Raw genomic sequence first — 115,343 nt, forward strand, 5'->3', positions numbered from 1 at the left:
TTCGGGCAATGGATCTTGAGCCTTGGTGTTGAGATAACTTGGCTAAAGACAGTTTAAATGCTCTGTGATATTTGGACATAAAAAGACCCCCAGTAATTGGAATGTCCAACTATTGGGGGTCAGTTCAGTTTGAGCCCTTTTTTGTTTTGACTTGATCGCGTCAACCGCTTTGTTAAAGAAGAGCGAAAACAGACACCATTGAGCGTTAGGTTTGAGGTAGCGAATCCGTACCGTATTTGTCTAGCTTGTTGTAGAGGGTTTTGACACTGATGCCAAGTTGCTGCGCCGTGTCGTTACGGTTGCCCTGATTTTCAGCCAGGGTGTTTAAAATGGCCATTTTCTCAATGTCTTCTAGCGGCATACCCGCAGGAATCTGTTGTTGAGCGTCGTTAGTGTCAGTCAAACCATCGGTCACTATGTGCTCGGCTAATATGGTTTGCTCCGCCAAGATGAAGGCACGTTCAATGGTGTGTTTTAACTCACGTACGTTACCGGGCCAGTTGTATTCAGCGATTTTATTGATCGCTTGATCAGACAAGGTTTTATTGGTTTGGTCCTGAGTATTGCGATAGGCCAAAAAGTGCTGGGCAAGACCAACGGCATCGCCTTGACGATTGCGTAGAGGAGGCACCTGAATGGGAAAGTGGGCGAGACGGAAGTATAAATCTTCGCGAAACTTCTCTTCCTCAATGGCGTCTTTGGGTGTTCGGTTTGTTGCGGCGACCACGCGAACATTGGCTTGTTTAAAGCTTTGCGAACCAACAGGACGATATTCGCCAGATTCCAATACTCGTAATAGTTTGGCTTGATGCTCATAGGGCATTTCGGTGACTTCGTCGAGAAAGAGCGTACCGCCCTCGGCTTGTTCAAATACACCGATATGGTCTTTGTGGGCACCAGTAAAAGCGCCTTTGACATGACCAAAGAGTTCACTGTCGATCAATTCAGGGCTTAAGGCGGCGCAGTTCACCGCGATAAAAGGTGCGTCTGATCGTTGGCTAAATAAATGCAAGGTGTTGGCCACCAGTTCTTTGCCCGTGCCGCTCTCACCAATCAAAAAGGTATTGGCGTCACTGGCAGCGACTTTACGTAAAGTGCGATACAGCTGATGCATACAGGGTGATGAGCCAACCAGCAAACCGAATTGATCAAGATAGCTGCTCTGTGGCGACGGTGTTGGTGGCGCTGGATCTAATGACCAAAACAACTCGTTCAGATTGGCCTCGAGTTGCGTGACGTTAAAGGGCGCTCGGTAGTGAACGCCAGCGCCTTGTCGCATTAACTGATCCATGATCCACGACGGCTCTCCTTGGCTAAGGAAAATACATTGCACCTTATCCAAGACAGGGTGTTGGCTTAATGCTTCAAGTTGCTCTTGCTGATCCGCATTGGCTTCAATGATCGCGAGATCACATTGGCTGTCGATCAGTTGGGCTAACCAGCTGTGTCCTTGTTGACTGATATTCAGTTCAAATTGCTGCAGGCTTGGCAAAGCGAGTAACTCACTGGCCAGCTCTGGTTGTTGAATTTGTAAGAATAACTTCGGCGCTGTTTTCATGATTTCCTTTCGTGAGTTTTATGAACTTAGCCAAATGAGATCACAAGGCAAGGGTCTAAGCCTAGATCATAGGCTGTGACTTTGCGCTAACTCTCAGTTTATTCAAACTTGTTTGCACAAAGTTCACCTTTTATTGAAAACGATGTAACCAGAAAGTCAAAATTCTTGCCTCAAAGAGTAAGGCCAACAAAGTAAGACAGATTAATGTTATTGAAACAACATGGGAGGAAAACATGTTGAGATTTTACCGACGTGGCAAACTCGCCATAGACGTTCGTATTCTACAGGATATGGTGTCCATCTGTTATGACGGCATGATGGCCAATTTTGACTTTTGTCGTAAAGCAACAAACACCTTAGATAAACAAGTTTTTCGTCGTTTAGGTGATGTTTTTCAGCTGTATTGCGAAACCATTTGGGACATGATTGAAAAGCATAAATCGCCCAATACAACACATCATCAAGCCGCCAGTGCGTTAAGCGGCTCTGTCGGTGACGCCTATTGGCAAAGCCAGCAAATGCCCCTTGCACAACAACCGCAAAGGTTAATACAAGTGAACCAATATGTGGCTCGTCAATTGGAAAAATTGCTCCAACAAGTCAATACAAAGTCACTGATGAAAGCGCTCACTAAACCACTCTCACAATTAAAAGTGCAGCTGGACAATGCGCAGCGACAGCGCCTGGCTGCGCAGCGAGAAAATCTTACAACAGTGGTGTCGTGACCTAATTGATCATGACTTTATGGTTGATCACACGAAATCGCTTAGTTATTGACTAAGCGATAATCCAATTTACCAATCAATGAGCCGCTTTGATCTTGAGTAGGGACTTGGAATTTGGCGCTGTTCTTAGCCCTTTGCGGTGACACTGTCATTACCACTTGGCCGTTGATCAAAATTTGATATCGCTCAGAAAAGGTAATGGTTACGTCTTCAGAATTCGGACTCTCAAACAAAAAATTGTCTTTTAAACGAATCACTCGGGATTCGCCGCGGACCCATTGACCAATGAGGGGCTGTGCTTTAAAACTGCCTACCGCTTCACTGACCGTGGTTTCAGACAAGAATATACGTACTAGATCACCACTGATCGGCATTTGTTGACGCTCACTTACGCGGGCATTCAGTGCAGCTAATTCCGTATTGGTTTGACTAATGTATGTGCGCAATTGTTGAATGCTGGCTTGCAAAGCTTCACGAGATAATAGATCGGCCTCAATGATTCTTGGTGGCTTATTGGCACTGCCAAGGCGATCATTTAAGGCTTGATAATGCTTTTCGGCACTTTGCTGATATTTGTTTAAATCGGCCAAGTCTTCCGCATAGCCAGTGGCTTTTGCTGGCTCTTTGATATCCACTTGCTGATTGGGTGTCATCAAATCCGTTGCGGTGTCTTGAACTTGGTCAGTGGAGTCTGATTGAGGAGAAAAAATGGGCATCGAGCAAGCGCTCAAAAAGAGCGTTACAAGTAACAGGCCACTACGAAATATTGACATCTAACCGTCCTGACAATTAGGAAAAAATACAGACACCAAGTATGCGGTATGGCGCACTTGATGTCGAGATAAGCCAAGTCGACATCCCAGTCGAATTTGACTAAATAAAGTGTAAAGCTTGTCTGTGATAGGGCTTGAGCCAGTTATTATGCTTGGGATTGATTCCACAGAATGCATTCATCCAAGGTTACCCCTTTGCCACCAAAAATATCCAATGCGCTGCCAATGGTTAAGTCCACTTGACCTGCTGACAATTCATCAACACGCTTTAAATCCTGCAAGGCGCGCGCGCCACCAGCATAAGTGACGGCGACTGGGCAGGCTTTGCCTAGCAGGCTGACTAAATCTTCATCAATGCCCGCTTGCAAACCTTCTACATCGGCCGCGTGAATCAAAAACTCGTCACAATGATTGGCTAATTCCACCAAGTTATCGTGATTGACTTGCGTCGAGGTAATGGTTTGCCAACGATCTGTGGCAATGAACCAGCCGTTTGCAGTGCGTCGGCAGCTTAAATCCAAGACCAAACGGTCTATTCCCGTTTCCCGTTTGATGTTATCAAGACGATCCCAAGAGAATTCGCCATTTTCAAACAAGTAAGACGTCACAATAACGTGAGAAGCGCCAGCGTTTAGATAACTGGCGGCATTGGTATCTTTTACGCCACCGCCATATTGCAAGCCGTTAGGGTAGGCGCGTAAGGCACTCATGACCTCATCTTTATTGCCTTTGCCTAACGCAATCACATGACCCCCCGTTAAACCATGTTCACGGTACAAGCGAGCATAATGCTCCGCATTGTACTCACTGATGAAGTTCTCTGTTGCGCCTTCATCATTGAGGCTGCCGCCAACGATTTGTTTAACCTTACCTTGATGCAAGTCGATACAAGGGCGGAATTGAGTCACATGACACTCCTAAATTTAGCCAAAATAAAACACCCAGTATAGCGGATAAAAACGCACGAAACGATGCCGTAAAGTCACAAATTACAAATCCTGATATACTCTTTGCTATCAATCAAATAGACCAAGAATGAACCGACTATGTTGCAAATATCCCTCGCGGTTGCCATACCCGATGACGAAATCGAATTAACCGCCATTCGTGCACAAGGCGCTGGCGGACAAAACGTCAACAAGGTCTCTTCCGCCATTCATCTGCGTTTCAATGTCGCCAGCTCCTCTTTGCCGGCATTTCATAAAGAGCGCTTACTCGCATTGAAAGACTCTCGTCTTACGAAAGACGGCGATATTGTGATCAAAGCTCAGCAGCATCGTACCCAAGAGCTGAATCGAGAAGACGCTTTAGCACGTCTCAAAGAACTCATCCTAGATGCCATCAAGGTGCAAAAAGCCCGTCGTCCAACCAAACCGACTCGTTCTTCACAGAAGAAGCGTGTTGATAGCAAGAAGAAGAAAGGGCAGATCAAGAGTTTGCGGAAAAGTAATTGGGATTAGATTTTTTCTCTGCCCGCGAGCGTTTTGATGTCTTCTGGTAGGCTTGTTGGGCGGCATTTCCTGCTATTTACTTCTGTATAAAGCTGAGCGGGTTACGTCTTCTTTTTAAACAAGGCGTAGCGCCACAAAGTTTTTTCATTTCAAGTAATGTCAGCAAGGGGCTTATTTCCTTTCGTGCAATCTGGATCGCATCGAGGATTTTCAGCAGAAACTGATGACCTCTGTTTACGTTGATAACGTGTTCTCAAATAACCTTGATACCGTTAAGGCCAGTCTGAAAAATTGTATTCATAATTGGACCCCTTTAAAGAGCCTGTCGCTGCGTTGTTTTTACGAAATTGATTCGGGGATAGCCCCGTTTCTTTTTTAAAGAAATGGCTAAATTGGCTGGCATCGTTATAGCCTAATTGATTGGCTATCGTTTGTATGGAATCAGACGGTTTTTTTAAACGGGTCGTGGCGTCTATCAGCACACGATTATTGATCAGCTGCAATGGCGGTTTTTGTAAGTTGCGTTGGCAAATGGCGTGCAGTCGATCATAGGTGACATTAAGCTCCTGACAATAATAACGGACGGGCTTACGGTTTTTAAATTCGATTTCAACAAGCTGTCTAAAGCGCTGTAGCACCAGTTCATCTGGTGAGTCGTTTAACTTGATGGATTGAATATTCGTCAGCCGGTAAGTATTGATGAGTAAAATGCGAATAATGGCACAAATGATGGTTTGAGAGCGGTTCTTGGTGAAGCTTATTTCTAAATTAAGCAGTTTTAATAGAGGTAAGAAAACGTCATTAACATCGTTTTTTTGACATTGGGTAAGAGTAAGTTGTTGCATTAATATTTCTAGTTTGGTGCTGTCTAATTCTGTTCCCATGACCAAGTTTGTCAATTCATTACTGTAGCCAATGAGCCAAATTTGACTGCCAGCGGGCACTAAGATCTTCGCGCTGGCTTTGTGTGGGAGGCAAAAAATAGAGGGGCCCAAGACATTGTGTTGTTCGTCTTCATAGACGATAGAAATGTCGCCTCGCTGTACCACACCAATCAAATTAAAGTCGGTAAAATTTCCGCTGCCAGCACTAAAAGTACGAGCTTGCAGTCCCGGTTGGATCTCTTCGAAGCGCACCATAGAGCCAATTATGTTCGTCAGCATTTTCTAACCTTTTATGAAAAACACCCATTAACAAACCATTATTTAACAATAATAACCCATAAATTGACATTTTTATCGGAAGGATAGCTGTTAATCTTTTGTTACTAGCTCATCTACCTACAAAAAAATCTAATAACAGGGAGCATGACATTTTGAATATTGCCAGTGACAGTTTGGGAACTCGCCCTGTTCCTGAAGTGAATTTGTTTGTCGATGGTCAACACCAGCCAGCGATGAATGGAGGCTACTTTGATCGTCTAGATCCGAGCAATGATCTAGTGGCTTCTCACGTGGCTTGTGGTCGACGTGAAGACGCGGAGCATATGGTCGCGGTGGCGACGGCGAGTTTTCCTGCTTGGTCTGCTACTCAGGTTGAGGAGCGAGCCGCCATTTTACAACGTGCTAAATCTCTGATGCCGAAATATCGTGATCGTTTTGCTGACTGTATGTTGAGAGAGATTGGCGCGACACAGGAATGGGTCGATTTTAATATTAAAGTGGCGATAGAGGCCATTGATGCTGCGGTGGATCTCGCGGTTTTTCATCAAGCCAAAAAATGCTCAGCAGAAACCGCTTCAGTACCCTCACAACAAAGTGCATTTCATCAAACTAAAGACTCTTACATTGTTCGCAAACCTGCTGGTGTTTGTCTTGCTATTGCGCCATGGAATGCACCAATTGTATTGGGCATGAGGGCCGTTGTCTTTCCACTTGCCTTTGGTAATACCGTGATCTTGAAGGCCTCTGAGCTGTCTCCCGGCACCCATGTGTTATTAGCTGAGTTGCTTCATGAAGCCGGTATTCCTGAAGGGGTGATCGGGGCGATGACGAATGCCTCAGAACATTCTGAAGAAGTGATTACCAGTTTGATTTCAAACCCATCGGTACGTCGAGTGAATTTTACCGGTTCAACGCGAGTAGGAAGAATTATCGCGGGTATTGCTGCCAAACACCTCAAGCGTTGTCTCTTAGAACTCGGTGGTAAGTCACCATTAATTGTACTGAAGGACGCCAATTTAGCACTGGCTGCCAAAGAAGCTGCTTACGGTGCGTTTTTGAATCAAGGCCAAATTTGTATGGCAACGGACAGGATCATCGTTGAGCAAAGCATTGCCGATGAATTCATTGCTCTAGTGACGGATATCGCCGCTCAATTGGTGGCGGGAGACCCACGCCGTAAAGGTGTAAAACTGGGGCCTGTTGCCAGCCCTTCGGTTGCCTCGCGGTTGTCTGCTCTGATTGATGATGCCGTAGATAAAGGCGCCACGCTACTAACAGGAGCGTCCCGACGTGGTCAATTTATAGACGCAACGCTGCTTGATCATATCACCCCCATGATGCGCATTTATTCAGAAGAATGCTTTGGTCCTATTGCGGGTATCTATCGCGTTGACTCCCCAGAAGAAGCCATTACGGTAGCGAATAATTGTGAGTATGGCTTAGCGGCGGCACTTTTCACGAAGGATTTGCCGTTCGCAGAAACCTTAGCAAACCAGCTTGAATCTGGCATCTGTCACATTAATGGTGCCACGGTAAAAGATGATCCTTACATGCCTTTTGGTGGGCTGAAGTCAAGCGGCTATGGTCGTTTTGGCAGTGACGCCTGCGTCGATGAGTTTACCGAGGTGCGCTGGATTACAGTAAACCGACAGACTTAAGTGCCGTGTTTTCAGGAACATGACATTAAGTGAATAACAATACCTTAACCAAAAAAATAACAAGAGGTTTTCATGAAAAGTAATAAACGAAATCGCCTTAATATTGGATTAACCAAGTTACTGGCTCCTGCATTAGTGGCGACTGGCTTGATCGTATCTGGCCATGTCGTCGCAGCAGACGAGGATACCATTAATATTGGCTTCATTAGTCCAAGGACCGGACCACTTGCTAGCTTTGGTAAAACCGATGGCTTTGTTTTAGAGCAAGCGCGCAAAGCCTTAGCGGATGGTATGACCATTCAGGGAAAGCATTATAAGGTCAACATTCTTGATCGTGATAGCCAATCTGACCCTGCTCGAGCGGGACAACTCGCGAAAGAGCTAATCAACCAAGGGGTGGATTTAATGCTGGCGGTTTCAACCCCAGAAGTCATTAATCCAGTTGCCGATGCCGGCGAAGCCGCAGGCGTTCCTACCTTATCGACTGTGATGCCGTGGGAAGCTTGGTATTACGGTCGTGGTGCCAAACCGGGTCAGCCAAGTCCGTTCAAGTGGACTTATCATTTTGGTTTTGGGACAGGAGAGTTTTACCAAACCTACATGTCTCAATGGGCATTACTCGATACCAATAAAAAAGTGGGTGTGATGTACCCAAATGATGCGGATGGCAGTGCCATTCGTGGGGCGTTAGTGCCACGCTTTAAGGAAGCTGGTTATACCGTAATAGACCCTGGTGCATACGAAACGGGGACAACGGACTTTTCCAGTCAGATTGCAAAGTTCAAAGCTGAAAACGTTGAAATTATTAATACCTTCCCAATTCCACCTGATTTTGCCGCTTTCTGGCGTCAAGCAGCACAACAGGGGCTGAATCGTCAGGTAAAAATCATCCAAGTGGCTAAGACGGGATTGTTTCCTGCTGACATTGAAGTGCTAGGGTCATTGGGGCCAAAAATTGCTTCGGCCGCCTATTGGCATAAAAGCTTTCCATATACCTCTACCTTAACAGGACAAAATGGTACGCAGCTGGCGAATTTATGGGAAAAGGAAACGGGTGAGCAATGGACTCAGCAGTTAGGAGCGACTTTATCTCTGTTGGATGCTGCCACGGAGTCCTTAAAGCAAGCTAAAAATCCAAAGTCACACGCGGATGTTCGTGATGCGATTGCTTCATTGAACGTGACGACTATCGGCGGAAAAGTCGACTTTACCTCTGGTCCCGTTCCGAATGTCTCACCTGGTCCGATTATTGGCGCTCAGTGGGTGAAGGGCACAGGAAAACACAAATTGGATTATGTGATTACGGAAAATGTAACAGATACAAATGTCCCTGTAAGTCACAAGCTTCTTCCGTACAACCGCTAGGAGCGATTCCGTGGAAAATATCACTTATTCACAATTACAGGCGACAGGAATTCATAAGTCTTTCGGTCGAGTGCAAGTGTTGAATGGAATTGATTTCGCCATGGACACCAACGATGCCATTGGCATCGTTGGACCCAATGGGGCAGGAAAGTCTACCTTATTGAGTGTTTTGTCGGGAGCTCAGGCTCCAACCAAAGGCGAGATTATTCTAAATAATCAAACGATTACTCATTCTCCGGCGCGGCAACGTGCCAAGCAGGGGTTAGTGAGAACCCATCAAATCCCCAAACCCTTTTCAGGCATTACTGTGTTTGAAAATGTTTTTGTCGCTGCGATTCATGCGGCAACCAATAATCGTGAAGAGGCTTACGACATCGCGTTAGAGTCCATTAAGTTATGCGGTATGCTACCGCTTGCTAATCGAGATGCAGACAGCATCGGTCTGTTAGACCGTAAGCGTTTGGAGTTAGCTCGTGCCTTGGCGACGCAACCTAAGCTTTTGTTTCTGGATGAAATCGGTGGCGGCCTTACAGAGGCGGAAGCCCTAGCGTTAGTGGATACCATTTTGACCTTAAAAGAGCGTGGTATTGGCATCGTTTGGATCGAACATATTGTCCATATTTTGCTGCGTGTCGTAAAACGTCTCATCTGTATGGACAGCGGCCAGATCATTGCTCAGGGTGACCCACAAGCTGTGATGTCTGATCAAGCCGTAATACGAGCTTACATGGGGGGAAGCATTGATGTTGTCGGTTAAAGATTTAGATGTACGTTACGGGCAATTTAGAGCAGTACGCGACGTCTCCTTAGAAGTACAGCAAGGCGAAACGATCGCGTTAATCGGTGCCAATGGTGCTGGCAAATCCACTATGTTAAGAGCCATTGCAGGCGCATTACCAATTCATTCTGGCACCTTGTCTTTTAAACATCGCACCATGACGCACTTGCCTTCTTGTGATCGAGTCAAACACGGTTTGTCATTGGTGCCCGAAGGCCGTCGTTTGTTCGCAGAGATGACCATCGAAGAGAATTTATTATTAGGAAAGTCCGTTAATAGGTCGGGAGACTGGGATCTTGATCGGGTATTTGAAACCTTCCCTAATTTGGTCAAACGCCGTCATGCCAAAGCGGGCAGTTTATCGGGTGGCGAGCAACAAGCAACCGCCATTGGACGCTCCTTGATGTCCAATCCCGAGCTGCTTATTTTGGATGAGGTGAGTTTAGGCTTATCTCCTCTCGTTGTGGACCAAGTGTATGCCTCCATAGAAACACTGCGTGAGACGGGTACCACCATTATCTTAGTGGAGCAGGCATTAGATAGGGCAATCACCTTTGCTAAACGAGCGATTTGTATGCTGGAAGGTCGAATCGTGTTGGATAAGCCCACAGAAAATACCAACCGTGATGAAATTACTCAGGCCTATTTTGGTTTGCAAGAAAATGCACCGCAGGAGGTCTCATGATCAATAGTCTCGTACAAGCAATTTTGTTGGGTGGCTATTATGCGCTTATTGCCTGTGGCCTTGCCTTCATGTTTCAAGTCATGCGCATCATCAATTTAGCTCACGGCTCACTGGCCATTTTAAGTGCTTATATGGTGTGGATGATGACCGAGGCTTTAGCCTTATCCCCTTTTACGTCTTTGTTAATGGTATTGCCCATCATGGCGATGATTGGTTGGCTGCTGCAACGCGCTATTTTAGAACGTGCAACTAAGGGGGGAGAGTTATTGCCCGTGTTGAGTACCTTTGGTCTCTCGATTGTGATTGATAACCTATTGTTCCAACACTTTGGTGCGAACACTCGTACCCTAGCGTCCTATGTTGGCGATTTAAGTTGGGAGTCCTATCAATTGTTTGATCTGTGGATTGGTAAGTTACCCATCCTTATTTTTGCTACCGCGATCATCGTCATTGGTGGACTGGATTTGGTATTACGCTTTACCTCTCTTGGGCGACAAATTCGAGCGACGGCTTTTGATCCAGACACCGCGGGACTGGTCGGCATTGATGCGCGAAAAACGGCGGCGATTGCCGCAGCGATTGCCATGATGACGGTGGCCATTTCGGGCAGTGCATTAGGGTTACGAGGTACTTTCGATGCCTATGCCGGCGCACCACAACTCTTGTTTGCGTTTGAAGCAACCATTATTGGCGGTGTGGGGTCTTTATGGGGGGTATTGCTTGGCGGCATTATATTGGCGATAGCACAAAGTGTTGGTGCTTTGATTCACCCACAGGGTTTTCTGTTAGGCGGTCACTTCGTTTTCTTATTGTTTTTATTCGCCAGAATTTACCTCAATCGTGACTTTTTAACCTTAAGACATTGGCTCGGAAACAAGAGTAAAGGTGAATCGCTATGAGTATTAAACGGTCAAATGCCTATTCCAAGGTGACCATTATGGCAGTCATGCTGTTATTGATGGTGCTAGTGATTACACCATTTACCGCATCAGACAATGTGTTAGAACGGCTCACGGTACTGTTTATTTACATCATCATGGCTGCCATGTGGAATACCTTAGCGGGGTTTGGTGGCTTGGTGTCCATTGGCCAGCAGTTGTTTTTTGGCTTGGGAGCCTATGCCACTATCCGTTTGGCCCATCTAGGTATGCCTCCTTTTGTCGCTGTATTCATCGCAGCCGTTCTGGTCGGCTTGCTTAGTTGGCCGATTTCTAAGTTCATGTTGCGCTTAAAAGCGGCTGAATTTGGTATTGGCATGTGGGTACTCGCTTCGGTTGGGCATTTATTGGTGAACCTTGATCCCTTAATACAAGGGGAAACAGGGACCTCATTGATTTCACTTAATGCTTATCAAATAGAAACACGTCGCGTGTTGATTTACCTTGCTGCGTTAATTTGCATGTCAGGGTTGTTGATCGGGCTTTTTTACCTGTTGCGTTCAAAAGCTGGCATTGCCATGCAAGCCATTCGTGACAACGAAGAAGCGGCAGACTCGATCGGTGTCGATGCTCAAACCGTGAAAAAGTGGTTCTTTATTTTTGCCGCTTTTGGCACCGCAGTGGCTGGCGCCTTGTGGTTAGCGCAGGCGTCATCTTTCCAACCTAAAACGTATTTTTCCGTGCAATGGACCGCTTACATGATTTTCATGGTGCTGGTCGGTGGAATCGGACGTTTTGAAGGTGCGATTCTCGGAGCCTTACTGTTTTTTGCTGTAGAAACATGGTTTGCCGATACGGGTGTTTGGTATCTGGTGGGCTTGGGGGCCGTTGCTGTGTTGTGTTCTTTATTTTTACCTAAGGGGCTATGGGGCGCGATTGAGTCGCGTTTGGGGCTGCGTCTGATTCCAGTGGGGTATCAAGTAACAGAAGAAACGTTAAAACCAATTAAGTCCTAATGATTAAAATAAAAAGTAGGAGTTAGCGATGATGTTATTCGGAAAAACGATCGTAGTGACTGGCGTGGCCAGTGGTATTGGACGGCGTACTGCAGAGCTTGCCGCGCAAATGGGTGCCGAAGTGATTGGCATTGACCTGGTGAAACCCGAACAAGTGATTGGGCGTTTTATCGAAGCCGATATTTCCTCACAAGCGGGTGTGAAGCAACTCATTATTCAGCTGCCAGATGATATTGATGCACTGTGCAATGTGGCTGGAGTATCAGGTCAATCTGGTGCTGCGACGACACTGGCGATTAATTTCTTTGGTCTGAGAGCGTTGACGGAAGGTCTGATTTCGAAGCTTCGTACCGGTGGTAGCGTCGTCAATGTCGCGTCTATTGCGGGCTTTGGCTGGAGAGAAAACAGTCAGCGCGCCACGGCTATTGCTAAGTTAGCGGGGTTTCCTGATGCCCATCAGGTGGTAAAGGATTTTGATATCCCAAATGACGCGGGTTACCCGATTTCAAAGGAAATCCTTTTGGTATGGACCATGCTGGCTAGCCATCAAGAATCGTTTAGATCGCGCCACATTCGTGTCAACGCGGTCTCTCCAGGCCCTGTAGAAACACCTATCTTGACTCAATTTCGGCAAGTGCTAGGTGACGAGCGAGTGAATTCCGATGTCGAACGTGTAGGGCGTGCTGGTCATGCTGGGGACATCGCTCCGGCCATTCTCTTTTTGTGTTCTGACGCGGCGCGCTGGGTTAATGGCAATAATCTTGCCACTGACGGCGGTCTAGAAGCCTCGTTAACCATTGAACAATTCAACTTATAACCTTTAATTCCTAGAAAGGAGTCGTGTGATGACAACCGTTTTATTCAGCATTGGTGGTAAAGACCGTGCGGCAAGTAATGCAAAAATCTATTCCCGTTTAGATCCAGTGACCAGAGAGGTGGCTTCTGTCTGCGCCGCGGCTTCGGTGGACGATGTGACAAGCGTGACCAAAGCAGCCGATGATGCGTTTGCGAACTGGTCGACAGTGGGGCCCTCTGAGCGTCGAGCTCTGTTAAATAAAGCCGCTGATATTATGGAATCAAAAGCGGATGATTTTATTGGTGCCATGATCACGGAAACCGGAGCAACCGGTCCTTGGGCTGGCTTTAATGTCATGTTAGCGGCTGGCCATATTCGCGAAGCGGCGGCCTTAACCACACAAGTGGGTGGGGAAGTGATTCCAGCGAATAAACCGGGCACCTTGGCGATGGCTGTCAATAAACCAAAAGGCGTTTGCTTGGCGATAGCACCTTGGAATGCTCCGGTTATTCTTGGTGCACGTGCGATTGCTACGCCACTGGCCTGTGGTAATACCGTCATTCTTAAAAGCTCAGAGTTTTGCCCACAGACTCATCGATTAATCATTGATTGCTTTCTTGAAGCCGGTTTCCCTGCTGGGGTGGTTAATTTGTTATCAAATGACCCAAGTGATGCGGCAGAGATAGTGAAGGCCTTGATTGAAGCGCCAGAAGTTCGCCATGTGAACTTTACAGGGTCCAGCCCAGTAGGGCGCATAATTGGTCGCTTAGCGGGTGAAAACTTAAAGCCAGCTTTGCTTGAATTGGGTGGCAAAGCGCCATTGGTCGTGCTTTCCGATGCTGACATTGAGGGCGCGGTGAACGCGGCTATCTTTGGTGCTTTTATGAACCAAGGACAAATCTGCATGTCGACAGAACGCTTGATTGTGGATGACAGTATTGCCGACGAGTTTGTTGCTCAACTTGCTCAAAAAGCATCGAAATTACCTTGGGGGAACCCTCGTGATCAGGTCGTTCTTGGCTCTTTGGTAAACCCTGAGTCGGCGGATAAAATGCACCAATTAATTGACGATGCGGTATCAAAAGGGGCTAAGTTAGTGTGTGGTGGTGAAAGCGACGGTGCGATTTTCTCCGCGACTTTATTGGATGGTGTCAATGATAAAATGCGCATTTACAGTGAAGAAAGTTTTGGCCCAGTTAAGTCGATCATACGAGTCAATGGCGATGCCGAAGCCATCAAGGTAGCGAATGATAGTGAGTATGGCTTATCGGCGGCTTTGTTCTCGCAAAACATGAATCGAGCGCTCGCTTGTGCGAATGCGATTAAAAGCGGTATTTGTCATATCAATGGGCCAACTCTGGCGGACGAACCACAAATGCCGTTTGGCGGCGTAGCAGATTCCGGCTATGGTCGGTTTGGTGGTAAAGCAGGGATTGCTGAGTTTACCGATCTTCGTTGGATTACCATTGAAGACCCAAAACAGCATTACCCTTTTTAATCAGTCGCGACTAACCTTGATATAGGTTGCTACTTTAAGTCATGATCAAAACGCCCGATGTGCTTCGTCGGGCGTTTTGTCTTTTATGAGGGAATGGAATGAGTGAAAAAGTCAAACAGGCCTTGTGTTGGTTGAAAAACCTACTTGAGAATGAGCAAGTGACGTATCAAATGGTGGGTGGCTTAGCGGCAAGGCTCCACGGTGGTCAGCGTGAAATCGCCGACATCGATCTTTATATCCACAATCACGACGCCAATAAAATATTACCTCATGTGAAACCCTTTATATCCAAGCCTTTAGCTCATCATATGGAATATGGCTGGGATCTCGAGTATTTTCAGTTGATATACCATGGTCAAAAAATTGAAATTGGCCTCTCTCAAAATACTAAAATACAGTCCCATAAAGATGGCTCGTGGCATCCGCTTGAGATCCATTTTTCAGAATCAATCTATAAAACGTATCAAGGTATTGAACTGCCTGTTATGCCAGTTCAACAGTTAATCGAATACAAGGGAATATTAGCTAGGGAAGTGGATCAAATTGACATAAAAGAGTTGATTTTGATTACATCTGGTGACCATTTACACGATTAAAGCCTTCATAATCATACCGATTAAAAGGGTGAGTCTTATCATTAATCTTTAAGCGTCATGTTATTTCAATGAACAAAACGACGATGAGGTGAATAGAATGCAAACTGAAAAGTACGATCAAGCTCAAATTCAAGCGCTTCTGGTTGAGCTCAATCAAGCGCATTCGGGTTGGCATTTAGAAGAAGGTAAAATCACCAAGCAGTTTGTGTTTGCGGATTTTGTCACCGCTTTTGGTTTTATGTCTATGGTGGCCCTATACGCGGAGAAAATGGATCATCACCCAGAATGGTTTAATGTTTACAGTAAGGTGAAAGTCCAACTGACCACGCACGATGTGTCTGGTATCTCTGAGAAAGACGTTCGGTTGGCAAAGCACATGGATGCTTGTGCCGCTTCTCTAACAGAGGCTTGATTGATTTAACCGAAGAGTAAACCTCTGAGCATTAATTTTCTTTCGGGTCGGGCCTGCTTGCACTCTGGTTAAGGCAGGACTAAATTATTACGGTAAAAATCATCAACGTGAATGACTTGATATAGCTTAAGGGTGATTATGAGTCTAGTTTGTTTGCTTTACGCAAGTACCATTAGTGAGAATTTTTCCCCTGAGGACATAAAGCAGATTCTGTCCTCTGCTGAGCGAAATAATGCTAAGCAGCATGTCACTGGCATGTTATCTTTTAATCGTCAGTATTTTTTACAGTGCCTCGAAGGTTCCCGTGAGCAGGTTAACGAAATATACCACCGTATTGCTCGTGATCCGCGACATCAGAGGCTTGAAATTCTTGATTATCAAGCCATTCCTAAGCGATCGTTTTCGGAATGGCACATGGGCTATTTGCAAGACACCCAGACCTTGTCCGAACTGTTTTATCAGTACAGTTCAAATGATCAATTCGACCCCTACACTATGTCGCCAGAAGGAGCCTTCTTATTATTGTTAGATATTAAGGCGGAAATACAGAAAGCTCTGCAAGCGTCATAATTCATTAGGTAAAACATAAGACGGTTAGGGGATGAGTTCAGGGCAAGGCGTGACCGCTTTAAGCAAATTCGTTGTCTTGAACGACCAATATAAAAGGAAGCATTGAGGTCGATATTATGAAGATAACGGAAAGAACAGACGAAGACATTTTTAGCATTGCCAAGCCAATGATTGATGACGTGATCAAGGGATCAAATGCCAAGGATTGGACGCTCTTCTCTAAATACCAAACGGACGAAGAATTATACGATCCAGATAACAGAAAGAATGTTGAGGCTCACTGGCAGAAGAGTGAGTTTCTGACCAGTTTGGATTTAGAATGGCAGCCACTTACGATTTTACGACGTGGCGACATTGCTACTTTGGTTTGGAAGCAAACCAGCACCAAGGTTGAAGGCGAAGTATTGGCTTGCTATTCGATCCAGCAAATCGGTCAAGACGTGAAAGAGGTCGGCTTTCGCATTCTTTAGAACAGAGGCATTGAATTAGGGAACCTAACGCTTTTCTGTTTGTCCTTTATAAGAAGATATTATCATTCATTTTAACGGGGGACATGTATGGATTTCTTTTCACGTCGCCGCTTTTTAAGGCGCGGCTTAATCATTACCGGCCTTGCTGCATTAGCACGCAATGGGGTAGCCGCCGTCGTGACTCCGAGGGCCACTGAAGGGCCATTCTACCCAACGCCAGTCATGAGGTTTAATGATACAGATAATGATCTGGTGAAAGTGCGCGGTAAGGTGGAGGAAGCGGGTGGAGAAGTGATTCATTTGCATGGAAACATTCGTTCTAAATCGGGCCAACCTTTGGTGGGCTATCGCATTGAAATCTGGCAATGTGATGTGAATGGTAAATACTTGCACTCTGGAGATGACAATAACATAGAGTACGATACAGGTTTTCAGGGCTTTGGTTATGACATCACGGATGCCGATGGTGCGTATCGTTTTAAGACCATAAAACCGACACCTTACCCAGGTAGAACGCCTCATATCCATGTCAAGGTATTGGATGGACGCCGAGAGAAATTGACGACACAATTTTACATTGCCGACGAACCCAGCAATCGATCCGATGGTGTTTTTCGCCGTATGTCCGTTACCGAAGCTGACAGTGTTTCTATGGTGTTTGTTATGAATGAAGGCCTTCTGACCACCAATATTGATCTGATTGTTTAACCTGAGTCTGCTCGAATTATTTAATAACCTTCTTCCTGAGCGACGAGTGCTTTTTGGGTGGGATTAATGCCTTTAAAGCCCTGCCAATATGACGGCTTTAAAGCGGCACAAATTTACTGTGCCACGACAGTCCCATCCAATTTATTTTAAAGTCGTTATGAAAATACAACCGTTAACTCAATTCATCGGAGCCATGGTTGAAGGTATAGCGTAAAGAGATTTGTCTGATACACAATTTGCGTTTTGTATCAGACATTCTGGCCACACAAGGCGCTTGTTTGTTCTACAAGCGGCTATGAATGTTGATGGCTTGTACCGATCTCATGACTTGCTCTGGATATTGTTGTTGGCCTTTATTGTCGGCTTTTTCGATTAGGGTGAGATGGATATCAGCCTGCTGAAATAAGTCTTTGGCCAAGCGCATATAGGCGCCCGGATGAGCCGATTCCGCCTCAACCGTCTGCAACCAACCGATAGGTTGGGTTAACTCCGCAAATTGCGCTTTTGCTTGGTGTAAACTCGATGCCAAATCGACCTGCTCCAATTGAGCATGCTGCCAAGATTGAGAAAAGAAAAAATTCGGCAGCCACTTTAAGGCGGAAGCGTACCATGCGGCTTGAGTTTGTTGCTTGGTGAGAGTGGCATTGATCAAGACAACCCCACGCACAAAATTCGGGTGCTCGGCGGCCAGTAGGGAAGCCAACGCGCCACCATAACCCTGTCCGGCTAACAAAATTTTCTGTTTGCCATTACGTTCCCAAATATTCTGGATGACAGGTGCTAGCATGTCAGATTGCATTTCTAAGCGACTTGGAAAATCACCGGCGTACGTGGACTTGCCCCAACCAGGACGATCCAAAGCAATTAAACGGTATTTTTGTTTGACGTTGTCCGCTTGGAAGTAGCGTCGAAAGCTGGATGAGTCCTCCCCTGTGTCGTGAATAAAGACTAGAGTGTCTCTTGGGGTTAGCGTGCGGTCACTGCTGGCATAGTGGAGTTTAAAGTCGCCACTTGGGCCTTCCATATAAAGTAGGTGATTTTGGACACCTTCTGGATTGTTGGTGACCTGTTGCGTCAGGTTGGCATTTTTTTCGACATCCGTACTCTGTTCACAAGCCAGCAATAAGCCAGCCAATGACACGAATGTCATCAGACGTAAAAAAGCAAACATGTTAAAAACGGCCTTCATGAATCGATTTCCATATAGCAATAATAAGGGTCATCCGCGACCACTTGTTCGACAAAGCTAAAGATTGTACATCATCGTTAGCAATAATCATTGCTCTTTACTTTCAAAGCAAAGTTTTTTCCTGCTTATTTCTTTCAATCTCTTTATATTGATCTAACGCAATGTTTCGAAATTAAACAGCACTCATAATCCATTCTTATAGTAAGCCCTGATCTTAGGTTTGGGGCTTCGGTGGGCGTTAGATAAAAAGAACACTGTGCCAGAATGTGTCGACAAGCGCCTTTTTCTCAATCGAATGAATGGGTTGAAGTCATATGATTAACGAAGCTGTAGTGGAATTATCGCGGTTCCAGTTTGCGTTCACTGCTCTGTATCACTATTTGTTTGTTCCGTTAACACTCGGGATGTCCTTTATGCTTGCCATTATGGAATCCGTTTATGTGATTACAGGCAAACAAGTGTACAAAGACATGGTGAAATTCTGGGGCAAGTTATTTGGGATTAACTTTGCGCTAGGGGTAACCACGGGTTTGACCATGGAGTTCCAGTTCGGAACAAACTGGTCTTACTATTCTCATTATGTTGGTGACATCTTTGGTGCACCACTGGCAATCGAAGGTTTGATGGCCTTCTTCTTAGAATCAACCTTAGTCGGGTTGTTCTTCTTCGGTTGGGAGCGTCTAAGTAAGGTTAAGCACTTAATGGTGACTTGGCTGGTGGCACTAGGCTCAAACTTGTCGGCTTTGTGGATCTTGATTGCCAACGGCTGGATGCAAAACCCAGTGGGCTCTGAATTCAACTACGAAACCATGCGAATGGAGTTAGTGGACTTTGGTGCATTGCTCTTGAACCCTGTGGCACAGGTGAAATTTGTACATACGGTTTCAGCGGGTTACACAACAGGTGCGATGTTCGTACTGGTGATCTCTAGTTACTACTTATTGAAAGGTCGTGATCTGGCTTTTGCTCGTCGTTCTTTTGCCATTGCTTCTGCGTTTGGCTTAGCGTCAGTATTGAGTGTAATCATCCTTGGTGATGAGTCTGGTTACGAGCTAGGTGAAGTACAAAAAGTGAAATTGGCGGCAGTTGAAGCTGAATGGGAAACCCATGAAGCGCCAGCGCCTTTCACTGTGATTGGCTTCCCCAATCAAGAGCTTGAAGAAACTGAATACGCTTTGCGCATACCAGGTTTGATGGGCTTGATTGCCACACGTTCTTTAGACGAAGAAGTGATGGGCATTAAAGACCTGAAAGAGCACAATCGTCAGCGTATTATTAATGGTATCTATGCCAATCAATTGCTAGAAGAATTGCGTACTGGTAATGAGGATCCATTGGTACTCGAAAACTTTGATAAAGTGAAAGACGACCTAGGTTATGGTCTCCTTGTGACCGCGTTTAATGAAGACATTAACCGTGTGACACCAGAAGACATTGACATGGCGGTTGACTACTCTATCCCTCAAGTGGCGCCATTGTTCTTTGCTTTCCGCATCATGGTGGCTTGTGGCTTCCTTATGCTGTTCATTTTTGCCGTGGCTTTTTATCAGAATGCACGTCGTCGTATTGGCAACAATCCTCTGTTTCTTAAATTCATTGTGGTTTGCTTACCGCTACCATGGATTGCGAATGAAGCGGGCTGGTTCGTGGCAGAATACGGTCGTCAACCATGGGCCATTGGTGAAGTATTGCCAGTACATGTGGCGGTTTCCAGTCTAACAGCAGGCGAAATCTGGTTGACCTTGATTGGTTTCACCGTTCTCTACACGACCTTCTTGATCGCCGAAATGTACTTGATGATTCGTTTTGCGAAGCAGGGGCCTTCCAGCTTACACACTGGACGTTACGCTCTTGAACAAGAAGCCGATCAGTTAAAGCAAGGGGTATAAGATGGATTACGAATTATTAAAAATCATTTGGTGGGTGTTGGTCGGTGTCTTGCTGATTGGTTTCTCCGTAACCGACGGCTTTGATATGGGCGTAGGTAGCTTGTTGAAAGTGATCGGCGGAAACGATGCTGAGCGTCGTATCATGATCAACTCCATTGCACCGCATTGGGACGGCAACCAAGTTTGGTTCATTACGGCTGGTGGTGCTTTGTTTGCGGCTTGGCCTGTGGTCTACGCGACGTCGTTCTCTGGCTTCTACTTTGCCATGATGTTGGTGCTCGCGGCTTTGTTCTTCCGTCCAATTGGCTTTGACTACCGTTCAAAATTAGAGAGCTCTAAATGGCGTAATAGTTGGGACTGGGGCATTGTATTTGGTTCCGCTGTGCCTCCCATCATTTTCGGTGTGGCGTTCGGTAACTTATTTCAAGGGGTACCATTCCAGTTTGATGAATACCTACGTGTGACCTATACCGGCTCTTTCTTTGGCTTATTGAACCCCTTTGCGATTCTATGTGGTTTGGTCAGTTTGATGATGTTGATGACACAAGGTGGCGCGTGGTTGCTAATGAAGACCGAAGGTGACTTGCTGCGTAAAGCCGGTATGGCGACGTCCATTACTGGTTTCTTAGCGGCTGTCTTCTTCATTCTTGCGGGTGTGTGGTTGGCATTTGGCATCGATGGTTATGTCATCACCAGTGTGGTGAATGGTAATGAAGCCATGACACCGCTAATGAAAACAGCGGAAACTCAGCCAGGTGCTTGGTTAGCGAACTATGAAAAAGTACCGGCTCTGATGTTGGCTCCGGCGATTGGTATTTTGGGCATGTTGATGGCCGCGATTGCTGGCGTGAAGCGTAAAGGTGGCATGGCCTTCTTGAGTTCCTCACTGGGTATTGCTGGCATCATCGTGACTGCTGGTGGTTCTATGTTCCCATTCTTGATGCCTTCATCAAGTTTCCCAAGCATGAGCTTGACTATGTGGGACGCAACTTCCAGCGAAAACACCATGATGATCATGTTTGTGGTGGCTTGCATCTTTGTACCAATCGTATTGGGCTACACTCTGTGGAGCTACATCGTCATGTACGGTCGCTTGAGCAAAGAACACATTGAAGCCAACAAACACTCTTTGTACTGAGTCTAACGACGAACAGACTCAGACATTAACAATATTGAATCAGGATCGGGTGAAGTCAGACGCTTCAGCCGATCCACAAACAGGAGAATGAATCATGTGGTATTTTGCTTGGATTCTAGGGGTTTTATTAGCTTGCTCTTTCGGCATCATCAATGCGGTATGGTTAGAGTTTAGTGGTTACGAAGGTGAAGAGGAGCAACACTAAGCATTATGGCGGGAAGTAAAGCTGTCTCCAACGCGTCAAAAAGTAAACGCATTAAAACCCCTGAAGCCGGCTTTCTAGCAGAACTGGCGCTGCAACAGTCGACTCAATACCGATTAGCGCAGGGCTTTGGCGTGTTATTCGCGATCGCCTTGGTGTTGCAAGCGTGGGCGTTTGCCAACGTATTTTCAGACATGGTATTGCAACAGGCGTTTTCGCTTTCCTTCCTGTTTCTGGCTTTATTTGCTTTGTTACTGCGCGCCCTCGCCAACTTTGGTCGAGAGCGCGTTTGTGCCTCTGCTAGCCGACACATTCGTTATGGCTTGCGGCACAAATTGATCAAGCATCTTACTCAATTAGGTCCAGCGCGTTTGCGTATTGAAGAAGACGCGGCCTTATCAACACGAGTGTATGAACAAGTGGATGCACTGGATGATTATTTCAGTCGCTACAAACCTCAGGTATTTATGGTGACGCTGATTCCCAGCGTGATCTTGTTAGCGGTGGTCCCTGTGTCTTGGATCGCTTTTTTAATTTTCATGCTCACCGCGCCCTTGGTGATCGTCTTTATGATTTTTGTGGGCCACAAAGCAGCACAGGCGAATCGTCGTCAATTCAATGTGTTGGCCATGTTGTCCAACCAGTTTATGGATCTCAGCCAAGGTTTGGCGGAACTGAAACGCCTCGGCCGTACGCAAGCCGCACGCGATCGTTTATCTCACAGTGCCAAGGCGTATCAAAAAACCACCATGAGCGTGCTGTTATTAGCGTTTTTATCCACCGCCACCTTAGAACTCTTTGCCTCCCTTTCCATTGCCATGATCGCCTTGTATTTGGGCTTGGGCTTATTGGAAATCCTACCTTGGCAGGTAGGCAGCGCCCCCGTGACACTGACTCAAGCCATGTTTTTATTGTTACTGGCCCCCGAGTTTTACTTACCACTGCGTCAGCTCGGCAACGATTATCACGCTAAGCAAAAAGCCGAAGCGGCAGCCACCGATCTTATGAGTATTTTAGACACGCCTTTGTCGGCGCAGAAAGCGTTGGCGACAACAGAAAGCCACATGCCAAGTTCCGTGCAATTGGCGTATTTATCGTTTTATGAACTCGCTTGGCAAGACACAGGACGACAACGTCTGGCACCAATTACGGGCAATATTCTCCAAGGAGAGCGAGTCTGGCTAAGCGGTGAATCTGGTGTTGGTAAATCCAGCTTATTGCACTTATTACTGGGCTTTGAAGAAAACTACCAGGGGCAGCTTTATATTAAGGGCAAAGCCTTTTCGACACTGAACTTGCGAGACTGGCGCAATAAATTGGCTTGGTTGCCGCAAACCCCAGAATGGGTAAACGGCAGCATTCGGCGCAATCTCTTATTAGGCATTACTGAGCCGAGCGAAAGCAACATACAAAAAGCCCTGCAAGACAGCCAATGTGCCGACTTTATTGCCGCGCTGCCGAATGGTTTAGACACCGCCTTAACCGAGTTGGGCAGTGGTTTGTCTGGTGGCCAAATGCAGCGTTTATCCATTGCCAGAGCCTTATTATCGAAAGCCGATGTCTGGTTGCTGGACGAGCCTTGCTCAGGCTTAGACACTGACACCGCCAACGCGGTATTAAACACCTTAGAAACCGTGTCCCGAGGTAAAACCTTACTCATTGTCAGCCACGATACGCACCCGATTCACTGGGCAGACAAGCACTGGAGCCTAAACAAAGAAGGGCTGGATGAGAACAAAGGAGGATTGGATGAAAAAGCCAACTACGCTATCCCTCGCTAAATTATTATTAGCCAATCCTTGGGGTTTTATTGTGCCAGTAATGACTGGGGTGGTATCCAGCGTGGCGGGTGTGGCCTTATTGGGGGTCTCCGGTTGGTTCATTTCGGCGGCTGGATTGGCGACCGCTTTGGGCACGGCGTTAGCCTTTAATTACCTCACGCCGGGTGCCATAGTGCGTGGCTTAGCCATTCTTAGAACGGCAGGGCGCTACGGTGAACAAGTGACCGCACACAACCATTTATTAGGTTTACTGCGCACCTTGCGTCTTTGGGTGTGGGATCAGCGTGTCGCCAAACCGATTGCCGATTTGCACCAACAAAGCCGTGGCGATTTGTTGCAACGCTTGGTGAGCGATCTGGACCAAATCATTCGTTGGCCGCTGGTGGTGTTTTTGCCTTGGCTCTATGCCTTGCTTGGTTATATTGGCGTGAGCATTTTTGCCTATTTTATCGACCCTGTTTTACTCTGGCCGCTAACGATCGCGGCGCTGTGTCACTTGGTTATCTTGCCTTATGTGTGTGGCCGTTTTGCCTCTCATGCAGTGCACGTTGGACAGATTCTTGGCGTGCACCGACGCAGCCGTTTTGTCAGTTTGTTTTCCGCTTTGATTACCCTCACCATACGTGGCCACTGGCAAGATTACGCAGCTCGTTTAGAGCAATTGGATTGCCGACAAAAACGCATGGAATGGCAGATTCAACAAGCCATCAGTCTTGGGCGATTACTCGGTTATCTAGTCACCATCGGCTTGTTCGCTAGCTTATTTTTCCTATTGGGCGATCTCCAAGCAGACACGTTTCAAACAAGTGCTTTCCAAAATGACAGTATGAACTGGCAACTCAAAGAGCATGTGTCTGGGACTTGGCTGGTGGGATTAGTATTGGCCTTGTTAGCTGTGAATGAACTGGTGTTACCTTTGGTGCAATCCTTTGTCGCACAAGGTCAGTCGCAAGTGGGCTTACGTCGTTTAAATCAAATCCAACAAGACGCGCCATCCGTCTCCGCACCGGCTTTGGGGAAACTCAACCGTCTATCGTTGCAAGATTGGCGTGGTTACCACCTAGAAAGCGGTTTGGGAAATCAGCCGATTCATCTGGAGCTCAGCGCAGGAGACACTTTATGGCTTCGCGGTGCCAGCGGTACAGGCAAATCCACCTTGTTGGCTTCCATCGCTGGGGATTGCTTAGCCACAGGCAAGGCGTATGTGAACCAAGAAGAATGCAAGATTTACGACAACCCGAACTTCCAAGCGCAACTCAGCTACTTGCCGCAGTCGCCTTATGTGTTCCAACAAAGCATTGCTGCCAACCTAATGCTGGGCAAAGCCGATGCCAGCGATACGGAAATGTGGGCCGTACTGGAAGCCGTGGCACTGGCGGATTGGGCCAAAGGGCTAGAAAACGGACTCAGCACCTTATTAAGCTCACAAGGCCGCGATTTGTCTGGCGGACAGCGCAAACGCTTGGCGTTAGCGAGGCTGTTATTGCGTCGCGCACCTCTACTTCTTCTAGATGAACCCTTTGATGGCCTAGACAAAGCCACCATAGAGCGGATTTGTCAGGCTTTGGAACATGACTATCAACCCGATATGTTGATACTGGTGAGTCATATTGATAGCCCATTGTCGGGGAAAGCCAAGGTGATCGAACTACCGAATTAATGCCTTTGATCGTCTTCGCTATAAAATATTGAGGGGGAAGTGATCGCTTCATTCTCTGTATAGGAATTGGCATTCTATCGTGTACGGATTTCTGTATAATTCCCCCCAAATTTAATTAGAAGTGGTAATTTTCACTATGAATACACATCAAGAAACCCCAACTAAGCCATTAAATGAAGAAGCAAGCAGCTGCTGCAGTAGTTCCAGCTGTTGTGAGCCGAAAGCGCCTGTAACTAGAACGGCCCCTAAAGTTGGACGTAACGATCCTTGCTCTTGCGGCAGTGGTGTTAAGCATAAGAAATGCTGCGGTAAAAACTAGTCACGTCATAGTCACAACTGGTTTTGATAAGGGCCGCGCTACTAGATAGGCTCGAATTGAGCAAAACCAGTTTCTTACTTCTTCTCTTCCCGAGAGTGGTCTCTTGGCTTCTGATTGACTTTGGTTGGGGAGATTTTTTCCGCTTTTTAATTCAGGGAAAAGCTGAGCGGGTTACTTTTGCCAAACGATGCAAAACCCTTTATTTAAAGGAACGCAAAAAATCTTTATCAGAATCATAAGGGCTCTTTTCTTTTTGACACTTCCGATATCTATATAGCGTTCTGTACCGTAAGGTGTTGAATGGCACTTATGGCTGGAGGTTGACTGTCGGTTACTGACTTGAGAAGACCATAAGGTCGCGCAATCAGGATCGCGTCGAACTGACAAGGGTTGAGTGGCTCATTATTTCTTTTTACGTTTAAAAGCGTTCCAGCCAAACCAAATCTCATGTTCCCTCCCATTATCTTCGAAAGGAAAGTCAAGGGGAGGGCTAGGGTGGGGTTAGTCCAGCAACCTCAAATGAACTCATTACCATCTACAACCGATCCAAATCTCTTGTTCCTTCCCCTTATGTCTTTAAGGGGAAGGCTAGGATGGGGTTAGTCCAGCAGCCTCAAATTCACTGTTCCTTAAGCTATTCTGGATTCCTCTTATTAGCTTTGATTGGGGAGCATTTTTCCGCTCTGCTGAGCGGGTAACTTTTGCCAAACGATGCAAAACTCTTTATTTAAAGGAACGCAAAAAATCTTTATCAGAATCATAAGGGCTCTTTTCTTTTTGACACTTCCGATATCTATATAGCGTTCTGTACCGTAAGGTATTGAATGGCACTTATGGCTGGAAGTTGATTGTCGGTTACTGACTTAGGAAGACCATAAGGTCGCGCAATCAGGATCGCGTCGAACTGACAGGGGTTGAGTGGCTCATTATTTCTTTTTACGTTTAAAAGCGTTCCAGTCAAACCAAACCTCATGTTCCCTCCCATTATCTTCGAAAGGAAAGTCAAGGGGAGGGCTAGGGTGGGGTTAGTCCAGCAACCTCTAATTAGCTGATCGTGAACAACAGCTTGTAGGTCTTATAAGCGAAGTGCAATCTGACAAAGCTATTTCCAGCCAAACCAAACTTCATGTTCCCTCCCATTATCTTCGAAAGGAAAGTCAAGGGGAGGGCTAGGGTGGGGTTAGTCTAGCAACCTCAAATGAACTTAGTGTTTACTATGAAATGTATGTAGTGATCTGACCAACACAGGGATATCAGGTAAGTCTTTTGAATAGCCATCAAAAACTGCATATCTATACAGTTTATTTTTCATCTCGCCAAGATATTGCTTATTTTGTAATGCCCAATATCGAAAAAGTGCGTGGTTTGTACTGGCAAGAAATGAAGAAGCGTTTTAGTATCAATGGATAAGAATATCCGCAGCAAAAATAACGCGCTGTGGATAAATGAAATAACGCGCATGCTCGTTTTTCCAGTTTTGGATTTTGTTGATATCTTGATAAAAACTTTTTTTATCAGTTATTTATAAAGGTATTGGTAAAGTCTTTGAGTTGTCTAAACGCTCATTCGCATTAATAAAATGTTAGCTGCCTCAAAGGCAATGGAGTAATATGTATATCCCAAGCAACATCAGAACAGATGATATATCTATAGCCCATGACTTTATAAATGAGTTCGGATTTGGAGTTATTGTTTCAAGTTCTCTCACAGGAACTCACATTCCATTCGTATTACACAATGAGGAAGGTGAGAAAGGAGCCCTTTATAGTCATTGTGCTAGAGCCAATAAACATTGGAAAGAGCTTGAAGGTAGTGATGTATTAATAATATTTATGGGGCCACATAGTTATATATCACCTAGTTGGTACGCCCAATCACCCGGTGTTCCTACATGGAATTATTCTGCTGTGCATGCGTATGGAAAAGTTTCTCTTTTAAATAACACCCAAACCCTCGAAGCTGTTGAAGAGCTTGTTAATAAATACGAGCCGGATTTACTGGTAAAAAGAGACATCATTACTGATGAATTTAGAGATAAATTATTATCTGGTATAGTTGGCTTTAAGATAGAGATATCAAATATTGAATGTAAATTAAAACTTGGGCAACAAAGAAAATCGGAAGATCAATCAGGTGTTTATAATGCACTTTTACATTCCTCAGACTTCGATGCACAAAGCTTAGCTCAACATATGAAGAAACTGTCTGTCGGTACAGGCAGCTAACAAGTTGCTTAAACGGACACAAAACAGTTGGCTGTGCTCGTTCCTCGCAAATTTTAGCCAACGTTTTTTAGCCGCTTAGCAAAGCGTTATGTGTGAGCAGAAGTAAGATGGAATTTGATTACGCAGAAATATTAGAGTTTGACGATCAGTTTCATGAGAAGTTCGGTGAACTTGGGGATAAGTTCATACCTATTCTTGGTGCTTCGAAGTACTCAGTCACCGGAAAGACGCTAATCGGCCTCATGGCAAGTGCAAATTCTGTAAAGCTTGGTATCTATGATCTGGCAGAAGCGTGCGATACGCATCTTTATGTGCTTAAAGTACTTCATAGAACTCTTATTGAGCATTACCTTAAGTTTCATTACATACTATTGCGGGCACTTAAAGAGCAATCTGATGATGTTGGCCTTGAGTACAGAAAGTATTCCACAATAAGTGAAACGCTTGCATTCATTAACGCATCTGAGGCATCCATGAAAATTGCCGGAAAGCCCATTGATGCACAAGTACTTAAGAAACTCAGAAAAGATCATCCAGATCTAAATATATCGAAAAGAGATCTTAATGAAATAACATATAAATGGAAGCACCGAAGCATCATTAAATATATTAAGGCCAATAGCAGCTTTATTAAAAATGAGAGTGCTTACCTTTTGAAGTTAATACCTGAATATGCAGAACTATCTAGCTTCATTCATGGTGGCACCTTTGCCGAGGAGTACTATCACGAAGTATTCTCAGAAGGTAAGTTACGAGAACAAATGTATTATGAGGTTTCAGAGGCAGCCATGATGGCTGCAACTATGAAAGTTCATCTCATGATATTGGTCGTAACAATTGATGATACTTTTCAACAGGGCTTGGAGGATCTCATGTCAATAATCATGAGTAGTGCCAGCGAAACACATAACAAAAAAAGGCAAGACGACGCATAAATGCGCGCTTGCTTTAAGCGTTAGGTGTATCAATTTTACGTTTATATAAGGTGTTCAAAGTGTCGTTCGAGATGAAAAAAATATTTTGGCCATGGATCTTACTAATTATTATAGTGATTATTATGGTTAGCTTGTATGTTAGTCAATTTTACCATTATGAATGGTCAGAAAAACCTGGCGACTGGGGGGCTATAGGTGATTATGTAGGTGGTATATTAAACCCATTCGTCTCTTCTCTTGCTTTATTTTTCCTAATTAAGGCATACACAACACAAAAAGAAGAGTTAAAAGAAACTCGCCTAGTTTTGGAGAAAACTGAGACAAATAGTAAAGAGTTGGCTGACTCTCAAAAAGCATTATTAGAAATGCAAATCCAGCAAAGTAAAACATCACGAGATTTAATGAGAACACAGCATGTAACAAGTAAGCTTAATTCTCAATACAAAAGAGTTGAATTTTTACAAGGTGAAGTCCTACGATGTACTGAGGCGATTGTTAATAACCGAAATTCTATAGATGCTGAAGGTAATAGCTTAGTAACTCAGAAAGCATCAATGACATATAGAAAAAAATTGATTTACGAAATAAAAGAAATTAATGAGTCAATTCGAAAACTAAATACTGAACTCGAAGCTATAAATACCTAACAAGAGCTTTAAGTGGAACAAAAACAGTTTGTTAGGTTTCGCTTAGCTCCACATTATAACCAATTATTTTTGTCCGCTTAATCGGGCATTAGCTGTATTTCAAGGAGTGATAATATTAACAAGGATCGAGTTAAACGGTTATTTATAGGGTTTCTTTTACCACCCATTCTTGGCTCATTATGTATTAGCATGATTTTTTTATTGCTAGGCAAAGTGAGTATAGCTTTTAGTGGGTTAATTCTATATATCCCGTTTGCATTTATACTCACAGGTTTTCAATCAATTATATTTAGCTTTGTGATGGAGTTTTTTGTATTACCTAAAATTTCATATAAATATTATGTGATTTTAATCGGCCTTACTTTAGGCATATTGAGCTCATTCTTTATGGGGACAGTGTTTTGTGTGGTTGGGGCGTTAGTTGGTGCTATGACCAGCAATTTTTTATTTGGGCGGTATAATACCGCTAACAAGCCAATAAGAGGCTGATAATAGTTTGCTCTATTCTGTTTCGCTTCACATTTTTAAACTAAAGTGCTCTGACCCGTTTTTTACAAGCAGCCACAGTTTAAGTCGTTTCTGTCGTTATCACTGGAAGCGACTTTCTAGCGCTGAGCCATACGCTTAACATGGCGGCAAGGATAAAAGGGATCATTAATAAGTTGAGTATTTCCCAGCCGAAAAGATTTTGCCAGTAGCCGGCTAATACACTGCCGATAGTTGCTCCCGTGAAGACTAAAAAGTCGTTTAATCCTTGCACTTTTGCTTTGTCTGCTGGTTGGTACGTTTTGGTTAACAGGGCTGTTGCGCCAATGAAGGTAAAGTTCCAGCCAATACCAAGAAAGATCAAGGCGGTCCAAAAGTACCAATAGCCTGAACCAAATTGATTTAAGACAACACAAATCAGTAAGAGCAAACAGCCAGCTTGTATCACCTTCGTCGTACCATACTTTTGAATGAATTTACCGGTGAAAAAGGAAGGGGCAAACATCCCTAATACATGCCATTGAATTACAGTGGCAGTATGCCCAAAGTGAAAACCATGTCCATGCATTGCCAGTGGTGTTGCGGTCATGACCAGAGTCATAACGGTATAGCCAATCACACCAGACGTAATGGCGGCGAGTAAATTGGGTTGTTTTAGTAGGGTTTTATAAGATCTTGGTGTGCCCGTTTGCTCTTCTTGTGTTGGTTGCCTAAGAGGTAACATAAGAATCAGAATGGTGGTAGCAATATACAAAACCAATAAAGCGGCGAATGCGCCAAGATATTGAGTATCCGGTACTATAAATTCAGCCCAAATAGCCATATTAGGTCCTAATATGGCGGCGATCACTCCCGCTCCCATAATTAAGCTAATGGCTTGTGGGGTTTTGTCATTAGGGGCATTTTCAATGGCGGCGAATCGATACTGTTGGCCAACACCAATGGCCATGCCTAACAGTAAGGTTGCACAGCAGAAAAGAACGAAATTAGTCTGTTGTAAGGCATAAAAGGCGGTAAATGCTCCGATTATGCCGATAAGGTTGCCAATGAAAAAGCCCTTTTTTCGGCCCACCGTTCGCATTAATAGTGCGGCTGGTAAAATGACGCCCATTAAACCTAGAAATTGCGTAGCGACAGGCAATGTTGCCAGAGATAAATTAGGAGCGAGTTGTTGTCCTATTAAAGCAGTAACAGAGACAAGTAAAATGTTGCCTGTTATTAGCAGCGCTTGTCCTAAAGCCAAACCCCAAACACTTACTCCTAACATACTCATTCCTTGTGGCTGATTTATCGTTTTATTTGATCTTACCATCAAAATAAAAGAGGCAAATCAGTATAGTGTTTATCCTAGGGAAGGTGCAAATAAGTCGTCTGCACATCACTCTTCAGAGATCGTTTCTTAATTTGGATCAAAGAGTTAATTTGGGGCAGAGTGAAATTTAATACAACTTTAGCTTACGAATCTTCGTCCATTCGTTGTACGTCAATTCTCAGTAGTTTACATAACCGAAAAGGAGTCGTTAGGTCGTTGCGATTGTTGAGAGATACTGTTCAACATAGTTACAGATTTTCCAGTCCTAACTACCTTTGATGGTTCCATTTTTATCGAAAGAATGCTCTAAAGCTCTGTATGCTGCTTGTTGGAGTAAGCGGATTGCTCATGAAAAAAGACATTTTTGAATCAAGCGTAAATTGCCTCTATTACCATTTCATTTTTAAGAAATGACATTGCTGTCCGGTTTTATTAGACCACTATATTGATCAGCGCCGCGTCATCAGACAGGTTCAATTAAACAAGATTACTTGAATTCAAGAGTAGCACCACATAAGCCATCAAAAAGGCTTTAAGACCTTAATGGCTCAAGTTGTGCATAGTCATATTGTGCGGTATTATCTGAGGTCGATGCACAAGGAGGTTGTGCGAATTATGTCGTTAGAATTTAGGGATAAATGGTTAGAAAGTTTTTATGAAGAAGATAAGCCGCATCGCTGTATTTCAACCAACATAGCTAAGGCGCTTTATCGAAAGTTAGAAATTTTGGACGCTGCTAAAGCTGAGGCTGATTTAAGAGTGCCTCCCGGAAATCGCTTTGAGCATTTAGAAGGGAGTTTGAAAGGCTGGTGCTCTATCCGAGTAAATAAACAATATCGTTTGATTTTTAGATGGAAAGATGGGGTTGCATTAAACACTTATCTTGACCCTCACAAGTATTGAGGTAAACAAATGCGTAAAACAAAACGTCGCCCAATCGGTGTGGGTGAGATGCTTAAAGTGGAATTTTTAGAGCCAATGTCTATTACATCTAAAGCATTAGCCGATGCGATGGGCGTGCACCGCAATACTGTCAGTAATCTAATAAATGGTGGAGTATTGACCGCGCCAATTGCTATAAAACTGGGCGCAGCATTAGGAAACACACCAGAGTTTTGGCTAAATATTCAGCATGCGGTAGACCTTTGGGATACTCGAAACCGCTATCAAGAAGAAGCCAAGTCGGTGAAACCGTTACTTCCAAAGGTTAGCGACCCAGAGCATGTTTGAGTGGTTGCCTCTAACAGACTTTCTCTTTTTACTTAAATTAAAGACATAAGGGGAAGACTTGTTCCTTCCCATTATCTTCGAAAGGAAAGTCAAAGGGGGGTAGGGTGGGGGTAGTCCAGCAACCTCACAGCAGCTCAGAGTAAACCACCAAACCAAATCTCTTATTCCCTCCCATTATCTTCGAAAGGAAAGTCAAGGGGAGGGCTAGGGTGGGGTTTTACTGTGTTCGATAGTTTGTTTGTTTCTCCTGATTGGCTTTGGTTGGGGAGCATTTTTCCGCTTTTTAATTCAGGGAAAAGCTAGGCGGGTTACTTTTGCCAAACGATGCAAAACTCTTTATTTAAAGGAACGCAAAAAATCTTTATCAGAATCATAAGGGCTCTTTTCTTTTTGACACTTCTGATATCTATATAGCGTTCTGTACCGTAAGGTGTTGAATGGCACTTATGGCTGGAGGTTGACTGTCGGTTACTGACTTGAGAAGACCATAAGGTCGCGCAATCAGGATCGCGTCGAACTGACAAGGGTTGAGTGACTCATTATCTCTTATTCCCTCCCCTTATGTCTTTCAAGGGGAGGGCTAGGGTGGGGTTAGACCAGCAATCTCAAATTAGCTCATCATGAACAACAGCTTGTGGCTCTGATCAACCAAGCAAAATCAGACACTAGCGAACGTCTAACTACCCAATTCTTACTCGTCAAAAACTCAATTTCATATTGGAAAAACTCAAAACGCTGTTCTATGATGAAGCTCAAGTAAGGGATGTACGAATGAATTGATAAGGGTTTTTCCTGTCTGATTTGATCTCACATCCTATTTTTATAAAACGAGTTTTGATTCTTGCTGTTTCATAGAGTGATGGCAAGATAGATAAATCGTGCCTTGGAAATTCTGGAACTAACATTTTTTCGTAGAAAGCGCCAAATGATTAGAACCAAGTCAGCGCCATTTTAGTGAGTAAAGCATTAGGGATAAAAGCTATTAATGCCTCACAAAAAAATCCGAATAGATGGCTGCAAAACTGTTTTTGTTAGATCTTGATTTTGCTCGCAAAAATCGGGGGGGACATAGATGTTATGCACTAATGCTGAATCACGAGAACACTGGAGAGAAAGATGGATTTTGATAAGTTGGCTTACCCTGAAAAATTTACTATCTCAGGCGTTGAATATAAAGGACAACGAAATTTGTCCCAAGGTAAAGCTCTGGTGCCGTACACAGATGAGCCAGATGTGGGGATTGGCGATGTTATTACCCAAAAGTCAGGTAAGCGTGAAATACACCTTAAAGTTGTAGATGTATCATTTTTAGAGGATGGTACTTTAGGTGTAGGCACTACGCACCCTCACATGTTGACTATGAAAGTTGAGAATATAACTGCGCAGCCTCATGTTACTAAACACGGCGATTCTACTTTCAATATTGGTTCCATTAGTGGTGAAAATGTTCAGGTAGGCAACAGTAATACATTAACGACTAATGTGACTATTCAGGAGTTGGCGGAAAAGATCGCTAAAAGCGATGACTCTGAAGCCAAATCAAAACTGAAAGCACTCTTACAAAACAGCACTGTAGGTAGTCTTATTGGCGCGGGTGCTTCAGCTTTGATAGGCATGCTGTAAGTGCATAACAAAGCCATTAAATTCGCTCCCTTCGGTCGCCCGACTCTCGCGAGTTCGCGAGGTTTAGAAATAATTGGGGGCAGAGGAAAGTTAAATATAATTTAACTCTGCCCCTATAAGACCCACAAGCTCGCTGGACAGCCTTAGTCAAACAAGGAAGGGCACGTTGAACCGTCGATATTTGCTTCTCGCTTTACCTGTATTTAGCTTTCTTTGGTTTGCCTGCACTATTTTCATAGCGGGTCACTTTTACCCAGACTACAGTCATGTTGCTCAATTTATTAGTGAATTGGGGGCAACTGGGTCGCCTTATGGGAATTATGTAAATTATTTAGGCTTTATCCCCACTGAGTTGTTCCTGCTTGGTTTTGTCTTTGTTAGTGATTCCGTATTACCTCGTACAAAATGGAATACCACTGGGCTTATTTTGATTGCTGTCTATGGGGTTAGTCTTGGTGTCGCGGCTTTTTTTCCATGTGACTTTGAGTGTGAGCCCGATGTACCAACACTGTCCCATCTTATTCATATGGCGTCGGCTTTTCCGGGCTACCTATGCGGGGTTCTCGCAATATTCTGTATATCTTCAGCTTCTCTGTCATGGTCAAAATCAAAGACATTTAAATACATTGGTTATGTGGCAGGGATATTCGCTTTGTTCGCATTGATGAATTTAGACCCGAGCTCAAACACAGTAGGGTTAAATCAACGTGTTTTGGAATTGACACTGTATTCATGGTTTATTTATCTTGGCTACAGTTTGAGAAAGAATTTGCCTAACAAAGCTTTAAAACGGGATAAATAACAGCTGTTTTTTTGTACTTGAGGCAAAGGCGTATTGATCCGCTTCGTAACCCCCTTTAATCCATCTTGGTAAGGGGATTAAAGGGGTTGCTCAAATTCTCTTTATGCTGCTTACAGGTTAACGCCATCCAATCATTACCACCAGTCGATGGGGCTGTCACTTTTCAAAGGGATTAGATTATGAATATCAAACACTTATATGTATTGCTCTGTGTTGTTGGGACGCTGGTGCCTTTAAGCCAATTTGTTCCTTGGGCGTTGGAGCATGGGTTGAATATACCGTTATTTTTCGATGAGCTTTTTCAAACTAGAATTGGTGCTTTCTTCGGCCTAGATGTGGTTATTTCTGCATTGGCGTTGTTTGCTTTCATCTTTTTTGAGACAAAGAAACGGAAGATAGCCTATGCTTGGACGGCGGTGTTAGGCACGCTTTGTATCGGCGTTTCTCTTGGTCTGCCTCTGTTTTTGTATTTAAGACAACGGAGTGTTGAGCAAAGCCATTTAGAGTAAAGGCGTTAAGCCACTCGTCAACTTACCGCAGCCGTCATATTGAGTCTGTTCGTGTTTTCATAAGGATAGACATAGACTGCGCACTATTCCCCTTGCTTGGGATGTCATTTATTTTTCAGTATCTGGTTACCAGGTTTTGGGCTAGAGGTAGAACACGCGCTAACGATTTTACATTTGGAGGTAGATTATCGTGAACAGTACATCACATAAGGTTAAGGGACATTGTCGTTGCGGTCAGGTCACATTTGAAATGGATGCTAAGCTAATGATTACTATGGCTTGTCATCTAAGCTAAAAGACAGGTGAAAGACATTGCTGGCAATGGAGCGTATTTTGTTATGTACAACATACTGTACATGAAACTATTTCCAAGCTAAACTTGTCCCATATAATGTACAAGTGAGGTGCAAAATGCGAATTGTCTCTTTTACCGAAGCTCGCAATAGTCTAAAAGCCGTTTTGGATAATGTCGTCAATGATGCGGATACTACGGTCATTACTCGTCGTGATTCTGAAGATGCTGTTGTCATGTCATTGGATTACTATAACAGTCTCATGGAAACCGTCCATTTACTTCGTTCGCCTGCTAATGCAGAGCATTTAAACCGTTCTATTGAACAGTTTAAAGCCAGTAAAACAACTCAGCGAGAACTGATTGATGAGTAACAGGTTGTTATCATGGACTGATGAAGCCTGGAAAAGTTATGTTTATTGGCAGACTCAAGATAAGAAAACCTTGAGGCGTATCAATAAGTTAATAACCGATGTTCAGCGTTCCCCGTTTGATGGAATGGGAAAGCCGGAACCCCTCAAAGAAAACCTTTCAGGCTTCTGGTCGCGCAGAATAGATGATGTCAACCGTTTGGTATACGCTGTGGATGATACTGCAATTACGGTTATTTCGTGTCGTTATCATTATTAGTAGCGGTAAGCTTTGTCTTGTATTGATCCGCTTCGCAACCCCCTTTAATCCCCCTTGGTAAGGGGGATTAAAGGGGGTTGCTCAAGTATATTTCATTGTGCTGACCTGATTGGTCAGATTAACGAGTATTTCTCAAGCCTTTTGTAGGAGTCTGTTCGTTTGATTTCACAATTACCGAGATGGGTAGAGGTCGGTGCGTTTTTTCTGGCCTTGGTGGCAGGTTGTGTGAATGCCATTGGTTTGCTGAGTTTTGATCATCAGTCTGTGTCGCACTTGTCGGGCACGGCAACCTTGCTTGGTACGGGCTTTTTAAATTCTTCCTTTCAAACCAGTTTGCATTTAATGGGCGTTTTACTGTCCTTTTTGCTGGGTTCCGTTTTATCCGGTGTGTTATTGCATGGGTCGAGTCTCAAGCTGGGAAGGCATTACGATACGGCCTTGTTTTTAGAAGCTGTCTTGTTATTAGTCTCGTTGTTCCTGTTATCGAACGGTTCTTTTTATGGGCACTTTTTTGCGTCGGCGGCGTGTGGTTTGCAAAATGCCTTGGCCACGACTTACAGCGGAGCCATTATCAGAACCACTCATGTCACGGGGATTTTTACCGACTTGGGCATTATGCTGGGGAAGTGCATCAGGGGCGAAGCGCTTGATAAACGTAAGGCTCAGCTGTTTCTGTACATCATCATTGGCTTTGTTTCTGGCGGTTCCATTGGGGCCTTATTGTATGAGTCGTATCAGTTTATGGCGCTTTTGTTTCCGGCGGCAAGCTGTTTCATCATGGCGGTTGTTTATCGTGTTTACATGACGGGACAGCCGCAGTAGAGCCGCGATGGCGAGACATTAAACCGTAGAGATTTTCACCAGAGTGGCCTTGAGTAGACTATGATTGGTGTTATGTTGCTTTTATCGTCCATCAAGTGTGCCGAGGGATAAGTTATGGAAGCTGTCGCTAAATGGTTGTGGAATGTGTTGGTGGCCATTGATCAACTTGGCAATGCCATTGCTGGAGGGGATCCTGATATTACCATCTCTGCGAGGGTCGGTTACTTTGCCAATAGAAGTCCCAATAAGCGGTTCCATTATTACTGGAAATTTTTAGAGCGTGTCATCGATTTCACCTTTTATCCGCTGGATGGCCCAAAGCATTGTTTGAGTTCGTTAGCAAAAGATAATGAGCAAGGTCATGTGCACGGTAGCGATTTTGTACGGGCGATACTGGCGTTAATTGCCATAACCGCGTGTGTCTTTATTAGTCTTTTAACTTGGACGGCGTATTTGCTGGGGCAGCGACCAAAGTAAATCAAACAGATTATTTGGCGTGACACCAATAGAAGCATTTAACCGATTTAGACTCAATTTATTGGAGCTTAACATGTCAAAACTTGAGTTGCGTATTCCGCCTGTTTTATTGATGTTTATTTGTCTGATTGGTATGTGGGCAACGGCGCTGCTTATGCCTGTGGCCTCTCTGTCTTTTCCTTGGGCTAAGCTTGTTGCTGGTGTCTTTTTTCTACTTGGTGGGGTATTGCCCATTCTGTCGGTGGTCGAGTTTCGCAGAGCGAAAACGACGCTGGACCCACGTTTTCCAGAACACTCTTCTCACTTGGTCAGCCGTGGTGTGTTTGGGTTAAGTCGCAACCCCATTTATCTTGGTTTTGTGTTGTTGTTGATTGGGGTGGCTTGGTACTTAATGAATCTGTTGGCGGTGGTTTGGGTTCTCGCTTTTGTGTTGTATATGACTCGCTTTCAGATTGTGCCGGAAGAGCGGCATATGAAAGAAAAGTTCGCAGAGGAATTTGATTCCTACTCGGCAAGCGTTAGACGCTGGTTATAGTGCCCTCATTCTTTAGGTAAAAAAATAGGCGCCCATGGCGCCTATTTTTTTACCTAAAGATGGCTTGCTTTAAGCTTGTTTTTTGCTCCATGCAAAAGGCTTAAACATGTCATCAACGGGGGTTTTTGCGACATGATTCACGTAGTTGCTAATCACTTTCTGTGACAATCCTAAGATGATTTCCAACACTTGCTTAGGCTCGTAACCAGCGGCATAAAAAGCGGCTAATTCTTCATCAGAAGCAAAACCACGCTGACGAACGAGTGTTAAGGTCAAATCTTGCAAGGCTTGTAATTTTTCCGTGGGCATTGGTTCGCTGTTGCGTAAGGCTTCGATTAACGCTTTGTCCACGCCCATAGAATGAGCAATGGCCGTGTGTGCTGGAACACAGAAGTGACACTCGTGTTCAACGTTAATGGTTTGCCAAACAACGGTCAGTTCTTCGGCATCAAAAGAGGTGTTTGTGAAAGCTTGATGCAGTTGCGTATAAGCCTGAAGAATTTCTGGCGACTCTGCCATCACAGCATACAGACTAGGTATCGTCCCCATTTGTTTTACAGCGTTTTCTAAAATGGCTTTGCTGCCTTCAGGTGTGGTGTCCAAGTTATGTAAGGTAAATTCGGTCATGTTTGCGGCCTTAGGTTGGTTAATTAAAAGCTTGGTTTGCTTAAGTAATGAGCAATTTAACTTTAATTGAACGATCGTTCAATATATATTTGAACATTCGCTCAATTATATTTTTTTATAAGGTTATGCTGTGAGTAAAAAGCCAAGGTTTGATCGCCAGCAAGTCATTGAAAAAGCGACAAATTTGTATTGGGGAAAAGGCTATCACGCGACGTCGATGCGCCATCTTCAAGACGCGATTGATATGCGCCCCGGAAGTATTTATGCTGAATTCGGTAGTAAAGATGGGGTGTTTAAGGCGGCGATTGAATACTACGTACAAGTCAGCCTAGATCAGCTTGAACAATTGCGAGCACAATCGGACTCACCGCTTAATACCTTGCAGCGCTTTGTGAGACTGGTGGTGATTGAATCACGTCAAAATGCACCGAGCAGTATGTGTTTGTTGGCAAAAACTGTGGCTGAGCTAACGGAAGAGCAGGGTGAATTGTTTGAACAAGCCAAGGCCGCTTTAAAAAGAGTGGAAGATGCGTTTGCTAAGCTCATGACCGAAGCTCAACAGCATAATGAAATCTCCAAGCAAAAAGACCCACAACAACTGGCGAGATTGCTACAAATTCAAATAACGGGCTTGCGTGTCTACGCTAAAACCTGTGATGATATCGAGATTTTAGAGGCGATGATCGAGGATGTGTTCGCGCATTCCCAGAGCGGATTAAATGGAGTTCAATGATGAAGTTTTTGGTGTTTCTTGGCAGTGTTCGTAACAGTACGCCACCTAAACCGGCCCGCTTGGGTGAACGTGTTGCTAAAGCTTGTTTAGACTGCTTTGCTGAGCGTTTTGCCGACCATGAGATAGAACTCATCGATGCATTGGATTACCCAATGGAGCCTGTCTTCAAGCCACATTTCGCTTATGTGAAAGGTAAAGCCCCAACGGCATTAGACGACTTGGCGGATAAGATTGCGGCTGCCGATGGCTACGTCATGGTGAGCCCAGAATACAACCATTCTATGAGCCCTGCGTTAGCAAACTTGTTGAATCATTTTGGCAGTTCCATTTTTTCTTATAAGCCCAGTGCCATTGTGACCTATTCGGCTGGTCAGTGGGGTGGCATGCGAGCGGCGTTAGGCATGAGAAATTTTTTAGCGGAATTGGGCTGTTTGTCGGTCTCAGCAATGATCCATATTCCTAAGGCGCAAGAAGTATTTCAGGAAGATGGTGCATTGCAAGTAGGGGAAGACCAGAGCGTTTGGTTTGATTATTTTGGGCGCAGTTTTTATCAACTGGTTTGGTGGGCGGAAGCGACTCACCAGCAAAGACAAATAGAAGACCCTTTCACCCATGCGAAGGCGTTTAAACGTCAGCCTTCACAACGAAACGCGCCTTAATGCTCTCGCCGGCATCCAGTGCTTGGCTTGACATAAATAGCTTGCGGTAAATCGCTTGAAGTAAAGACCGCGCTATACATCAAAATGCAGCTCGACAAACTTTTCGTAGAGCTGCGCCTCGCTTTCTTGTCTCGCCGGATCCGGTTTCACGCAATCAATTGGACACACTGCGACACAAGTCGGTTGGTCGTAGTGTCCCACGCATTCAGTGCATTTCTCAGGGGCGATTTGGTAGATTTTGGGCCCCATGCTAATGGCGTCATTGGGGCATTCCGGTTCACACATGTCGCAGTTAATACAGCGCTCATTGATCAACAGAGCCATCTCGTCACCTTTATACTGTGGCTTGTTTGTGTGGCTGTCGGGTAGTTTGGCCCTCTGGCAAGTTGCGCAACAGTATGCCCATAGAAACGTCCATACCTTGAGGGCAAGGGAGGCTGACAATGTGGCCGCTGCCTTTGGCGACGTGAATGTCTTGGTCTTTTTTATCCCACAGCTGAGTAAGTATGAAGGTTAGGTTGCCCTGCGGTGTCATTAATTCCAGTGAATCGCCCACACAGAAGCGGTTTTTGACGGCCAGTGTCAGTTTGTTGTTCTGGCAGGATAAGACTTCGCCAACGAACTGTTGTTGATGGCTGACGGAATTGCCCGTTTCGTAGTTCTGCAAATCCACATGGCGATGACGCTGTAAGAAGCCGTCGGTATAGCCACGATTGGCGAGATTTTCTAAGTTATCCATTAATTGTGGATTAAAGCTTTTACCAGCCACAGCATCGTCGATCGCTTGACGGTAGATTTGTGCGGTTCTGGCACAGTAATAGAAAGACTTGGTTCGGCCTTCGATTTTTAGTGAGTGGATGCCCATTTTTACTAGACGTTCCACATGTTGAATGGCCCGTAAATCTTTTGAGTTCATGATGTAGGTGCCGTGCTCGTCTTCAAAGGCTGGCATGTATTCGTCTGGACGACCTTGTTCTTGTAATAAAAACAGTTGATCGGTTGGCTCTTGAATTTGCACCGCTGAGTTGGCCGTGGCGATGATGTGGCCGTTGCTGTCTTCGGTGGCAGAGTGAGCATTGTATTGCCAGCGGCAGGCGTTGGTGCAAGCCCCTTGGTTTGGATCGCGTTTGTTCATGTAGCCAGACAGCAAACAACGGCCAGAGTACGCCATGCATAACGCCCCGTGAACGAAGACTTCGAGCTCCATTTCAGGCACCTTCATGCGGATTTCTTCGATTTCGTCTAAGGACAATTCTCGGGACAAAATAACGCGGGAAATGCCTTGTTGCTGCCAGAATTTCACCGTGGCCCAGTTTACCGCATTGGCTTGAACAGACAGATGGATTGCTTGATCTGGAAACGCTTCACGAACCATCATGATCAGGCCTGGATCTGACATAATCAGTGCGTCAGGTTGCATTTTCACCACGGGAGCTAAGTCTTGTATGTAGGTTTTTAGCTTGGCATTGTGGGGGGCGATGTTGCTCACCACATAAAGCTTTTTACCCAGCTCATGAGCTTCATTGATGCCGATTTCAAGTTTTTCTAGATCAAATTCATTGTTACGAACACGTAATGAGTAGCGCGGTTGGCCTGCGTAGACCGCATCGGCGCCATAGGCGAAAGCGTAACGCATGTTTTTTAACGAACCGGCTGGCGACAATAATTCTGGTGTAAACATGACTTGGCCCTAAAATGAAAAACGCGCGGAGTGTAACCTCTTGAAGAACGAACTCAAGAGATTGGCACGGCTTTGCCAAGCTAATTGTCAGCCCTTTGATTTAAGTCAAATCTTGCTTGTGAATTGGGAGAGCTATTGTGTGCTGACTGGGTCGACAGACATAAAAAAAGCGAGCACGTTAGGCTCGCTTTTAGGAAAACTAGAACAAATTCACACTAAAACTGGTAAGCCGCGCTCACGTATACACGACGACGTTCACCCACGAAGGAGCCAATTTTATCGGTAAAGCCGCTGACCGCGTATTCTTTATCAAACAGGTTTTTGACGTTGACTTGGAATTTCCAATCTTGCCAGTGGGTTTGCCATGATAAATCGTAAACGCTATAAGGCTTCACTTTTTGCCCTTGGCGATTGATCTGACCACTCACGTAATCCGAACCCAAAGCAATGGACGATGCTAGGCTTGGGAAGTCGTAGCGAGTCCAGGCACCAAGTTGATGATAAGGTGTGTTCGCAAAGCGGTCACCATCGGCGTATTGAATGCCATCGTTGGCTTCTTTCACCACAGTGTCATTGTACGCATAGCTAACATTCGCCACCCAACGAGGCGTAATATCTGCCATAACATCCAATTCAATCCCTTTGCTGCGGACTTTGCCAATGGCAACCAGCATGTCGCTGTCGTTAGGGTCTTCTTGCAAAATATTCTCGCGAATAATTCGATACGCAGCCAGATTGACGTTCAGCTTGTTGTTTAACCAATAGCTGCGCACACCGACTTCCACTTGGTGGCTTGCTTCTGGGTCAAATGGGCCACCGACACTGCTTTGTTGGTCTGCGGCGTCTTGTGGTACAAAGCCTGTAGAGACAGAAGCATAGGGTTTCCAAGTGTCATTTAGTTGATAGCTACCGCCAAAGCGTGCTGTGTAGCCTGTGTCGTTATATTGCTTTTCACCCTCACTGGACATGTGGTCTTGGTAGCTTTCTTCATAACGATCAATGCGGATACCACTGAGTAAATTCAGTTTGTCGGTAATCTGCCACTGGTCTTGGGCGTATACACCAAGACGATCTGACGTGGTGGTTTCGTCTGTTTTAAGGTGCATGGTGTAATCGCTGACATTGTCTTGACCATAGACAGGATCAGTCAGACTCAGATTGGACACACCATCCGCTGTTTTGCTGGCACGGTAGTATAAAAAGCTGTTTTTTTCATGGAAGTAATCACTGCCAAGCAGCACAGTGTGATCGCCCAGTTCGGCAATCAGATTGCCTGCTAAGGTGATGCCTTTTCTTGAGCGAACTTGATCACGATACTGTCGCTGCGTGGTGTCTATAACACCGTCACTGTCGCTGTCTAATAAGCCAACGACTTCGTGGTATTTTTGGTTTTCGGTATTCTCAAAGTAGCGAAGGGCGACGTTGCTTTCGAGCCAGTCATTGATGCTGTGATCAAGGCGCATTTGGAAAACTTGTGCATCCAGTTCTTGGTAGTCGGATTTCTCATTGTTGTTCCATGAGGTATCGGCTAAGAAATTACCATCGTCATCGGTTGGAATACCGCGTAAACGAGCACCGGAAAGGTATTGGTGAATGTCTGTGTATTGCACCGTTAAGGTGTTGTCTTGATCAATGTCCCAAGCGTAGCCAAGATCAATGATTTGGTTTTCTTCTTCCACATTGTTGCGGTAAGAGTCTTGCCCATCAGAATAAATGCCCACGCGGTAACGTTGTGAGGCCTCTTCGTTAGCGGGCCCAGATGACTCAATACTGCCACTTAAGAAGTCTTTGTTGCCCGCGGTGACTTGTAGGGTATTTTGCTGTTCATAAGTTGGCTTTTTCGTCACATAGTTGATCACACCACCCGGTTCACCAGCGCCATAGACTGCACCGGAAGGGCCTTTTAGTACTTGGACTTGCTCGATGGTGAAAAGCTGCGGAATGGAAAAATCGCCAAACGGATCGCCTTTTAAGCCATCATAGAGAATCTCGTCTTGCATAAAGCCACGTAATGTCACAGTTGCGGGTTGATATTGTGACAGACCTGAAATGGAGCGATAGAGGTCAGTAATCTGACGAGCCGCTTGGTCTTCAATCAGGGTTTTGGTAACCACTTGAACGGATTGAGGTGTGTTGTCGATACTGGTATTTGTCTTGGTAACCAGATTGGTTTCATCTTCTTTGTAGTAGGATAGAGCGCGACCTTGCACTTCTAATGCCTGTAATTCAATGGTGTTATCATCCGCTGAAGCTTCTGCAAAGGCGATACATGAGAACGTCAGAGCGCCGCATGCCTGCATCATCAAAAAGGTTTTCTTAAACATGGAGAGTGTCTCTAGGTCGGGGTTTTGAAGTTCGGCATGATAATGATTATGAGAATGGTTTACAATTGTTTTTTGTAGGATAATTCTTACAAAAGGGTGGCGACGCTTATTGGGCTTTTGGGATAGCTTGTTACCTTGGTCAGTGACAGTCTAAATTTGGTATGGATTGCCGGAGTAACGCGCTTTAGCGTGAGAAGCTCGTTAGTGAAAGCGGGTTGGCTTAGCGAGAGGAGGAACAAAAAGCGAGCCTGAAAGGCCCGCTTTTTAACGTCTTTGATAGGTTATGCTTGGGCTTTTTCGGCGGCGGCTTTGCTCGCCCTGATGTAACCTTGCAGTGTGTCTTTTAATTGTAAGCGTTGTTTTTTCAGACTTTCTTCTTCTTGAGTGGTAGACGGAATCAATTCTTGTTCCATTTTCTCAATCTCATGAGTCAGGTGGTTGTATTCATCAAATAATTTTTTGAAATGGGCGTCTTCCATTTTTAAGTGATGAATGTCGTCTTTGTACTCAGGGAATTCATTGACTAAGTTGTGATCTGAAATTGGCATCGTGTCCTCCGATCTGCATTAATTTAATCATTAAGCTTATTTATAGATTAGCTTAGGCAAGGGGAAACATTCTTGACCCTTGTCAGCTTTTCTAACCTTAATCTTCTTATCTTAAGTAATAGGTCATAAGCCTGTATTTTCAATGCTGTCTTCAGTGACTGCGCATTTATTGGACATTTGTGGGGAGACTTGAAAGCTTGCTGACAGAGCATTTGTCCGTTGCGTGACAACGGACAAATAGAAGCGGATGGAAAAAACGAGAAAGGAAAAGCGTCTCAATTAAAAGTTGAGTTCCACTCTTGGTTGGCTGTCTTTGGACAAGTCAATTTCAGGTGAGCAGAGCAAAATACGTGACGAGCGAATACCTGAAGACACAAGGTAATCTTTCAAACGATCTGCTCTTGCTTGTGCCAACTCCCTTGCTTGTGCTTTTTGGTTTTCATCCAATGTCGCAGGTGGTGTGTCAAAGCCCAGATCCACATAACTGGTGACACCACAAGCTTTAAGTTGGCTGTCTTCTTTGTCTTTCATCAGTTGACTCAGTTGCACTAAAAAGTCATTTTGATTCTCACTGAGTTGGGTTTCTGTCGGCGCAAAGGTAAGGGGAGCGACGCGGATTTTTAGCAGCTGGTCACCTGCCAATTGAGCAATGCTGATGACATTGGCATAAGGGATGAAGGTTTGCATCAAGTAGTTACTGGAGGCGGAGTATAAGGCTTTGCGAACCGGTAAGAATAAGAAATTACGCCAGCCGAATTCAGGGTTGTCGATGTCCCCTGAGAGCGGAATGTCGAGATCAATGTTGTTGTCACTGTCTTTTAAAATCCCCACAGCAATATTGAGCGGAATCACCCCCGCCTGCATGACTGAGCCGCTTTCTTGCTGGCCGCCCAAGTCAAATTCCCTGAGTAAAACATGTGCATTGCCATCCAATAAGCCCTGTTGCGCATGCAATTTGAGGTCAAGGTCTAATTGTCCTGAGTCAATTTGATACCCTAAAACGGAGGCGAGATAAGCGGAATAAGGCGGTAATTCGGCTTCTTTAATGGTTAATTCACTTTGCATAGTGAGTCTGTCGGCCAACGGCCAAAGGGTCACATCGGATTGGATTTTTGTGTACTTACCATTGTGGGCTTTTAGGGTGACATCCATTGCTTGTTTTTCGTCTTGGGTATTCAGGTTAGCCAGGGTAAGGGTGTCGATGTCTAAGGTGCGTTCTAATGCTGGTGAAATACTGTCGTCTTTAACATAAACATGAGAGCTGCCGGTCATGGCATATTGGTTTAACACTAATTGATAAGGGGCTTTAAAACCTGACTCTGTCGTTTTAGTTTGCGTTGGTTCTGTGCTTGAGGATTTGCTGTCTTGACGGAGGTCAGACACTCTCGGGCTAGTGTTGGGCTGTAGTTTTGGTTCTGGCAAGGTCGCTGGTGTGTTGTTGATGGAGACCAGATTGGTGAGATTTTTTTCGGCGTCTAACAGCAAGCTAATCACCACATCTTGGGTGTGGATGCTGTCTATCTTTGCTGTGTCTTGATCGGCTTCCAGTTGGCTGATGCTAACTTGTCCTAATGTCGCAAGCGCTGGCCTGTCTGGGGCGCTAAGGTCGTCTGACAAGGTGATTTGATTGATGTCTAAACGCTCAGCTTGAACGGAAAAGACGTCCCCTTGCTGTTCAAAATTGACCCCAGAGAGTTGGCTGCTTTGCCATGCGGCAAGTCGCTTGTCGTTGCTGGCGTAGCTGTCTAAGCCTTTGGTATTGAGTGAAATCTGTTGGCCTGAAAGGCTTGTTTCTATTGGCTCCGGATCTGTTTGTTGTGCTTTTGTTTGATTCAAAGTCAGCTGATCTGCCATCAGCTGAGTCGTTTGCAAGGCAATGCTTTGACCGTTAATAAGGTCGCCATTGAATTCATCCAGTTGAAGGCTGAATGCTTTACTTTGTGCCTGAGTGTGTTGAGCATCTTGTGAAAAAGCTAACTGGCTGTCTAGTGTCAGTGATTGATATGACAAGCGGTTGCCTGCTTGTTTAACCGCCATCTGCTGGCTGTTAAATTGACTGTCGACGGCCACTTTAATTTGCTTATCGGTGGCCAGAGTAAGGTCAAGGTTTGCCAATTCGAGTGCAAGGGTTTGACCACTTAGAATGAGACTGTCAGAGGAGAGTTTCAGTTCCGCTAGGGCGAGTGTCGATGAGTCAGACGTTAATTGATAACCGGATTCGTCGCCAATGACCTTGATTGGGCTTGCTATGTCCAAGGTTTGCCAAGCCAGACTTTGTTCACCCTGTTGGATAGCCACATCTGAAGCCTTTATGGTTAGCTTAGTAGCGGCCGTTAGATTGATGGTGTCATGGTCTGCATTGGTCGCTTTGGGAGTAGGTGCATAGTCCAATTGGGTGTCTTTTAGGTCTAGGTTGGCTGCGTGCAGGCGAATGCTTTGTTCTTGGTTAACTGGTACGAAGGCATTTTGAAGATCCAGATTAAAGGACGTCACATTGAGTTTAAATTGTCCGCTGTTGGCATTGTGTTCCAATAACAAAGCGGCATTTAAGGTTAGGTCGCCTTCTGTTGCCTGATAGTCGACGGGTAAAAAGTGTCGAATGCTGTCAACCGAAAGGTCTGTGGTCAATGTGTTGATGACGAAGTTGGTCTGTTTTTTCTGGTAGTTTAGCTGGCTATCAAGGCGCAACGTCGCATCGTTTACTTGTGCTGATAGGGCGATGTCAGCTTGCCAATCTAAACCTTGTCCGATGAGGTTTTGAACTTCTAAGGAGGTTAAGCCTAGCCGATCTGTCTGCGCGTCTTCGTTCTGCTTGGTGTTACGGGTGAGATCCACAAAGGCGTTTTTAACCTGGATTTGAGGCACAGAAATGCCCCAAGAGGATGTGCTTGCGTTGGGATCAGTGTCTGCTTTTGATTGGTTAGATTCTGCAGCATCACTTTTTTCTGTGCTGTCTGACGTCAGTTTTGCCAGATCGAGTCCAGCGATGATCCAATTGTTCGCTTGTTGTTCTACGTTAAGGTTTAAGCCTGCTATGTCGGCAATGGACACCGCTAACGTTTGGTTGAACAAGGGCCAAAACTCAATGGCGAACTCGGCATGTTCCAGTGTCAGTGTTGGGACATTCTGCTGTTGGACGATGAGGTTATTGACCTCAAGTCGAGGTGGAAAGAAATCAATGTTAGGGGCATCCAGAGTCGCGCTCTGACCATGTTGTTGGAAAAAATCCTGTAGGTAGTGTTTGGCCACAAACGGCGCGGCTCCCCATAAGCACATCATCACTAAGCTGATAACGAGAACAGGGTAAAAGACGAATAGACGAAACTGGCGACGGGTTATCATGGATGACCTTATGATGTCTTGGAATTTAAATGTCTGTCAATCTGCAAACAACGCAGGGTGTTAGTCTTGCTGATCTTCGCGGAGCGGTAATCTGAGTAAATAAATGCTGACGCAAACGCCGATGCTTATCAAGCCCACTGTTGCCCAGAAACGGTAAACAATCAGCATGGAAATGCTCATTCCGAGCCACATGAAGATAATGGCTCGGTTGCGAGAGCGTTTTGGAATGCCATCTTCCGATTGCCAATCGCGGACAATGGGGCCGAAGAATTTGTGGTTCAACAGCCAAGAATGGAAGCGCTTCGATGACTTGGAGAAGCACCAAGCCGCGAGCAGCACCAAAGGGGTGGTCGGAAGCAAGGGGAGATAGATGCCAATAATACCTGTTATTAACGATAACCAGCCAAGTAGCAGGTAAAGGTATTTTTTTGCTGGCATCATAGCAACCACCTTATGGACGAAGCGAAGACAGTAAAAATTTGCGATAGGGTTTCATTATGGTGCTTATTGACCAGAATTGAAAATCGCAGACATGTCATCTTCGGTTTCGTTCGCAATTAACGGCCAGCCACCAAGGCGTTTCCAACGGTTCACCATTTCACAAAATAATTCGGCGGTTTTTTCCGTATCGTATTTGGCAGAGTGTGCTTCTGAATTACTGAAAGGAATGGAGGCGACTTCACAGGCTTTTGCCAACACCGTTTGTCCGAACACCAAACCGGCTAAGCTGGCGGTGTCGAAACTGGAGAAAGGGTGAAATGGGTTGCGCTTGATGTCGGCTCGTTCGATTGCGGCATTTAAAAAACCATGATCGAATGCGGCATTGTGGCCCACTAGAATCGCTCGTTTACAACCTACGGATTTCAGCTCTTTGCGAACTTTAGCGAACATTTGAGTGATGGCTTCGTTCTCGGTTATGTCTTCTCGACCAGGCTCAAAAGGATCAATGCCAGTAAAATCCAAAGCGGCTTTTTCAAGGTTGGCACCTTCAAAAGGTTTGATTAAAAAGCCAACAGTTTCATGTATATAAAGGTCACCATTGTCATCCATTCTTAGGATGCTGGCAGCCATTTCTAACAATGCATCGGTTTTTTGATTAAAGCCTGCGGTTTCGACGTCGATAACAACGGGTAGGAAGCCGCGGAATCGATCTTTGATTTCATGGTTTGACAAAAGAAGGTCCTTAATTCTGCCGCTTGTATAAGATTAACGGTACAATAGGATTTGATGATAACACAACTGATTACGCTTGAACGAGATGTCTCAATGGGAATTGCCCAACAACTGCTAATTCGAACAACGTTTTTACTGACGGCTGGGTTAAGTTTTAACCAGGCCCATGCATTGACTCATTATCAGTCCGGAATTACCGATTCTGAATGGCTGCTATCAGGGGACATTTTCTCCTGTAGTTTGACGCACCCAGTACCGCATTATGGTGAAGGCCAGTTCATTAAAGAAGCCGGTGAGCCAATGAAGTTTGTGTTGCAGCCTAGAAATGAAAAGCTCGGACCGGGTCAGGTGTACATCATTTCTCAAGCGCCGGATTGGTCTCCGGGCAGTAAACCAGAAACCTTGGATATTTTACCTTACCCAGGATACGGTCTCACGGTGGAAGTGGGGGGAAAGGTGGCAGAACGCATGTTGACCAGTTTAGACCGCGGACGTCATCCTGTTGTCGCTGGCCGTGCTTGGGAAAACAGTAAAGAAACCGTTGAAGTCGGCTTGTCTAATATCAATTTCGCGCCCGCCTATAATGAATTTCGTCGTTGCTTAGCCACCTTGTTACCCGTTAATTATGATCAAATTGCACGAACGGCGGCTTTATTTCCTTTAAATGGCGTGGATTTAACAGAGCGAATCAAAGCTCGTTTGGATTTGGTGGCGCTGTATGTGTCGTCCGATCCAAGTGTTGAATACATTTACATTGATGGCCATACCGACAACATAGGTTCTCGTCGAGATAACCGTGAACTGTCGAAAATTCGAGCGGAAAAGGTGACGGCCTACTTATTAGAAAAAGGTGTCGCCGCGGGTAAAATTATTTCTCGTTATCACGGTGAGCGCTACCCATCGACCAGCAATAACAATTCGCAAGGTCGTGAGCGTAACCGACGGGTGACCATTCGGTTGGAAAAAAACGACATCAATTAGTCCACCGTTTAATAGTGTGAATTGATTTCTCTTCTAAAAGCCTTATTTTCTCGCGAAATAAGGCTTTTTACTTGCTAAGCCAGTAGCGAAAATTTAAACTTACAGCCCCTTTTTTAAATTATTTGCGCCGCCGTGTACTGGTTTGAAAGCATTGGCGTGGGAGCGCGAGCTCGTTGAGGAGAATAGAAATAATGTCTGACGTGAAGAAGGTAGTGCTTGCCTATTCAGGCGGCCTGGATACTTCCGTAATCGTGAAGTGGCTTCAAGAAGAGTATAACTGTGAAGTGGTGACCTTTACCGCTGACCTAGGACAGGGTGAAGAGGTTGAACCAGCTCGCGCGAAAGCTCAAGCGTTGGGTATTAAAGAAATCTACATCGAAGATTTGCGTGAAGAATTTGTCCGCGACTTCGTATTCCCTATGTTCCGAGCGAACACGATTTATGAAGGCGAATACCTACTAGGTACGTCAATTGCTCGTCCTTTGATTGCTAAGCGTCTGATCGAAATCGCCAATGAAACCGGTGCCGATGCAATTTCACACGGCGCGACGGGTAAAGGTAACGACCAAGTTCGTTTTGAATTAGGTGCTTACGCATTGAAGCCAGGCGTTAAAGTGATTGCACCTTGGCGTGAGTGGGACTTAACGTCTCGTGAAACGCTAATGGCGTACTGTGAAGAACATAAAATCCCAGTGGATTTCTCAACTAAGAAGAAAAAATCACCATACTCAATGGATGCGAACTTGCTTCACATCTCTTACGAAGGTGATCAGTTAGAAGATCCTTGGATGGAAGCTGAATCTGACATGTGGCGTTGGTCTGTTTCTCCTGAAGAAGCACCAAACGAAGCAACATACATTGAAATCGGTTACGAAAAAGGTGACCCAGTATCATTGAATGGTGAAGCGTTATCACCTGCAACCATGTTAGAAACATTGAACAAAATTGGTGGCGAAAACGGTATTGGTCGTGTCGATATCGTTGAAAACCGTTTTGTTGGTATGAAAGCTCGTGGCTGTTACGAAACACCTGGTGGCACCATCATGATGAAAGCTCACCGTGCGATTGAATCTATCACTTTGGATCGTGAAGCGATGCATTTGAAAGATGAAATGATGCCGCGTTACGCGAAAATCATCTACAACGGTTTCTGGTGGTCAGAAGAGCGTCGTATGATGCAAGCCTTGATCGATACGTCTCAAGAGCACGTAAGTGGTACGGTTCGTCTTAAATTGTACAAAGGCAACGTCGAAGTGGTTGGCCGTCAATCACCAAACAGTTTGTTCGATAGCTCTGTGGCGACATTCGAAGATGACGCTGGTGCTTATGATCAGAAAGATGCAGCAGGCTTCATTAAATTGAATGCGTTGCGCATGCGTATTGCGGCACAAAAAGGCCGTGGCTTTCTAGATAAAAAATAAAGACTAATATTGTTTTATTAGTGTTTCTAAGAAACGCTCCTTCCAAATTGGATTGAGCGTTTTTTTATGTTTTGTCCAATCGGTCAAAATTTGCTAATTTATCCATTGATAACGCCGACGAGTGACTTTTTTTATCGTACACTCTTGGCTACGAATAAAAATGAGCCAAGTGTTTGGCTTTGTGTCACCCAGAAGGATGGGCAATATGACAATTTATAATGTTGGTTCGATTAATCTCGACCACCTCTATCAGTTAGACCATTTCGTTCGACCTGGTGAAACGATGGCCTCAGACCATTACCAGTGTTTACTGGGAGGGAAGGGGGCGAATCAATCCGTTGCCTTAGCGAAAGCCGGTGCTGACGTGAAACACGTTGGCGCGATTCACCATAGCGATCAAAGTGTGGTGACACAGTTGCAGTCTTTGGGGGTCGACACCAGTTTGATCCGACAAATTGATGTGCCAACCGGGCACGCGATCATTCAGCTGACGAAAGAAGCGGAAAATTCGATTATTCTCTACCAAGGTGCGAACCATGCTTTAACGGAAGAGCAGGTGGATCAGGTATTGGAGAAGGCTCAACAGGGTGATTGGGTGTTACTGCAAAATGAGACCAATCTGATTGAATATGTGATGCAGAAAGCACAACAGCAAGGGGTAAAAGTGGCTTTTAACCCTGCGCCAATGGACGTTACTTTGAGCAAAAACGTACTGGGTTTGGTGGATTTATTGATTGTGAATGAAGTGGAGGCGATGGACTTAATCGGCACGCCTGACATTGATAGCACCATTGCCGCCTTTCCAGACGCTTACCCAGATTTAGCCGTGCTGATGACGTTAGGTAAAGCCGGTGTGTGTTATTTCAATGGTGAAGAACGTATTCAAGTTGAGGCTTTTTCCGTGCAGGCGGTTGATACGACGGCCGCCGGTGATACGTTTATTGGTTTTTGTCTGTCGGCCATGATGCAAGGCCAAGGCATGGCCGAATCCATCCGACGTGCTTGTGCCGCTTCGGCAATATGTGTCACCCGTTTAGGGGCGGCTTCATCTATACCCACGCAGCAAGAAGTGACTGAATTTCTTGCTCAGCATGACTAGTTTAAAAAGAGGAACAGGCGATATGGCTCGTAAAATTATTATTGATACGGATCCAGGCATTGATGATGCTATGGCGATTTTCTTTGCTTTCCAAGCGCCACAATTAGAGGTACTTGGTCTGACCACAACCTTTGGTAATGTGTCGGTGGATTTGGCGACTCAAAATGCCATCACCTTAACGGAAATCGCCAAGGTTGATGTGCCTGTTGCTAAAGGGGTTGCGGTACCGAGTGTCATCGCCCCACGACCACACCCAGATTTCGTTCATGGTTCAGATGGGTTTGGTAATATCGATTGGCCTGCGCCAAAAGGTCAGGCTGTTGAGCAAAGTGCCGCGCAGTTTATTGTTGATGCCGTTCGCGCTAATCCAGGTGAAGTCACTATTGTGGCGCTTGGCCCGTTAGGGAATCTAGCGAAAGCGTTAGAGCTAGATCCAGAGGTAGCCAACCTAGTAGATGAAGTAGTGTTGATGGGCGGTACTGCGATCGAATACGGTAACGTTTCTCCTGTTGCTGAGGCGAACATTATGAATGATCCACATGCGGCTGATAACGTCTTTACCGCGCCTTGGCAAGTGACCATGATAGGTTTGGATGTTACTCACCAAGTCTTGCTAGACAACGGTGTACTTGAGCGTATTCGTGAAGCTAACCCAACTGAAGGTGGTTTCTTGTTCGATTGTGCGCAGCATTACATCAATTTCTACAGCAGCCGATTTGATATGGATGGCTGTTACTTCCATGATGCGTCAACCATTGCTTATCTTATGGACCCAAGCATCTTTGGTGTAGAACTTGGTGCAGTGCGTGTTGCATGTGAAGGCATTGGTATTGGTCAAACTATCTTTGCGCCGGAAGGGATGACTTTCCCTGAGCCACATTGGACAGACGTGCCAATGACACAGGTGTGCATGGAAGTGGACAGTGACAAGCTGCTGAAACTCTTTGAAACGACATTATCTTAACGGAAACAATGGCGCTAATTAGCGTTCTGTTAAGACGTTGAACAAACCACAAAGGCGTTGGTCTTTGTGGTTTTTTTAATGGGTTTTCTATGAAGGAATAATAAGCGCTGTTTGGTGTGTTACTCGTGCGCTTCAACAAAGTCTTTAATAAAGGCCACATCTTTGTCTGAAATGGTGTGGTATTTGAGTTTAATGTAATGCTTGTTGTGCTCGTTGAAAATGTCGAGGTCTGGGTCACACAAAACCTTAATCAGTTTGCGCTCTCCTTCGTGCATGGCTTTCAGTTCCAACTTGACCATTTTGGAACCTTCTAGCCCAGTTGGTGCTTCCACTTCAATCATCTTGGTTGAGATGTGGGTGCAGTGAATTGGCATAACCTTGCCATTGGTAAGATACAAAGAGCCTGTCCAAAAGCAGCGGACATAAGGTGATTGGGTAATAGACATGGGTCAATCCTTTCCTATCTATGAGGTGTCGCCTGTGACGTTATTGGTAACAGTATAGTGCATGTTTTTTGGGGAAGGAAGGAAGGAAAATCAATAGATTGAAAGAAGGGGGCGAAATTCAATCTATTGATTTTTGGTGCTGATTTTAGCGTATTTAGCCGAATTTCTTGATACTTTCCCCTAGCGCGTCAATGAGGCTACTCATTTCAGATTCCTCCGTTGTGAACGGTGGCGCCAATTGAATGGTGTCACCGCCATAACGTACATAATAGCCTTTATCCCACATGGACATGGCAATTTGGAAAGGGCGTTTCGCAGGTTCTCCGTCAGCGGCGGCTAAGGTAATGCCAGCGGCAAAGCCATAGTTACGAATGTCCGTAATGGCATCACTTGCACCTTTTAAGGAATGAACGTGATTTTCCCATGTTGGACTCATTTGATGAACTCGCTCAATCAGTCCTTGAGAACGAATGGTTTCTAAAGACGCTAAACCTGCCGCACAAGCAATAGGGTGGGATGAATAAGTATAGCCATGAGGAATTTCCAGCATATACTCCGCGCCACCTGTGTCCATAAAGGTATCGTAAATTTCCTGTTTAAATACTGCCGCACCCATTGGAATAACACCGTTGGTTACTTGTTTTGCCATGGTTATGATGTCAGGCGTGACACCAAACGCTTCGGAGCCAGATTGCGCTCCCATACGGCCAAATGCGGTGATGACTTCATCAAAGATCAACAGGATGTTGTGCTGGTCGCAAATTTCCCGCAAGCGTTGTAAGTAGCCTTTTGGTGGTACGATCACGCCCGCTGAGCCCGACATAGGCTCAACAATGACGGCGGCGATGTTAGAGGCATCGTGCATGGCAATCATGTTTAGCAGCTCTTCTGCTCGTTCTTTGCCTGTGTCTGCCATGCCTTTGCTGAACTCAGTGCCTGGTACTTGAGTATGGGGTAAATGGTACGATTCTAAGCCTTGTCCGTATAAAATTCGGTTCGCTGGAATGCCACCGACGCTGAAACCAGAAATGCCCGCACCATGATAACCTTTAGCGCGACCAATGAACTTTGTCTTAGTGCCCATGCCTTTTTTGCGCCAATAGGCTCGCGCTACTTTGAGTGCTGTATCCACGGATTCAGAACCTGAGCCTGTAAAGAATACACGGTTTAAACCAGCTGGCATGAACTCAGTGATTTTCTCTGCCAGTTGGAAAGACTTTTCGTGACCAAATTGAAAGGCTGGGGAGTAATCGAGTGTTTTGACTTGCTTGGCTACGGCTTCATTGATGGCGGGGACGCTGTGTCCTAGACCGCAGGTCCAAAGCCCTGATAAGCCGTCAAAGATCTGGCGGCCATCCGCATCTGTGTAATAGTGGCCTGATGCCGCTGTGATAATACGAGGATCTTTCTTAAATTGACGGTTGCCTGTGTAGGCCATCCAATGGGCATCAAGTTGAGCTTGAGTTAGGTTGGTTTTAGCGATGTGGCTCATAGCATCCTCATTATCATGGGTAAAAACATAATAATGAGCATGCCTTGAAGGAAAGGTTAGATAAATCTCAGGTTAGTTAAATTTAGTTTAGCGTTTATTTAACTAAATGCTTTTAGTTAATTGAATGCAGGTGACAAGTAAAGGTGAGATTTAATCGGATGTTTTTTCTTTGAATTCACACAAATCTTCAATGATGCAAGCGCCACATTTTGGCTTGCGAGCGACGCAAATGTAGCGACCATGAAGAATCATCCAGTGGTGAGCATCCAATAGAAATTCTTTTGGTACGAATTTTAGGAGTTTCATTTCTACTTCTAAGACGTTTTTTCCAGGAGCCACTTTGGTGCGATTACTGAAACGGAAGATGTGGGTGTCCACGGCCATGGCAATCTGTCGAAAGGCGGTGTTCAACACTACATTTGCCGTTTTGCGTCCAACCCCTGGTAGTGCTTCAAGGGCTTCACGGGTTTCAGGCACTCGGCTATTGTGTTGTTCGACCAAAATTTTGCAGGTTTTAATGGCATTTTCGGCTTTGGCATTAAAAAGGCCAATGGTTTTTATGTACTCTTTTAATCCCTCCACACCTAAAGCCAGCATGCTTTCAGGTGTGTTGGCGACGGGAAAAAGTTTGCGCGTGGCTTTATTGACACTCACGTCTGTTGCTTGCGCTGAAAGCAAAACCGCAATCAATAACTCAAACGGTGAATGGTATTCCAGTTCGGTCACTGGATTAGGGTTTTCTGCTCGTAATCGAGAAAAGATCTCATGACGTTTGGCTTTATTCATTTGTGAGCAACCTTAACCTGTTTGCCCAGTCACACGCACACGTTTGGACTCTGCAGGACCGGCTTTGGCTTTCGCAGCAGCAATGCGCTCTTTCTCTTTTTCATCAAAGTAGTTCTTGCCTGCAATCAGTAAGCCTAATCCGATAAAAGCACCAGGTGGTAAAATGGCAAATAAGACATTCGGGTAATTTTGGAAAACGGTGAGTTTCCAGTGCAGCGCCATGTCACCAAATAACAAATGCATGTCAGAGAAAAGTGTGCCTTGACCAATCAATTCACGCATGGCACCCAAGGCCACCAGAATCACCATGAAGCCCAAGCCCATCATTAAGCCGTCAATAGCCGATGGCAAAATAGGGTTACGGCTGGCAAAGGCGTCAGCACGACCTAGAATGGCACAGTTGGTCACAATCAGGGGGATAAATATGCCGAGAATCTGGTACAGCTCATACGTATAAGCTTGCATGATGAGTTCGATGGAGGTGGTGAAAGACGCAATGATCATCACAAAAGCAGGCAAACGCACCGCTTCAGAAACATAGTTACGGATAATGGATACCGCGATGTTAGAACCGACCAATACGACCAGTGTGGCGAGGCCAAGTCCTAACGCATTAACAACGGTACTGGTCACCGCCAACATGGGACACAAGCCAAGCAATTGCACTAAGGCCGGGTTGTTCTTCCAAATGCCGTTGTAGATGATCTCAGCATAATTGGCTGAGGGTTTTGTCTCAGCTGAGTCTGTGCTTGTTAAATTAGGGTCTTGTACGTCGTCAGCGACGGCGGTTTCTGCGCTCATTTTCATCGTCATTCACTAACGCGCCAGCAGCGCGTCCTTGTTTTGATCAAAGTACAAAAGGGTGTTTTTGACAGCCCGAACCACGGCTCTCGGTGTAATGGTCGCGCCAGTAAACTGGTCAAAGTCACCACCGTCTTTCTTCACTGCCCAACCGGATAACTCTGGATTGTTTAACGACTTATTGGCAAAGCTAAGGATCCAATCGGATTTTTTCAAATCCACCTTATCGCCTAGGCCAGGTGTTTCTTTGTGACTGATGACACGGCTACCGGTGACGACGCCATCACGGTTAATCGCTACCAGCATATCCAAATTACCATTGTAACCACGAGTGGCGGTCGTTTCGAAGATGATGCCAGTGACCTCACCGTCTTTACGGGCAATATGAATCTTAGTGCCAGTTTCGCTGCCTAACAGAGGATCAACCGGCAAAGTGGCGGTGTCCTTGGTGAGATCGTTGTCATACAAATCAGCAGGTAAAATGTCATTAAAGGCAGAGATCTGCGCTTCAAGAATATTGTCCTTAATGGTGTGATCGGTCAGTTGATGGGTCACGGCGATCAAACCTGCGGTTAAGACAGCGTATATGCCTAAGCCAAGACTGTTGCGTCGAATCGAAGAGAGTATTTCCATTACTTGTCCTCCCCAACTTTTAGGCCTTTTTTGGCTTTGCTATGACCATAACTGCGTGGTTGTGTGTAGTAATCAATTAGCGGCGCAGCAAAGTTCATCAAGAGTACACCAAATGCCACACCATCAGGGTAACCACCCCAAGTACGAATAATGTAAATGAGAATGCCAATGCCCAAACCATAGATCAGCTTACCACGATTACTGGTACAAGAAGACACAGGGTCGGTGGCAATAAAGAAGGCACCAAACATGGCCGCCCCCGTTGCTAAATGAAACGCTGGGGAAGCAAAATGGCTTGGATCAATAACATAAAATACGCCAGACAGAGCCAACAAACCGGCTAAGAAAGCCACCGGTGTGTGCCAAGTAATGATGCGTAACCAAAGTAGCCCTAAACCCCCTGCGAGGTAAGCAAGGTTGATCCACAGCCAAGCATTGACACTGGCCGCTTGTAAGGCTGGAAGAGTATTAAACGCGGCTTCACTGTCGAGTAAATCTTTGTGCTTAAAACCGTCTAATGGTGTTGCCATGGTATAGCCATCAATGCTGGGCAAATGATGGAAAATGGCTTGCAGGCTCTGTAACAAAGACAGGGTTTCCCCTGAAGTCGTAAGGCTGGTGTGACCTAGCCATTGGCTCATGGGCACCGGAAAGGACACCAGTACAATAGCGTAACCCACCATGGCGGGATTGAATGGGTTGTTGCCCAAACCGCCGTACAATTGTTTGGCGAAAATAATAGCAAAACCAACCGCAGTAACCGTGACCCACCAAGGCACCACGGGGGGAAGGGCAATGCCCAGCAATACCGCCGTTAATAAGGCACTGTAGTCTTTTAGAAAGAAGGCTACTGAGCGTTTACGAATCAACAGAATGAGTGCTTCACTGGCAAGTGCTGTTAAACAAGCAATGATAATGTTGATCAGGGTGCCAAAACCGAACAACCAAGTCTGCACTAGGATGCCTGGCACGGTTGCCAAGATGACCATTTGCATCACCCAAGAAGTGCGATGGCCTGCACGTTGCGCATGGGGAGACGATATTCTCAATAATGCCATTTATTGACTCTCTTGCTGTTTCATCAGTTGCTCAAGCAAATGTTCCGCTTGCGCTTGCTTGTCTTTAAGTTGAGCGATTTCTATTTGAACTTGCTCCGCATTGTCCGGTTCCACGCCAAGCTTTTTCGCCAGTTTGTTGGCTTGTGCTTTGGCTAAAGCAACGGCTATTTTTTGTTGCTTAATTTGTTCTGCCAAACTGGCTTGAGGCGCGTCGTCATTTGCTGGTTCGCTTGTCGATGCTTCGATTGTCGATGGTTTGGCTTTGGCCGGATTCGACTGTGGCGCTTCGGTCGATTCTAATTGTGCCAGTTTCTGCTGAGCTTCAAGCAATTTTTGTGGCCACTCGGACGCTTGGATTGCTTCGTCGCTCTTACCTTGCTCTTTTAATAGAGCAAGGTTCTTTTCCGCTTTCTTGATACCGGCTTTGGCAATGGCGAGGTCAATCTTGCGCTTTTTGTCATCGTCTGCGTTCGTTGGAGCCGCTGGCTGTGCTTGAGCCGCCGTTGATGTTTTCTTAGCAGAGGCTGTTTCCGCTGCCGGTGTTGCGGTTTCTAATTGCGCCAGTTTTTGCTGAGCATCGAGCAATTTCTGTGGCCACTCAGAAGCTTGGATGTCGGCTTCGCTCTTACCTTGTTCTTTTAATAGGGCAAGGTTCTTTTCGGCTTTCTTGATACCGGCTTTGGCAATGGCAAGGTCCACTTTGCGCTTTTTATCTTCGTCTGCTGTGCCGACACTGTTTTGCGTAGGTTTTGAGGCCACGGTTGTTTTAGGCTGTGCATTCGGGTTGGCTAGGGCATGTTCCAATTCAGAGGCTCTTTGCTGAGCGTCTTTGAATTGCTGACGCAATGTGTCAAGCTCTGGTGCTTGTAGCTCTTCCGCTTTCTTCAGAGCTTTTTCCACTTTCTTCACGGCTGCTTTGGCAATGGCGGCGTCAATTTTGAGTTTTTTCAGCTCGTCGCCGTTCGCTGCAGCTTCACCACTGGCAGGTTTGGCGGTCACATTATCGCTGGCCTGTGCTTGATCCAATTTGGTCTGAGCTGCTTTTTGCAGTGCTTCTAAATCGGCCACCTTTTGCTTCAATTCAGCGTCTTCAGGCGCTTCAGCCAATTGCTTTTGGGCTTTTTTCAGTTTTACACCCGCCAGAGCCAGGTCCACTTTGGCCTTTTTGAGTTCATCATTGGCTGCAGGCTTTGGAGCCGACTTAGCGGCGACTTGTGTGGCTGCCCCCGCTTGATCCAATTTGGCTTGAGCGGCTTGTTGTTGCGCTTGTAAATCCGCGACTTTTTGTTTCAAGTCCGCATCGTCTGGTGTTTCGTCCAGTTGCTTTTGAGCTTTTTTCAGCTTCACGCCGACCAGAGCAAGATCCACTTTGGCTTTTTTCAATTCATCGCTGGCACTGTCTTGCGCTGCTGGTGTTGGTTTCGCCACCGGTGCAGCCGGTGCAACCTTGGCCATTTGTGCTTCCAAGTCTTTCACTTGGTTCGCTTGGTCTGTCACTTGCAGTTGTAAGTTGTTGATCTCTTCAACATGCTCGTTTTCTTGCGCGCTGAGTAATTGCTTTTCCAGCTTCTTCAATTTGGTTTTGGCAATGGCCAGATCCACTTTGAGCTTTTTGGCTTCGTCGTTTGTCGCAGGTGCCGCACTGGCAGCCGCTTTTGGTGCGACTTTGCTGGCGTCCTTAGTTGGTGCCGGTTTTTGACGTGCTAGACGTTTGGCTTCTTTCTCAGCCGCTTCTGCGTCTTGACGTGCTTTACGTGCTTCAAAGCGTTGCTTAGCAAGGTCGGCTTTTACGGCTGATTCACGAGCTTCACGAATGCTGCTCTTAGAATGACGATAATACTGTACTAAGGGGATGCTGCTTGGGCAGACATAAGAACAAGCACCACATTCGATGCAATCAAACAAATTGTGATGTTCGGCTTTTTCGTGTTCTTGGCTTTTGCTGAACCAAAGCAATTGCTGTGGTAACAAGCTGACAGGGCAGGCCTGTTCACACATGCCACAGCGGATGCAGGCTTGTTCTGGGGCTGGCGGCGGCAATTCTTCTTTGGTCGCGGCCAGAATACAGTTGCTGGTCTTCACCACAGGTACTTGAGGGGAATCTAGAGTAAAGCCCATCATAGGGCCGCCCATCACAAGGCGATGTAGTCTATTGTCTTGGGATTCTGCGTAGGCCAATAGGTGAGACACAGGTGTGCCCAATAACACTTCCACGTTTTGTGGTGCATTTAAGGCATCGCCCGTTAATGTGGTAAAACGAGAAATTAGGGGTTTGCCCAAATAAACCGCATCGTGAACGGCGACACAGGTGCCGACGTTTTGACACAAAATACCGATGTCCGCTGGGTGTTGGCCGCTGGGTACTTCTTTGCCGGTAAGCAGTTGAATCAGCTGTTTTTCACCGCCTGACGGGTACTTGGTTGGTACCACCGCCACTTTGATGGTGCTGTTACGCTCATCCAGTAAGTCGTTTAGTAACTTAATCGCGGTTGGTTTGTTGTCTTCAATGCCTATCACCACTTGGCTGGCGTTGACTAGGTGTTGTAATACTTCTATGCCAAGAATCAATTCCAGTGTTTTTTCACGGATCAGCATATCATCTGCCGTGATGTAAGGTTCACATTCTGCGGCATTGATGATGAAGTGAGTCAAAGGGGATTTGTTGGCACCTTGCAGTTTTACTTGCGTAGGAAAGCCTGCGCCGCCCATGCCGACAATGCCCATTTCTGATAAATATGCCAACACATCGGTGCGGTTTTTGGTTTGCCAATCGACCAAAGGTTCGAGGGCTTGCCATTCTTCCAAACCGTCTGGTTGCAGAATGACACACAGGTCGCTCAAACCAGACGGATGAGCGATCAAGCGTTCTTCAATTGCGGTAATGGTGCCAGAAGTCGGAGCGTGTAAAAAACTACTTAGAAAGCCATTGTTAATGGCCAGGGTTTGACCTTTTAACACCTTGTCACCGGCTTTTACCAGAGGTCGTGAACTCTGACCAATGTGTTGGCCCAGTGGCAAGATTAATTCGTTTGGCAGACCTGGACGACCTAAAGGCAGTTGCAGTGACTGTGCCTTATTTTCTGGTGGGTGAATGCCGCCATGAAAAGAGAAAATATCAAACGCCTGCATTAGTGTGCGGCCTCCGTCTGACGATCTGTCGCAATAATATTCAACGAGGTGCTGGTAACGCCTTGCGGTTTATCCCAAGACCAGGTTTTGGTGTTAACGCCCACTTCTACCATATCAATACAATCCACTGGGCAAGGCTCAACACATAGGTCGCAACCGGTACATTCATCAGAAATGACGGTGTGCATTTGTTTTGCGGCCCCTAGAATCGCATCTACAGGACAAGCTTGGATGCATTTGGTACAGCCAATGCATTCATCCTCACGGATCACTGCGACGCGTTTGGCACTTTCGGTACCGTGATCACCGTCTAACGGTATGGCTTCTACATCGAGTAAATCGGCTAGGGCTTGAATCGTTGCTTGACCGCCTGGTGGGCAGTGATTAATGGCTTCGCCGTTGGAGATGGCTTCGGCATAAGGTCGACAGCCTGGGTGACCACATTGGCCACACTGAGTTTGGGGAAGCAAAGCATCGATTTGATCAACGATCGGATCGCCTTCCACATGGAAGCGCACATTGGCATAACCTAAAATGCCGCCAAAGACTAAGGCTAATAACACTAGGATGCCGATGGCCAATAATACAGTTGTCATGGTTTGGCTCCTAAATCTGTACCAAGGCGGTGAAGCCCATGAAAGCCAAGGCCATTAAACCTGCCGTGATCATGCCGATTGCCGACCCTTTAAACACCACAGGTACGTCGGCCACATTGATGCGTTCGCGCATGGCGGCAAACAACACCAAGACAAATGAGAAGCCGACCGCGGCACCGAAGCCATATAAAATGGATTCAACAAAGTCGTTTTGTTTGCTGATGTTTTGCAGCGCCACACCCAGTACAGCACAGTTGGTTGTTATCAAGGGTAGGAAAATCCCCAGCACGCGGTACAACAAAGGACTGGTTTTATGTACCACCATTTCAGTAAATTGCACCACGACAGCAATCACTAATATGAAGGAAATAGTTTGCAGATATTCCAGACCAAATGGCTGCAATATGTAGGTAAAAGTGAGATAGCTGCACAGACTGGAAAGAGTCAGTACAAAGGTGGTGGCCATCGCCATACCAATAGATGTCTCTAATTTTCCAGACACACCCATGAAAGGGCAGAGTCCTAAAAACTGTACCAAGACAAAATTGTTCACCAAAATGGTGCTGACTAGTATCAACAGATATTCAGTCATCTCACGTCCAAAAAAAGGGTAAATTCATCGAAACTAATAGTGCTTGCCCGAGCACTTCCTGCGAGCGTAACTATACCAATCTGCTTATAACTAACAAAGCTAAAAATCCAGTATATATAGTCTGATTTAGTATATAGATAATAAGTTTCGATTATATAAGCTGGATTTATGTATCTATTACAATGCTATTGTTTAACCTATTAAGAATCTTTCTCATCTAGGTTAAACAATAGCAGATGGTGGCTACATGACGCGTTGACCAGGTTTGGCGCCAGCATGTGGTTCCAGTAGGTAAATTTCTTCACCACCAGGGCCTGCTGCTAATACCATGCCTTCTGATAAGCCAAACTTCATCTTGCGTGGTGCAAGGTTAGCAACCATGACCGTATATTTGCCTTCTAAATCTTCTGGCTTATAAGCTGACTTAATACCAGAGAAGACAGTGCGTGTTTCACCACCAATATCAAGGGTCAGTTTCAAAAGCTTGTTGGCTTTTTCTACATGCTCTGCTTTAGCAATTAATGCAATGCGCAAGTCCACTTTCGCGAAATCATCAAAATTGATTTCTGCTTCGAGAGGTTCTTTGCTCAATTCTGTTTCTTGTTGAACGTTTGTCACGGAAGGTGCTTTCGACGCAGCTTCGGCTGCGGCTTCCACCTTGCCTTCTTCAATCATGTCATCAATCTGTTTTTGCTCAATACGACCCATTAGAGGCTTGAATTTATTGATGGTATGGCCGAACAATAATTCTGAACGGTTGTCCCACGTTAGCGCTTTATTCAAGAAGGCTTCGGCATCGGCCACCATGTTTGGCATAACCGGTTTCAAGTAAGTTGCTAACACACTGAATAGATTCAAGGCGACAGTACAGACTTCTTGAACTTTAGGCAGTGTGGCTTCTTCTTTTGCCAAAACCCAAGGCGCTTGATCGGCAATGTAAGTATTCGCCACGTCAGCCAAACGCATGATTTCACGAACGGCTTTACCGTATTCACGGCTTTCAAAATGCTCGGCAATCACATCACCAGCATCAATGAAAGATTGAATCATGTCGTTTTCGCTGACCTCAGTAGCCAACTGACCATCAAACTTCTTAGTAATAAAGCTGGCGGTACGGCTGGCAATATTAACCACTTTACCTACTACGTCAGAATTCACTCGTTGGATGAAATCTTCTAGATTTAAATCAATGTCGTCGACGCTGGCGTTAAGCTTAGCGGCAAAGTAGTAGCGTAAGTATTGTGGGTCTAAATGGTTTAAGTAAGTACGCGCCTTAATAAAAGTGCCGCGTGACTTAGACATCTTGGTGCCGTTTACCGTGACATAGCCGTGGGCATTTACTTTCGTGGGGGTGCGGTAACCGGCGCAATCTAACATCGCAGGCCAGAACAAAGCATGGAAGTTGATGATGTCTTTACCGATGAAGTGGTAAAGCTCGGCGTCTGAGTCTTTTGCCCAGTAATCCTCGAAGTTTAGCCCTTCCGTGCGATCACACAGATTCTGAAAACTCGCCATGTAACCGATCGGAGCATCTAGCCATACGTAGAAATATTTGCCAGGAGCGTCTGGAATTTCAAAGCCAAAATAAGGTGCGTCACGGCTGATGTCCCATTCTTGTAAACCGGAATCCAACCACTCGGCCAGTTTGTTCGCCACTTGGTCTTGTAAGGTGCCACTGCGAGTCCATTTCGCTAAGAAGTCTTGGAAATCGGGTAATTTAAAGAAGTAATGCTCGGACTCTTTTTCAATGGGTGTCGCACCAGAATACACTGAGCGTGGGTTGATCATTTCCATTGGCGTGTAAGTGGCGGAACACACTTCACAGTTGTCGCCGTATTGGTCTTCCGCTTTACACTTAGGGCATGTGCCTTTGATAAAGCGATCTGCTAGGAACATTTCTTTTTCTGGATCGTAAGCTTGCACGATGGAACGTACTGAGATTTTGCCGTTATCACGCAGCGCTTTATAGATGCTGGTAGAAATGTCACGGTTTTCTTCTGAGTGAGTTGAGTGGTAGTTATCGTAACCAATCAAGAAATCATTGAAGTCTTTCATGTGCTCTTGGCGCACGCCTTCGATCAACTCTTCAGAGGTGATGCCATTTTGCTCCGCTTTAATCATAATGGCGGTGCCATGGGCGTCATCGGCACAAACCGCAGTACACACGTGCCCACGCATTTTCTGAAAACGCACCCAGATGTCTGTTTGGATGTGTTCCAGCATGTGTCCTAAATGGATAGATCCATTTGCATAAGGAAGGGCGCTGGTGACGAGTATTTTGCGTTGCGTTTGTGCCATTTTTGATAAGCCTACTGGATTAAAAAAGGTCGAATATTCTATCAGAATTTAGAGGTGGACGACGAAAAAGAGTCTCAGTCTAAATAAGGGATAGCATGTTGAAAGGCGACATTATAAGACGCCACTTATTCAGTGCAAGTCTAAGCCTTGCTTTTCCACGATTTGCCCCCACATTGGCATCATCATATCCATTTATTCGCGCCGCTTGTTAATTAGGAGCCTACATGCCCACCTTAGACGAACTGCATGCTCAACAGCAGACCATTTTGGCTGAACTGATCGATCCCAATACCCAACAAGCCTATGGTGATGTCTGGCAATTGACCGGTGATGACGCCCGTTTACATTTGCGTATTACTTTACCTTACCCAGCGCAGCAACAGCAGGCGCAACTAGAGCAAATTGTTCAAACAGCGCTAAACGATACTCGGGAACTGACGTTAGAGATTGAACACGAAATCAGCCAATACGCTACACAGGGGAATTTACCTGGCCTTAATGGGGTGAAAAATGTGATTGCCGTGGCGTCGGGTAAAGGTGGGGTTGGTAAATCGACCACTACGGTGAACTTGGCCTTGGCCATGGCACGTGAAGGCGCGCGCGTGGGGATTCTGGATGCGGATATTTACGGCCCAAGCCAAGGTATGATGCTGGGTTTTGCCGATGGTACTCGACCACAAGTGCGCGATGAAAAGTTCTTTATTCCGCCGAGCGCTCATGGTGTGCAAGTCATGTCGATGGCCTTTTTGATGACCAAAGATACGCCAGTAGCGTGGCGTGGTCCTATGGTTACTGGGGCTTTGATGCAAATTCTCACGCAAACCGATTGGGATGACTTGGATTATTTGTTTGTTGATATGCCACCAGGTACTGGCGACATTCAATTGACGTTATCGCAAAAAGTGCCGGTTGCTGGATCTGTGATCGTTACCACACCGCAAGACATTGCGCTGTTGGACGCTCGTCGTGGCATAGAGATGTTTAATAAAGTGAAGATTCCGGTATTGGGCGTGGTAGAAAACATGTCAACGCACATTTGTTCTAACTGTGGCCATCATGAAGCCATCTTTGGTGATGAGGGTGGTGCCAGCTTAGCAAAAGAATACGGCGTCAATGTCTTGGGTAAGTTGCCGTTGAGTTTGTCGATTCGTGAACAGAGTGATTTAGGGAGGCCGATTGTGGTAAATTCCCCCGATAGTGAGGTGACGGGCATTTATCAGTCGATTGCTCGTCAGTTGGGTGCTACTCTTGCCCGCCTACAAGAACAGCAATTTGTGATGCCAACCATTGGCATGAGCGACGATTGAGGAAGTAACATGCGTTTGTGTGACCGAGATATAATTAAAGCCCTAGACCAAGGCAACATCGTGATTGAGCCACGCCCAGACAACAGCGTGATCAGCGGTGTGTCGGTGGACTTACGTTTGGGCAACTCATTTCGAGTGTTTCAAGGTCACCCAGCGCCTTATCTTGACCTGAGCAGTTCCAAAGACGATCTGAGTAAAGTCATCGAATCTGTGATGAGTGATGAGATCCTAGTCGATGATGGCAAACCTTTCTTTATTCACCCTGGAGAACTGGTATTGGGTGTGACCAAAGAGTCGGTCACGATTCCTGACGACTTGGTCGGTTGGTTAGACGGCCGTTCTTCTCTGGCTCGTTTGGGGCTCATGGTGCACGTAACGGCTCACCGTATTGATCCCGGTTGGAGTGGTGGCATCGTTTTGGAATTCCTTAATGGGGGGAAATTACCCATTGCTCTAAGCCCAGGAATGACCATAGGGGCGATTAACTTTGAAACCTTGTCTGGTCCAGCAGAACGCCCTTATAACAAGCGCGATAACGCCAAATATAAGGATCAAAAATCCGCCGTCGGTAGTCGCATCAGTGGCGATAAATCTCAATAGAGACGAATTTTTTAGTAAACACCATGACGTATCATAATATTCCAGTGAACATCATTACCGGATTTTTAGGATCTGGTAAAACGACCCTCATTCGCCAGCTTCTCAGTAAGGTACCTGCGGGTGAACACTGGGCGGTATTGGTCAATGAGTTTGGTGAAGTGGGCATAGATGGTGCGTTACTGGCAGACAGTGGTGCTAGCATCAAAGAAGTACCAGGCGGTTGTTTATGTTGTGTGACCTCGGCGGCGTTCAGTACAGGCTTGAATGCACTGATCAAGCAGGTCAATCCAGACCGCATACTCATTGAGCCCACTGGCATTGGTCACCCCGCGCAAATCATGGCGCAATTGCAAGCCGAACACTACCATGATGTGCTGGATGTCAAAGCGTCTGTGTGCTTGCTGGACGTTCGTAATTTACAAGATCCAAGATACCTTGGTCATCCAGCGTTCTTTGACCAGATCGATCAAGCTGATGTGCTGATTGCGTCAAAGGCCGACCAATACTCGGAAGCCCAGCAAGATCAATTTCTAGCTTTTGTCGCACAACTCAAAGACCCGAAAAAATACGCTTTTTCTTATCATGGCGATATCGCTTTATCTTGGCTTGATTATTCGAAGAGAGAAGCGACGATTGTGTCACTCCATGACCATTCACACCATCATGATCATTCACACCATCATGACCATTCACATCACCATCACCATCACCATCATGATCAAGAGGCCATTCCGCGTCAGCATGACAAGATCACCGTCTTTGAAAAGCGCGATCAAACACTTTGTAGCATTGGTTGGGTGATTGCCGGAGACATTTTATTTCAACAATCTGCTTTAGAAGACCTCGTACAACAACTCAAACAGCACAAAGGTTTTTGGCGACTCAAAGGCCGACTCAACCTTAATACCGAGAGCGCCATTGAGTGCAACATCACCCAAACGGAGCTGGATTTCGCCACGCAAGACAGTGTTCTGCAATCCAAAATTGAGTGTCTTGTCGATGATGAACATCAGCTTGCTGAAGTAAAAGGTCTGATAGAAAAGGCGTTGTTTTAGTTTGTCATGCCCTAGGCTTTTTGCATTACGTCTGATTGTCTCTTTTTCACATTTTTAAGATGAACGGTTCTAACTTTTCCCTGTTTTATGGTTTATACAAGGAAAAAAGTTAAGAAAGATTAAACTAATCATCTTGTAACTGGGAAGATCTGATACAGCAATTTCGACCTTTTGCTTTGGCGTCATATAGAGCATGATCCGCTTGTTTAATAAAGTCATCTGGGTCTTCTTCTGTTGTGAACACTTCCGTTATACCTGCACTGATTGAAACCGAAATGGTTTTGTCATCGTAAACTATTTTAAGATTTTGGATGGCGGTACGGATTCGTTCAGCCACATCGAAGGCTTGCTTTTCATTTGCGTGCGGTAATATTACGATAAATTCTTCGCCACCATAGCGACCGACACAATCTCCTTGTCTAAGGCTTGCTCGAATGGCTTTTGCGGACTGTTTGAGTACTTCATCACCCGCGGGGTGACCATAGGTATCATTGATTAATTTAAACTTATCTAAGTCCATTAAAATAACGCTGAGCTTGCCACCAAACTGATTTAAACGGTCAATTTCTTTATCAAAAAAAGATAAGGTCTGAGTACGGTTATTTATCTGTGTTAAACCGTCTTTGGTTGCCATACTTTGTAATTTGTTATGGGCTATTTTCAAGGCAGACAGAGGCAGTTTCATTAAGCGGTAAGCAATGAAAAAAATGATCAATAGGTTGGCAAGGACAATGAGTGTGCCGGTGAGCATGGCGGTGTTCATATCATCGCGGAAGCGAGTGACATTTTGATAAATTTCAATGGCCCCAGCGATCTGCCCTGATTGATTGTAAATGGCTGTGTAAGTCGATACTACATCAATATTAAACTGTTTCTCAAAAGCTAAATCCATCTCACTGTCTTTGTAATACATTTTAGAAACAGGTACACCCGTTAGCGCTTTTTCAAGGGAATCATTGCCAATATTCAGAGTACCGATAAGCTTTTTATCTGTGCTGTAGGCAATGGTTTTCTCGGGAGTAAAGACCTTTACCTTAATCATATGGAATGGCTCTAACGTCTGGCGAAAGGCGATGTCTAATGAGTCTTCAGGAATGTTGCTGAGATCAATCATGGCATTTTCATTGGCTAATAATAATTCATGGTAGCTGTTGGTAAAGGATTGACTGATGCTGATGGCTTCGGCTTCAGCCCGATCAAGAATGTAGGCTTTTGACACCCAGTAAATGGTCAGAGTAGAAAAAATCAAAATGGCACTGGCCAAGAGAGATAGTAAGATAAACATGCTGCGAATGAGCTGAGTGGGAGTGTGAATGTCATCCCACTTTTGAGTCATTAAAGGGGGGAGATGAGATACCTTATAATCCGTCCAAAACATAAATCCTCCTCAGCTATATCCATGCTTTTATTATTTGGTAAAGGCTTTAAAAAAGTGTCCTGAACGGTGTAGTTTGTAGTTCTGATTGCCTTCCTGACCAATATTTGATTTAGAGAATGCCTTATATGTCCACTGATACTCTTCACGTTTTCATGAAGCCATTGTTACTGAGTGTAGTTGATAATTCTTATTTGGATAGGGACTAAGAGCATGTGAAGGCTATGTAGTCGTCTAATAACGTCTGGGAGGTCCAGTTTCCAGTCGACCAGATGATACGAGTAGGGAATCCGTTTAAACATTATAAAATAAGGTTCAATCATCTTGTTTAATGGTATAAAAGTGATGAAACAGCCGTATGGCTGCTTATATTGGGCTTTTGGGAAAGTTAAGGCGCCTTGCTCGGCTTGATCGTATGTTTCTAAGGTTTAGGAGTCGCTCAAGAATAGGCTGATGTTGTGAATAAACGTGCTCTATTCATGCAAAATCATAGTAATATTTATGGAGAAATCGCATAATCACACAGTATTACATTTTGTAATGCTGATAGCATCTTAAGCTGATGTTTTAGTAATAGTAAATACTTTTAATCGTTTAAACCAGAAAGGATGATCTATGTTACGGTCTTTAAAGTTTCAAATATACATGCTTACCTTATTGCCATTGCTTCTAGCGGGTGTGTTATCGGCTATCGAAATGCTAACTGCGATTCAAGTTGTTCAAGAAAAAACCACACAAACCATTTCTCATTCGGTTTTGGACGTGGAGAAGAAAGGCTTGATGGCTGTGATGGAGTCGGTGAGAACAATTGTCGAACCCTATGCAAAGAAGCCTAACAAAGAAGGTCTGCCTGAAGCGTTAGCGATTTTAAATTCGATAAAATTTAATGATGGTCAAGGCTATATATTTTCTTTTACCTCTGACGGCACCATGCTTCAACATGGCGTAAGTAAAAAAATAGTAGGATCCAATATTCTTGATCGCACCGATGCTAAAGGAACATTTTTTTTCAAAGAGCTGGTTAAAGCCGCAAAAAATGGTACGCATTTTGTCGAATATTTTCACCTCAAACCCGGTGCTGAAGAGCCGTCACTAAAATACGCTTATTCCTTATATATCCCTGAATGGGATTTAATGATTAATGCGGGTATTTATCTAGATGAGACACAAAAAATAGTTGATACGATAACAGCAGAGATTAATGGTTCTAAAAACTCGATACTGCTTCAAAATGCAGTGATCACTATTGTTGTTATGCTGCTTATTATTCTGTTGGTGTCTTTCGCTGTGTCAATACTATATCGGTCGCTTAATACGCTGCGTCTTTCTGTCGCCGACCTTGCGAATGGTAACGGCGATTTGACGGTAGCGCTACCTTATAGCTATATCGATTTAATTGATGAGATATCGAAAAACTTTAATCGCTTCCTTGCTTCTCTTAACTCTGATATCACACATTTAAAAGCGACAACTCAAGAGTTAAATCAGATTGCAAAAACGTCCTCAGAGCATCAGTTACTCTTGGTCGAGTCTGTTAATACTCAAAAAGATGGTGCTTTACAGGTTGCTGCCGCAATAGATGAAATGTCCTCTACTGCCAGTGATATCGCTAATAATGCGGAGGTTACTCGCTCATCTGCTGAGTCTGCTAATTCACAAACCAAAGATGTCCTTAATCAGGTGGAAACATCAAATGAGCAACTTGAGAACCTCAATATATTGATGACGGATGTTGAGAAGTCTATTAATGAATTAGGACAAAATGTAGAAGATATTAATTCTGCATTAAGCGTGATTCAAAGTATCTCTGAACAAACCAATCTACTGGCACTGAACGCCGCTATTGAAGCCGCACGAGCTGGGGAGCAAGGTCGAGGCTTTGCTGTTGTTGCCGATGAAGTGAGAACGCTTGCTCAGCGCAGCCAAGAGAGTACTGTTGAAATCAGTGGTATTTTGGAGAAGCTGCAAGCCAGCGCTGCGAACACGGTAAGCGACATGGAGCGTTCTGGCGTGCAACGCAACAAAGTGCTTGAGGCTATGTCAAATATTCGTGCACTCATCAGTAGTAGCACTGAATCCATTGAGGGGCTGACGCTGTTGAATATTCAGGTTGCGACCGCCGCAACAGAACAGTCAGCGGTGGCCGATGAGATTGCAGAGAACATCAATGGCATTGTGGTACAGGCTGATAACATCAGTTCTGGCGCAGAAAAAGCGTCTGAGCAAATGTCTGGTCTGGAGAAACAATCTCAGCTTATTGAAAATATAACGAGCAAATTTAAAGTCTAATAATTATTCCCCTCTGTAAGAGCGTCTTTGTACGGAGGGGATTCTGCTGTTCTGAGTCACAACGAACAGTTATTTATGAAAATAAATCACTGTTCTTAGGCTCACCCCTTATAAAACCCCAAGATACTTTCATGTCCGAGTGGCTTTATTTAATAGCGCTACGTAGGGATCTAGTAATAAAAAGGATGGAATACTATGTGTAAAACTAGGAAATGGTTATGTACCGCATTCGGGATTGCTTTAACAATGTCTCCTCTTGTGACGCAGGCAAAAGTCACGAATTTTACTGTTACCAACACCATTCGCCCTGTTTTTGAGGGCACTCGCTTTGGGGATGTCGGTGCCTATGAACGTATTGATGCGATCGCTGAGCTGGCGATTGACCCTAATTCCACACGGGGCAAAAAAATTGTTGATCTGGAGTATGCTCCGGTAGGCAAAGACGGACTCGTTCATTACTCAACTAAGGTGTCAATTCTACGTCCTATCGATGCGGAAAAAGCGAACGGTACTTTATTTTATGAAGTGTTAAACCGCGGAAGAAATTTATCGCTTGCTTTATTAAACAGGGCAAGCAGCCTTGGTATGCCTGAAACGGTGAAGGATGCGGGTGATGGTTTTTTGATGGACAACGGCTACACCCTTGTCTGGAGCGGTTGGCAAACCGATTTACCCGAGAATAAACTCAAGCTGAATGTCCCCGTGTTGCCTTCTGTTACTGGTCTTTCACGGGAAGAATTTATATTTGATAAAGCCGATCAGGTTATGACCGCCAACTTGACCTATCCGGCGATGGATATGGACAGCAAAAACGCGACACTGAGCGTGCGCCAAAACGCAGATGACCCGCGTTCCACTGTGTCCGGTTTATCTTTTAAATACCTGTCACCTACGCAAATCGAGATTACTCGTCCTAAGGGGTTTGATAACGGCGTCATTTATGAATTCATCTATAGGGCGAAAAACGCCGTACCTGCTGGACTGGCTTTTACCGCCACGGCGGATGTGGTGAGTTTCTTACGCGGTTCTAAGGGCCATGACGTGGCGTCGCCATTGAAAAAGATCGATAACAGCATTGGTCTTGGTCTTTCTCAATCGGGGCGTTTTTTGCGTGATTTCATCTACCAAGGCTTCAATGCCGATGAGTCCCTTACTAAGGTATTTGATGGGGTGATTACTCATATTGCAGGGTCCCGTAAGACTTATACGAACTATCGTTTTGCTAAAGTAGGTCGTTACTCTCGCCAACATGAAGACCATGATGTGCAAGGTGACCAATTTCCCTTTGGCTATGCCTTGTCAACCGATCCTTTGACGGGTCGTACTGATGGTATTTTACAAGCATGCCGTACCAGTAATACCTGCCCTAAAATCATGCAAACGGATACCTCGACAGAGTTTTGGCAAGCCAGGGCGGCCCTAATGTCTACTGCGCCAGACGGCACTGAGATTAAGGTTCCGGACGAGGTTCGTTGGTACTTCTTGGCTGGTGCTCCGCACTTTAATGTTTGGGGGGCGGTGAGTAAAAGTAAGGCGGTATGCCAGTACCCAACGAACCCTATCAGTGCCGCACCGGTAATGCGGGCGTTAACAAGCGCAATGCAAGGCTGGATCGCGGATGGTACTCAGCCTCCTGCTAGCCAGTATCCAAATACTCGCGATGGCAGCCTTGTTGCCTTGTCTGAACTGCATCTACCTGATGACAGCTACATGCCGGTTTATAATGTGCTTAAAGTAATGGATCACAGCGTTATCCCTCCTGTTGCCGGTAAAGCCTACCCTGTACTTGTGCCACAGCTTGATGCAGATGGTATTGCCATGGGAGGCGTAAAAGTGCCCCGTGTCGCTGCGCCCTTAGGGACTTATTGGGGGTGGAACTTGCGCAATGAAGGTTATGCCAAAGGTAATCTTTGTGGTTTGAATGGCTCTTTTATTGCCTTTGCAAAAGAAAAAGGTGCGATAGAGGCCGATACACGTCCCTCGATATCTGAACGCTATGGCGATGTGGAAGGCTATGTAAAAGTGGTGAAAGCGAAGGTGAAAAACCTAGTCGATCACGGTTTTATGTTGCCGGGTGATGTGGACTTTGTGGTTCAACAAGCGAAAAAAGACTTTGAAAACCTTTAAAGACGGTGCGAATAAGTCTACTAACCCTCTTCCTTAATAAGTCTATTAGGTGTCAGGTGAGTATAACGTCTGACACCACTGTTGCTTATTCATTAAGTATCCTTTTTTTCATTGGTATTTTTAAAAAATAATACGTTTTTGAGTGATGGCGTAGGGAGACTGTTTAATTCATATCAATTGGTAAAAATGGTTACGGGGCAGATCAGTAACGTTATTCTGCTGATGCTGCCCCGATTATTTCATGCTTTTAAAAAACCGCTAAAATGTGTTTTCAAACACCAGTTCATCCACAGGAAGTTGTCCGCCACGGGGTTGTGCGGGTTTGGTGCCTTTGCCGATGGCCAGCATCATGACGATGACATGGTCTTTTGGTAATTTGATGAGGTCAGCGACCTTGTCGAATTCGATGCCGATCATAGGGCTGGTGTTGTAGCCCATTTCTTCTGCGGCCAACATGAGATTTTGCCCAGCCATAGCGCCAGAGCGAATGGCTTCATCTCTTTGTAGCCATGTCTTGCCTTGGTAGAAGTTTTCCAGCATGGACACTAGCATGTCTTGCGCCTCATTCGGGGCATTCTTCCAGTATCTTCTCGGGTTGTCGGACCAAGCTTGGGTATTCGCGACTATGATGACGAGTTCCGACGCGGCGCTGATTTGTTCTTGGTTCCAGGCGGCATGTTGGATTTTTTGTCGCTGTTGTTCATCGACCACGCGCACAAAACGCCAATGTTGAATATTGAACGAGGTAGGGGCCAGTATCGCGGCATTGATGAGTTTATGAAACGCTTGGTCCGACATTTTATGGTCGGGATCAAACTGTTTAATTGAACGTCTTTTCTCGATTAGATTGAATACACTCATGATTTACTCCTATGTGTTTAAAGTGAATAGGGACATGGTGCGTTTTTTTTATCAATGCATAAACTGCCTAAGTCGGGTTTCTATTTTTGCGTTGTGCGCAATAATGAGGAATACTGTTTTCCATTAGTAAACAGAGGTTGGATATTGTGTTTGAAGCGATGGAGCAATTTGTGCGAGTGGTGGAATTAGGTTCCTTTAGCGCGGCGGCGGAGTCGTTAGGGAAAAAACCAAGCTCCATCACCAGAAAGGTCAATCAACTTGAACATGAAGTGAAAACCCAATTGCTGATTCGCTCGACTCGTCGACTTGATCTGACGCCAGATGGCGAACAGTTTTATAATCAATGCAAACAAATCTTGCAGTCCGTCCATGCTGCCAAGCACAGCTTTGTCAAAGATGATGCTAAAGTCGATGGCCGTTTGGGTATTGCCACTTTTGATAGCGTAGGGCGGGGCGTTCTTGTGCCGCTCATCGCTCAATTTCGACAGAAGCATCCAGACACTAAGATTGCGATCAGTCTCGATAATAATTTGTCTGATCTTCATAAAGGGCCATTTGATTTGGCCATTCGATACGGGCGTCCTGATGACTCAAGTTTACTTTTTCGGCCGTTAAGAAAGATGCCTAATGTGCTGGTTGCCTCTCCGTCTTATCTGCAACAGTCAGCTCCCATTGAATCGCCAGAGGATTTAAAATCTCACGCTTGTTTGGCCTTCTATCGATCTCGTCAGCATGCTTGGTGGCATTTTAAAAAGGGAACTGAGTACAGAAAAATCCGCATTGATCCAATGCTCTCGTCAGAAGGTGGAACGCCCTTGTTGATGTGGGCTAAAGCGCACCAAGGTATTACTTTGGTGAGTAAGCTTTTTATTGAAGAAGATCTAAGAGACGGTCGTTTAGTTGAGGTATTACCTCATTGGCAAGCCTCACTGACAGAGCAAGATAGCGCCATGTTGTATCTAGTATGGAAACCGTCATCGGGACAAAAGCCCATTGTCAGAGCCATGATCAACGACATTGTCGCAGCGCTAAGTGACAGACCGAAAGAGTTTGTGATTGCTTTACCTGAGAATATGTCCTCATTATGTCAATCCTACCTAGCAAGCTATCTAAAACGTTTACCCAAGGCGCAAGCTGAGCAGTACTCTTCATTTAGTGCGGATTACTTTTGTGCCGATGAGGTCAATGCCAATCTTTGCGCTGAACTGATTTTGCGCGGTGAAAAGCGGGCTTCGTGTAGTATGGCGCATTGGTATCATCACGACGAGGAAGCGTATCCCCAAGTTGGGCATTTGCAAGTGGTTACCAACTGGCAGGGGCAACCGGTTTGTATCATTGAGACAACCCAAGTTAGCGAATGCCGCTTTAATGAGGTGACGGCCGAGTTTGCTGTGGCCGAGGGTGAGGGAGATAAGTCACTGGGCTGGTGGCGTGAGGCACACTGGGATTTCTTTTCTAAAGAATGTGAAGAATTAGACATTTCTCCAGCGGAAGATATGATGCTGGTGTTGGAACACTTTAAACGCGTTTATCCGTTATGAGCTTTTTAGGCCGCAGAGGTGGCTCTCCAAATATACGCTTATAAGCTCTGGAGAACGCCGCTTCCGATTGATAGCCCAATTCTTCGGCCAGATCGGCCAAAGTCACTTGAGACTGATTGATTTTGTGTCTCGCCAAATTCATTCGCCATTCAGTAAGGTAATGTTTCACTGAGGTACCAATGACCTGGGTAAAATGTGCAGAAAACCCTGAGCGCGACATGCCTGCTAATGATGCCAGTTGATCAACCGTCCAAGCGTATTGTGGTTGAGTGTGAATGGCTGACAAGGCTTTAGCTAATTTCGGGTTTTGTAGGCCGCTAAGCCATCCATTTGAGGTGTGGTTACTTTGAGTGATCCAGTTGCGAATGGCTTGAATGACAATAATGTCAGCCAGATGTGTCATGATGGTTTCACCGCCAGGGGCAAGCGTCGAGGCTTCTTGTTCTAAGGTTTGCATCATACTTTGCAGAGACAGAGGTAGGTTGTCCTTTGCTTGGCTTAGGTGAATGACGTCAGGAAGCTGTGTAATCAGCTTTTGTCCTGCAATATGGTCAAAGCTTAGTACCCCGCAGATGAGCCGAGTTACCTGTGCTTCGCTTTGCCCTTCCACTTTTTCTCTTTCTTTTTCACGTCCTTTTCCGCCATAGCGAAGAAATTCATAACGTTCTGAGAGTTTGGTGACGGGAATGTCGAAGAAAGGTTCACATGTTTGTCCCTTTTCATGACTAATATTATGGCCCAGACCTTTGGCGACTAAGGCCAGTTCACCTGGCTGCAAATAGTGGCTTTGACCGTTTTCGAAGCTTAGCCAACTCCCTCCCTCCGTCACGATATGGAACATCATTTTGCCTGCTAAAGGGGGCATGGCAATGCCCCAAGGCTCAATCAGCTCTGAATTGGCGTAGATCAAACCGTTTAGTCTAAGAGAATAAAGGGTTTCGCCTAACGTATCGGAATGAGCAGGTATATCACGAGGTGGAAGCATGTTGGTGTCCATGACTTTATAATCTGTGTTTTTAGACGAACTGCAAAAAAGTATGGACATTAAGGCATTAAATATCAAGTTTTAGCCGATTAAACTGTCATTCAAGTTAGCAAGTACTGGCTGATGTTTAACATTGAATGAGAGGATTTGAGATGAAAGACAATAGAATGGCAATCATTGGTGCCCAGGGTAAAACCGGCGCAAGAGTTATGAATAAGTTGAACGCATTAGGTTTGAATCCCCGTGGCTTATCACGCCACAGTGAAGTGATGTTTGATTGGGCAAGGCGTGACACTTGGGTGCCCGCTTTGACAGGTGTGAAAGCCCTATATGTGACCTATTATCCTGATTTGGCAGTCCCGCAAGCGGAAGAGGATATGAGTGCTTTAGTCGCCGTGGCAAAACAAGTCGGAATCGATCATTTAGTGTTGTTATCTGGCCGAGGTGAAGAAGGGGCGCAGCGCGCTGAGCAGGTGGTCATACACAGTGGACTAAGGTGGAATGTGGTGCGGGCCAGTTGGTTCATGCAAAATTTTAGTGAGAGTTTTATGGCACAGGGCATTGCCGCTGGGAACTTAGTATTGCCTGAGCCTAACGCCACAGAACCTTTTATAGACGCAGAAGATATTGCCGATGTGGTGGTAGCGGCGTTCACGCAGCCGCATTTGACCGATCAATTATTGGAGGTGACAGGGCCTGAGTTACTGAGTTTTATGGATTGCGTCGAAAAAATCAGTTCAATGATTGGGCGAAAGGTGGAGTTCACCCCTGTACCAGTAGAGGCTTATTTAGCGGGTGCTAAGGCGCAAGGTTTGCCCGATGACATGGCCTGGTTGATCAACGAATTATTCGTCAATGTATTGGATGGGCGTAACGAATCGACCACGGATACAGTATGGCAAGTTTTAGGTCGACCAGCGCGTCGTTTTGATCAATATCTCGTGGATCAGGCCGAGGCGTCGATATGGTGTCAATCACAGGAGAATACAGATGGCTGAGTTACTGATTGTCTTATTGGGTATCATGGCTGGAACGTATTTTGCTTTTTCCGCTTTTGTGATGAAAGCATTAAATCGTCTTGCTGCCAACGAGGCAATTAACGTCATGAACAGCATAAATCGAGTGATTTTAAACAGCGTATTCATGCCTATTTTCTTTGTTTCAAATGCTTGCTTGTTGGGGGCTTTTATATGGCATGTGTTTCACTGGCAAGCGGGGTTGTCGGGGCTTTGGGTCGCGTCAGCCTTGATCTATCTGCTGGGTATGTTTGCGGTAACTTTATTTGGTAATGTGCCATTGAATGAGCGACTGAAACAGGGGGCGAAACATTCAGAATTAAGCCACATTCTTTGGCATGAATATGCTGTTAAGTGGACGCGATTGAATCACGTAAGGGCATTAAGTAGTGCTTTAGCCTGTTCTATTTTGACTTACGTATAATGGCTTTTTCAGAAGCGCGGCGGTTTCTGATGGATGGTACACTGTGGTATTGCATCGTTGGTGCAATGAAGCAATACCACCGTAATATTGATGGCTATTTGTAGTAGAGGAATGGATATGGCAAAACTGGGTATTAAAAACGGCCAACTGACGGCTTGTTCAAGCAAGCCAAATTGTGTCTGTAGTCAGGCGCAAGATAGAGAGCATTACATTGATCCATTGTTATTTCATGGCAATCTGGAGACGGCCCATCAGGCGCTGGTAACGATTTTACAGCAGACTAAACGTGTGAATATCGTTACCATCGAGACAAACTATCTGCATGCTGAATTTAAGATTGCACTGCTTCGTTTTGTGGATGACGTGGAGTTTTACTTTGTCGAAGAATCATCGAGTTTGACGACCATTCACATTCGCTCAGCTTCTCGAGTAGGGTATTCCGATTTGGGGGTAAATCGTAAGCGTATGGAGTCGCTTCGAGCCCAATTATGATGTTCAGCTTGATGTGCGCTTGGTATGCTTTTTTCAGTCTTTTGGCCATTCTGGCTTACGGTTTTGATAAATACGCGGCGATACGTGGCCAGTGGCGAGTTCGGGAATCTACCTTGCATTTATTGTCTTTGCTGGGCGGCTGGATTGGGGCGTTAATGGCGCAACGTTTATTTCGTCATAAGCGAAGTAAACAGCGTTTTATGTTGGTGTTTTGGGGAAGTGTGTTTGTCAATTTACTGGGATTGGTCTTGGTCTTAAGCCAATGGTCGGCTTTTATGTAACCAATATGTCAAAAAATATTGAGTATTTCATTTTATTTTCTTCCTAACCTCAGATTTGCTTCCTTCAAACTCGGTTCCGTTTTACTATTTATTCATTGAATGAGTCCTTTTTTAAAGTGGCTCATTCTGTCTTTATTAAACTCAATTTAGGAAACAGTAATGGCGGCTTTTGGTAGCGTTTTTATGCCTAAGATGGCATTAGCGACATTCGAAAATAATCAGTGGAGTGAAGCAAGTATCGTAGCGGCGGACAGCATTCAAATGCATCCAGGTGCGCACGTCTTGCATTATTCTAGTACCTGTTTTGAAGGTTTGAAGGCATTCCGCCACGAAGATGGTAGTGTGCATGTGTTTCGAATGGACCAAAATATCAAACGTTTGGCGCAAAGCAGTCGTTTGTTGTTTTTGCCAGAATTTGACGAGGCAGCCGTTTCGAAAATGATCTTAGATGTGGTCGCAGAATATGCAGAGGATGTACCTACGCCTCCAGGTTCTATGTACATTCGACCAACTCATATTGGTACCGAAGCCGCCATCGGTAAAGCCGCTGCGCCAACGGCTTCTTCTATGTTGTATGTATTGTTGTCTCCAGTTGGGGATTATTTTACGGGTGGGGCTAAAGCGTTACGTTTGTTGTTGGATGAAAACGGCATGCGTTGTGCGCCTCATATGGGAATGGTGAAAAGTGGTGGTAACTATGCCAGCGCATTGGGGCCTATCGCCAAAGCACAAAAAGAAGTACAAGCGGATCAAATCCTGTTTTGTCCAAATGGTGATGTACAAGAGACTGGTGCAGCTAACTTCTTATTGATTGACGGTAACGAAATCATCACTAAAGGATTGGATACTAGTTTCCTACATGGTGTGACACGTTCATCCATTTTGACTCTGGCAAACGATTTAGGCATGACGGTATCAGAGCGTGATCTTACCGTTGATGAGCTACTTGAGCGTGCCGCTAAGCCAGAAGTGGAAGCGGTGTTGTCTGGTACGGCCGCGGTACTGACATCTGTGGGTACTTTTATTCACGATGGTAAAGACTTTAAAGTCGGCAGTGGCGAACCTGGCCCTATTGCACAGAAGCTTCGCCAAGCATTGAATGATATTCAATGGGGTAAGGCAGAAGACAAACATAATTGGCTAACGAAAGTCGTATAAGCCTTTTGTTTTAGAGAAAAAAGTCTGAAAGACAAAAAACGCCTGTTGACACTCACTTAAGTGGATGCCATCAGGCGTTTTTGTGTTTAGGCATGAAAACCCTTTTTTTAACGCTTTGGTTTAGAAACTTAAGCGTAATGAGGCGAACATGGCATCGTAGTTATAGCCTGCAATTTCTGCCGTGTCGTAGTTGGCTGCAACGGAAAAGTTTTTTGTGACATAGTAGCGAGCGGCCACAGCAAAGCTGGAATCAGTGTCTGAGAAAACGTCGTCGTATTTGAATTTACCTTCCAATTCCACTCGATCTGAAATGGTGGTGCGAACACCTGCTGTGATCCGAAAGCCGGTTTCGTCATTGCGGCCAATATCCACTTGGACATACTGTAACTGACCGAAAATGTTGGATTGACTGCCTACACCGGAATACATACCGGCACCAACGGCCATCACATCTAGGCTGCCATATTCGGTTGATTCGAATGCGACGTAAGGTCCCGCTGAGGTTTCAAATGCACCAGAAAGGGAAGTGTAGCCATCATCAGAGGAGCTAACGTCAACTTTACCAAATCCATAATCAAGGTAGGTAAATAATGATTCTGCATAAGTGCCTGTAGAGAGAGTAACGGCAGCTGTGGCTAAACTCGATAACAAAATCTTTTTCATTTTTTTCTCCATTATATTAGTAAATGAAAACAGTTTGTCTGTGTATTTCTATATCGACGATGAGACTGGGAAGTTTAATCACAATTTGGTTTTATTTTAATGACAGTTGGTTTTTTTTGATTAATGATATTAGGCAAAATACATTAATGACGTAATTGGGATCGAGCTATGAAAGTGGTATTGGAAAAGTTGTGTTCACCTATTTTAAACCTCTTTGAGGGTGGTGAAGGGGCGTATGATTACAAACCATCCCATCGTAAAGTACTCATCACCTTAGGGATACTGTGTCTGGTCATTGGCGCCATTTCGATTTATGTGGCTTTGGTGACAGGGCAATTCGCAGGAATGATTCCAATTGTATTATTCTGTGGTACCGGTTTGGTGTGTGAAGTGGTTGGTTTACTTGGTAGTGATCGTGCTGTTGCTCGTATTTGGAAACGAAACTAAATAATGGTCATGAGTTAATGATCGAGGTAAGAAAGGCAGCGGAAGCTGCCTTTCTAGTGGCCCAGAAGGAATCTTAGTGACGTTTACCTTTATGAGGTTTGTCAGCACAGTCTTCAGCGCGCTCTTGTTGAAGTTCGAAGAATTTCGCTTTTTGATCGGCGGTTAAGACGCTTAGCATTTTATGCTGTTGGCTTAACTTGTGTACTTGACGCTCAATGCGTTTTTCACTCATTTCTTTTACCAGTTCGGTGGCTTTAGCAGGGTTAAAGTTATCGGCCATCATCAGATCTTTGAGCTGGTTCATATGTGCTTCACGCGCTTGCATGTCAGGTTTTGGAGCCTTATCAAACTCGGCTTTCATTGCTTCTCGGCTGTCTTTGCGCAACTTTTTCAATTGTTCTTTTTGGCTGTCTGTTAACGCCAATTCTTTCATTATGCCGCGGTCAAAACCGCCCATACGGCATTCTTGTTGTGGTCCTCGTGGGCCTTTACCATCTCTGTCGCCATGAGCAAAACTGCTGGTCGCGCCTAATGTTAAAGGTAGAACAAGGGAAGCGATAATAAGTTGTTTAGTGAATTTCATAGTTTGATCCTCAATATGATTAAAGGTTGCTCTCTTGGCAGTGCTCGACTGCATGTGAACTAGAATAGGATCTGCTAGGTAAAGCGCGGTCTAAGCATGGTAAAGTATCGTAAAGGATAAAATTTCAACGGGGTTTCAACGTAAAATAGATTTTAGGATCAGTAAGGTTTGAGAACGCGATGACACATATTTTAATTATTGATGACGATGTTGAATTGAGTGATTTGCTTAAAGAGGTGTTGTCATTTGAAAATTTTCAGATATCGACTGCTTACGATGGTTTGGCCGGATTAGCGACCATGAGTGAGTCAGTGGATTTGGTATTGCTGGATGTCATGATGCCGAAATTAAATGGTTTTGACACCTTGAAGCAGCTGCGTGAAAAATGGTCTGTTCCCGTATTAATGCTTACGGCTAAAGGCGACGAGATCGATCGTGTTGTCGGCTTGGAGTTAGGTGCGGACGATTATTTGCCTAAGCCATTTAGTGAACGAGAACTGTTGGCTCGTATTCGCGCTATTTTACGACGCACTCAGGTGGTTCCTGATGTTGAAAAAACTCAGGATGGCGTTTTGTTTCATGATTTAAAATTGTTTCCAGGTCGTTTAGAAGCCTATTGTAATGAGCAGTTGCTGGATCTAACGAGCACCGAATTTGCCTTGTTGCATTATTTTGTGCAACACCCTGGAAAGGTACTTACTAAGGAAGACCTGAGTCTTGAGGTGCTAGGTAAACGGCTTGCTGCTTTTGATCGTGCGGTCGACATGCATGTTTCCAATTTACGTAAAAAACTACCTGACTGGGACAATGGTAAAGCGCGCATTAAAACCTTGCGTGGTCGCGGTTATTTGCTAGTGGAGAGCGCTTAATGCGGTTGCCAAAAATCACCAGTTTGTATGGCCGAATTTTTGCCATCTTCTGGTTTACCATGTTTTTAATCGTGATGGCGGTATTGACCCTGCCACATCTTGACCCACGTAAGAGTCGGGCGATATCGCCACCGCATTATGACATGATGTTAAAGATGCGTGATCGGCTTGAGCAACGCTATGCAGGCGTCCGCAGTATTGAGCCCATTGTTGCCTTATTGGAAACTCACCCACCGCGTAGTAAAGACAACGATGACCGCCGTTTGCGCCTATTTTTAACGGATTTAGATGGCCACATCATTACATCGGACAAACGTCCCGAGTTTATGTTTCGGTCGTTACGAAACTTTGTTTCCAGCATTGATAACCCAGATGTGCCGCGCCAACGTTTGTATGGCAAAACCATGTTTTCAGGGCCACTGCCCATCCATTTGGCGGGGCAAGACTACTTCTTAATCATTGCTATAAAATGGAATGAGCCACCACACTTTTTACTGCAACTGTTTGATCACCCAATTCGTCTGTTACTGGTCGTGATGTTAGTCAGCACACCTTTTCTTCTTTGGTTGGCGTGGGCTTTGAGTCAGCCTGCAAGACGCTTGGAAGAAGCGGCCAAGCGTGTTTCGCAAGGCGTGTTTGAAATAGATCCCGAGCTTGAAAAGGGGACCAGTGAATTTCGCCAAGCGGGTGCGAGTTTTAATCAAATGGTAGAAGCCGTGAACATGATGATCAGTCGTCAGCAACGTTTGTTGTCGGACATTTCTCATGAATTAAGGTCTCCTTTAACTCGATTACGTATGGCGCAGGCGTTGGCATCACGTAAGCAAGGTGAGAGTGTTGAGTTGGAACGGATTGATATTGAAGCGCAACGACTTGAGCAAATGATAGGTAAATTGTTAGAGCTATCGAGTTTGCAAGTCGACAGCCATCTCACGCGTGAACGTCAACCTTTGTCGAGTTTATTGGAGGGCTTATTTGCGGACAGTCAGTTTGAAGCAGAGCAAAGGCACAAGCAAGTTGAGCTACCAGACATTCCAGCCTGCGATATCATGTGTCATCCACAATTATTGATGAGCGCTTTAGAAAACATTATTCGCAATGCCATTTGTTACAGTCACAGCATTGTTACCGTGTCATTGGTATTACAGGAAAAGAACCTCATGGTGTGTGTGGAAGATGATGGCGATGGGGTGCCTGAGGATGAATTGGAATCCATCTTTAGACCTTTTTATCGCGTGTCGACTGCGCGTGACCGTCACTCTGGTGGAACTGGGCTGGGCTTGGCGATTACGGAGAGTGCCATTCGTCAACACAATGGTCATATTCAGGCTAAGAAAAGTGCACTGGGTGGTTTGAAGGTGGAAGTGGTATTGCCTTTATCTTAGACGCGTTTTGTTCAATGCTTTCTGATTTATGCCAATAGAACAAGCGTAATAGAGCGAGAAGAAAAAAGAACGAGATGTAAAAAAATGGGAAGCCAATTGGCTTCCCATTTTTTATGTTTTTCGCCAGCCTTATACGAAGATAAAGAACTTAGCGATAAACAGCGCTGCCAGAGCATATACTGCTAGGCTGACTTGCTTACCTTGACCGGACAGTAATTTGATGACCGCGTAACTGATGAAAGACAAAGCAATGCCGTCTGCAATTGAGTAAGTCAAAGGCATAGTGAAAGCGGCGATTAAAACAGGCGCGGCTTCAGAAATGTCGTCCCATTCCACATGCGCTAAGCTGCTGGTCATCAACACTGCAACATACATTAATGCACCCGCTGTTGCGTAAGCTGGGATAGAACCTGCTAGTGGTGCAAAGAACAAGCTTAACAAGAACAACGCTGCTACCACTACCGCAGTTAGACCTGTGCGGCCTCCAGCGGCCACACCAGAGGCACTTTCAATGTAACTGGTTGTTGATGATGTACCCAATGCAGCACCCGCCACAGTGGCCGTTGAGTCAGCCAAAAGGGCTTTCTTCAAACGTGGCAGTTTGCCTTCTTTGTTTAGCAGTCCACCGCGTTGACCAACACCAATTAGGGTGCCAGAAGTATCAAATAGGTCGACGAAGAAGAAAGCAAAAATCACACTTAACATGCTGATCTGGAATGCGCCTTCAATGTCCATTGCTAGGAATGTTGGGGCAATGGATGGTGGTGCAGAGATTAATCCACCAAATTCGTTTTGGCCGAACAGCATGGATAAAATGGTGACCAGCAAGATACCAATCATGACCGCGCCAGTGACATTTAAATAAGATAAAGCACAAATGACGAAGAAGCCAAGTAGGCCGTAAATCGCTGATGGCGAAGCTAGATCGCCCAGAGCAACCATTGTCGCAGGGTTCTTGATGATGATGCCGGAGTTTTGCAAGGCAATCATCGCTAGGAATAAACCGATACCTGCTGCAATGCCAAGCTTTAAAGAAGAAGGAATGGCGTTGATCACCCATTCACGAATTTGGAATATACTGATGATGATGAACAAAATACCGGATAGGAATACGGCACCCAGTGCTTGTTCCCAAGAGTAGCCCATGCCCAATACAACACCATAGGTGAAGAAGGCATTAAGCCCCATTCCCGGCGCCATCGCGATAGGGTAGTTAGCGTAAAGCCCCATGATTAAGCAACCAATCGCTGCCGCTAGACAGGTCGCAACGAAAACCGCGCCTTGGTCCATGCCTGCTTGCGCTAGAATCGAAGGGTTTACAAAGATAATGTATGCCATGGTTAGGAAGGTCGTAATACCGCCAACGACTTCGTTACGCACGGTTGTATTGTGTGCTTTTAGTTGAAATAAACGTTCAAGCATTGATTTGCCTTAATTGTGGTTTATAGAATTGAGGGTTTAAAAACGGCGTTAGTATAAAAAAATAAGGCCGATTTGTGCAGTTAATATTGAAAAAATATTAACTGCACAAAAAATATGGGGTTATTGGCCGAAATCAATGGCGCCAACATCTGCGACATGAGGGTCGTTAAACGCCATGATTGCTTGGTGTTCAGGGTGAACTTGATAACGACGTAAATCTTCAATGGAAGCAAACTGCATGTCCAATATGAGATCCCAACTGCGTGCTTCTTTTAATTCATCTCTGCCAATATGCAGCGTTTTAATTTCTTCAATGCGGTCTTTCAATGCTTGCATTTTTTCAATAAAAGTGTCGATGTGATCGGCCGGTGTGTGGTCTTGATATTTGATAAAGACATAATGTTGCAGCATGTTGATTCCTTATTATCAGCTTAAGACGCTGTTTGTTTCGCGCGTTGTTTTTGAGTGTTCACGTTTATGGTGGGAGCGGCATTATTAAGCGCTTCCATCGCATAGCCTGCCGCGGCTTTGTATTTCGCCATCAATTCTTGACGTTCTGTCGTTGGAAAGACGGCTTCGATGTCGTCGAAATGGCCTGAGCAACGTTTGTCTAATTCATTGAGGATCACGAATGGGCCAGCGCCACGATTACGTAAAATGACCTCAGAAATGCCAGCACACAAACGCTCATTGAAATCGGTTACCGCCGCTTGGGTGACGCCAAATTTTAAGATGGAAGCACCTAATTCGCGAGCATCGACAATGGCCTGACTAGCACCGTTCGAGCCAGTTGGATACATAATGTGCGCGGCATCGCCCATTAAGCATACATGACCGTCTACCCAGCTTGGTACTGGGTCTCTATCTATCATTGGGTATTCGAATACTTCTTGGGCACCTCGAAGTAAGCCTTGAATGTCCACCCAATCGTAATTCCAATCTTCAAAATGATGAATAAAGTCTTGCAGTTCCACTTTCTTGTTCCAATCTCCACTGGTCCAACCTTCCGAGTTGTCCATAGTGACTTCGGCAATCCAGTTAATGGTCGCTAAGCCAGTGTCAGGATCGGCAGGCGTAATAGGGTAGAACACGATACGATGGTGATGAGTGCCTAAGCCGACAAAAGAAGCCCCTGTGCGAATCGGTTTTGCTTGGGTGGTGCCGCGCCACATTACCGCACCGCCCCAATGAATGGGCGGTTGTTGCGGATACATTTGGGCACGTACGGCAGAGTGTAAACCATCGGCGGCGATCAACAAGGCACCTTCAAGTTCAATTTGTTCCCCATTGGTTAAGGTAACCGTCGCGATGACACCGTCCGTTGTATTCTGGTAATGAGTTACTTTATGGCCTGTTTTGATGGCGTCTTTACCAAGTCGATCAATTGCGGTGCGATAGAGCAACATTTGTAACTCACCACGATGTACAGAATATTGTGGCCAATGATATCCAGCATCTAGCCCACGAGGCTCACTGTAAACCTCTTTGCCATTGAGGCCAACTAAGGCCCATTCTTTGGTTTGGATGCCTATGGTGTCGAGTAACGTTTGCTCTAACCCCATGTCATATAATTCACGAACGGCATTGGGTTGTATGTTTATGCCGACGCCAAGGGGTTTGAGTTCCGCTACGGATTCAAGCACTAAACAAGGTATGCCAATTTGGTGAAGTGTTAGGGCAAGGCTTAAGCCGCCAATTCCGCCCCCAGCGATTAAAACTGGCTTTTTGTTATTGGATGTCATAGTTGTTGTAGTCCACAGTTTTTGCTTTAAACGGTTATTATCCCTAACCCTGCTGCGGGATACAATCTTATTACATCCTGTAACCGATGGTCAGAGCTGTTCGATCCGATAACCTTTGTTTTTTAAGCTCTGTAATAGGCTATCTGGCCCTGCTAAATGTAAGGCGCCAACCATAATAAATTCGACTTCCGATGTACTGATTAGGTGTTCTATTTTAGTGAGCCAATTTTGATTCCGTTCGGTAATCAGGGTGTGATAAATGGCAGGGTAACTTTGTTGAAGTTCGTTTAACTCCTGTTTCGCTATCTTATCTAGGTGACCATTGCGCCAATTTTGTTTTAAGGCTTGCAACGATTCAGCCATGCCATGGATGTCTTCAAGGGTGTAGTTGATCAGGTCATTTGGGTCAATTTGGTTGAGGCTACGTAAAATGCGAATTTGCTCGTCCGGCGTTTCTAACCATGACTGTGCTTTTTGATCCTGTTTGGCTTTTTCGGCATAGAAGGCATCGACGCCTAATTGGTCCATACCCAGCTGTTTGAGTGCTTGCATACTGAGTAATAGCGAAAGCCCACTGGGTGTAAAGTGTTCAATGGTTTCACTCGCAATGTTTTTAGATTGGAGGTATCGAAAGAGGTTGAGATAGGTTGGTTTGTCTAAAATGTGATGGATTTTGGTGTCATCAGAATAGGTAATGGTGTGTTGAAACTTTCGCTGGAAATAGGGTTGATTTAGAGCGGCGATATCGGTTTCGAAAACGACTTTATTGGCGGCAGAGTAAGCTTGATCATAGGCGATTGGTAATGGGTAATCCGAGGCGCTTAGTATATGAATGGTGCCACCTAAGTAGAGACTGTTGGTTTCACTGGATACTTTCCAAACGGAAGCGGCTTCTGCTTGTAATCCAAGCGTGGCTAACAGGGTTAACACGCTGTGTTTTAGGTTTTGCATAATAAGTGTCAGATCCGCCTTTATTAGTGCCATGTTGCCCATCAGTTCGCTCAACTTAAAGTGACGATTTGGTTGCCTTAATAAACGAATATTACAGCATAGGGTGGTGGGGGAAAGCCTCATCCTAGTGTTTTCATATTTGTTGATTCGCTACTTTTATGAAATGACGAGGGGGATAAGCAATTAAAAAAGCTCGGATGACAGTCAGTGGTGATGGTCAATGTTAGTGTTATCTTCGAGTTTTTTATGGGTTGCTTCTATCTTGGATAAATCACTTTTTAACGCGTTGTGTTTTTAATAAGTTATTGAAAAAAATGACTTTAATTTGATTTTTCAGGATTATTAATTGACTTGGGCGACGAGTTGTTAGAGCTGAGGAAATTAAAAAATTATTGATTGGTGTATTTTGTCATTAACTTTGGCATCTTTTGTTATTGAGAGAATGGCTGTTATAGACGACTCTTTCTAACATCGAGAGAGTTCATTTTGGAACTGTTTCCAACAAAAACAATAAGAGGTCATAGGCCATGCCTGAATATAAAGCGCCCTTGCGCGATATCAAATTCGTCACAGAAGAAGTTCTGGATATTTACGGTCATTACGCCAAATTACCTGGCGCAGAAGAAGCAACACCAGATATGGTGTCTGCAATTCTAGAAGAAGGCGCCAAGTTTGCAGAGCGTGTTCTTTCTCCTTTGAATCGTGTTGGTGACCAGCAAGGTTGTCAGTTCAATGAGGGTGTTGTTACCACACCTGAAGGTTTTAAAGAAGCTTACCAGCAATACGTTGAAGGTGGTTGGCCATCTTTGTCTCACCCTGAAGATATGGGTGGTCAAGGTTTACCAGATTCTCTGGGTATGTTGGTCACAGAAATGATTTCCACGGCAAACTGGTCTTGGGGAATGTACCCAGGCTTGAGTCATGGAGCGATGAATACCATCGAGCAACACGGTACCGATGAGCAAAAACAGACTTACCTAAGCAAACTCGTATCAGGTGAATGGACTGGCACCATGTGTTTGACAGAGCCTCATTGTGGTACTGACTTGGGTATGTTGAAAACCAAAGCCGAACCTCTAGAAGAGGGCGGCTATGCCATTAGCGGTACTAAAATCTTTATTTCAGCGGGTGAGCACGATATGGCGGACAACATTGTCCACATCGTCTTGGCTCGCTTGCCCGATGCGCCAGCAGGCACTAAAGGTATCTCATTATTCATCGTGCCAAAATTTAATGTGGATGCGTCTGGTGAGAAAGCCGACCGCAACCAAGTTACTTGTGGCTCCATTGAACACAAAATGGGGATTCATGGCAACGCCACTTGTGTGATGAACTTTGACGGTGCGAAAGGTTTCTTGATCGGGCCACCAAACCGTGGTTTAAACTGTATGTTTACCTTCATGAATGCTGCGCGTTTGGGTACGGCAATGCAAGGTTTGGCTCACTCTGAGTGGGCATTGCAAAATTCAGTGGCTTACGCCAAAGACCGTCTACAAATGCGTGCTTTGTCTGGTGCAAAAGCGCCTGAAAAAGCCGCCGATCCTATTATTGTTCACCCTGATGTGCGTCGTATGTTGCTGACTCAAAAAGCCTTCGCTGAAGGTGGTCGTGCGATGATTCATTATTGTTCTATGCTGGTGGATAGTACTAAGCATGGCAGTAAAGAAGAGAAAGAAGAAGCGGAAGAGTTGATGTCTTTGTTGACGCCAATTGCTAAGGCGTTCTTGACAGAAACGGGCTTTGAAGCGGCTAACCAAGGTCTGCAAGTATTTGGTGGACATGGCTTTATTGCTGAGTGGGGAATGGAGCAAAACGTACGTGATTGCCGTATCGCCATGCTTTACGAAGGTACCACCGGTATTCAGGCGCTGGATCTGTTGGGTCGAAAAGTATTGATGACTCAAGGGGCAACACTGCGTCGATTTACTAAAATGGTTCATAAGTTCTGTAAAGAGCACAAGGGCGATAAACGCTTTAAGTCTTACATCACGGCTCTGGATAAACTCAACAGTGAGTGGGGTGATGTGACCATGAAGATTGGTATGAAGGCGATGCGCAATAAAGAAGAAGTGGGCGCCGCGTCTGTGGATTACCTAATGTTCTCTGGTTACGTTGTATTGGCTTATTTCTGGGCACGCATGGCAGTTACAGCGAAAACTAAGCTAGAAGAAGGTACTGACGAAGTGGGTTTCTACACTGCTAAGTTGCAAACAGCGACTTTCTATTACGAGCGTATTTTGCCACGCACCAAAGCGCATGCTGAAGCCATGTTGTCTGGTGCTGATAATTTACTTGCAATGGAAGAAGACAATTTCTTATTTCTAAATGCTTAATGACTAAATGGCACGCCACGATATGTGGTGTGCCTGATAAATAGAATATTGAAGAGGTATATTATGAGCGAAGCCAAAGCAGTTTTTGATGCGATGTTAGGGCGTTTTGACGCAGATGAAGCGGATGACATGGAAGCCGTGTTTCAATTTGACTTAGATGATGCGGACAACTATCACTTAAGTATTGAGGATGGGAAATGTGAAATGGGTGAGGGTGAGCATGATGATCCAACCGTGACCTTAAGCATGGACTTGGAAACCCTTAGAGACGTAATGAGTGGCGAATTAGATGGAATGCAAGCCTTTATGCAAGGTAAAATCCGAGCAGATGGAGACATTATGCTAGCCACCAAGTTGACGCAAATTTTTCCTCAGTAAGTCGAAACATTGCGCAACGCTCTTAAGGCTCAACTGCTAAACTGTAGTTGGGCTTTTGCATTTCTCTCCAACATAAAAAAAACAACTGGAGCATTTTATGACAATGGATACTTCTCTACATAACAACTCAGAAAACGAGAAAGTGCCAGGTAGTTATTTACCAGACTCGCTTAACCCTAATGGCTATCAAAGCCTCACGGATGTATTGGCCTTGGCGGTGCAAAAATATTCGGATCTTCCAGCTTTCACCAGTGTTGGTCGAACCATTACTTATCGTGAGTTGGACGAAAAGTCGGATGCGTTTGCCGCGTATCTGCAAAACGAAACCAACTTATCTCCTGGTGATCGCATTGCTATTCAATTGCCCAACATCATCCAATACCCGATTGTTCTTTTCGGAGCAATGAAAGCGGGCATGGTCGTGGTTAATACCAACCCTCTTTACACACCAACAGAGTTGGAACATCAATTTAACGATGCTGATGTGAAAGCCTTAGTGGTGTTTGCCAACATGGCGAGCAATGTTGAGAAAATTCTCGAAAAAACCTCGATCAAGCACGTTATCATCACGGAAATTGCTGATTTGCACTCCCCAGTTAAGCGAGTCTTGGTCAATTCTATTGTTAAATACGTCAAGAAAATGGTTCCTGCCTACAACATTCCGTCGGCCATTTCATTGAATGATGTGTTAGCGAAAGGACATGGTAAAGCGGTCTCAAAAGTACAGGCAACCCCACAGCAAATTGCCGTTTTACAATACACAGGTGGTACCACTGGGGTAGCAAAAGGGGCGATGTTGACCAACGCCAATCTGATTGCCAACATGTATCAGCTGTGTTCTCGTCTTGAGTCCATCATAGATGAGCGCACCGAAACTTACATTGCGCCTCTGCCTTTGTACCATATCTATGCCTTTTTGATTCATGGTTTGACCTTGTTGCAGCGTGGTGCACACAGTATTTTGATTCCAAATCCACGAGACTTACCCGGTTTTGTTTCTGAACTTAAAAAGTGGAAGTTCACCGGTTTTGTGGGTCTCAACACGCTTTTCGTTGGCTTGTGCAATCGTGAAGACTTCCGAGCGTTGGACTTCTCTAGCCTGAAGCTAACCTGTTCTGGAGGCATGCCTCTGACGCATGCGGCGGCTGACGAATGGAAACGCATCACCGGTTGCCAAGTAGTAGAAGGTTATGGTTTGACAGAAACGTCTCCCGTTGTGTCATTCAACCCTATTGGGCAAGAACGCATTGGTACCATTGGTTTGCCTGTCAGTGAGACTGACATCAAGATTCAAGGCGATAATGGTGACGCTTTACCGCAAGGTGAATCTGGCATGTTGTGCGTGCGTGGACCCCAAGTCATGAAAGGGTATTGGAATCGTGAAGAGGCGACTCGTGACGTCATGACCGAAGACGGTTTCTTGATTACCGGTGACATTGCCATGCAGCACGAAGATGGTTACTTGCAGATCGTTGATCGTGCTAAGGACATGATCATTGTGTCCGGCTTTAATGTCTACCCGACGGAAGTGGAAGATTGTATTTCGTCTCATCCTGCCATTCTGGAGTCCGCAGCCATTGGTGTGCCTGACGACAAAACCGGCGAAGCGGTAAAAGCCTTCGTGGTGATGAAATCCGACGAAGCCATGGATATTAATACTCTGCGCGTATTCTGTAAGGAACATTTGGCTGCTTATAAAGTGCCAAAACACATCGAAGTGCGTACTGAGCTACCGAAAACAAACGTAGGTAAAGTTCTACGTCGTGCTTTACGTGAAGAAGAGATGGCTAACTAAGGCTGGATCTCAACCCTAAGAGACGACTGGACAATAAGGTGGTCTCTTAGGTGTTTTCTTTCTTTACGTCTTTTCTAGGAGAGAATGATGACGCAAGTGAAACGTCAGTTGCTGCATCGGCGTCGCATTGAGTCATATGGTTTTTTGCGTGATGACGGCTTGTGGGAAGTCGAAGCCACGATGCAAGACCTTAAGGCCCAAGATGTGCACCGCGAATACGATGGTAGCCTAGTTCCTAAAGACAGTCCTTTTCATGATATGTATGTGCGCCTCACGCTAGACGATAGCTTCCTAATCAAAGACATTGAAGTGTCTATGGATGCCTTTCCATTTCCTGGTTGTGGCGGTGCTGTGCCTGCGTTTGATGTTATTAAAGGCACCCGTATTGGGGCTGGCTGGAACCGTTGGTTAAAACAAACTTTTGCTGGTAAGTCTGGCTGCACCCATATTATGGAGTTATTACCCGTCGCGGCGACAACGGCTTTTCAAACAATGTGGCAGCCGTTGAGTGAAAAGTACCCGCAACAGGTGCCCATTGCGATTGGTAAATTAGTGAATACCTGTCAAGGTTGGGCGGATGATGGTCCTATGGTGAGAAAACTGGTGGATGAACAAGTACTAACATTGCCGAATAAGGAGCATCAGTCATGAGTGAATTTGTTACTGAAAGCATTGAATCTGGTATTCAATACATCTGTCTAAATCGAGTCGAAAAGAAAAACGCCATTACATTAGAGATGTATCAAGTGCTAACGCAGGCTTTGCAGTCTGCCCAGAACAATGCTGAGGTAAAAGCCAGTATGATCTATGGCGCTGGGCCCGATTTTTCTTCCGGCAATGACATCAATGAGTTTCTGCAAATTGCTCAAACGCCAGATAAGATGGAAGCCATTATGGCATTTCTGCAAATGTTGACGCGCTATCAAAAGCCTTTGATCGCAGGCGTTGAGGGGCGAGCTGTCGGTGTCGGTGCGACCATGTTGTTGCATTGTGATATGGTGGTGGCGTCACGTCATGCTAAATTACAGTTTCCATTTGTGCAGTTAGGCTTGGTGCCAGAAGCTGCGTCTAGCCACCTTCTTCCTCAATTAGTAGGACATCAAAAAGCGTTTGAAATTCTGATCTTAGGGGATTTTGTTGAGTCTGAAGAGGCGAAAAACATGGGGTTGATCAATCACTTGTGTGAACCTGGTGAAGCGTTTCAAGTGGCACAACGATATGTAGAAAAAATCGCTGCGTTACCTGTGGAGGCCGTTGCCCTCAGTAAAGATCTGCTCAAGCATCGAGCGCAAGATGATGTGCAAATGGCCTTGATGCGAGAAGGACGGATTTTCAAAGATAGATTAAAATCCAAAGAGGCGTATCAAGCTTTCGCTTCCTTCCTTTCTCGTAATAAATAAACACCTCAATGTGTCTATGAGCCTCACCTTTTGGTGGGGCTTTTTTGTTTGTACGGTATTTGTCATTTGTTTTGTTAAATTCGGTCTAAACTCAAAGGGCATAAACCGCTGGAATTACTTTGGAATTATCCTCTTGAATATTTTTGTTAGTTAACTGGCGCTTTTTTGTTATTGATGAAAATCGCTCTCAAACTAATATAGACTGCAAGAAAATAATAAATATGAGGGACTTATGAAAATCCTAGTATCTGTTAAACGAGTTATTGATTATAACGTTAAAGTTCGTGTCAAAGCCGACCATACTGCGGTCGATTTAACGAACGTTAAAATGTCTATGAATCCTTTCTGCGAAATCGCTGTGGAAGAGGCTATTCGCCTGAAAGAGAAGGGCGTAGCGTCTGAAGTCGTGGCGGTTTCTATCGGCTCTAAAGCTTGCCAAGAAACCTTGCGTACCGCCCTTGCTCTGGGTGCTGATCGCGCCATTCAAGTAGAAGCAGAAGACGATGTAGATTCTCTTTCTGTCGCAAAATTGCTAGCGAAAGTGGCGCAAGAAGAAGCGGCCGATTTGGTCATTATGGGGAAACAAGCGATCGATTCTGACAATAATCAGACGGGTCAAATGTTAGCGGCCTTGTTGGATTATCCTCAGGCAACGTTTGCTTCTGAAGTGGTGATCGAAAACGGTGAGGCGCAAGTAACACGTGAAATCGATGGTGGTCTGCAAACACTGGCTGTGACATTACCTGCTGTGGTAACGACTGACCTACGTTTGAACGAGCCTCGTTTTGCGTCTCTGCCAAACATCATGAAAGCAAAAAGAAAGCCTTTGGATGTGAAAACGCCTGCTGACTTGGGTGTGGAAATTCGCTCTAACGTGAGTGTGGTATCGGTTACACCGCCACCAGAGCGTGCTGGCGGTATCAAAGTAGGCTCAGTTACTGAGTTGGTAGACAAACTTAAAAATGAAGCGAAGGTGGTGTCATGAGTATTTTAGTCATTGCTGAACACGATAATAAGTCTCTTAAGCCAGCTACTTTGAACACAATTACTGCGGCGTCACAAATGGGTGGTGATGTTCATTTGTTGGTTGCCGGTTTTGAATGCCAAACGGTTGTTGAACAAGCCGCCGCTGTCACCGGCGTGGCAAAAGTATTGGTAGCTGATAACCAAGCTTACGAGCACCAGTTGGCCGAAAACACGTCTAAATTAATTATTGATGTCGCGGAAGGCTACACACACATCTTAGCGCCTGCGACCACAACCGGTAAAAATACCTTGCCTCGTGTGGCCGCTTTGCTGGATGTGGCTCAGCTATCCGATGTTATTAAAGTGGAATCCGCGGATACTTTTGTTCGTCCTATCTATGCAGGTAACGCCATTGCCACGGTTAAGTCTTCTGATTCCGTTAAAGTGATGACGGTTCGTGCGACAGGTTTTGATGCGGCGGCAAGCGAAGGTGGCAGTGCCGAACGTGAAGTCTTGTCGCAAGTTATCGCTGCAGACAAGAGTCGCTTCGTAAAAGAAGCATTGGCAGAGTCTGATCGTCCAGAATTAACCGCAGCGAAAGTGGTGGTGTCTGGTGGTCGTGGTATGGGGAATGGTGACAACTTCAAACTATTGGAAGGAGTGGCTGACAAACTGGGTGCTGCCGTCGGGGCTTCTCGTGCCGCCGTCGACGCTGGTTTTGTACCGAATGATCTACAAGTAGGTCAAACCGGTAAAACCGTTGCTCCTGACCTGTATATTGCCGTGGGGATTTCTGGTGCCATTCAGCATTTGGCGGGTATGAAGGATTCCAAGGTGATTGTGGCGATCAACAAAGATGAAGAAGCGCCCATTTTCCAAGTGGCGGATTACGGTCTGGTAGCGGATTTGTTTGACGCTGTGCCAGAACTGGAAAGCAATCTATAAGTATTCCCTAGGGAAAACGATTTAATCTGGGCCCAGCTCATTCCTGTTGAGCAGGGTCATAATAAAAATAATTGGAGACCAGCATGATTTTCGAAGGACAAGCAGTCAAGGTTGCAGTCGATGATGCAGGTGTGGCAACCGTCACTCTGGATTTGGCCGGTGAGTCGGTTAACAAGTTTAACAGTCTTACGTTAAGCGAATTAGCAAAAGCCGTTGATGTTCTGAAACAAACTGATGACCTACAAGGTGTCGTCATTGCCAGTGCAAAAGACGTTTTTGTGGTCGGTGCCGACATCACTGAATTTACCTCATGGTTTAAATTGTCAGATGAAGATTTGACAGACAAACTGCGTGATGCACATAACATATTTAATGATATTTCCAACTTGCCTTGCCCAACCGTGGCGGCCATTAATGGTATCGCACTCGGTGGTGGTATGGAGTTGGTGTTGTCTTGTGACTATCGTGTGATGGCTGACTCGGCGAAGATTGGTCTTCCTGAAACGCAACTAGGTATCTACCCAGGTTGGGGCGGTACTGTCCGTTTACCTCGCCTCATCGGTGTGGACAATGCCTGTGAATGGATCTGTGGCGGTGCGCAAAAACGCAGTGCGGATGCGATGAAAGATGGTGCGGTTGATGCGGTGGTGTCGGCTGATAAAGTTCAAGGCTCTGCACGTCACCTTATCCAGCAAGTAATCGATGGCAAGCTAGATTATAAAGCTCGCCGTGAAGAATTACGTTCGCCAATGGAATTTACACCCATTGAAAAGATGATGATTTTCGAATCCGTTCGCGGTGTGGTTGGAGCAAAAGCCGGTAAACATTACCCAGCACCAATGGCAGCGATTAAAACCATGGAAAAAGGCATCAGCCAATCTATGGAAAAAGCCATTGAGACAGAAATTAAAGGTTTCATTAAGCTTGCTAAAGGGCCCGTGGCCAAATCTTTGGTGAACTTGTTCCTAAGTGACCAAGCCATTAAGAAAACCGCAGGCAAAGTCTCGAAAGGTGCGACGCCAGTGAAACAGGCGGCGGTACTGGGGGCAGGTATTATGGGTGGCGGTGTCGCTTACCAATCTGCTTCGAAAGGCACGCCGATCATTATGAAAGACATTCGCCAAGAAGCATTGGATCTTGGTTTGAGTGAAGCAAACAAGTTATTTAATGGCCAAGTTGAGCGTGGTCGTATGACCACAGATAAGGCCCTTAAAGCCATGAATGGTATTACGCCAGCATTGAGTTATGGTGAGTTTGAGCACGTTGATCTGGTGGTGGAAGCCGTTGTTGAAAACGTGAAAATTAAGCAATCTGTGTTGGCTGAAGTGGAGGGCAAGATCGCTGATGACGCGATTTTGACGTCGAATACGTCGACCATTTCCATCACAGAATTAGCGAAGGCCTTAAAACGCCCAGAAAACTTCTGTGGTATGCACTTCTTTAACCCTGTGCATCGCATGCCGTTAGTGGAAGTGATTCGCGGCGAAAAAACCAGTGATGAAGCGATTGCTAAGACGGTTGCTTATGCACAAGCCATGGGTAAAACCCCTGTGGTGGTTAACGACTGTCCAGGCTTCCTAGTGAACCGTGTTCTATTCCCTTACTTCGCAGGCTTCTCTTTGATGATGCAAGAAGGCGCAGATTTCCAGATTGTTGATAAGACAATGGAACGTTTCGGCTGGCCAATGGGACCGGCTTACTTACTTGACGTAGTGGGTGTGGATACCGCTTATCATGCTGATCAGGTGATGGCGGATGGTTTCCCAGATCGTATGAAACACGAAGGAACAAACGCGGTTGATCGTTTGTTTGAACTTGAGCGTTTTGGTCAGAAAAACGGTAAAGGTTTCTACGCTTACGAGCCAGATCGCAAAGGTAAACCAAAGAAAATCTTTAACGAAGACATTAATGAGTTGCTCGCCCCTGTTGTGACCTCTAAAACGGAATTGAGCGAAGACGATATTATCGCTCGTATGATGATTCCATTGTGCATCGAAACCGTTCGTTGCTTGGAAGAAAACATTGTCTCTTCTGCTGCTGAAGCGGACATGGGTTTGATTTACGGTATTGGTTTCCCTCCATACTTGGGTGGTGCTCTGCATTACTTGGATCAGATGGGACTGCAAGCATTCTGTGATCTTGCAGATAAATACAGCCACTTAGGTAAGTTGTACGAGCCAACCGCGAAAATGCGTGAAATGGCGAAAAACAACGAAACTTACTACAGCGCTTAATTGCCCAAAGGAAGAGGAGAATCTCCATGAAACTGAATCCAAATGATGTCGTAATCATCGACGCAGTTCGATCACCTATGGGTAAATCCAAAAATGGTGTGTTTCGTAACGTGCGTGCGGAAAATTTATCAGCAGGTCTAGTAAAGGCCTTATTCAAACGTAATCCAGATGTTAATCCTAATGACGTCGAAGACCTGATCTGGGGCTGTGTAAACCAGACTCTAGAGCAAGGTTTTAATATGGCACGTGCTGTGTCTTTGTTGGCTGGTTTGCCAATCACATCGGCAGCGCAAACGGTAAACCGTCTGTGTGGTTCCTCAATGTCTGCGATCCATACTGCGGCTCAAGCCATTATGACAGGTCAAGGGGATGTGTTTGTGGTAGGTGGTGTTGAGCACATGGGCCACGTTGGCATGATGCATGGGGTAGATGTTAACCCTGCCTTGTCTAAGCACATGGCAAAAGCGTCCATGATGATGGGTGTAACAGCGGAAATGTTGGGCAAAATGCATGGTGTCAGCCGTGAAGCGCAAGATGCCTTTGCTGTTCGTTCTCATCGTCTTGCTCATGAAGCGACGCTTCAAGGTCGTTTTGACAATGAGCTTGTCGCCATTGAAGGTCATGACGCAGATGGTAATAAGATCTTAGTTGAAGTAGATGAGGTGATTCGTCCAGAAACCTCTATGGAATCTTTAGCGGGTCTGAAGCCAGTTTTCATGCCAAAAGTGGGTACGGTAACGGCGGGTACGTCTTCTGCTCTGTCTGATGGTGCATCAGCGATGTTGATGATGTCGGCTCAAAAGGCACAAGACTTGGGCTTAACGCCAATTGCCAAAGTACGCAGTATGGCTGTAGCGGGTTGTGATCCAGCGATCATGGGCTACGGTCCAGTACCAGCGACTAAGAAAGCACTTAAGCGTGCGGGTTTGACGATTGATGATATCGATATGGTGGAACTAAACGAAGCCTTCGCGGCTCAGTCTATACCTGTGTTGAAAGACCTTAAATTGATTGATTTGGTTGACGATAAAGTCAACCTAAACGGTGGTGCGATTGCCCTTGGACACCCATTGGGTTGTTCTGGTACACGTATTTCCACCACTCTGCTTAATGTGATGCGTGATAAAGACGCAACACTCGGGCTTGCTACCATGTGCATCGGCATGGGGCAGGGCATCGCAACCGTCTTCGAGCGAGTGTGATGCTGATAACTTGTCGAATGCTACTTCGATAAGATCTATCTCTAACTTCTGTCTTTTGCCCCACCTTGTGTGGGGCTTTTTTTGCCTGCTAGCTTATTCGCCATCGTGACTCTGTGGCGATTCTGTATCATGATAACCAATCGAAAGATCCGTTTAGATGTGTATTAAGGAGTTCTGCATGAAGATTGCCGTATTGGATGATTATCAAGACAGTGTTAGACATCTGGCCAGCTTCGCCTTGTTAAAAGATCATCAAGTGGTGATTTTCAATGACACTTTCAATGAGGACGAATTGGTTGCGAAATTGGGCGATGTGGAGATCTTGGTACTGATCCGTGAACGGACTGTTATCACTGAAACGCTGCTAAAACGACTGCCTAACCTCAAACTCATTAGTCAGACTGGTAAAGTCAGTAATCATTTAGACCCAGCATTGTGCCACCAGTATGGCGTGGAAGTAGCGGAAGGCGTCGGCTCTCCTGTGGCACCGGCTGAGCTTTGCTGGGCTTTGATTATGGCGGCGAGTCGTCATATCCCAACCTATGTGAATCAGCTTCAGCAAGGTGAGTGGCAATCGTCGCAAACACTTGGTTTGGGGCGAACACTCAATGGCCAAACCTTGGGCATTTGGGGCTATGGAAAAATCGGCCAGCGCATTGCTCAATTTGCTAAAGTGTTTGGCATGCAGGTGATGGTATGGGGCCGTGAGGCGTCACGTGAAAAAGCCATGGCGGATGGTTTCTTGGCGGCGGAGTCGAAAGCGCAGTTTTTTCAATGTGCCGACATAGTATCTCTGCACCTGCGTCTTAACCCGGTTACTCAGTGCTGTGTGACAAAAGTGGATTTGGCGCAAATGAAAGTCGATTCTTTATTTGTGAACACCAGTCGTGCTGAGTTGGTTGAATCAGGGGCCTTGTATGACGAATTACGTCGAGTGCCAAGCAAGCGAGCCGCTGTGGATGTGTATGAAAATGAGCCAGCGAATGCAGACAATGAAGCTTTACTAAGTCTGCCAAATGTCTTGTGTACGCCGCATCTTGGCTATGTTGAGCAGAATAGTTACGAGCTGTATTTCAAGGCAGCTTTTGAAAATGCTGTGGCTTTCGCAGCAGGAAAACCACAGAACTTAGTTGCTCACTCTCAATAAGCGTTAGTTTGTTTGTACGTAGTTTGGCGTGAGAATTTTGGCTGCTTGACGTTGCATAATGATCTCGCCAGCTCGTATTGACAGTAGCACCTCACCTTGGCGACGAATGACGCTGTAATCGTCTTCGCCGTCCAACAATATGCAGTTTGCCGCTTTACCCACCTCGATGCCGTAATCTTCTAAACACAAGGTTTTGGCGCTGTTGTCTGTGATTAGGTCCAGTGCTTGTCGATAGTCTTGATAGCCCATCATTTGGCAAATATGCAGCGCAAAGTCTAAGGTTCTCAAAAGTTTGCCATTGCCCAAGGAATACCACGGATCAAAGATAGAATCTTGTCCTAAGCAGACATTCATTCCCGCTTCTAACAGCTCTTTTACTCGAGTCACCCCACGGCGTTTCGGAAAAGTGTCAAAGCGGCCTTGTAAGTGAATACTCTCTGTCGGACAAGAAATGAAATGGATGTTTGAATTTTTCAGTAAGCGGAACAGCTTTGAACAATAGGCATTATCATAAGAATGCATAGCGGTCGTGTGACTGGCGGTGACCTTGTGTCCCATATCGAATCTGAGAGCTTCGTAGGCAAGAAATTCCAAAAAACGCGAGTTGGGATCGTCAATTTCATCGCAGTGAACATCCACCAAACGATCGTACTTTCGCGCCAATCCGATTAAGGTTTTGACGGACTCTTCGCCGAGTTCTCTGGTGTATTCAAAGTGTGGGATTCCACCCACCACATCGGCGCCTATTTCCAGCGCTTGTTCCATTAAATTCAGCCCGTTGGGATAAGACAGCATGCCGTCTTGAGGAAAGGCGACCACTTGAATGTCGATTTTGTCTTTCAATTCATCGCGAATGGCACACAGCGTTTTGATTCCAATCAAACTTGGGTCTGTGGTGTCGGCATGGGTACGAATGGCTTGTACGCCATTTTGTACCAATAATTCAATGGTGGAGATGACGCGGCGACGAATGTCGGCTTCGTTGAGCATGGGCTTACGTTGACGCCAGCGTTCGATACCTTCAAATAAAGTGCCGCTCTGGTTCCACTCAGGTTCCCCTGCCGTCAGTGTGGCGTCTAGATGAATATGGGGTTCTACGAAGGGCGCACAAATAAGGTTGTGTTGTGCATCTATTTGTCCTTCAGTGACGCTAATCGTTTGTGTCTGCGCTGTGATTTTTGTGAATACACCATGTTCAATATCGAGTGTAAAAAGCTCAGATTGGTGACGTAAACGGGCGTTGATAATCTGCATAAGTGTCCTTAATCTTCGGTCAATAATGGGCTTTGATCATCCAAATTATGATGGTGAAATAAAATTTGCTCGATCAACAGAGCGTTTTGTAAATTCAGTCGACTAAAAGGGTCCTGCAAAGAATAGCCGAGTTTTTGTTCAATGCGTCCCAAACGATAACTTAGGGTATTACGATGAACACCCATAGCATCGGCGGTCTGCTGCAAATGCCCAAAGTGGTTGAAATAGTGCTCAAGGGTACTTTTCATTTCTAAACTAGTGGCATCTCGTCCAAAGCACAAGTCACCTAGATGCTGTTTGCAAAAGTCAGCCAACATGTTGCGTTGTGGAATGGCGGCAAACAGTTGTGCAATGCCCAGTTGCTCATAGAAAAACAGTTTTTGATGAGGGTGCTTTATGGCAAATTGCAAGGCTTGTCTGGCTTCTTCAACGGCCGCAGACAAGTCCTCCAAACCTTGTTTTTGACTGCTGACTCCCATACTCAAAGCCAAATCTGGAAAGTGAGATTGTAGGCGTTCACGCAATTGCGCAAGGTCTTCATACAGTTCGGTGAGTTCATTTTTCTGAGTAGGCCACACGGCCAGTAAGCCTTTTTCATCAGACAGGACAGGCCACTCAATATGACGGCGTTTTAATAAGGCTTCTAATGCTTGCTCAATGTGTTGGGATTGCTGAAGTTGTTTGCTGGTAGACGGTACTTCAACGTCGGCGTTGTGGCGGTAACTTAATGATAAACCAACGAACGCAGATTGACTGCTGATGCCAAGATCTTTGGCTCGGAGGTGAATCAATTCAGGGGCTTGTTGGAAACCATTTATCAACTTGCTTAAAAATAAGCGAACAGATTTACCTAATAAGTTATCTTGCACTATGGCGTTACTGATGATTTCGGTTACCACCACCATCTTCAAGTTATAGGGTTGTTCAAATAAGGGGATTTGGTAGTGGTTGGCTAATTCCAACACAGATTTGGGGATTTTTTGAATGAATTCAGGCCCAGTCAGGATGACCACGCCCGCTACTTGGCTTTGTGCGGCTTCACGAATGAGCTGACCGAGGTTTTGTTCGTCTCGAGTGTGATTGATGCCGGTGACGAACACCAATTCACCACCGCTGACCCAGGCTTGAATGGATTCGTTTTCAGCAACGTAAGGCCAACGCACTATGCGTTGACCTCCGCTGAGCCCAGCTCGGAAAGAAATGCTTTCTAAACCGGGTAGTTTGGGAATATCAGCACAATTGATGCTCATGAATGCTTCACGGCTGTTCGCGGTTGGTTTTGTGTGATCAAGGTGAGCACAGCATAGACCAGAATAGCACTGATCACACCAACGATAGGTGGCAATACCGGTGAGGTGTAAGCCGCAGCGGAAGCAATGACATACGCCACTAACCCAGGCCAATGAAAGGCGGGTAATTGACTGGATTCAAGACTTGGATACTGACCCTTATGACGAATCCAGAAGTCTGCCATGATAATGCCGCCAATGGGGGGGATAAAGGTGCCAAGCAAAACTAAGAAAGGAATTAAGAAATTGTACATACCAAAGACGGCAAGCAAGGTGCCAATGGCTGCGCCTACCAGAGTCACGGTGCGGCGTTTATCAGTACGCACTAGGTTGCAACCCGCTACGGCAAAGTTGTAAATGGTATTGTCTTGTGTGGTCCATATGTTCATAAACAACATCAGTACCGCTAATACCAAAAAGCCTTGCGCTAACATAACATCCACAATGTCGGCTTGTTGATAGATAAGCGTTCCCAACGCCCCAGTGAGTACCATAAGACCATTACCAATGAAAAACGCCGCCATGGTGGCGATAATAGCGACCTTGCCACTGCTGGCAAAACGGCTCCAGTTGGTCGCTTGTGTGCCACCACTAATAAAAGTACCAATCACTATGGTAACGGCCGCCGTGAAGCTGAGGCTTTCTGTGGTTTCAATGTTCAACAACCCCGTCATGCCACCTACATCCACTAGGCCAGTGTAAAGACTGATTAAAATAAAGATCAGCATCAAAGGCACGGCAAAGCGAGACAAAATATCCATACCTTTGAAGCCAATCATGGCGGTAATGCAAAATGCCATTCCGAATAGAATCATTAACGGCGTTTGCCAGCTTTCCGTTATGCCTGTGACTTTTACCAGCACAATGGCTAAGGTTGCGGTTCCCCAAGCGTACCAACCAATCTGGGTGAAACCCAATACGAAATCCGACAATTTACTGCCCACTTCGCCAAAACAGTAACGTCCCATCAGAACACTGTTCAAGCCGCTTTTAAAGGCAATATAAGCCAGCGCTGAGGCGTAGGCACCAAGCAAAAAATTGCCCAATAATATGACCCACAAGAGCTCAGAAAAAGAAAAAGCCTTACCTAATGTTCCTCCAGCCCACATGGTGGCGGTGAAAAAGGTAAAACCCAACAAGACAAACGCCATAGGCAATAGACCTCGGCGCGCACTTTGCGGAACTTCAGATAACGGATAATCAGACTGGTTCATGACACTCTCCTTTGGATGATTTCTGACCTTGTCTATCTTTTATGAAGCAACTTACGAACCAATTTTTCACGATAAAGAGATAGGAGAAACATTTTGGCAATATGACCAAAAAAGTTGCGACCATCTTAGGCAATCTACACAACTTACTTCTATCTTGCTCTATAGCGACAAAGAGCAGCGGTGAGCCAGTGCACCGATTTATGACGTAAATTGAGGCAAGCCTATTGGTCAGTTAGTTTTTATTTATTAGATGTTATTTTTTAATAGCTTTATAAATGTCATAACGATGTGAAGAAAACTGTTTGCATCCATTTGTAGCAGCCGTCCTGAGTGAGTCAGCAACTCAGGGTAATAAAAAAGTAGGAGAAGGTTATGTCTAATGAAAGCAAGTGCCCATTTCACCATGGGGCTGGAGTATCAACACAAACTGCAGGCCGAGGTACCAGTAACAAAGATTGGTGGCCAAATCAGCTAAACCTTAAAGTTCTGCACCAACATTCTCAAGAGTCGAATCCAATGGGGGGCGACTTTAACTATGCCGAAGCCTTCAATAGTTTGGATTTAGAAGCGGTGCGACAAGATCTCTACGCTTTAATGACGGATTCTCAAGATTGGTGGCCAGCAGACTACGGGCATTATGGTCCTTTTTTCATTCGTATGGCTTGGCACAGTGCCGGTACTTACCGAACTGCGGATGGTCGCGGCGGAGCCACTTCCGGTACTCAGCGTTTTGCACCGCTTAACAGTTGGCCAGATAACGTCAATTTAGATAAAGCTCGTCGTTTGTTATGGCCCATTAAGCAGAAATACGGCCGCAAAATTTCTTGGGCAGATTTAATGATTCTTGCGGGTAACTGTGCCTTGGAATCAATGGGCTTTAAGACCTTTGGTTTTGCTGGTGGTCGTGTCGATGTGTGGGAGCCAGAGGATGATATTTACTGGGGGGCAGAAAAAGAGTGGTTGGAATTAAGTGGGGGTGAAGAGAGTCGTTACTCGGGTGATCGAGATCTTGAAAACCCATTAGCCGCAGTACAAATGGGCTTGATTTATGTTAATCCCGAAGGACCTGATGGCAAACCAGACCCATTAGCGTCGGCGTTTGACATTCGAGACACTTTTGAACGTATGGCGATGAACGATGAAGAAACGGTTGCCTTAGTGGCAGGCGGTCATACTTTTGGTAAAACCCACGGAGCTGGTGATGCGGCACAAGTTGGCTCTGATCCAGAAGCAGCAGGTATCGCTGAGCAAGGTTTTGGTTGGCGTAACAGTCAAGGCAGTGGTCATGGTGTTGATACCATTTCCAGTGGCTTGGAAGGCGCTTGGACACCAAATCCTATTCAATGGGACAATGGCTACTTTGATACCTTGTTAAACCATGAGTGGGAATTAACCACCAGTCCTGCTGGCGCTACTCAGTGGATTCCAAAAGCAGGTGCGTTAGCGGACGCTGTACCAGATGCACACGATGCCAGTAAGCGTCATGCCCCGATGATGTCGACAGCAGACATGGCATTAAAAATGGATCCTAGTTATGCAGCGATTTCAAAACGTTTCCACGAAAACCCAGACCAATTAGCGGATGCCTTTGCCAGAGCTTGGTATAAGTTGACCCACCGTGATATGGGACCAGTAGAGCGTTACCTAGGGCCTTTGGTTCCAAAAGAAGAGTTGATTTGGCAAGATCCAGTTGTAGAAAGTACACGCTCTGTCGTCGATCAAAATGACATTGCGTTACTGAAAGAAAAGATTGCACAAAGTGGCTTGTCTGTCGCTCAAATGGTATCAACGGCTTGGGCTTCGGCTTCGACTTATCGTGGTTCCGATATGCGTGGTGGAGCAAGTGGTGCTCGTATTCGTTTGGCGCCACAAAAAGATTGGGCGGTCAATGAACCCGCAAAATTGGCGATTGTGTTGGGGGAATTGGAAGCCATTCAAGCGGAATTCAATCAGGCGCAAGTCAGTGGAAAATACATTTCATTCGCCGATTTGATTGTGTTAGCCGGTTCTGTTGGCGTAGAGAAAGCCACTCAATCCGCTGGCTATGATATTGACGTTCCTTTTACTCCTGGCCGTGGTGATGCCACACAAGAGCAAACGGATGTGGCCTCATTTGCTGTGTTGGAGCCTTTGGTGGACGGTTTTAGAAATTACCAAAAAGCCAAGTTCACCGTCAGCACAGAAGAGATGCTATTGGACAAAGCGCAATTATTGACTCTGTCTGCGCCTGAAATGACCGTTTTGTTAGGTGGATTACGCGTTCTTGGGGTCAATCATGCGGACTCTCAACAGGGCGTGTTGACCAATCAGAAAGCCGTTTTGAGCAATGATTTCTTTGTCAATTTGCTCGACATGGGCACGCAATGGGTGGCGACTTCGGACGATGAAATGGCGTTTGAAGGACGTGATCGCAAAACGGGTGCTAAACGTTGGACGGCGACTCGAGCAGACTTGATTTTCGGTTCGAACTCGCAGCTTCGCGCAATTGCTGAAGTCTATGCTTGCTCCGATTCACAAGATGACTTTGTGAAGGATTTTGTTGCAGCATGGACGAAAGTAATGGAGCTGGATCGTTTTGATCTAGCTTAACTCCTAAGAGAAAAGTGAATGATTCTAATGGATTGATTCTCATTTTCTCGTGTTACCACGCAAAGCCCTGCTACTAAAAAGTAGTGGGGCTTTTTATTTGATGTCTGCTCTGTTCTAAAAAGTGGTTAGCCGTGGCATGGCAGAGTTTTCTCGTCGAGATTTGAATCTTTGCCTTAAAGAACAATTAACTGAATGAAATTTGTCTGTCATACACTGATGTTCGTTATGAGAATGGCATTTGGGATTTTGTAATAATTTGTCAAAATCTATCCTGTTTAATATAAAGAACAGTAATAATCGCGTTTTATTATCTCTTTCTCATCGTATTTTTGTGCAGGGTTAAAATATGAAAGTATCTCACAAGGTTGTTATGGCGGCGTCACTGGTCGTTGTGTTTGCCTTTTCACTCTATTCTTTTGTTCAGTATCAAAGTTTAAAGTCCGCTTTGTATGAAAAAACAGAAGTCAGTACGCAAGAAAGCAGTAAGGCTTTGGCATTGCAAATTAACAACTGGCTGAACGCTAAGTTGGCGATGATAGATTTAGCTGCGCAAAATATTGATGCGAATTTCAGTAAGCAAAAAATTGTGGATACCTTTAATTTACCCCTTTATAAAAATGAGTTTTTGCTGCTGTTTGGTGGTTTAGAGTCTGAAAATGGCAAGGCCATAAGTAATGACCCTTCTTGGGTCCCTCCAACCGATTGGGATGCTCGTAAACGCCCTTGGTATGCCACGGCAAAACCTCATGATCGTGCGGTGTTAACTGCGCCTTATGAAGATGCGGCAACGGGTGAAGTGTTGATCTCTGTCGTTGCTAGGGTCACTGATAAAGGACAGTTTAAAGGGGCGTTTGGTGGAGACTTAAGCTTAAATGTGGTTTCTGATGCAGTGAACTCTTTGAACTTTAACGAAACGGGTTACGCCTTTTTGATCAATAAAGACGGCAAAATCATCAGTCACCCAGATATTGAATTGAATGGCAAATCTGTGTCGGATTTACTTCAGGGTGGTAAGCCGAAAATGACGACCGCACTGGTGTCCAAAAAACTGACTGACGGAACGAATGTCTATGTGACGTTCAGTCCGTTAGAAAATTTATACGGGGCGAATTGGTATGTTGGTGTGGTGCTAGATGAGAATAAATTATTTGCCGATGTACGTTCGTTCGGTTGGGTTGCATTCTTTAGTACCTTAATTGCTGTGTTACTAGTGTCTGTTGTTTTGTATTTGGTTATCACCAAGTTGTTGCAACCGTTACGAGCCTTGCAGAATTCTTTGCAAGAAATCAACGATGGTAATGGTGATCTCACGAAACGCTTAGAAGTGAATCGTAATGATGAATTTGGTGTGGTGTCGGATGAGTTTAATAAGTTCGTAGCGCATTTGCAGACGTTAATTACAGAGGTTAAGGGACGCTCTCTAAAAGTCCGTGAGAATACAGATAAAACTGCGGCTTCTGCGAATCAGTCTGCCAATGCTCTTTACACGCAGTTAAGTGAGTTAGACCAGTTGGCCACCGCCATGCATCAAATGTCAGCCACCGCACACGATGTTGCCGATAATGCTCAAGCTGCGGCTGGACGCGCCAATCAAGCGGATGTGGCGGCGAAAGATGGTCAGCAAGTGGTCGAGCAGACAACAGCATCGATTGCCCGTTTGACCGAGCGCATGGGTGAGGTAGTCGAGACCATCAATGAATTGGTGGGCTACAGTAATAACATCGAGTCTATCTTGACGGTTATCACGGACATTGCGGATCAGACGAACTTATTGGCACTGAATGCGGCGATTGAAGCGGCGCGTGCGGGAGAGCAGGGGCGTGGTTTTGCGGTGGTAGCGGATGAGGTAAGAACCTTGGCTTCGAAAACGCAAGAATCTACCGAGCAGATTCAGACCATGATTCAACAGTTGCAAAATGGTGTACGTTTGGCAGAAAAAGTTATCTTAGAGAATCGTGAAGACGCAACACTGACTCAAGAAGTGTCGACCACAGCGAAAGCCTCTTTAGAGGTCATACGCAGCAGCATCAATGAAATTAATGATATGACGGTACAAATTGCCGCCGCAGCGGAACAGCAAAGTGCGACGTCCAATGAGATTAATCGTAACACTACGAATATTCGTGACATCAGTCAGACCATTTCTGAAGCTGTGGGTGATCAATCTAAACTATGTGAAACCATGGTTGGCATCACCACAGAACAAGCTAAGTCATTAGACAAGTTTAAGGTGTAACCTCTTAAGCTTTATTTAAAGCCTCATATAGCCAAGCCAAACAGAATGTTCTGTTTGGCTTTTTTTTTGTATAAATCATCCTATCAGCTTGTTTCATCACGCTTTTGTCATCTTCCTTAGTTAGTCTGTCATTTTTAGGATCTGAGACACAAATGAAGTTTGAAGGTTTGCATGCATTGGCCTTGATAGAAGGTGTCAAAGGGGTAATTGCCTTGACGCTTGCTTTCTTCGTGTACTTTTTATCTGGGCAAGATTTGCATGCGATTGTGTTGGAAAGAATGCGCGTTTTGGCTATGTCTGAGCAAAGTCATTACTCCCAATGGCTATTAATGCTTGCTGATAACGTGTCTCGAGGCCGTTTTCCTATGTTTACGAGTTTGGCATTGTTATACGCCAGTTTTCGTTTTGTTATGGCTTACGGGCTTTGGTTTCACTTACGGTGGACGGAATGGTTTGCCTTTGTCAGTGGCTGTTTGTATATCCCATTTGAACTCTATGCGATTTATCAAGACGTGAGCAAAGTGAGCAATTGGATGATTTTACTCTTTAATGTCTTGGTTGTGAGTTATTTGTTTTGGGTGTTGAAACGCGACAAACCTAAACCATTAAGGCAAGCGATCTAGTCAAGTGTTAGCTGTTAGCTAGGAGTGCTTACTCTAAACAAGCGCTCACTTAATGATGTTAGGTGTGTCCTAATGCTTCCACTGTATCTGTTTGGTGTCGCCAATCTGACCATCTGCATTTAATCGGTATGCCAGTGACACTAATAAGGTTTGTGCCAATGTCATGGAAGAGGTTAGGGAGCGAAATCCCATGACTTCGGCTTCTTTAATGTCAAAACACACATCAGACATGCCGGCCAAAGGGCTGATTTTGCTGTCGGTAATGGCGATGACTTTCGCCCCTGCAGCATAGGCGTATTCACTGACTGTGACGGTTTCTTGTGCGTAAGGACTGAAGGTTGTGGCTATGATCACATCATCTTTGCGAATGTTACTGGCTTGCTCTACCAACATGCCGCCGCCGCCGTCGATCAAGTGCGTCGTTTTATTAAGGTGGCGTAAGCTGTAAGCAAAATAACTGGAAATTGGAAACGCACGACGCAGACCAATCAAATAAATGTTTTGCGCGTGTTCAAGCAAATCGACCGCCGCATTTAGGGCATCAGGAGAAAACTGATGCGCCATGTGGCTCATTGAAAAGGCATTACTACTGCTAAATTCACTCAGTACATCGCTGGCGCTGATGTTATTGCCAGCAGTGCTTTTGTTCATTTTTACCCGTTCGCTATAGCTGGCGGTGGACGTTTGTTCCACCAAAGATTGGCGAAACAGATTTTGCATCTCTGTAAAGCCATTATATTCAAACGCAGCAGCAAAGCGTACTAAAGTAGAAGGGGGGACCCCACATTGCTGGGCAAGACTGGCAACGGTTTCCAAAGCGACCGTGTTGGGATGTTCCAATAAAAAGCGTGCGACTTGTTGTAAACGTTTGGACAGATTGTCGTAGTTACGACTAATGGCTTGTTGTAATTGCTCAAGGCTAGAAGGTGCGGCCAAAGTAGCTCTCCTTATCATTATTAGAGTTTTATATGGAGATGCTGACAATGGGCATTCCGATTGAGACTGCTATCAAGTGATTTCCTCATACTATGAGGTTCTGGCATGAAAGCAGCCAATTCTTATGTACAAATGTTAGAACCTACGTTTCAAAAAAGCAAATTAAATGAACGGCTTGTTTTTCTCGTAGGAATTTTCTATCCCTCTGTTTTTAAAGTCTTTTATTTTCTTAATTTGATCTGTAATAAGAAAGCGATTAAAAAAATCAAAATATTTTTTTTATTTGTTGAAATTTTTGAAATAAATATTCTATTATTGTTCTGTTGTTGAAATAAACGATAAATATAAAAACAAACTTTGTTTCGGCGCAGGTAAGCATTCCACCGCTGAACAAGATATGGATGAAACATGGGACCCCTTTAATGAGGGTTTTGTTTAGAGGTAAAAGTCGATGTCTAAGCAACTTAGAGTAGGTATGGTTGGATCAGGATACATGGGTAAAGCGCATGCTATTGCCTATCGTAATGCAATGGCGGCGTTCGAGATATCCAATCAATCTCTGATATGTGACATGTTAGCGGATGCGACACCAGAATTGGCCAAACAGAAAGCGACAGAACTTGGCTTTCATCGCTTCACTGGGGATTGGAAAGAGTTAATTGCTGATCCGCAGATCGATGTGGTTGATATTTGCGCCCCGAATTTTCTTCACAAAGACATAGCCTTAGCGGCGATTGCGGCAGGCAAGCATGTGTACAGTGAAAAGCCACTGGCGTTGAATGCAGCCGATGCCAAACTCATGACGGAAGCCGCCGAGGCGGCAGGCGTGAAAACATTAGTGGGTTTTAATTACATCAAAAACCCAACGGTACAATTTATTAAACAACTTATTGAACGCGATGAATTGGGCGACATAGTGCATTTTCGTGGGGTGTTTAATGAGGACTACTTGGCCGATGCTGATCTGCCATTTAGTTGGCGTCTACAGAAAGAATTTGCCGGAACTGGGGCATTGAACGATTTAGGGTCGCATCTGGTGCAACTGGCTTTGCATTTGGTTGGGCCCATTAGTGAATTGTGTGCGGATTTGAAAATTGTTCATCCGCAACGTCCTTTAGAAGCATCAGCTAAGAACAGTACGGCAAAAGGTCTGGTTGAAAATGATGATCAGGCTCACATGATGGTGCGGTTTGCGAACGGTGCACAAGGCTCTTTAGAAGCCTCTCGTGTGGCATGGGGTAGAAAAAATGGTTTGTCGTTTGAGCTGACCGGTACGAAAGGCAGTGTCCTCTTTGATCAGGAAAGCTTGTCTGAATTTTCGCTTTATCTGTCTGGTGAACAGCCAGATATACAAGGTTTTAAGCGTGTATTGGTTGGGCCCGAACATCCAGACTATGCGGCGTTTTGCGTGTCGGCTGGTCACGGTTTGGGCTTCAACGATATGAAAGCAGTTGAAATTCGTGACCTTTATGAGGGCATTGTTCGTGGCCAAACCCTATGGCCAGATTTTAGAGCGGCTGCACAGGTCAATGTGATACTCGATGACGTACTTAAGTCATATGAAGGAAATGCTTGGGTCAAGGTTGAACAATATGATGGGGATCGATAATGAAAAATAAGAATCTGGATGTCATCTGTTTAGGTCGTGCGGCAGTGGATTTGTATTCCGAACAAATCGGCGCGCCGCTAGAAGATGTCAGTAGCTTTAAAAAGTATTTGGGTGGCTCGTCAGCGAATATCGCATTTGGTACGGCTCGCATGGGGTTAAAGTCTGCCATGTTGACTCGTGTTGGTGATGAGCACATGGGACGTTTTGTACGCAATGAGTTAGCTCGCGCTGGCGTTGACGTGTCCCATACGGTGACGGATCAGGACCGTTTAACGGGTTTGGTACTACTGGGCATCAAAGATCAGGATACCTTCCCGCTTATTTTTTATCGTGAAAATTGCGCCGACATGGCGATTTCAGAAGAGGATTTTGATGAGGACTTTATTGCTTCATCAAAAGCGTTATTGATCACGGGAACCCATTTTTCGACAGAGTCGACTGACAAAACAGCCCGTAAAGCCATTGAATACGCAAGAGCGAATGATACTAAAGTCATCATCGACATCGACTATCGTCCTGTTCTTTGGGGGCTGACAGGTCGTGGTGAAGGAGAAAATCGTTTTGTTTCTGATGATGCGGTTACGCAACACATTATGTCGATTTTACCGTTGTGCGATTTGATTGTTGGTACGGAAGAAGAATTCCACATAGCTGGAGGCAGCGAAGATACCATCGAGTGCCTAAAACGTATCCGTAAGGTGTCGTCTGCTGAGCTAGTGGTGAAGCGTGGTGCATTGGGATGTTCCGTGTTTAAAGGTGACATTCCTGACACCTTGGATGAAGGCATTACCCGCTATGGTGTAACGGTTGATGTGCTCAATGTGTTGGGGGCAGGAGATGCTTTCTTGAGTGGTTATTTACGTGGTTGGATCAATCAAGAAAGTACCGAAAATGCCTGTGATTATGCCAATGCTTGTGGCGCCATCGTGGTGTCACGTCATGGTTGTTCGCCTGCCATGCCTAGCTTGGAAGAGCTAGATTATTACCTGATTCACCGCGATGAAATTCCACGCCCAGACTTGGATCCGGTGTTGAATTATCTACACCGAGTGACTACCCAGCGTATCGAGCGTGAAGGGGAAGGCAAAGAATGGCAAGACATGTGTATTCTGGCTTTTGATCACAGACGCCAGTTTGTTGATATGTGCCGTGAAGCCGGTGCGCCTATTTCACAAATTAGTAAAGCGAAAAGACTGATTTTGCAAGCCGCTTACGAAGGTGCACAGACTTTAGGCGATAGCGTTGGCGGAACCGGTATCTTAGCGGATGGCACCTTTGCGCAAAATGTCCTAAATGACATTACGGGCAAAGATCATTGGATTGCCCGTCCGGTAGAAATGCCAAGCAGTCGTCCTTTGCGTTTTGAACTGGGCAATAATGTGGGACAAGCCATTGCGACTTGGCCCGCCAACCATATAGTCAAATGCTTGGTGTTCTATCATCCAGATGACGAAGTAAATTTGCGCAGTGAGCAAGAGCAGAAAGTCATGGACCTTTATCGTGCTTGCTGTACCACAGGGCATGAATTGTTGTTGGAAATCATTCCCCCTGCAGGTTCAGAGGTGGATGATGAAACCTTGTCGCGTTCTATTGAGCGTTTCTACAATCTTGGTGTGTTCCCAGATTGGTGGAAGCTACCGCCTTCTAGCAAAGCGTCTTGGCGGAGCATAAAGGCGGTTATTAAGGCACGTGCACCGCATTGTCGTGGCGTTGTGTTATTGGGCTTGGATGCGCCAGTGGATGAACTGAAGGCAGGTTTCGAAGCAGCAGATACTGATTTATGTAAAGGCTTTGCGATTGGTCGTACTATTTTCTCTACACCAACCAAAGCATGGCTAAGACACGATATTAATGATGCCGAGTTCGTGGCTCAGGTGAAGAGCAACTACCTTGAGATGAGTGAACACTGGCGTCAGCGTAACCAAGCGGGTAAGTCCCTTTAATCGCCCGCTAACGGAGGCAAAAATGGAAACAATTCGTTTGACCATGGCACAGGCCTTGGTAAAGCATTTGCAAGCACAATACACCTTGATAGATGGTAAAGAAGAGCCGTTATTTGGTGGTGCTTGGGCGATTTTTGGTCACGGTAATGTGGCTGGGATCGGTGAAGCGTTAGCGCAAGTGAAAGAGGAATTTACTACCTTTCGTGCGCACAACGAACAAGGGATGGCGCTGGCAGCTTGTGCCTTTGCAAAACAGCACAGACGTCAACGTATTATGGCTTGTACTAGTTCGATCGGACCGGGTGCGTTGAACATGGTAACGGCAGCGGGTTTGGCCATGGCTAACCGTCTACCTGTGTTGTTCTTACCAGGTGATGTATTTGCTTCGCGAACGCCAGACCCTGTGCTTCAGCAAGTAGAGCATTTCAATGATCCAAGTATGTCGGTAAACGACAGTTTCCGCCCGGTGTCACGTTACTTCGATCGCATTA

General features: G+C 45.3%; 107 protein-coding genes (1 of these 107 running past the window's edge). 70 read left to right on the plus strand and 37 right to left on the minus strand.

Going from position 1 to position 115,343, the window contains the following annotated elements; translation table 11 throughout:
* Window positions 1–205: 205 nt before the first annotated feature.
* Window positions 206–1,558 (minus strand): sigma-54 interaction domain-containing protein, encoded by a 1,353-nt coding sequence (locus tag OA79_RS09395; protein WP_063332982.1) that lies wholly within the window; start codon window positions 1,556–1,558, stop codon window positions 206–208.
* 233 nt (window positions 1,559–1,791) lie between these two features.
* On the opposite strand from OA79_RS09395, the gene OA79_RS09400 reads away from it, so the two are divergent.
* Entirely contained in the window at window positions 1,792–2,283 is a 492-nt protein-coding gene (locus tag OA79_RS09400; protein ID WP_063332983.1) for a hypothetical protein, read from the plus strand.
* A gap of 41 nt (window positions 2,284–2,324) precedes the next feature.
* Here the strand turns inward: OA79_RS09400 and OA79_RS09405 are convergent, their stop codons facing one another.
* Both OA79_RS09405 and hisA read right to left on the minus strand, forming a co-directional pair.
* A complete protein-coding gene (locus OA79_RS09405; protein ID WP_063332984.1) occupies window positions 2,325–3,056 on the minus strand; it encodes a hypothetical protein in 732 nt (243 codons plus the stop codon).
* Between the two features lie 146 nt (window positions 3,057–3,202).
* Window positions 3,203–3,964 carry a phosphoribosylformimino-5-aminoimidazole carboxamide ribotide isomerase gene (hisA, locus tag OA79_RS09410; protein WP_063332985.1) on the minus strand — a complete coding sequence of 254 codons (762 nt, stop codon included), beginning with the start codon at window positions 3,962–3,964 and terminating at the stop codon, window positions 3,203–3,205.
* A 138-nt stretch (window positions 3,965–4,102) separates the two neighbouring features.
* On the opposite strand from hisA, the gene arfB reads away from it, so the two are divergent.
* Window positions 4,103–4,516: an alternative ribosome rescue aminoacyl-tRNA hydrolase ArfB gene (arfB, locus tag OA79_RS09415; protein WP_063332986.1), complete on the plus strand. Its 414-nt coding sequence runs from the start codon at window positions 4,103–4,105 to the stop codon at window positions 4,514–4,516.
* Window positions 4,517–4,779: 263 nt separating this feature from the next.
* Here arfB and OA79_RS09420 read toward each other — a convergent pair whose 3' ends face one another.
* Window positions 4,780–5,670, minus strand: coding sequence for a helix-turn-helix domain-containing protein (locus OA79_RS09420; protein ID WP_063332987.1), 891 nt, complete (start codon window positions 5,668–5,670; stop codon window positions 4,780–4,782).
* Between the two features lie 152 nt (window positions 5,671–5,822).
* Between OA79_RS09420 and OA79_RS09425 the strand changes: the two genes are divergently transcribed.
* The 13 genes from OA79_RS09425 to OA79_RS09485 all read left to right on the plus strand — a co-directional run bounded on the left by OA79_RS09425 (window position 5,823) and on the right by OA79_RS09485 (window position 17,100).
* On the plus strand, window positions 5,823–7,328 hold the full coding sequence (locus OA79_RS09425) for an aldehyde dehydrogenase (RefSeq protein ID WP_082825436.1): 1,506 nt from the start codon (window positions 5,823–5,825) through the stop codon (window positions 7,326–7,328).
* Between the two features lie 72 nt (window positions 7,329–7,400).
* Window positions 7,401–8,693 (plus strand): ABC transporter substrate-binding protein, encoded by a 1,293-nt coding sequence (locus tag OA79_RS09430; RefSeq protein WP_063332988.1) that lies wholly within the window; start codon window positions 7,401–7,403, stop codon window positions 8,691–8,693.
* A gap of 10 nt (window positions 8,694–8,703) precedes the next feature.
* On the plus strand, window positions 8,704–9,450 hold the full coding sequence (locus OA79_RS09435) for an ABC transporter ATP-binding protein (RefSeq protein WP_063332989.1): 747 nt from the start codon (window positions 8,704–8,706) through the stop codon (window positions 9,448–9,450).
* Entirely contained in the window at window positions 9,437–10,156 is a 720-nt protein-coding gene (locus tag OA79_RS09440) for an ABC transporter ATP-binding protein (protein WP_063332990.1), read from the plus strand. The genes OA79_RS09435 and OA79_RS09440 overlap by 14 nt, the downstream gene beginning before the upstream one ends.
* Window positions 10,153–11,055: a branched-chain amino acid ABC transporter permease gene (locus OA79_RS09445; protein ID WP_063332991.1), complete on the plus strand. Its 903-nt coding sequence runs from the start codon at window positions 10,153–10,155 to the stop codon at window positions 11,053–11,055. Before OA79_RS09440 ends, OA79_RS09445 begins: the two co-directional genes overlap by 4 nt.
* A complete protein-coding gene (locus tag OA79_RS09450) occupies window positions 11,052–12,050 on the plus strand; it encodes a branched-chain amino acid ABC transporter permease (RefSeq protein ID WP_063332992.1) in 999 nt (332 codons plus the stop codon). Before OA79_RS09445 ends, OA79_RS09450 begins: the two co-directional genes overlap by 4 nt.
* A 28-nt stretch (window positions 12,051–12,078) precedes the next feature.
* Entirely contained in the window at window positions 12,079–12,867 is a 789-nt protein-coding gene (locus OA79_RS09455; RefSeq protein WP_197465383.1) for a coniferyl-alcohol dehydrogenase, read from the plus strand.
* 28 nt (window positions 12,868–12,895) lie between these two features.
* Window positions 12,896–14,344, plus strand: coding sequence for an aldehyde dehydrogenase (locus OA79_RS09460; RefSeq protein ID WP_063332993.1), 1,449 nt, complete (start codon window positions 12,896–12,898; stop codon window positions 14,342–14,344).
* A 98-nt stretch (window positions 14,345–14,442) separates the two neighbouring features.
* A complete protein-coding gene (locus OA79_RS09465) occupies window positions 14,443–14,940 on the plus strand; it encodes a hypothetical protein (RefSeq protein ID WP_063332994.1) in 498 nt (165 codons plus the stop codon).
* 97 nt (window positions 14,941–15,037) lie between these two features.
* A complete protein-coding gene (locus OA79_RS09470) occupies window positions 15,038–15,352 on the plus strand; it encodes a 4a-hydroxytetrahydrobiopterin dehydratase (RefSeq protein ID WP_063332995.1) in 315 nt (104 codons plus the stop codon).
* Window positions 15,353–15,490: 138 nt separating this feature from the next.
* Window positions 15,491–15,922 carry a BLUF domain-containing protein gene (locus tag OA79_RS09475; protein ID WP_063332996.1) on the plus strand — a complete coding sequence of 144 codons (432 nt, stop codon included), beginning with the start codon at window positions 15,491–15,493 and terminating at the stop codon, window positions 15,920–15,922.
* 116 nt (window positions 15,923–16,038) lie between these two features.
* Window positions 16,039–16,392, plus strand: coding sequence for a hypothetical protein (locus OA79_RS09480; protein WP_063332997.1), 354 nt, complete (start codon window positions 16,039–16,041; stop codon window positions 16,390–16,392).
* An 87-nt stretch (window positions 16,393–16,479) separates the two neighbouring features.
* Complete coding sequence (locus tag OA79_RS09485; protein WP_063332998.1) at window positions 16,480–17,100, plus strand: dioxygenase family protein; 621 nt, start codon at window positions 16,480–16,482, stop codon at window positions 17,098–17,100.
* Window positions 17,101–17,383: 283 nt separating this feature from the next.
* Here the strand turns inward: OA79_RS09485 and OA79_RS09490 are convergent, their stop codons facing one another.
* The gene (locus OA79_RS09490; protein WP_063332999.1) at window positions 17,384–18,289 is read right to left on the minus strand and encodes an alpha/beta fold hydrolase; all 906 of its coding nucleotides are present in this window, start codon (window positions 18,287–18,289) and stop codon (window positions 17,384–17,386) included.
* A gap of 314 nt (window positions 18,290–18,603) precedes the next feature.
* On the opposite strand from OA79_RS09490, the gene OA79_RS09495 reads away from it, so the two are divergent.
* The 9 genes from OA79_RS09495 (at window position 18,604) to OA79_RS09540 (ending at window position 29,085) form a co-directional block, all read left to right on the plus strand.
* Window positions 18,604–20,178, plus strand: a complete 1,575-nt coding sequence (locus tag OA79_RS09495; protein ID WP_063333000.1) for a cytochrome ubiquinol oxidase subunit I — start codon at window positions 18,604–18,606, stop codon at window positions 20,176–20,178.
* A 1-nt stretch (window position 20,179) separates the two neighbouring features.
* On the plus strand, window positions 20,180–21,316 hold the full coding sequence (gene cydB / locus OA79_RS09500) for a cytochrome d ubiquinol oxidase subunit II (RefSeq protein ID WP_063333001.1): 1,137 nt from the start codon (window positions 20,180–20,182) through the stop codon (window positions 21,314–21,316).
* Between the two features lie 94 nt (window positions 21,317–21,410).
* Window positions 21,411–21,521 carry a cytochrome bd-I oxidase subunit CydX gene (gene cydX / locus OA79_RS09505; RefSeq protein ID WP_063333002.1) on the plus strand — a complete coding sequence of 37 codons (111 nt, stop codon included), beginning with the start codon at window positions 21,411–21,413 and terminating at the stop codon, window positions 21,519–21,521.
* 5 nt (window positions 21,522–21,526) lie between these two features.
* Window positions 21,527–23,299, plus strand: coding sequence for a thiol reductant ABC exporter subunit CydD (cydD, locus tag OA79_RS09510; protein WP_063333003.1), 1,773 nt, complete (start codon window positions 21,527–21,529; stop codon window positions 23,297–23,299).
* Complete coding sequence (locus OA79_RS09515; protein WP_063333004.1) at window positions 23,268–24,959, plus strand: amino acid ABC transporter ATP-binding/permease protein; 1,692 nt, start codon at window positions 23,268–23,270, stop codon at window positions 24,957–24,959. Before cydD ends, OA79_RS09515 begins: the two co-directional genes overlap by 32 nt.
* Before the next feature lie 136 nt (window positions 24,960–25,095).
* The gene (locus OA79_RS18070; protein ID WP_082825437.1) at window positions 25,096–25,278 is read left to right on the plus strand and encodes an SEC-C metal-binding domain-containing protein; all 183 of its coding nucleotides are present in this window, start codon (window positions 25,096–25,098) and stop codon (window positions 25,276–25,278) included.
* 1,610 nt (window positions 25,279–26,888) lie between these two features.
* Window positions 26,889–27,503 carry an FMN-binding negative transcriptional regulator gene (locus tag OA79_RS09530; RefSeq protein ID WP_063333007.1) on the plus strand — a complete coding sequence of 205 codons (615 nt, stop codon included), beginning with the start codon at window positions 26,889–26,891 and terminating at the stop codon, window positions 27,501–27,503.
* 107 nt (window positions 27,504–27,610) lie between these two features.
* Window positions 27,611–28,438, plus strand: coding sequence for a hypothetical protein (locus OA79_RS09535; protein ID WP_156486245.1), 828 nt, complete (start codon window positions 27,611–27,613; stop codon window positions 28,436–28,438).
* 71 nt (window positions 28,439–28,509) lie between these two features.
* Complete coding sequence (locus OA79_RS09540) at window positions 28,510–29,085, plus strand: hypothetical protein (protein ID WP_156486246.1); 576 nt, start codon at window positions 28,510–28,512, stop codon at window positions 29,083–29,085.
* Window positions 29,086–29,653: 568 nt separating this feature from the next.
* On the opposite strand, the gene OA79_RS09550 is transcribed toward OA79_RS09540, so the two are convergent.
* Window positions 29,654–30,838 carry an MFS transporter gene (locus tag OA79_RS09550; protein ID WP_063333011.1) on the minus strand — a complete coding sequence of 395 codons (1,185 nt, stop codon included), beginning with the start codon at window positions 30,836–30,838 and terminating at the stop codon, window positions 29,654–29,656.
* Between the two features lie 660 nt (window positions 30,839–31,498).
* On the opposite strand from OA79_RS09550, the gene OA79_RS09555 reads away from it, so the two are divergent.
* From OA79_RS09555 to OA79_RS09595, 10 genes are all read left to right on the plus strand, one after another.
* Entirely contained in the window at window positions 31,499–31,786 is a 288-nt protein-coding gene (locus OA79_RS09555) for a type II toxin-antitoxin system RelE/ParE family toxin (protein ID WP_063333012.1), read from the plus strand.
* Between the two features lie 9 nt (window positions 31,787–31,795).
* Window positions 31,796–32,113 (plus strand): HigA family addiction module antitoxin, encoded by a 318-nt coding sequence (locus OA79_RS09560; protein WP_063333013.1) that lies wholly within the window; start codon window positions 31,796–31,798, stop codon window positions 32,111–32,113.
* Window positions 32,114–33,229: 1,116 nt separating this feature from the next.
* Window positions 33,230–33,736, plus strand: coding sequence for a hypothetical protein (locus OA79_RS09565; protein ID WP_063333014.1), 507 nt, complete (start codon window positions 33,230–33,232; stop codon window positions 33,734–33,736).
* 166 nt (window positions 33,737–33,902) lie between these two features.
* Window positions 33,903–34,538 (plus strand): DUF998 domain-containing protein, encoded by a 636-nt coding sequence (locus OA79_RS09570; protein ID WP_063333015.1) that lies wholly within the window; start codon window positions 33,903–33,905, stop codon window positions 34,536–34,538.
* A 179-nt stretch (window positions 34,539–34,717) separates the two neighbouring features.
* A complete protein-coding gene (locus OA79_RS09575) occupies window positions 34,718–35,047 on the plus strand; it encodes a DUF2834 domain-containing protein (protein WP_063333016.1) in 330 nt (109 codons plus the stop codon).
* 411 nt (window positions 35,048–35,458) lie between these two features.
* Window positions 35,459–35,713 (plus strand): type II toxin-antitoxin system Phd/YefM family antitoxin, encoded by a 255-nt coding sequence (locus OA79_RS09580; RefSeq protein ID WP_063333017.1) that lies wholly within the window; start codon window positions 35,459–35,461, stop codon window positions 35,711–35,713.
* Entirely contained in the window at window positions 35,706–35,969 is a 264-nt protein-coding gene (locus tag OA79_RS18080; protein WP_082825438.1) for a Txe/YoeB family addiction module toxin, read from the plus strand. The genes OA79_RS09580 and OA79_RS18080 overlap by 8 nt, the downstream gene beginning before the upstream one ends.
* 159 nt (window positions 35,970–36,128) lie before the next feature.
* On the plus strand, window positions 36,129–36,791 hold the full coding sequence (locus tag OA79_RS09585) for a YoaK family protein (protein WP_063333018.1): 663 nt from the start codon (window positions 36,129–36,131) through the stop codon (window positions 36,789–36,791).
* Between the two features lie 114 nt (window positions 36,792–36,905).
* Window positions 36,906–37,268, plus strand: coding sequence for a hypothetical protein (locus tag OA79_RS09590; RefSeq protein WP_063333019.1), 363 nt, complete (start codon window positions 36,906–36,908; stop codon window positions 37,266–37,268).
* Window positions 37,269–37,341: 73 nt separating this feature from the next.
* The gene (locus OA79_RS09595; RefSeq protein WP_063333020.1) at window positions 37,342–37,803 is read left to right on the plus strand and encodes a methyltransferase family protein; all 462 of its coding nucleotides are present in this window, start codon (window positions 37,342–37,344) and stop codon (window positions 37,801–37,803) included.
* Window positions 37,804–37,872: 69 nt separating this feature from the next.
* Here OA79_RS09595 and OA79_RS09600 read toward each other — a convergent pair whose 3' ends face one another.
* Window positions 37,873–38,430: a carboxymuconolactone decarboxylase family protein gene (locus tag OA79_RS09600; protein ID WP_063333021.1), complete on the minus strand. Its 558-nt coding sequence runs from the start codon at window positions 38,428–38,430 to the stop codon at window positions 37,873–37,875.
* Window positions 38,431–38,560: 130 nt separating this feature from the next.
* Between OA79_RS09600 and OA79_RS09605 the strand changes: the two genes are divergently transcribed.
* Complete coding sequence (locus tag OA79_RS09605) at window positions 38,561–39,163, plus strand: TetR/AcrR family transcriptional regulator (protein WP_063333022.1); 603 nt, start codon at window positions 38,561–38,563, stop codon at window positions 39,161–39,163.
* Window positions 39,163–39,822 (plus strand): NADPH-dependent FMN reductase, encoded by a 660-nt coding sequence (locus OA79_RS09610; RefSeq protein WP_063333023.1) that lies wholly within the window; start codon window positions 39,163–39,165, stop codon window positions 39,820–39,822. Before OA79_RS09605 ends, OA79_RS09610 begins: the two co-directional genes overlap by 1 nt.
* A gap of 72 nt (window positions 39,823–39,894) precedes the next feature.
* On the opposite strand, the gene OA79_RS09615 is transcribed toward OA79_RS09610, so the two are convergent.
* The 7 genes from OA79_RS09615 to rnt all read right to left on the minus strand — a co-directional run bounded on the left by OA79_RS09615 (window position 39,895) and on the right by rnt (window position 48,890).
* The gene (locus tag OA79_RS09615; protein WP_063333024.1) at window positions 39,895–40,146 is read right to left on the minus strand and encodes a YfhL family 4Fe-4S dicluster ferredoxin; all 252 of its coding nucleotides are present in this window, start codon (window positions 40,144–40,146) and stop codon (window positions 39,895–39,897) included.
* Window positions 40,147–40,156: 10 nt separating this feature from the next.
* Entirely contained in the window at window positions 40,157–41,503 is a 1,347-nt protein-coding gene (gene trhP / locus OA79_RS09620) for a prephenate-dependent tRNA uridine(34) hydroxylase TrhP (protein WP_063333025.1), read from the minus strand.
* A 215-nt stretch (window positions 41,504–41,718) separates the two neighbouring features.
* Window positions 41,719–43,827, minus strand: coding sequence for a TonB-dependent siderophore receptor (locus OA79_RS09625; RefSeq protein WP_082825439.1), 2,109 nt, complete (start codon window positions 43,825–43,827; stop codon window positions 41,719–41,721).
* A gap of 281 nt (window positions 43,828–44,108) precedes the next feature.
* Window positions 44,109–44,375, minus strand: a complete 267-nt coding sequence (locus tag OA79_RS09630) for a YdcH family protein (RefSeq protein WP_063333026.1) — start codon at window positions 44,373–44,375, stop codon at window positions 44,109–44,111.
* Window positions 44,376–44,654: 279 nt separating this feature from the next.
* Window positions 44,655–47,717: a DUF748 domain-containing protein gene (locus tag OA79_RS09635; protein ID WP_063333027.1), complete on the minus strand. Its 3,063-nt coding sequence runs from the start codon at window positions 47,715–47,717 to the stop codon at window positions 44,655–44,657.
* Window positions 47,718–47,777: 60 nt separating this feature from the next.
* A complete protein-coding gene (locus tag OA79_RS09640) occupies window positions 47,778–48,158 on the minus strand; it encodes a YbaN family protein (RefSeq protein WP_082825440.1) in 381 nt (126 codons plus the stop codon).
* A gap of 63 nt (window positions 48,159–48,221) precedes the next feature.
* Window positions 48,222–48,890 (minus strand): ribonuclease T, encoded by a 669-nt coding sequence (rnt, locus tag OA79_RS09645; RefSeq protein ID WP_063333028.1) that lies wholly within the window; start codon window positions 48,888–48,890, stop codon window positions 48,222–48,224.
* Between the two features lie 54 nt (window positions 48,891–48,944).
* Here rnt and OA79_RS09650 point away from each other — a divergent pair, with 54 nt between their 5' ends.
* The 4 genes from OA79_RS09650 to OA79_RS09665 all read left to right on the plus strand — a co-directional run bounded on the left by OA79_RS09650 (window position 48,945) and on the right by OA79_RS09665 (window position 53,355).
* Window positions 48,945–49,871: a flagellar protein MotY gene (locus OA79_RS09650; protein ID WP_082825441.1), complete on the plus strand. Its 927-nt coding sequence runs from the start codon at window positions 48,945–48,947 to the stop codon at window positions 49,869–49,871.
* A 191-nt stretch (window positions 49,872–50,062) separates the two neighbouring features.
* On the plus strand, window positions 50,063–51,292 hold the full coding sequence (locus OA79_RS09655) for an argininosuccinate synthase (RefSeq protein WP_063333029.1): 1,230 nt from the start codon (window positions 50,063–50,065) through the stop codon (window positions 51,290–51,292).
* 205 nt (window positions 51,293–51,497) lie between these two features.
* Window positions 51,498–52,391 (plus strand): ribokinase, encoded by an 894-nt coding sequence (locus OA79_RS09660; protein WP_063333030.1) that lies wholly within the window; start codon window positions 51,498–51,500, stop codon window positions 52,389–52,391.
* 22 nt (window positions 52,392–52,413) lie between these two features.
* A complete protein-coding gene (locus OA79_RS09665) occupies window positions 52,414–53,355 on the plus strand; it encodes a nucleoside hydrolase (protein WP_063333031.1) in 942 nt (313 codons plus the stop codon).
* A 119-nt stretch (window positions 53,356–53,474) separates the two neighbouring features.
* On the opposite strand, the gene OA79_RS09670 is transcribed toward OA79_RS09665, so the two are convergent.
* From OA79_RS09670 to metG, 10 genes are all read right to left on the minus strand, one after another.
* Window positions 53,475–53,801, minus strand: coding sequence for a hypothetical protein (locus OA79_RS09670; protein ID WP_063333032.1), 327 nt, complete (start codon window positions 53,799–53,801; stop codon window positions 53,475–53,477).
* A 154-nt stretch (window positions 53,802–53,955) separates the two neighbouring features.
* The gene (locus tag OA79_RS09675) at window positions 53,956–55,293 is read right to left on the minus strand and encodes an aspartate aminotransferase family protein (protein WP_063333033.1); all 1,338 of its coding nucleotides are present in this window, start codon (window positions 55,291–55,293) and stop codon (window positions 53,956–53,958) included.
* A 150-nt stretch (window positions 55,294–55,443) separates the two neighbouring features.
* A complete protein-coding gene (nth, locus tag OA79_RS09680; protein ID WP_063333034.1) occupies window positions 55,444–56,079 on the minus strand; it encodes an endonuclease III in 636 nt (211 codons plus the stop codon).
* 12 nt (window positions 56,080–56,091) lie between these two features.
* Complete coding sequence (locus OA79_RS09685) at window positions 56,092–56,886, minus strand: electron transport complex subunit E (RefSeq protein ID WP_231908850.1); 795 nt, start codon at window positions 56,884–56,886, stop codon at window positions 56,092–56,094.
* A gap of 9 nt (window positions 56,887–56,895) precedes the next feature.
* Complete coding sequence (gene rsxG, locus OA79_RS09690; protein WP_063333035.1) at window positions 56,896–57,513, minus strand: electron transport complex subunit RsxG; 618 nt, start codon at window positions 57,511–57,513, stop codon at window positions 56,896–56,898.
* On the minus strand, window positions 57,513–58,571 hold the full coding sequence (rsxD, locus tag OA79_RS09695) for an electron transport complex subunit RsxD (RefSeq protein ID WP_063333036.1): 1,059 nt from the start codon (window positions 58,569–58,571) through the stop codon (window positions 57,513–57,515). Before rsxD ends, rsxG begins: the two co-directional genes overlap by 1 nt.
* Window positions 58,572–61,700, minus strand: coding sequence for an electron transport complex subunit RsxC (rsxC, locus tag OA79_RS09700; RefSeq protein ID WP_063333037.1), 3,129 nt, complete (start codon window positions 61,698–61,700; stop codon window positions 58,572–58,574).
* Window positions 61,700–62,296: an electron transport complex subunit RsxB gene (gene rsxB / locus OA79_RS09705; RefSeq protein WP_063333038.1), complete on the minus strand. Its 597-nt coding sequence runs from the start codon at window positions 62,294–62,296 to the stop codon at window positions 61,700–61,702. The genes rsxC and rsxB overlap by 1 nt, the downstream gene beginning before the upstream one ends.
* A gap of 10 nt (window positions 62,297–62,306) precedes the next feature.
* On the minus strand, window positions 62,307–62,888 hold the full coding sequence (rsxA, locus tag OA79_RS09710; RefSeq protein ID WP_063333039.1) for an electron transport complex subunit RsxA: 582 nt from the start codon (window positions 62,886–62,888) through the stop codon (window positions 62,307–62,309).
* Window positions 62,889–63,131: 243 nt separating this feature from the next.
* The gene (gene metG, locus OA79_RS09715) at window positions 63,132–65,186 is read right to left on the minus strand and encodes a methionine--tRNA ligase (RefSeq protein ID WP_063333040.1); all 2,055 of its coding nucleotides are present in this window, start codon (window positions 65,184–65,186) and stop codon (window positions 63,132–63,134) included.
* A gap of 224 nt (window positions 65,187–65,410) precedes the next feature.
* On the opposite strand from metG, the gene apbC reads away from it, so the two are divergent.
* The 3 genes from apbC to OA79_RS09730 are packed head-to-tail and all read left to right on the plus strand — an operon-like array spanning window position 65,411 to window position 68,148.
* On the plus strand, window positions 65,411–66,493 hold the full coding sequence (gene apbC, locus OA79_RS09720; RefSeq protein WP_063333041.1) for an iron-sulfur cluster carrier protein ApbC: 1,083 nt from the start codon (window positions 65,411–65,413) through the stop codon (window positions 66,491–66,493).
* 9 nt (window positions 66,494–66,502) lie between these two features.
* Complete coding sequence (gene dcd, locus OA79_RS09725; protein WP_063333042.1) at window positions 66,503–67,093, plus strand: dCTP deaminase; 591 nt, start codon at window positions 66,503–66,505, stop codon at window positions 67,091–67,093.
* Between the two features lie 23 nt (window positions 67,094–67,116).
* A complete protein-coding gene (locus OA79_RS09730; protein WP_063333043.1) occupies window positions 67,117–68,148 on the plus strand; it encodes a CobW family GTP-binding protein in 1,032 nt (343 codons plus the stop codon).
* A 124-nt stretch (window positions 68,149–68,272) separates the two neighbouring features.
* Here the strand turns inward: OA79_RS09730 and OA79_RS09735 are convergent, their stop codons facing one another.
* Window positions 68,273–69,526 carry a GGDEF domain-containing protein gene (locus OA79_RS09735; protein ID WP_063333044.1) on the minus strand — a complete coding sequence of 418 codons (1,254 nt, stop codon included), beginning with the start codon at window positions 69,524–69,526 and terminating at the stop codon, window positions 68,273–68,275.
* A 612-nt stretch (window positions 69,527–70,138) separates the two neighbouring features.
* Between OA79_RS09735 and OA79_RS09740 the strand changes: the two genes are divergently transcribed.
* Window positions 70,139–71,812, plus strand: coding sequence for a methyl-accepting chemotaxis protein (locus OA79_RS09740; protein ID WP_063333045.1), 1,674 nt, complete (start codon window positions 70,139–70,141; stop codon window positions 71,810–71,812).
* 246 nt (window positions 71,813–72,058) lie between these two features.
* Window positions 72,059–73,939 (plus strand): alpha/beta hydrolase domain-containing protein, encoded by a 1,881-nt coding sequence (locus OA79_RS09745; protein ID WP_063333046.1) that lies wholly within the window; start codon window positions 72,059–72,061, stop codon window positions 73,937–73,939.
* A 258-nt stretch (window positions 73,940–74,197) separates the two neighbouring features.
* Here the strand turns inward: OA79_RS09745 and OA79_RS09750 are convergent, their stop codons facing one another.
* The gene (locus tag OA79_RS09750; protein ID WP_063333047.1) at window positions 74,198–74,800 is read right to left on the minus strand and encodes a nitroreductase family protein; all 603 of its coding nucleotides are present in this window, start codon (window positions 74,798–74,800) and stop codon (window positions 74,198–74,200) included.
* A gap of 146 nt (window positions 74,801–74,946) precedes the next feature.
* Between OA79_RS09750 and OA79_RS18460 the strand changes: the two genes are divergently transcribed.
* The gene (locus OA79_RS18460) at window positions 74,947–76,341 is read left to right on the plus strand and encodes a LysR substrate-binding domain-containing protein (protein WP_231908845.1); all 1,395 of its coding nucleotides are present in this window, start codon (window positions 74,947–74,949) and stop codon (window positions 76,339–76,341) included.
* Here OA79_RS18460 and OA79_RS09765 read toward each other — a convergent pair.
* Window positions 76,319–77,326, minus strand: a complete 1,008-nt coding sequence (locus tag OA79_RS09765; protein WP_063333048.1) for an AraC family transcriptional regulator — start codon at window positions 77,324–77,326, stop codon at window positions 76,319–76,321. The genes OA79_RS18460 and OA79_RS09765 overlap by 23 nt on opposite strands.
* Before the next feature lie 152 nt (window positions 77,327–77,478).
* On the opposite strand from OA79_RS09765, the gene OA79_RS09770 reads away from it, so the two are divergent.
* The 5 genes from OA79_RS09770 to OA79_RS09790 all read left to right on the plus strand — a co-directional run bounded on the left by OA79_RS09770 (window position 77,479) and on the right by OA79_RS09790 (window position 80,697).
* Complete coding sequence (locus tag OA79_RS09770; RefSeq protein WP_063333049.1) at window positions 77,479–78,324, plus strand: NmrA family NAD(P)-binding protein; 846 nt, start codon at window positions 77,479–77,481, stop codon at window positions 78,322–78,324.
* Entirely contained in the window at window positions 78,317–78,766 is a 450-nt protein-coding gene (locus OA79_RS09775; RefSeq protein ID WP_063333050.1) for an anthrone oxygenase family protein, read from the plus strand. The genes OA79_RS09770 and OA79_RS09775 overlap by 8 nt, the downstream gene beginning before the upstream one ends.
* Before the next feature lie 117 nt (window positions 78,767–78,883).
* A complete protein-coding gene (locus OA79_RS09780; RefSeq protein WP_063333051.1) occupies window positions 78,884–79,258 on the plus strand; it encodes a DUF1499 domain-containing protein in 375 nt (124 codons plus the stop codon).
* Window positions 79,255–79,539, plus strand: a complete 285-nt coding sequence (locus tag OA79_RS09785; RefSeq protein WP_231908846.1) for a DUF1294 domain-containing protein — start codon at window positions 79,255–79,257, stop codon at window positions 79,537–79,539. Before OA79_RS09780 ends, OA79_RS09785 begins: the two co-directional genes overlap by 4 nt.
* Window positions 79,540–79,698: 159 nt before the next feature.
* Window positions 79,699–80,697, plus strand: coding sequence for a branched-chain amino acid aminotransferase (locus OA79_RS09790; protein ID WP_063333052.1), 999 nt, complete (start codon window positions 79,699–79,701; stop codon window positions 80,695–80,697).
* A gap of 120 nt (window positions 80,698–80,817) precedes the next feature.
* Here OA79_RS09790 and OA79_RS09795 read toward each other — a convergent pair whose 3' ends face one another.
* Complete coding sequence (locus tag OA79_RS09795) at window positions 80,818–81,360, minus strand: hypothetical protein (RefSeq protein WP_063333053.1); 543 nt, start codon at window positions 81,358–81,360, stop codon at window positions 80,818–80,820.
* Window positions 81,361–81,528: 168 nt separating this feature from the next.
* Between OA79_RS09795 and OA79_RS09800 the strand changes: the two genes are divergently transcribed.
* On the plus strand, window positions 81,529–81,807 hold the full coding sequence (locus OA79_RS09800) for a hypothetical protein (RefSeq protein WP_063333054.1): 279 nt from the start codon (window positions 81,529–81,531) through the stop codon (window positions 81,805–81,807).
* Between the two features lie 73 nt (window positions 81,808–81,880).
* Here OA79_RS09800 and OA79_RS09805 read toward each other — a convergent pair whose 3' ends face one another.
* Window positions 81,881–82,390, minus strand: coding sequence for a CpxP family protein (locus tag OA79_RS09805; RefSeq protein WP_063333055.1), 510 nt, complete (start codon window positions 82,388–82,390; stop codon window positions 81,881–81,883).
* A 179-nt stretch (window positions 82,391–82,569) separates the two neighbouring features.
* Here OA79_RS09805 and OA79_RS09810 point away from each other — a divergent pair, with 179 nt between their 5' ends.
* Entirely contained in the window at window positions 82,570–83,259 is a 690-nt protein-coding gene (locus tag OA79_RS09810) for a response regulator (protein WP_063333056.1), read from the plus strand.
* Window positions 83,259–84,644: an envelope stress sensor histidine kinase CpxA gene (gene cpxA, locus OA79_RS09815; protein ID WP_063333057.1), complete on the plus strand. Its 1,386-nt coding sequence runs from the start codon at window positions 83,259–83,261 to the stop codon at window positions 84,642–84,644. The genes OA79_RS09810 and cpxA overlap by 1 nt, the downstream gene beginning before the upstream one ends.
* Window positions 84,645–84,773: 129 nt before the next feature.
* Here cpxA and OA79_RS09820 read toward each other — a convergent pair whose 3' ends face one another.
* From OA79_RS09820 to OA79_RS09835, 4 genes are all read right to left on the minus strand, one after another.
* A complete protein-coding gene (locus OA79_RS09820; RefSeq protein ID WP_063333058.1) occupies window positions 84,774–86,066 on the minus strand; it encodes an NCS2 family permease in 1,293 nt (430 codons plus the stop codon).
* A gap of 120 nt (window positions 86,067–86,186) precedes the next feature.
* A complete protein-coding gene (locus OA79_RS09825; RefSeq protein WP_063333059.1) occupies window positions 86,187–86,477 on the minus strand; it encodes a Dabb family protein in 291 nt (96 codons plus the stop codon).
* A gap of 20 nt (window positions 86,478–86,497) precedes the next feature.
* On the minus strand, window positions 86,498–87,808 hold the full coding sequence (locus OA79_RS09830) for a flavin-dependent oxidoreductase (protein ID WP_063333060.1): 1,311 nt from the start codon (window positions 87,806–87,808) through the stop codon (window positions 86,498–86,500).
* Window positions 87,809–87,898: 90 nt separating this feature from the next.
* Complete coding sequence (locus tag OA79_RS09835; RefSeq protein WP_231908847.1) at window positions 87,899–88,792, minus strand: TraB/GumN family protein; 894 nt, start codon at window positions 88,790–88,792, stop codon at window positions 87,899–87,901.
* 494 nt (window positions 88,793–89,286) lie between these two features.
* Here OA79_RS09835 and OA79_RS09840 point away from each other — a divergent pair, with 494 nt between their 5' ends.
* The 10 genes from OA79_RS09840 (at window position 89,287) to OA79_RS09885 (ending at window position 101,159) form a co-directional block, all read left to right on the plus strand.
* Complete coding sequence (locus OA79_RS09840; protein WP_063333061.1) at window positions 89,287–91,092, plus strand: acyl-CoA dehydrogenase C-terminal domain-containing protein; 1,806 nt, start codon at window positions 89,287–89,289, stop codon at window positions 91,090–91,092.
* A 63-nt stretch (window positions 91,093–91,155) separates the two neighbouring features.
* The gene (locus OA79_RS09845) at window positions 91,156–91,470 is read left to right on the plus strand and encodes an SCP2 sterol-binding domain-containing protein (RefSeq protein WP_063333062.1); all 315 of its coding nucleotides are present in this window, start codon (window positions 91,156–91,158) and stop codon (window positions 91,468–91,470) included.
* A gap of 97 nt (window positions 91,471–91,567) precedes the next feature.
* Window positions 91,568–93,265 (plus strand): AMP-binding protein, encoded by a 1,698-nt coding sequence (locus tag OA79_RS09850; RefSeq protein ID WP_063333063.1) that lies wholly within the window; start codon window positions 91,568–91,570, stop codon window positions 93,263–93,265.
* An 87-nt stretch (window positions 93,266–93,352) separates the two neighbouring features.
* Window positions 93,353–93,916, plus strand: coding sequence for a DUF2889 domain-containing protein (locus OA79_RS09855; RefSeq protein ID WP_063333064.1), 564 nt, complete (start codon window positions 93,353–93,355; stop codon window positions 93,914–93,916).
* Complete coding sequence (locus OA79_RS09860; protein WP_063333065.1) at window positions 93,913–94,665, plus strand: enoyl-CoA hydratase-related protein; 753 nt, start codon at window positions 93,913–93,915, stop codon at window positions 94,663–94,665. Before OA79_RS09855 ends, OA79_RS09860 begins: the two co-directional genes overlap by 4 nt.
* A gap of 232 nt (window positions 94,666–94,897) precedes the next feature.
* Complete coding sequence (locus tag OA79_RS09865) at window positions 94,898–95,650, plus strand: electron transfer flavoprotein subunit beta/FixA family protein (RefSeq protein ID WP_063333066.1); 753 nt, start codon at window positions 94,898–94,900, stop codon at window positions 95,648–95,650.
* Window positions 95,647–96,576 (plus strand): electron transfer flavoprotein subunit alpha/FixB family protein, encoded by a 930-nt coding sequence (locus OA79_RS09870; RefSeq protein ID WP_063333067.1) that lies wholly within the window; start codon window positions 95,647–95,649, stop codon window positions 96,574–96,576. The genes OA79_RS09865 and OA79_RS09870 overlap by 4 nt, the downstream gene beginning before the upstream one ends.
* An 83-nt stretch (window positions 96,577–96,659) precedes the next feature.
* Window positions 96,660–98,810: a fatty acid oxidation complex subunit alpha FadB gene (gene fadB, locus OA79_RS09875; protein WP_063333068.1), complete on the plus strand. Its 2,151-nt coding sequence runs from the start codon at window positions 96,660–96,662 to the stop codon at window positions 98,808–98,810.
* A 26-nt stretch (window positions 98,811–98,836) separates the two neighbouring features.
* Complete coding sequence (gene fadA, locus OA79_RS09880; RefSeq protein ID WP_063333069.1) at window positions 98,837–100,012, plus strand: acetyl-CoA C-acyltransferase FadA; 1,176 nt, start codon at window positions 98,837–98,839, stop codon at window positions 100,010–100,012.
* A gap of 178 nt (window positions 100,013–100,190) precedes the next feature.
* Window positions 100,191–101,159, plus strand: coding sequence for a D-2-hydroxyacid dehydrogenase family protein (locus OA79_RS09885; RefSeq protein WP_063333070.1), 969 nt, complete (start codon window positions 100,191–100,193; stop codon window positions 101,157–101,159).
* A 3-nt stretch (window positions 101,160–101,162) separates the two neighbouring features.
* Here the strand turns inward: OA79_RS09885 and codA are convergent, their stop codons facing one another.
* From codA to codB, 3 genes are read right to left on the minus strand one after another with little or no spacing between them, the layout of a single operon-like run.
* The gene (gene codA / locus OA79_RS09890) at window positions 101,163–102,413 is read right to left on the minus strand and encodes a cytosine deaminase (RefSeq protein WP_063333071.1); all 1,251 of its coding nucleotides are present in this window, start codon (window positions 102,411–102,413) and stop codon (window positions 101,163–101,165) included.
* Window positions 102,414–102,421: 8 nt separating this feature from the next.
* Window positions 102,422–103,663 carry a PucR family transcriptional regulator gene (locus tag OA79_RS09895; protein ID WP_063333072.1) on the minus strand — a complete coding sequence of 414 codons (1,242 nt, stop codon included), beginning with the start codon at window positions 103,661–103,663 and terminating at the stop codon, window positions 102,422–102,424.
* Window positions 103,660–104,916 (minus strand): cytosine permease, encoded by a 1,257-nt coding sequence (gene codB / locus OA79_RS09900; RefSeq protein WP_063333073.1) that lies wholly within the window; start codon window positions 104,914–104,916, stop codon window positions 103,660–103,662. The genes OA79_RS09895 and codB overlap by 4 nt, the downstream gene beginning before the upstream one ends.
* 372 nt (window positions 104,917–105,288) lie before the next feature.
* On the opposite strand from codB, the gene katG reads away from it, so the two are divergent.
* From katG to OA79_RS09915, 3 genes are all read left to right on the plus strand, one after another.
* A complete protein-coding gene (katG, locus tag OA79_RS09905) occupies window positions 105,289–107,505 on the plus strand; it encodes a catalase/peroxidase HPI (RefSeq protein WP_063333074.1) in 2,217 nt (738 codons plus the stop codon).
* 346 nt (window positions 107,506–107,851) lie between these two features.
* Entirely contained in the window at window positions 107,852–109,741 is a 1,890-nt protein-coding gene (locus OA79_RS09910; protein ID WP_063333075.1) for a methyl-accepting chemotaxis protein, read from the plus strand.
* A gap of 152 nt (window positions 109,742–109,893) precedes the next feature.
* Window positions 109,894–110,364, plus strand: a complete 471-nt coding sequence (locus tag OA79_RS09915; RefSeq protein WP_063333076.1) for a DUF2127 domain-containing protein — start codon at window positions 109,894–109,896, stop codon at window positions 110,362–110,364.
* A 69-nt stretch (window positions 110,365–110,433) separates the two neighbouring features.
* Here OA79_RS09915 and OA79_RS09920 read toward each other — a convergent pair whose 3' ends face one another.
* Window positions 110,434–111,300, minus strand: a complete 867-nt coding sequence (locus tag OA79_RS09920) for a MurR/RpiR family transcriptional regulator (RefSeq protein ID WP_063333077.1) — start codon at window positions 111,298–111,300, stop codon at window positions 110,434–110,436.
* A 451-nt stretch (window positions 111,301–111,751) separates the two neighbouring features.
* Between OA79_RS09920 and OA79_RS09930 the strand changes: the two genes are divergently transcribed.
* The 3 genes in view from OA79_RS09930 to iolD are tightly spaced (at most 22 nt apart) and all read left to right on the plus strand, a layout consistent with a single transcriptional unit that may run on beyond the window.
* On the plus strand, window positions 111,752–112,909 hold the full coding sequence (locus OA79_RS09930; protein WP_063333079.1) for a Gfo/Idh/MocA family protein: 1,158 nt from the start codon (window positions 111,752–111,754) through the stop codon (window positions 112,907–112,909).
* Window positions 112,909–114,852 (plus strand): bifunctional 5-dehydro-2-deoxygluconokinase/5-dehydro-2-deoxyphosphogluconate aldolase, encoded by a 1,944-nt coding sequence (locus OA79_RS09935; protein WP_082825442.1) that lies wholly within the window; start codon window positions 112,909–112,911, stop codon window positions 114,850–114,852. Before OA79_RS09930 ends, OA79_RS09935 begins: the two co-directional genes overlap by 1 nt.
* 22 nt (window positions 114,853–114,874) lie before the next feature.
* Window positions 114,875–115,343, plus strand: the 5' end (the start) of a protein-coding gene (gene iolD / locus OA79_RS09940) for a 3D-(3,5/4)-trihydroxycyclohexane-1,2-dione acylhydrolase (decyclizing) (protein ID WP_063333081.1). Its footprint extends 1,394 nt past the window's final position; 469 of the gene's 1,863 nt are visible here — the first part of the coding sequence; the start codon lies at window positions 114,875–114,877; the stop codon falls past the right edge of the window.

The organism is Marinomonas sp. TW1 (assembly GCF_001625355.1).
Lineage (GTDB): Bacteria > Pseudomonadota > Gammaproteobacteria > Pseudomonadales > Marinomonadaceae > Marinomonas.

Coding starts and splice junctions, on each gene's coding strand:
- OA79_RS09465 (WP_063332994.1), top strand. CDS start 14,443: ATGAGTGAAAAAGTCAAACAGGCCTTGTGTTGGTTGAAAAACCTACTT.
- OA79_RS09555 (WP_063333012.1), top strand. CDS start 31,499: ATGTCGTTAGAATTTAGGGATAAATGGTTAGAAAGTTTTTATGAAGAA.
- OA79_RS09615 (WP_063333024.1), bottom strand. CDS start 40,146: ATGGCTCTGTTGATCAATGAGCGCTGTATTAACTGCGACATGTGTGAA.
- OA79_RS09790 (WP_063333052.1), top strand. CDS start 79,699: ATGGCGGCTTTTGGTAGCGTTTTTATGCCTAAGATGGCATTAGCGACA.
- trhP (WP_063333025.1), bottom strand. CDS start 41,503: ATGTTTACACCAGAATTATTGTCGCCAGCCGGTTCGTTAAAAAACATG.
- OA79_RS09650 (WP_082825441.1), top strand. CDS start 48,945: ATGATAACACAACTGATTACGCTTGAACGAGATGTCTCAATGGGAATT.
- OA79_RS09455 (WP_197465383.1), top strand. CDS start 12,079: ATGATGTTATTCGGAAAAACGATCGTAGTGACTGGCGTGGCCAGTGGT.
- OA79_RS09535 (WP_156486245.1), top strand. CDS start 27,611: ATGGAATTTGATTACGCAGAAATATTAGAGTTTGACGATCAGTTTCAT.
- OA79_RS09740 (WP_063333045.1), top strand. CDS start 70,139: ATGTTACGGTCTTTAAAGTTTCAAATATACATGCTTACCTTATTGCCA.
- OA79_RS09400 (WP_063332983.1), top strand. CDS start 1,792: ATGTTGAGATTTTACCGACGTGGCAAACTCGCCATAGACGTTCGTATT.
- OA79_RS09640 (WP_082825440.1), bottom strand. CDS start 48,158: ATGATGCCAGCAAAAAAATACCTTTACCTGCTACTTGGCTGGTTATCG.
- OA79_RS09420 (WP_063332987.1), bottom strand. CDS start 5,670: ATGCTGACGAACATAATTGGCTCTATGGTGCGCTTCGAAGAGATCCAA.
- rsxA (WP_063333039.1), bottom strand. CDS start 62,888: ATGACTGAATATCTGTTGATACTAGTCAGCACCATTTTGGTGAACAAT.
- OA79_RS09485 (WP_063332998.1), top strand. CDS start 16,480: ATGGATTTCTTTTCACGTCGCCGCTTTTTAAGGCGCGGCTTAATCATT.
- OA79_RS09915 (WP_063333076.1), top strand. CDS start 109,894: ATGAAGTTTGAAGGTTTGCATGCATTGGCCTTGATAGAAGGTGTCAAA.
- metG (WP_063333040.1), bottom strand. CDS start 65,186: ATGGCACAAACGCAACGCAAAATACTCGTCACCAGCGCCCTTCCTTAT.
- fadA (WP_063333069.1), top strand. CDS start 98,837: ATGAAACTGAATCCAAATGATGTCGTAATCATCGACGCAGTTCGATCA.
- OA79_RS09780 (WP_063333051.1), top strand. CDS start 78,884: ATGGCAAAACTGGGTATTAAAAACGGCCAACTGACGGCTTGTTCAAGC.
- OA79_RS09845 (WP_063333062.1), top strand. CDS start 91,156: ATGAGCGAAGCCAAAGCAGTTTTTGATGCGATGTTAGGGCGTTTTGAC.
- OA79_RS09670 (WP_063333032.1), bottom strand. CDS start 53,801: ATGTCTATTACCCAATCACCTTATGTCCGCTGCTTTTGGACAGGCTCT.
- cpxA (WP_063333057.1), top strand. CDS start 83,259: ATGCGGTTGCCAAAAATCACCAGTTTGTATGGCCGAATTTTTGCCATC.
- OA79_RS09655 (WP_063333029.1), top strand. CDS start 50,063: ATGTCTGACGTGAAGAAGGTAGTGCTTGCCTATTCAGGCGGCCTGGAT.
- OA79_RS09935 (WP_082825442.1), top strand. CDS start 112,909: ATGAAAAATAAGAATCTGGATGTCATCTGTTTAGGTCGTGCGGCAGTG.
- OA79_RS09530 (WP_063333007.1), top strand. CDS start 26,889: ATGTATATCCCAAGCAACATCAGAACAGATGATATATCTATAGCCCAT.
- OA79_RS09565 (WP_063333014.1), top strand. CDS start 33,230: ATGGATTTTGATAAGTTGGCTTACCCTGAAAAATTTACTATCTCAGGC.
- OA79_RS09850 (WP_063333063.1), top strand. CDS start 91,568: ATGACAATGGATACTTCTCTACATAACAACTCAGAAAACGAGAAAGTG.
- cydX (WP_063333002.1), top strand. CDS start 21,411: ATGTGGTATTTTGCTTGGATTCTAGGGGTTTTATTAGCTTGCTCTTTC.
- OA79_RS18070 (WP_082825437.1), top strand. CDS start 25,096: ATGAATACACATCAAGAAACCCCAACTAAGCCATTAAATGAAGAAGCA.
- OA79_RS09590 (WP_063333019.1), top strand. CDS start 36,906: ATGGAAGCTGTCGCTAAATGGTTGTGGAATGTGTTGGTGGCCATTGAT.
- OA79_RS09775 (WP_063333050.1), top strand. CDS start 78,317: ATGGCTGAGTTACTGATTGTCTTATTGGGTATCATGGCTGGAACGTAT.
- fadB (WP_063333068.1), top strand. CDS start 96,660: ATGATTTTCGAAGGACAAGCAGTCAAGGTTGCAGTCGATGATGCAGGT.
- OA79_RS09580 (WP_063333017.1), top strand. CDS start 35,459: ATGCGAATTGTCTCTTTTACCGAAGCTCGCAATAGTCTAAAAGCCGTT.
- OA79_RS09930 (WP_063333079.1), top strand. CDS start 111,752: ATGTCTAAGCAACTTAGAGTAGGTATGGTTGGATCAGGATACATGGGT.
- OA79_RS09450 (WP_063332992.1), top strand. CDS start 11,052: ATGAGTATTAAACGGTCAAATGCCTATTCCAAGGTGACCATTATGGCA.
- OA79_RS18080 (WP_082825438.1), top strand. CDS start 35,706: ATGAGTAACAGGTTGTTATCATGGACTGATGAAGCCTGGAAAAGTTAT.
- OA79_RS09730 (WP_063333043.1), top strand. CDS start 67,117: ATGACGTATCATAATATTCCAGTGAACATCATTACCGGATTTTTAGGA.
- OA79_RS09810 (WP_063333056.1), top strand. CDS start 82,570: ATGACACATATTTTAATTATTGATGACGATGTTGAATTGAGTGATTTG.
- OA79_RS09430 (WP_063332988.1), top strand. CDS start 7,401: ATGAAAAGTAATAAACGAAATCGCCTTAATATTGGATTAACCAAGTTA.
- OA79_RS09445 (WP_063332991.1), top strand. CDS start 10,153: ATGATCAATAGTCTCGTACAAGCAATTTTGTTGGGTGGCTATTATGCG.
- OA79_RS09515 (WP_063333004.1), top strand. CDS start 23,268: ATGAAAAAGCCAACTACGCTATCCCTCGCTAAATTATTATTAGCCAAT.
- OA79_RS09625 (WP_082825439.1), bottom strand. CDS start 43,827: ATGTTTAAGAAAACCTTTTTGATGATGCAGGCATGCGGCGCTCTGACG.
- OA79_RS09635 (WP_063333027.1), bottom strand. CDS start 47,717: ATGATAACCCGTCGCCAGTTTCGTCTATTCGTCTTTTACCCTGTTCTC.
- OA79_RS09480 (WP_063332997.1), top strand. CDS start 16,039: ATGAAGATAACGGAAAGAACAGACGAAGACATTTTTAGCATTGCCAAG.
- OA79_RS09470 (WP_063332995.1), top strand. CDS start 15,038: ATGCAAACTGAAAAGTACGATCAAGCTCAAATTCAAGCGCTTCTGGTT.
- cydB (WP_063333001.1), top strand. CDS start 20,180: ATGGATTACGAATTATTAAAAATCATTTGGTGGGTGTTGGTCGGTGTC.
- OA79_RS09550 (WP_063333011.1), bottom strand. CDS start 30,838: ATGTTAGGAGTAAGTGTTTGGGGTTTGGCTTTAGGACAAGCGCTGCTA.
- OA79_RS09610 (WP_063333023.1), top strand. CDS start 39,163: ATGAAGTTTTTGGTGTTTCTTGGCAGTGTTCGTAACAGTACGCCACCT.
- OA79_RS09660 (WP_063333030.1), top strand. CDS start 51,498: ATGACAATTTATAATGTTGGTTCGATTAATCTCGACCACCTCTATCAG.
- OA79_RS09540 (WP_156486246.1), top strand. CDS start 28,510: ATGAAAAAAATATTTTGGCCATGGATCTTACTAATTATTATAGTGATT.
- OA79_RS09820 (WP_063333058.1), bottom strand. CDS start 86,066: ATGCTTGAACGTTTATTTCAACTAAAAGCACACAATACAACCGTGCGT.
- OA79_RS09860 (WP_063333065.1), top strand. CDS start 93,913: ATGAGTGAATTTGTTACTGAAAGCATTGAATCTGGTATTCAATACATC.
- OA79_RS09840 (WP_063333061.1), top strand. CDS start 89,287: ATGCCTGAATATAAAGCGCCCTTGCGCGATATCAAATTCGTCACAGAA.
- OA79_RS09665 (WP_063333031.1), top strand. CDS start 52,414: ATGGCTCGTAAAATTATTATTGATACGGATCCAGGCATTGATGATGCT.
- OA79_RS09825 (WP_063333059.1), bottom strand. CDS start 86,477: ATGCTGCAACATTATGTCTTTATCAAATATCAAGACCACACACCGGCC.
- apbC (WP_063333041.1), top strand. CDS start 65,411: ATGCCCACCTTAGACGAACTGCATGCTCAACAGCAGACCATTTTGGCT.
- OA79_RS09495 (WP_063333000.1), top strand. CDS start 18,604: ATGATTAACGAAGCTGTAGTGGAATTATCGCGGTTCCAGTTTGCGTTC.
- OA79_RS09750 (WP_063333047.1), bottom strand. CDS start 74,800: ATGAGTGTATTCAATCTAATCGAGAAAAGACGTTCAATTAAACAGTTT.
- codA (WP_063333071.1), bottom strand. CDS start 102,413: ATGCAGATTATCAACGCCCGTTTACGTCACCAATCTGAGCTTTTTACA.
- OA79_RS09575 (WP_063333016.1), top strand. CDS start 34,718: ATGAATATCAAACACTTATATGTATTGCTCTGTGTTGTTGGGACGCTG.
- OA79_RS09630 (WP_063333026.1), bottom strand. CDS start 44,375: ATGCCAATTTCAGATCACAACTTAGTCAATGAATTCCCTGAGTACAAA.
- rsxD (WP_063333036.1), bottom strand. CDS start 58,571: ATGGCATTATTGAGAATATCGTCTCCCCATGCGCAACGTGCAGGCCAT.
- OA79_RS09685 (WP_231908850.1), bottom strand. CDS start 56,886: ATGAAAATGAGCGCAGAAACCGCCGTCGCTGACGACGTACAAGACCCT.
- OA79_RS09440 (WP_063332990.1), top strand. CDS start 9,437: ATGTTGTCGGTTAAAGATTTAGATGTACGTTACGGGCAATTTAGAGCA.
- OA79_RS09595 (WP_063333020.1), top strand. CDS start 37,342: ATGTCAAAACTTGAGTTGCGTATTCCGCCTGTTTTATTGATGTTTATT.
- OA79_RS09910 (WP_063333075.1), top strand. CDS start 107,852: ATGAAAGTATCTCACAAGGTTGTTATGGCGGCGTCACTGGTCGTTGTG.
- OA79_RS09460 (WP_063332993.1), top strand. CDS start 12,896: ATGACAACCGTTTTATTCAGCATTGGTGGTAAAGACCGTGCGGCAAGT.
- katG (WP_063333074.1), top strand. CDS start 105,289: ATGTCTAATGAAAGCAAGTGCCCATTTCACCATGGGGCTGGAGTATCA.
- OA79_RS09895 (WP_063333072.1), bottom strand. CDS start 103,663: ATGAGCATCAATTGTGCTGATATTCCCAAACTACCCGGTTTAGAAAGC.
- nth (WP_063333034.1), bottom strand. CDS start 56,079: ATGAATAAAGCCAAACGTCATGAGATCTTTTCTCGATTACGAGCAGAA.
- OA79_RS09745 (WP_063333046.1), top strand. CDS start 72,059: ATGTCTCCTCTTGTGACGCAGGCAAAAGTCACGAATTTTACTGTTACC.
- OA79_RS09560 (WP_063333013.1), top strand. CDS start 31,796: ATGCGTAAAACAAAACGTCGCCCAATCGGTGTGGGTGAGATGCTTAAA.
- OA79_RS09405 (WP_063332984.1), bottom strand. CDS start 3,056: ATGTCAATATTTCGTAGTGGCCTGTTACTTGTAACGCTCTTTTTGAGC.
- dcd (WP_063333042.1), top strand. CDS start 66,503: ATGCGTTTGTGTGACCGAGATATAATTAAAGCCCTAGACCAAGGCAAC.
- OA79_RS09805 (WP_063333055.1), bottom strand. CDS start 82,390: ATGAAATTCACTAAACAACTTATTATCGCTTCCCTTGTTCTACCTTTA.
- OA79_RS09855 (WP_063333064.1), top strand. CDS start 93,353: ATGACGCAAGTGAAACGTCAGTTGCTGCATCGGCGTCGCATTGAGTCA.
- OA79_RS09885 (WP_063333070.1), top strand. CDS start 100,191: ATGAAGATTGCCGTATTGGATGATTATCAAGACAGTGTTAGACATCTG.
- OA79_RS09795 (WP_063333053.1), bottom strand. CDS start 81,360: ATGAAAAAGATTTTGTTATCGAGTTTAGCCACAGCTGCCGTTACTCTC.
- OA79_RS09490 (WP_063332999.1), bottom strand. CDS start 18,289: ATGAAGGCCGTTTTTAACATGTTTGCTTTTTTACGTCTGATGACATTC.
- OA79_RS09785 (WP_231908846.1), top strand. CDS start 79,255: ATGATGTTCAGCTTGATGTGCGCTTGGTATGCTTTTTTCAGTCTTTTG.
- OA79_RS09870 (WP_063333067.1), top strand. CDS start 95,647: ATGAGTATTTTAGTCATTGCTGAACACGATAATAAGTCTCTTAAGCCA.
- OA79_RS09735 (WP_063333044.1), bottom strand. CDS start 69,526: ATGTTTTGGACGGATTATAAGGTATCTCATCTCCCCCCTTTAATGACT.
- OA79_RS09800 (WP_063333054.1), top strand. CDS start 81,529: ATGAAAGTGGTATTGGAAAAGTTGTGTTCACCTATTTTAAACCTCTTT.
- OA79_RS09395 (WP_063332982.1), bottom strand. CDS start 1,558: ATGAAAACAGCGCCGAAGTTATTCTTACAAATTCAACAACCAGAGCTG.
- OA79_RS09770 (WP_063333049.1), top strand. CDS start 77,479: ATGAAAGACAATAGAATGGCAATCATTGGTGCCCAGGGTAAAACCGGC.
- rsxG (WP_063333035.1), bottom strand. CDS start 57,513: ATGGAAATACTCTCTTCGATTCGACGCAACAGTCTTGGCTTAGGCATA.
- OA79_RS09830 (WP_063333060.1), bottom strand. CDS start 87,808: ATGACATCCAATAACAAAAAGCCAGTTTTAATCGCTGGGGGCGGAATT.
- OA79_RS09865 (WP_063333066.1), top strand. CDS start 94,898: ATGAAAATCCTAGTATCTGTTAAACGAGTTATTGATTATAACGTTAAA.
- OA79_RS09475 (WP_063332996.1), top strand. CDS start 15,491: ATGAGTCTAGTTTGTTTGCTTTACGCAAGTACCATTAGTGAGAATTTT.
- OA79_RS09835 (WP_231908847.1), bottom strand. CDS start 88,792: ATGGCACTAATAAAGGCGGATCTGACACTTATTATGCAAAACCTAAAA.
- OA79_RS09675 (WP_063333033.1), bottom strand. CDS start 55,293: ATGAGCCACATCGCTAAAACCAACCTAACTCAAGCTCAACTTGATGCC.
- OA79_RS09600 (WP_063333021.1), bottom strand. CDS start 38,430: ATGACCGAATTTACCTTACATAACTTGGACACCACACCTGAAGGCAGC.
- cydD (WP_063333003.1), top strand. CDS start 21,527: ATGGCGGGAAGTAAAGCTGTCTCCAACGCGTCAAAAAGTAAACGCATT.
- codB (WP_063333073.1), bottom strand. CDS start 104,916: ATGAACCAGTCTGATTATCCGTTATCTGAAGTTCCGCAAAGTGCGCGC.
- rsxB (WP_063333038.1), bottom strand. CDS start 62,296: ATGACAACTGTATTATTGGCCATCGGCATCCTAGTGTTATTAGCCTTA.
- arfB (WP_063332986.1), top strand. CDS start 4,103: ATGTTGCAAATATCCCTCGCGGTTGCCATACCCGATGACGAAATCGAA.
- rsxC (WP_063333037.1), bottom strand. CDS start 61,700: ATGCAGGCGTTTGATATTTTCTCTTTTCATGGCGGCATTCACCCACCA.
- OA79_RS09765 (WP_063333048.1), bottom strand. CDS start 77,326: ATGCTTCCACCTCGTGATATACCTGCTCATTCCGATACGTTAGGCGAA.